Below are 114,870 nucleotides of genomic sequence, written 5' to 3'. Positions count from 1 at the left end.
CAGCAGATTGTCTGGGCAATCAGGAACTGGAATTCCAGCTGGTCGGCTATGACAGCAAGGAAGCAGAACTGGATGCGCTGAAATCGGGCGAGATCGACATGATCTTCCATTTCGACCAGAGCCCCAATCTGGCGGAAGAGTATCACTTTGCCTGTACCAACACAACGTGGACCTCCAACCTGATGGCGGTCACGAACAAACAGCACTTTAACGAAAACAATGTAAACCGCATTGCCGTTCCCCAAAACAAACTCTCCCTGAAAAAGTACCTTGCGTTTTATTATCCGCAGTGGGAGATCGTGGACTGCGATACACAGGAGGATGCGGCAAGGCTGATCGAAACCGGACAGGCAGATTGCTTTGTTACCGGGATCAGCAGTGAGAATAAATACAGCAAGAAATACAGCTTTTACAGCGTTCCGCTGTTGAACCCTGTAAGATCCTGCTTTGCGGTCAATAGCGGAAACCGCAGCCTGCTGTCCATCCTGAACAAAACGATCAAGGCAATGCCTGTTAATATGCTTGCCGGCGCGCTTGCGATGTATAAGAGCTCCGCGCGGAAGGTTACCCTGAGCGATTTTATAAAGGATAACTTCTTTAAGGTTATGTTGATCAGCAGCATTGCTGTTGCAGTTGTTCTGCTCACGATTTTGATGCTGCTCCAGAAGGCGCGTAAAGCCGAAGCTGCTGCAAGGAAAGCCGCAAACGATACGCAGGAACTGAATGCAAAATTGCAGGTCGCCGTGGAAAAAGCAGAGAGTGCGAACCGCGCCAAGTCCACCTTCCTGTTCAATATGTCTCATGATATCCGTACCCCCATGAACGCCATTATCGGTTACGCAGACCTTGCCTCCCGGCATCTGGACGCCCCTGCAAAGCTGGAAAAATACATGGAGAACATTCAGATATGCGGACAGAACCTGCTGGTGCTGCTGAACAATGTGCTGGATCTTGCCCGAATTGAGAACGACAGGACGGAGATCGAATATTCTGTTTCGGATGTCGAAAAAGATTTTCGTAACTGCATTGCGATGTTCCAGAATCAGGCAGACAGCAAGGGACAGACGCTTACGGTGACAACACATCTGCTGTATCCGTATATCTATGCGGATGTTCCGCATCTGACTGAGATCTGCACGAACCTCGTCAGCAACGCGGTCAAATACACAGGTGCCTGCGGCACGATCCACTGTGATGTCACGCAGAAACCCGGCAAAAAAGAGGGCTGGTGCGATACGGTGATCACGGTTGCCGATAACGGCATCGGGATGTCGCAGGAGTTCCAGAAGCATATCTTTGAACCCTTTGAACGGGAACGCACTTCCACTGTCAGCAAAGTGGAGGGCAGCGGCATCGGGATGGGCATCGTGAAAAAGCTGGTCGAGCTGATGAGCGGCACCGTGGAAGTGGAGAGCAAGATCGGTGTGGGCTCCACGTTTATTGTGACCATTCCCTGCCGCATTGCATCGCAGGAGGAAACACAGGCGAAACGGGATACCACTTCTTCGGACAAAAAGAGCCTGCTCGGTGTGAAGATCCTGCTGACCGAGGACAACGACCTCAATGCAGAGATCGCCGCCGAGCTGCTGCAGGAAGAGGGCTGCACGGTAGACCGCGCCAAAGACGGCGTGGAATGTGTGGATATGCTGGAAAAAGCTGCGAACGGAACCTATCAGCTGATCCTTATGGACATCCAGATGCCTGTGATGAACGGCTACGATGCAGCAAAGAAGATCCGGAGAATGGAAGACCCCCAAAAAGCGGATATTCCCATCATCGCCATGACTGCAAATGCCTTTTCCGAAGATAGGCAGGCGGCACTGGATGTCGGGATGAACGACCATGTTGCAAAGCCGATCAATATGAATGTCCTTGTGCCGACCATCCGGAAATACCTTTGATGCAGACAGAAAGCTGTGCACAAGGATGATACCGTATTGTGGAGCGTAAAAGCAAGTTGTGGATACTTTGAAGAAAGAGGACTGTAAAATGAACATTGAAGAACGGGCAGCGCAGGCTGCCGCATGGAAAGCCGCCGGACAGTGCAACTGCGCACAGGCGGTGCTGAAGGCATTTGAGGACAGGCTGCCGGTAGATACCGACACCCTGATGAAGCTGGGCGCGGGCTATGCCGCCGGCATGGGCTGCATGGAAAGCACCTGCGGCGCACTGATCGGCGCTGTGATGGTGGCGGGCGTTGTCACAGACGGCAAGGGCACGCCCCGCATTTCCAAGGAACTGCTGCAAAACTTTCAGGATAAGTGCGGTGCCACCCTCTGCAAGGATCTGAAGGGTATGGAGACCGGCGCACCGCTGTGCCCCTGCCCGGAGTGCGTCCGCAACGCCGTGCTGGCATTGGGCGAGGTGCTGGGAGAGTAAGACGAAGAAAGTCTTGTTTGAAGGAGATATTTTGCGATGGAATACAAACGCTTTGGCAGTAAGATCCTTGTCCGCATCGACAAGGACGAGGAGATTCTTGAAAAAATAAAGGAGCTTGCTCTGAAGGAAAAGATCCGCCTTGCCGCCGTTCAGGCGCTGGGGGCCACCAACAGCTTTACGGTGGGCGTATACAATGTGGCCGAAAAGAAATACTACGCCAACACCTTCAGCGGCAGCTTTGAGATCGTTTCGCTGACCGGAACCATCAACACCATGGACGGTGAATTTTACACCCATCTGCACATGAGCGCCGGAAACGACAAGGGTGAGGTGTTCGGCGGGCATCTGAACCGGGCGGTGGTCAGCGCCACCTGCGAAATGGTGGTCGATGTTCTGGACGGAACGGTAGACCGTGCGTATGACCCGGTTACCGGGCTGAACCTGTTCAAATTCCCGTCTGTCCAGGAAAATGACTGCGTTGAAAGTGTTTGAGGGTAAGTAAAATGAAGATCCGTAAAGCAGAGGAAAAAGATATTCCCAGACTTCTTGCGCTGCTGGGGCAGGTATTGCAGATCCATGCAGAGATCCGCCCGGATATTTTTATCTCCGGCACCACCAAATACACTGTCGGCCAGCTGGCAGAGCTTTTGAAGCAGGAGGATAAACCCATCTATGTTGCGGTGGACGAGGACGATGTGTGTAGGGGCTATGCTTTCTGCCAGCTCAAAGAGCAGCCCTTTTCCACCAACATGGTGCCCTTCAAGTCCTTGTTTGTTGATGACCTTTGTGTTGACCGGCAGGCACGGGGGCAGCACATCGGAGAAAGTCTGTTTGAATACGTGAAGCAGCAGGCAAAAGAGCTGGGCTGCTATGAGGTGACCCTGAATGTCTGGGCAGGAAACACCCCGGCAGAGCACTTCTACGAAAAGATGGGCATGAAAACAAAGGAACGGCAGATGGAATATATCCTGTGAATGCGGACGCAGGAAGATGACCCGCTGGTAGAATTGTCGGAAAGAAATTGATGATAGAGATGAGGACGGAAAATGTCAATCAAACTGATCTGCAGCGACATTGACGGTACGCTGCTGCAATACGGCAGGAAAGAGCTGGAAGGCGAGATCTTTGAACAGATACGGGAGCTGCATCGGCGCGGTATTTTGTTCTGCCCGGCATCCGGCCGGCAGTATACCAGTCTGCGCAAGCTCTTTGCACCGGTGGCAGACTGCTGCGTGTTTCTTTGTGAGAACGGCGGCGTGATCTATAAAGGCGAACAGTGCATCGCCAAGAACCCGATGCCCCGTGCACTGGCCGAAGAAATTGCCAACGACCTGTGGACCCGCAGCGACGGGCAGGGCGAAGTGATGCTCTCCGGTCAGAATATCGCTTACCTGATGGAGCGGGGCATGGGAATGCTCCAGCGTATCCAGTTCATCGGGAACAACTATCAGATCATTCATGCCCCGTCTGAGGTGCCGGAGGAGATCACAAAGGTATCGGTGTATCTGCACGAGGGCGTGGGGGCCTATACAGAACGGTTTGTCCCACGGTGGAAAGCGGCGAACTGTGCGGTGGCGGGCCCGTACTGGATCGATACCACCTTTGCCAACAAGGGCATCGGTGTACGCAGCATCTGCAGGACACTTGGTATTGACCCTGCGGATGTCATGGCCTTTGGCGACAACTACAACGATGTTTCCATGCTGGATATTGTAGGCACGCCTTACATCATGGATGGCTCTGCCGCACCTCTGCGGGAGAAGTACCCGCAGCACACCCCCCGCCCGGAGGATGTACTGCGGGAATTCTTGAGACAGAACTGAATTTTGGACATACGCTTTCCGAACCTGAAATGATATGATAAAAGGAAATACTTTGACATGACAAGAGTGCTTTTTATCTGCCACGGCAATATCTGCCGCAGCCCCATGGCGGAATTTGTGATGAGGGACTTAGTGGAAAAGGCCGGGCTTTCCGGGTGACGCGGCATGTCCTTGCCCCTGACCCGGAGGCCTTTATCATCGAACCGGCGATCCCGGCGCAGCGCTGGAAGGATCTGCGCACCGAACCACACGGAAAACGGTTGCCCTGAGCGTTCCGGGTGCCTGTTTCAAGGGCAGCGTGCTTTGACAACAGCATCCATGACCGGCACAGCCTACAATGCGTCCGGTATGTGATGTCGGCCCCAAGGTCTGATTGCCGGAAAAAAGCCCCGGAGGGAGGAAAATATCAATGAATCGCAAAAAACTGGAACAGCTGATTTTTGACACCTGCAGTGTGGAGCCGGACTATCCCTGGATGGACACCCCGGAATCGGCGGTGTTCCGCCACCCGGGCAACCGCAAATGGTTCGCGCTGGTCACCACAGTGTCCCGCAGCAAGCTGGGGCTGCCCGGGCAGCAGCCGGTGGACATCGTAAACCTGAAATGTGACCCCCTCCTCATCGGTTCCCTGCGGATGGAGCCGGGCTTTTACCCGGCCTACCATATGAACAAGGACAACTGGATCACGGCAGCGTTGGACGGCAGTGCACCGGATGACACGATCCGGATGCTGCTGGAAATGAGCTATGCGGCAACCGCGCCGAAGCTGCGGAAAAAGCCACGGCCTTCTGCGGCTTGCCCCCTGCCATGACTGCGTGGGATGCGCAGCCCGGAAAAAATAAAGTACACGGAGGAAAAAAGCATGCTGACCTACACCTATGTTTCAAAGGGCAAGTTTGCCCTGATGGAAAAACCAAAGCCGGTGCTGCAGCACGAGCGAGATGCCATTGTGAAGGTGACACTTGCCAGCATCTGCTCCAGCGACCTGCACATCAAGCACGGCAGCGTGCCCCGGGCCGTGCCCGGCATCACGGTAGGCCATGAGATGGTGGGCATCGTGGAAGAAGTGGGCAGCGCAGTGACCAACGTGAAGCCCGGCGACCGGGTAACCGTGAACGTGGAGACCTTCTGCGGGGAGTGCTTCTTCTGCAAAAAGGGCTTTTTGAACAACTGCACCGATCAAAACGGCGGCTGGGCGCTGGGCTGCCGCATCGACGGCGGGCAGGCAGAGTATGTCCGGGTGCCTTTTGCGGATCAGGGACTGAACAAGATCCCGGACGGCGTTACCGACCGGCAGGCGCTGCTGGTGGGCGATGTCCTTGCCACCGGCTATTGGGCAGCGCGCATCTCTGAGATCACCCCCGAGGATACTGTGCTGATCCTCGGCGCAGGGCCTACTGGCATCTGCACCCTGCTGTGCGTTATGCTGCACAGCCCCAAGCGCATCATCGTGTGCGAAAAGGACGAAAGCCGCCTGCAGTTCCTCCGCCAACACTACCCGCAGGTACTCACTGTGCAACCGGAGGACTGCGCCGCCTTTGTGCGGGCCAACAGCGACCACGGCGGGGCGGATGTGGTGCTGGAAGTGGCAGGGGCGGACTCCACCTTCCGGCTGGCGTGGGAGTGCGCAAGACCCAACGCCATTGTGACCGTGGTGGCGCTGTACGATAAGGCGCAGACCCTGCCGCTGCCGGAGATGTATGGCAAAAATCTCACCTTCAAGACAGGCGGCGTGGACGGCTGCGACTGTGAAGAAACGCTGCGTCTCATTGCAGAAGGCAGGATCGATACCGAACCGCTCATCACCCATACCTATCCTCTGCGCCGGATCGAAGAGGGCTACGACCTCTTTGAACACAAGCGGGACGGCGTGATCAAGGTGGCAGTGGAGTGCTGACAGCTGCCGTTAAGGCAAAGCACCAGCGCTCTGCACGATGCCTGCGGACGGGACCGTGCGGCACTGGCTCCCAAAAACGTGGCAGCACGCGGAACCATTGCCGTGGCCCATAGCATGTGAACCGATAAAGCGCCCCCAGAGAGCTTTTGAACTGTACTCTCCGGGGGCGTTGTTTTATTGCAGATCATATTTTGCTTGAGGTTGTTGTGGTGACGGGGGAAGGCGGACACAAGATATTGTTGCAAAAGTGTTATCTTTTCATGAATTTTAGCACTCTGCTCTTGACAGTGCTAAAACTGTGTGCTATAACAAAGGCGTGCTCAGGAGAAAGGGGCATGAGGGAACCGCAAGGCTCCCGGGAAGACTCCGCTCCTGATGCACGATCTTGATTTTATGCCCGACCCGAACGCCGGGATTGGAGGGTTGTTTTATGTTTATGCCTGCTGTTTTTCATGAGAACCTGTTCGATGATCTCTTTGATCCGTTCTGGAACGATGTTGCACTGGAGCGTGCAATGAGCCGTGAGGCTCATGACACCTTTGGCAAGCGTGGCGCGAACATGATGAAGACCGATGTGAAGCAGACCGCTGATGGCAATTATGATGTTGCAGTGGATCTGCCCGGCTGCAAGAAGGAAGACGTTCAGATGGAGCTGAACGACGGCTACCTGACCATTCAGGCTGTCCGCAGCCACAGCAACGATGAGAAGGACGAGAAAGGCCGCTATCTGCGCCGTGAGACCTTCTCCGGCACCTGCGCCCGCAGCTTCTACGTGGGCGATGCAGTGAAGAAGGAAGACATCCACGCAAAGTTCGAGGATGGCATCCTGCACATCCAGCTGCCCGCTCCTCAGCAGCAGAAGGCTCTGCCGGAAAACCCCAACCTGATCGCAATTGAGTAAAACGCCGCGCGTGTGCACCAAGGCACAACGCGTATTTGCTGATCTTCACAGCGCTTTCAGAATATAACAAAACCTCCCCGTGCGGCTTCATCCTGCACGGAGAGGTTTTTTGTTGATCGTCTGTTTTTACCGGCCGGTCTGCTGAGACATGCGGACAGGGAACGTCCGGGTTCAGCGGTTGTCGGCTGCTTCGGTCAGAACAAAGGTCAGCTCAGCGGTGGCGGCGCACTTGCCGTCTACCCACGCCGAAGCCTTGCCTACGCCCACCGGGCCGTGCTGCTCTACCAGTTCACAGTGCAGGGTGAGCACATCGCCGGGGGTGACCTGTTTGCGGAAGCGGGCATTCTTGATGCCGCCGAAGAGGGCCAGTTTGCCCTTGTTCTCCGGCAGGCTCAGCGCTGCCACCGCGCCGGTCTGGGCCAGTGCTTCCAGAATGAGCACTCCCGGCATCACCGGCTGACCGGGAAAATGTCCGCAGAAAAATTCCTCATTGCGGCTCACGCACTTGCGGCCGATGGCCCACTGGCCCGGCTCGTAGTCCAAAATGCGGTCCACAAGGGCAAAGGGATAGCGGTGCGGCAGAAGCGCCGCGATCTCCTCGCTGTTCAGGGCGTTTGCGTCTGCACGCACGGTGCGGGGTTCTGCCATGGGTCAGCCCTCCCATCTGCGCAGAGCGATGCAGGCGTTGTGCCCGCCAAAGCCCAGACTGTTGCTCAGTGCGTAGGTCATGGCCTGCGCACGGCCAGTGTTCGGCACATAGTCCAGATCACATTCGGGATCGGGCTGCTCATAGTGGATGGTGGGCGGCGCAAACTGGTCATGCAGGGCCAGCGCCGTAAATACGGCTTCGATGCCGCCCGCACCGCCCAGCAGATGGCCGGTCATGCTCTTGGTGCTCACCACGGTGAGCTGCTTTGCGTGTTCGCCGAACACCGCATGGATGGCGGCGGTCTCGCAGGCATCGTTCATGTGGGTGCCGGTGCCGTGGGCGTTGATGTGATCCACCTGCTCCGGTGCGATGCCTGCATCCGCCAGCGTCAGCGCCATGCAGTCGATGGCACCTGCGCCGCCGGGGGCGGGAGCGGTGAAGTGGTAGGCGTCGCAGTTGGCACCGTAGCCTACCACCTCAGCGTAGATGTGTGCACCACGGGCACGGGCATGCTCCAGCTCTTCCAGCACCAGCACGCCGCTGCCTTCGCCCATCACGAAGCCGCCGCGCCGTGCGTCAAAGGGCAGGCTGGCTGCATCCGGATCGGTCGCAGTGGAAAGTGCTTTCATACTGGTAAAGCCGCCGATGCCCAGAGGGCTGATGCAGCTCTCTGCACCGCCGCAGACCATGGCGGTCTCATAGCCGTCACGGATGCGGTGGAAGGCATCGCCTACGGCATTGGTGCCGCCGGCGCAGGCCGTCACCGGGCAGGTGCACATGCCCTTCAGGCCAAAGCGGATGGCCACCTGTGCCGCCGCCATGTTGGCAATGGACATGGGCACAAAATAGGGACTTACCTTTTCCATGCCCTTTTCTTCACCGCGGGTGTGCTGCTCCTCAATGGTGGGCAGACCGCCGATGCCGCTGGAAAGGATGACGCCGATCTGTTTGGCTTCCGCTTCGGTGTCCAGACCGCTGTCTGCGACCGCTTCAGCGGCGGCAGCAAGGGCCAGAACGGTAAAGCGGGCCATCTTGCGGGCTTCCTTTTTGTCCACGATGGTTTCCGGGTCAAAGCCCTTCACCTCGCCTGCCAGCTTGCATTTGAAATCGGTGGTATCGAACTGGGTAATGGGGCCGATGCCGCATTTGCCCGCTTTGGCAGCGGCCCAGCTGTCGGCGGTGTTGTTGCCCAGCGGGTTCACGGTGCCAAGGCCGGTGATCACGACTCTGCGTTTTTCCATGAGAGTTTTCTCCTTTTACATTGCCATGCCGCCGTCTGCACAGAGCACCTGCCCGGTGAGATAGCTGCTTTGTTCTGCGGCAAAAAATGCCACTGCATTTGCCACATCCTCCGGCTTTCCTGCGCGGCCTGCGGGGATGCCCTTTGCCATTTCGGCACGGACGGCTTCCGGCAGGGCGGCGGTCATGTCGGTCTCGATAAAGCCCGGCGCGACCGCATTCACGGTCACATTGCGGCTTGCCAGCTCGCGGGCAAGGCTTTTGGTCAGTCCGATCAGGCCCGCCTTGCTGGCGGCGTAATTGGTCTGGCCGGCGTTGCCCCGCAGGGCCACCACACTGGAAAGGTTCACGATGCGGCCCCAGCGCTGGCGCACCATGCGGCGGGCGGCCTCCTTGCAGCAGAGGAACGCACCCTTGAGGTTTGCGTTCAGCACTGCGTCAAAGTCCTCTTCGCTCATGCGCAGGATCAGGTTATCGCGGGTAATGCCCGCGTTGTTCACAAGGATATCCACCCGGCCAAAGGCGTTCACCGCCTGTTCAAAGAGCGTTTTGCAGCCCTCGGCAGTGGAAACATCGGCCTGCACAGCCACAGCATTTGCGTTTTCGGCCTTGCACAGAGCCACCGTCTCGGCAGCTGCAGCTTCGCCGTGGCAGTAGTTTACCACCACATTGCAGCCCTGCTTTGCAAGCTGGATGCACACAGCCCGGCCAATGCCCCGGCTTCCGCCGGTGACAACGGCGGTGCGGATGATCGTTTCTTCGCTCATAGCTCTTCCTTCCATGCTGTCAGTGCGGCGTTCAGCTGCTCCGGGGTCTCCACCGAAGCGCAGACCACGCCGGGCAGGGTCTTTTTCACAAAGCCAGCCAGAGCACTGCCCGGGCCGACTTCCAGAATATGGTCTACGCCCAGCTCACCGAGGCGGCGGAGCGTATCTTCCATGTAAACGCTGCTCTGCACCTGCTTCACCAGCAGCGCCGGGATGCTGTCGGCATCAGCCTTTTCACGGCCAAGGCAGTTGAACAGCACCGGCACCTGCATCTCGCCAAAGGACTCAGAGGCAAAACGCTTTGCCAGTGCATCCCCGGCGGGGGCCATGAGACGGGTGTGGAACGGGCCGCTCACCTTGAGCGGGATGCAGCGGCGGGCACCGGCTTCTTTGGCCAGTGCGGCGGCTTTGTCCACAGCGGCTTTCTCGCCGCCGATGACCAGCTGGCCCGGGCAGTTGTAGTTGCAGATCTGCACACAGCCCAGCTCCGCCGCCTGCTCACAGCAGGCGGCAAGTGCCTGCCGGTCAAGGTTCAGCACGGCGGTCATGCCGCAGTCGATGCCTTTTGCGGCTTCGGCCATGGCTTTGCCGCGGTAAGCGGCCAGCTCGATGGCCTGTTTTGCGGTGAACACTCCGGCAGCTTCCAGCGCGGAGTATTCGCCTAGCGAAAGCCCGGCCACATAAGCGGGCTTTACGCCCTGCTGTGCCAGCACTGCGGTCACGCCGCAGGCAAAGGCCACCATGCAGGGCTGGGTATATTCGGTCTGATTCAGAAGGCCGTCCGGGTCCTCAAAGCAGACGCGGTGCAGGTCGAAGTCCAGCTCTGCGCTGTCGAATGCCGCCCGGAACGCGGGAGAGCCTTCGTAAAATTCTTTGCCCATGCCGGGGTGCTGTGCCCCCTGACCGGCATATAAAACGGCAAGCTTCATTGATTTTGCCTCCATTCGGTCACAAGTTCGTCCATCAGCTCCTGTACCGTGCGCATCCGGTCCAGCCTGCCCACGTTGGCTCCGCAGAAGAACAGGCCCTCCTCCACATTGCCCTTTACGGCTTCGATGAGCGCGTGGGTGATGCAGTAGGGCACCTTGGCGGGGTCGCAGGTCTTCAGGCAGCGGGCACAGTGCCGGGGAGGGAAGCGGGTCCCCTCTGCCAGCGCCTGCACCAGCGGGGTGTTCAGTGCACGGCCCGGCATTCCCACCGGGCTGTGGATGATCCGCACATCTTCGGGCCGGGCGTTCAGCAGAACGTCCTTGTAGCCCTGGGATGCGTCACACTCGTAGGTGGTGATAAAGCGGGTGGCAAGCTGTACGCCTGCAGCGCCCATTGTGGTAAAGTGGGCCATGTCGGCACCGGTGTATACACCGCCTGCCACAAACACGGGGATGCTGTGGCCAAACTGTGCTTCAAAGGGCTTTACCTCGGCCAGCACCTCGGGCAGGATGTCGTCGAGGGTCTGGCATTTGCCTGCCAGCAGATCATCTTCGGCAAAGCCGAGGTGTCCGCCTGCCTTGCAGCCTTCGATCACCACAAAATCAGCGGTGCGGCCAAACTCTTTGGCCCAGCGGCGCAGGATGAGCTTTGCGGCCCGTCCGCTGGAAACGATGGGAGCGATGGCAACATCCGTTGTGCCCACGATGCCGGGCAGCTCCAACGGCAGGCCTGCGCCGGACACCACCGCGTCTACGCCCGCTTCCACAGCAGTGCGGATCGCGGCCGCATAATCCTGCGTTGCCACCATGGCGTTGATGGCTACCATACCGGAACCCTTTGCGATCTCCTTCGCCTTCCGGATCTCGGCGGTCAGGGCACGGTGATTGGCGCTTGCTGGGTCGCGGGCAAAGTCCGGCTCCCGGTAGCCTGCATCGGCGGTGGAGATGCACCCCATGCCGCCGCAGGCTGCAACAGCACCGGCCAGCCCGCCAAGGGAAACGCCCACACCCATGCCGCCCTGTAAGATGGGCACAGACAGGGCCTTTCTACCGAGGGTCAGCATTCGGTGTTCAGCGCGGCAATGCGCTGCCTCCCGCCGTCCCACAGGTCTGCAAGAATATCCGCCACAGGGCGCACCTCGTGCAGCATGCCTGCCACCTGACCGGCCATCAGGCTTCCGGTGGTGGTGTCGCCCTCAAACACGGCGCGGCGCAGGCTGCCAAGGGTGTACTTTTCCAGCTCCATCTTGTCGGCACCGGCGTTTTCCTGCCGGACATATTCACGGCTCATGCGGTTTTTCAGCACCCGCACCGGCGCACCCACGCTGCGGCCGGTCACGATGGTATCGCTGTCCTTAGCCTTGAGCAGGGCGGCTTTGTAGTTGGGGTGGATGGGGCATTCCTCGCTTGCCAGCAGGCAGGTGCCCACCTGCACGCCGCAGGCGCCCAGAGCCAGAGCTGCTGCCAGCTGACGGCCGTCGGCAATGCCGCCTGCCGCAATGACCGGAATGCTGACCGCATCCACCACCTGCGGCACCAGCGCCATGGTGGTCATTTCGCCCACATGGCCGCCGCTCTCGGTACCTTCGGCGATGACGGCGTCGATACCCAGCGGTTCCAGATGCTTTGCCAGCACCGCAGCGGCCACCACCGGGATCACCTTGATGCCGGCGGCTTTCCACATGGGCACGTATTTGCCCGGGTTGCCTGCACCGGTGGTCACAACGGACACGCCCTCGTCCACCACGATCTGCGCAAAGACATCTGCCTGCGGATGCATGAGCATGATGTTCACGCCGAAAGGCTTGTCGGTCAACTGCTTGCAGCGGCGGATATTCTGGCGCAGGGTGTCGGCATCCATGCCGCCCGCACCGATGATGCCCAGCGCTCCCGCATTGGAGCAGGCAGCGGCAAACTCGCCGGTGGCGATGTTGGCCATGCCGCCCTGAATGATGGGGTATTTTGTGCCTAGAATTTCATTTAAAAGTTTCATTGAAAACCCTCTCAGTCAATGCCGTAAGGCATTGCCAGCTCCCCTTTCGGGGGAGCTTTTTTCTGCTTTTCTGTCAGCCAGACCTTCTCTTGGAAAGCACGCTGACCCTACCCGCCCATAAGGCTCCCCCTTCGGGGGAGCTGGCGCGTCAGCGCCTGAGAGGGTCATATTCCACGATCATTCCGCCCCATGTCAGGCCGCCGCCAAAGCCGATGCAGGTCAGCAGCTGGCCCGGCTTCAGCTGCCCGCTCTCGGCCAGCTCGTTGAGGGCGACCGGGATGCTGGCGGCGCTGGTGTTGCCGTGGCGCTCCATGTTCTTGTAGAACTTTGCCGGGTCGGCCTTCAGCGCCCGCACGCAGTGGTCGATGATGCGGCTGTTGGCCTGATGGCAGACCACCCAGTCCAGTTCATCCAGTGTTTTGCCGGTTTCTTCCAGCACAGCGTGCAGACATCTGGGCAGAGCATCCACTGCAAAGCGGAACACCGCTTTGCCATCCATCGTGATGGGGGCAGAGCCTTCGCGGTTGGGCCCGCCGGCATGAATGGCGGCATCACCCCGGGCACCCAGTGTTACGGCAAAGGGCACGGAGGCTGCAGTCAGCTCAAAGACGGCTGCACCGGCCCCATCGCCAAACAATACGCAGGTGGAACGGTCGGTTGGGTCTATCAGGCGGGAGAGAGCTTCACAGCCCACCACAAGGGCATACCGCCCGCCCATCGTTGCCAGCAGCCCGCGTGCCACGGCGGTGCCATACAAAAAGCCGGAGCAGGCCGCGTTTACGTCCAGCGCCGGGCAGTTTTCCGGCAGGCTCAGCGCTGCCTGGATCTGGCAGGCAACGCTGGGGGTCGCATCCGGTGCCGAAAGGGTGGCACAGATGCAGCAGCTGATGTCTGCCGGGGCAAGGCCGCTGCGGCTGAGCGCCTGCTTTGCGGCAGCAATGGCAAGGGTGGCAGCGGATTCGTTCTCGCCGCACCAGTGCCGGGCGCGGATGCCGGTGCGGGTGGTGATCCACTCGTCGCTGGTGTCCACCATGCGGCTCAGATCTTCGTTCGTGACAGTCCGGCCGGGCAGTGCCCCGCCGGTGGCTATCAAGCGCAAAGCAGCGTTCATGGGTTCCTCGTTTCTCCGATCTGACGGTATTTTTTATAGCGCTGATCGGCCAGCGCCCGGCCGCTCATGCGGCACAGCTCTCTCAGGTTTGCACGCAGTGCTTCGTCCAGCGTCTCAAACAGGGCGGCATGGCCGCGCTGTGCGCCGCCCACCGGCTCCGGGATCACCTGCTCCACAATGCCGCCGCGGTACAGATCCTGCGCCGTCAGCTTCATCATCTCACAGGCTTCGCCGCTGCGGGAAGAATCCTTCCACAGGATGCTGGCAAAACCCTCGGGACTGAGGACAGAGTAGACGGCGTTTTCCAGCATGAGGATGCGGTTTGCCACGCCCAGAGCCAGCGCGCCGCCGGAAGAGCCTTCGCCGGTAACGACGGCGATGACCGGCACAGTCAGGCCGCTCATTTCCATCAGGTTCCGTGCGATCGCTTCGCCCTGACCACGCTCCTCGGCGTCCTTTCCGGGGTAAGCGCCCGGGGTGTCGATAAAGGTGATGATGGGGCGGCCGAACTTTTCCGCCTGTTTCATCAGGCGCAGAGCCTTGCGGTAGCCCTCCGGCCCCGGCATACCAAAGTTGCAGGCCAGATTTTCTTCCAGCGTAGCACCCTTCCGGTGGCCGATGACCGTCACCGGCAATCCGTGAAAACGGGCGATGCCGCCCAGAATGGCAGGGTCCTCCTTGCACTGACGGTCGCCGCGCTGCTCAAAGAAATCGGTGAACAATGCGTTCACGATCTCATCGATGTGGGGGCGTTCCGGATGTCGGGCCAGAAACACCCGGTCCTCGGCGGTCAGCGGGCCGCAGGTGCGCAGGATCTCGTCCTCCTCCACGGCCAGCTCAGCCAGTTCGGACGCATGCGCTGTGATGGCTTCCATGTCGTTGCCGCGGCCCTTCAGCGCGGCGATCTGGGCGTCCAGCGGAGCCAGCTGTTCCAGAATTTCTTTGATCATTCGTGCTTTCCTCCTGTGTGGAGCTGTAAGATCTGGATCAGGGTATCCCGCAGCTGGCTGCGGGGGATCACCTGATCCACAAAGCCGTGCTCCATCTGGAACTCGCTGCGCTGGAATCCGGCAGGCAGCTTTTCGCCGATGGTCTGTTCAATGACCCGGGGCCCGGCAAAACCGATCAGCGCACCGGGCTCTGCCAGCATGATGTCGCCAAGGCTGGCAAAGCTGGCGGTCACGCCGCCGGTGGTGGGATGGGTGAGCACACTGATGTACAACCCGCCCTTTGCGGAAAACCGCTGGATGGCGGCGCTGGTCTTGGCCATCTGCATCAGGCTGAAAATGCCCTCCTGCATCCGCGCACCGCCGCTGGCCGAAAAGATGACCAGAGGAAGCCGCTTGGCGGCGGCGTATTCCACTGCGCGGGTGATCTTTTCGCCCACAGCAGTGCTCATGCTGCCCATGAAAAAGCGGCTGTCCAGCACGGCTGCCACGCAGGCCACCCCGCCGATGCGGCCGGTAGCCGTGACAGCGGCTTCGCGCAGGCCGGTCTTGTTCTGGGCGGCAGCAAGCTTCTCGCTGTAGTCCGGAAAGCTGAGCACATCCTGCGGAGGCAGGTCTGCATCCAGTTCCCGGAAGCTGCCGTGATCCAATACCAGACTCAGCCGGTAGTATCCGCCGATGGGCATGTGATAGCCGCAGTTGGGGCAGACGAAAAGGCTTTTGGTCCACAGGGTGCGTGCTGCGCGGCGGCCGCACTGCTTGCACTCCACGAACTGGGGCTCGTGCCAGACGGCCCCGGCGTCCCGCTTGGCTTTCAGCTGGAAGGTGCGCTCCCGCATCCGGCCGGGGAACAGATCTCGGATATCGTTCATCGCTTTTTGCCTCAGACGTGTGCGGTGATGTAGTTGAAGATGTCGCCCACGGTCTTGAGCTTTGCCAGCTCCTCGTCCGGGATGGACACGCCGCAGGCATCCTCCAGAGCCATGTTCAGCTCCACAGCGTCCAGACTGTCAGCCTCCAGATCCTCGGTCAGGCTGGCCTCCATCGTGACCTTGTCCTCGTCGCAGTTCAGGGTATCGACAACGATCTTCTTCATTTCTTCAAACGTCATGGTAGTAGTCTCCTTTGTTTTGTTAAGTTTGTATTTTTAACTAAATATTTTGATGTTTCTTGCGAACACGACTATTATAGCCGAACTGTTGGATAAGTCAAGAATAATAGTTAAAATAATTTATCTTTTACAATTTTGACACAGTTCTCTTCCTTTTTATAAAGAGGGCGGCGGAACACGGAGATCGATCTTCCACACAAAGGCTTTCGCTCCGGGTTCGGCTGCAAAAGCTGATTTCCGTGAGGGGGGCAGACCCCCCTCTTTTCTGTTTTGGCGAAGCGTGGTACAATAAAAGCAGATCATGGCCCTTGGTCGGCCTGTTGGAGGAGAGCGCAAAACGATGAACGATCTTGGCGGCAAGGCATACTATCATCTGCCCGGCCTGTTTGAATTTTATGAGCTGTACCGTGTGTTTCTGCCCCTGTTCCGGGAGCACCGCGCGTATTTCTACGACTGGTGCGAGATCGGTTCCATCTACGGAGCCCCGGCAGACTGCATCTGGGGCGGGGGCCGTGCAGGCTTTGGTGACCAGAGCGCAAAAGAGGTGCGGGCGCTGCTGCGGGAGTACGGCATCTCTGCCCGGCTCACCTTCAGCAATTCACTGCTGCAGAAGGAGCACTTGCGCGACCCGAAATGCAATGCCCTGTGTGCGCTGTTTGAAGCGGGCAGCGGCGTGCAGAATGGGGTCATCGTACACTCGGAGCTGCTGCTGGAGTACCTGAAAGCGCGGTACCCGGGTTTTTACTTTGTGTCCTCCACCACCAAGGTCCTGACGGAGTTTGCCCAGCTGCGCAGGGAACTGGAACGGGAGGAGTTCCGCTTTGTGGTGCCGGATTTCCGTCTGAACAAAGCGTTTGACCAGCTCAAAGGACTGCCGCAGGCCCGGAAGAATAAGGTGGAATTTCTCTGCAATGAGTGCTGCTGGCCCGGCTGCAAAGACCGGAAGCGGTGCTATGAGACCGTCAGCCGCAAAAACCTTGGCGAAGCCTGCCCGGAGCACGTATGTACCGCACCCGATGCACAGGAGGGCTACCGCTTTTCCAAAGCAATGCAGAGCCCGGCGTTTATCGGGACGGAGGAAATCTGCAGGACCTACCTGCCCATGGGCTTTTCCCATTTCAAGATCGAAGGCAGAGGCCTTGGCAGTGCGCTGATCCTGGAATTTCTGCTGTACTACATGACAAAGCCGGAATATCAGCTGCAGGTGCGGGAGGCGATCTATCTGGACAGTATGCTGGATCTGTTCTGAGCTAAAGCGGCGGAAAAATATGCGCAGCGGCTTTTCTTCAGTGCAGTGATGTGCTATAATGAGCGCAGAAAACCGAACAAACAGGAGGGAACACGAGCATGGAATTTACAGAAGTAGTCCGGAACCGGTATTCCTGCAAAAATTTTGATGCAGGCAAGGCGGTGGACGCCGCAAAGCTGACCGAGATCCTGGAGGCAGGCCGTGTGGCGCCGACTGCCAAGAATTTTCAAGAGCAGAAGATCTATGTGATCCAGTCGGCAGAGGGGCTTGCAAAGATCGACAAGGCAACGCCATGCCGCTACAATGCACCCACCTGTCTGGTGGTGGCGTTTGACCGTACCAATGTGTTCACCTACCCCGGCGGCAGGCGGGACTCCGGTGTGGAGGATGCCACCATCGTGGCCACCCACATGATCCTGGCCGCTGCCAATGCAGGCGTGGACAGCTGCTGGGTCAACTTTTTTGATCCGGAGCAGCTGGCAAAAGAGCTGGGCCTGCCCGAAAATGAAGAGATCCTGATGATCATGGATCTGGGCCATGCCGCACCGGGCGCTGTGCCGCTGCCGAACCATGGCTCCCGCAAGCCGCTTGCGGATACGGTAGCATATCTGTGATCGGATAATACAATACCGGCAGGGCCTTCTGATACGGGCTCTGCCGGTATTTTTCTGCAGGACAAAAAAGAAAAGCCTCCATGCGGTTGAACATGGAGACTTTCTCTTTTTATAGATCATGGACCTGGAGGGAGTCGAACCCTTGACCTTTCGGATGCGAACCGAACGCTCATCCCAACTGAGCTACAGGCCCATATGGTGACGCTGTTAGTGTAACTCTGTTCGGATGATTTGTCAAGAGAATTATGTGCTGTTTCAGCGGCGGCCCAGCTGCCAGAAGGCCACAGCACTGGCGGCGGCAACGTTCAGCGAGTCCACGCCGTGGGACATGGGAATCTTCACGGTGTGGTCGCAGGCGGCAATGGTGCTGGGGGCAAGGCCATCGCCCTCGGTGCCCAGAACGATGGCGAGCTTGGGCTCGGCGGCAAGGACGGCATCATCGATGCTCACGGAACGGTCGCTCAAGGCCATGGCGGCAGTCCGGAAGCCCAGCGCGTGCAGCTGTGCGATGCCGTTCTCCGGCCAGTCGGCAGGGGACGCACCGATTTGTGCCCATGGCACCTGAAACACGGTGCCCATGCTCACGCGCACTGCCCGGCGGCACAGAGGGTCGCAGCAGGAGGGGGTGATGAGCACCGCGTCCATATTCAGCGCGGCGGCACTGCGGAAGATGGCCCCCACATTGGTGGAGTCCACAATGCCTTCCAGCACGGCCACCCGGCGCGCATTGCGGCAGACCTCTTCCACACTGCGGGGCAGCGGACGGCGGAACGCGCACAGCACACCCCGGGTCAGCTCAAAGCCGGTCAGGCTGGCCAGCGTGTCACGGTCAGCGGTGTACACCGGCGCATCGCCGCAGCGGGTCAGGATCTCTGCCGCAGGGCCGGTGATCTGTCGGCGCTCCATGAGCAGGGAGAGCGGCGTGTACCCGGCATCCAGTGCGCGGGCGATCACCTTGGGGCTTTCGGCAATGAAGATACCTTTTTCCGGCTCCAGACGGCTGCGCAACTGCGCCTGCGTCAGGCGGGCGTAGATGTCCAGCTCCGGCGCGGAAAGGTCGGTGATCTCAATGATATTCGGCATAAGGAAATCTCCTTTGGAAAAGCTTTTTTCTTATTCTAGCACAACCCGGGCGGGAATGCAAAACTCCATACCCAAAACAGGCCGGCATCCCACGCGGGGACACCGGCCTGCAAGGACAGATTTATTCGGAGCGCAGTGCGGTAACAGGGTTGCACTTGGCTGCGCTGCGGGCGGGGAGCAGGCCGCCGAGGATGGTAAGCAGGGTGGCCAGTACGATCAGGATCAATGCGGCCCTGGGCGGCAGCACGGCAGTGACGCTGTTGGTACCGGCAATGGAATGGATGAGCATGTTGCCGGGGATCAGCAGCAGCAGGCACAGGCCCACGCCGATCACGCCGGAGCACAGACCGATGATGAAGGTCTCGGCGTTGAACACCTGCGAGACGTTGTGCTTGGAAGCACCGATGGCGCGCAGAATGCCGATCTCCTTGCGGCGCTCCAGCACACTGATATAGGTGATGACGCCGATCATGATGGAGGAGACCACCAGCGAGATGGCCACAAAGGCCACCAGTACGTTGCTGACCATGCCCACGATCTTGGTCACGGCGCTCATCAGGGTGCCGACCGTGTCGGAGAAAACGATCACCTTGTCGTCCTGTCCCTGCTCGCGCATGGAGGCGTTGTAGGCGTTCAGGTTTTCCACGATGCGGTTCTTGGCCTCAAAGCTGTTGGGATAGATCCAGATGGCTCCGGGCGATGCGTAATCAGAGTAGCCCAGCGAGCCCAGTACGCTGTTGTAGGTGGTGGAGCCGGACTGCAGGTTCAGCTTGACCAGATCCACCAGATCGTCGGTGCTCATGTTCAGTCGCACGGCATTCTGGAACACCGCAGCGTCGATCTGCAGTGCGTCTTCCACCTGACTGCTGAGCTTGGAAATGTTCTTCTGGATCGCGGTCTGCAGCTGCTGGCTGAACTGCGCAGTCAGCTGGCGCATCAGCTGCTGCATCACGGTGCCGATCTGAGCCTGAATGGCGGCAGTGAGCTTTTCCTGCAAGGCTTCGCCCAGCTTCTGGGTGAGCTGCTGGGAATAGCTTTCCAGATAGCGGGCCATGATGCCCTGCAGGTTCTGCTGCAGCGATGCAGTGAACTGATCCTGCAGGCCGGAGGTATCCAGCAGGCTGCCCATGGATTCGGCAAGGATCTGCTTGAACATGTCGCTCTCCATATAGGAAGAGAAACCGATCTTGTCCAGATTCAGGATGCCGTTGCCAATGATATAGCGCTTGTAGCCGTTCATGACGTTCTTCATCAGTTCCTGCAGCGCATCCTGCGAAATGGACATGTCCATGTCCGCGAACAGCTGGCTCAGATCCAGCGAATCCATCTCCGGCAGCTGCACATCGCTCAGGTCGATGTCGCTCAGGTCAAGATCGTTCATATCCAGCTGGAAGGAGGACGGATCGATGATGGACGCAAGGTCGAAGGAGCCGTTCGTCAAATTGAACGCGCCGCTCAGGTCAAACTGCAGCTTGCTGGCGTCGAACTGGAAGGCATCCTTCAGCGCATCGGTGTCCACAGAGAACAGGGAGGAAAAATCAAGGCTGCTCTTGTCCTGCTGCTCCGTGTCAAAGGGTTCACCGGTGAGCACGTTGGTATCCGGGTGGGCAAGCTGCTGCTTTACGACCTCGCTCTCGGCGGCATGGTCGATGGCGTAATAGGTCAGCGCATGGGAATAGGCAACGCCGGTGGGCAGGATGGTGGAGCTGGCGTCCGGCTTGGGCTGGACGACGCCCACGATGGTCAGATTCGGGCTGTCGGCAACGGCCTGTTCCATGAAGGCTTCATCGCCGGACTGGTTGCGCCAGATCTGGCGGTCCTCGTCATAGGCATAAAGGTCGGAAAGGGTCAGTATCTTGAACTTCAGCCCCACAAAGGTCTCGTAGGGATAGGTGCTGTAACCGGTGGGCGCAGGAGTGTTTTTGTCTCTGGAATATGCTTCCAGAAAACGCAGCATCACGTTTTCATCCTCAATGCCCATCAGGTAAAGCGCATAGTCGCTGACACTGCCGTCTGCGTTCAGCACCAGAATGGCTTCGTTGGCACCATTCGGCCAGCGGCCTGCCTTGACGTCGTACTGGTTCTCGTACAGAGAGGGCGCCTCGGCCATTTCGGTGAACACATTCTGGTTGGTCATGGAGGAGACGATACCGGCAGCAGAGGCGGTGTTGCTCAGGGAAGAGATGGTGCTGTCCGGATACACCTGACGCACGGTGCCGTCCTTATTCTGGCGGTAGATGAGCGGGTAGGAGCCGTAGGTGTACTCGATGGAAGCAGCGTCCTCCGGGATAGGGCAGTCCGGGCTGTCCAGATAGGCTTTCAGGGAGGCAAGGTCGTTGGAATTGGAGGTGTCCTCGGTCAGCTGGGAAAGCAGCTCCCGCACCGTGACCATTCCCTCCGGGGCGGAAGAGGACGATACACTGCCGACGCCGGTGGTATCGGCAACGGCAGTGGTATAACTCTCCGGGTTCAGCAGGGCGGCAAGGTCAATGCCGTTATAGGTAATCTGCAGCGGATACTCCGAAAGGGTGGAACGCTCCATGTCCTGGATATAATTGCTCACACCGGCCGAGAGTGAGAGGATCAGCGCGATGCCGATGATGCCGATGGAACCGGCAAATGCGGTGAGCAGGGTGCGGGCCTTTTTGGTGAGCAGATTGTTGAAGCTCAGGGAAAGGGCCGTCAGCAAAGACATGGAGGAATGGCCCAGATTCCTGTGCACCGGCGGGGCCAGCACGGCATCGTCCGGCAGGAAGGGGGCCGTGTCGGACTGGATGATGCCGTCGCGCAGACGGACGATGCGGGTGGCATACCGTTCGGCCAGCTCCGGGTTGTGGGTGACCATGACCACAAGGCGGTCTTTGGCCACCTCCTTTAGCAGCTCCATGACCTGAATGCTGGTCTCGCTGTCCAGTGCACCGGTGGGCTCGTCCGCCAGCAGGATGTCGGGATTGTTCACCAGAGCGCGGGCAATGGCCACCCGCTGCATCTGACCGCCGGACATCTCGCTGGGATGCTTGTGCAGCTGGTCTCCCAGACCCACCTGTTCCAGTGCTTTGGCGGCCCGGCTGCGGCGCTCCGCACCCGAAATGCCGGAAATGGTCAGTGCCAGCTCTACGTTGGAGAGTACCGTCTGGTGGGGAATCAGATTGTAGCTCTGGAACACAAAACCAATGGTATGGTTGCGGTAGGAGTCCCAGTCGCGGTCGGTGTATTTTTTGGTGGAAACACCGTTGATGATCAGATCACCGCTGTCGTAGCGGTCCAGGCCGCCGATGATGTTCAGCAGGGTGGTCTTGCCGGAACCGCTGGGGCCGAGAATGGCAACAAATTCATTGTCCCGCAGGTTCAGGCTGACGTCATCCAGTGCTTTCTGGACCAGATCGCCGGTCTTGTATTCTTTTTTGATGTGTTTGAGTTGGAGCATGTGCAAGCCTTTCCGGCCGCTCCCCACAGGAACGGTGCCGCTCTTTCCAATGAACTGTCAAAAGCTGCGCTCTGCGCAGAATGTCATACCCTTTCATTTTACCGTAATAATATGAAAAAACTGTGTATAACCGGGTGAGAATTTCTGCGGAATGGATAAAATTATGTGCTGTTGGCAGAGACCGGCTGTCCAAAACGGGAAAAGACCGGGAAAATGAGTCGAAAAGTTGAATTTGCGTCGCATTCGTGCTATTTTAAGAGCAGGAGATGCCGCTGAAAAAGCAAAAAGCGGCATGGCCGGGCCGGACAAAAGAGACCAGATGCTAAAAACCGTGGTAAATGCTGGTCAAAATGGACATGCGTTGTAAAAAAGTTGTAAAAAATAAAGTATGGCGTAAAAATGCAGCCTGATGAAAATAGACACTTCTTCGGGGTTGTACCACTTCCTTTTTGCTCCTTAAAATATACTCGGAAAAGCTTTTACAGCAAAACAGGAAAAACAGGGAATACAGTAAAATACTGCGGAACCCTGTAGCAAGGAGGAAGAATTATGGAACGTACATTTTCACCTATGATCCGTCAGTTTTCGGCAATTGACGGACTGCAGAAGGCGTATACGCTGGTGTATTCGATGGATGCGGACGACGAAAGCGGCTGTCGTCTGACCCTTTGCCGCACCGGGAGCCGACAGTGCATGGAAAGCCGGTACATCGCGGCGGCACCGGAATTCGGCTACCGGATCCTGCGGTATCTGTGTGAGAATGGCGTCCAGCCGGAGATCTGGCAGGATGTGGTAGAGGAACTGGCCGACACAGAACAGCTCAGGCAGAAAGGCGGCGCGTTGTGTGGAGAATGAGAACACAGACAGAACGCTGCAGATCGCCCTTGGAAGCTACGACCGCAAGGAACTGCGGGTACAAAAGAATTACATACAGGAGCAATGCGCCGGGTCAGAGTGCACCTGCTTTCAGAACGGCAGCCGCCTGCTGGAGCAGCTGCAGCAGGGCCGGAGATTCGACGCAGTGATCCTTTGCAGCCAGCTGGAAGATATGAGCGGGCTGGAACTTCTGACGGAGCTCCGCACCACGGAAGCAAGGCCCCCGGTATTGATGATCGATGAAGCCCGGCGGCAGAACAGCAGCATCCTCTGCCCGGAGTCCGGCGAAGGCCTGTGTTATGTTGGCCGTACGGAGCTCAGAAGCCTGCTGTGGGAGCTGTACCGGATGCCGGGACGGCAGAACCGGCAGATGGAACGCAGGTGTCAGGAATTGTACGAGGGCTGGGGAATCCGGCAGCCGGACATGAATAGCCGCTATCTGTCCAGCGCAGTGGGCGTGGTGTATGGCACCATCCAGAAGCTGGCGATCCGCAAGGAGATCCTGCAGGCGGTGGGCGAACAGTATGAGGTGTCGGTCTCTGCCGTGGACAGCGGGATCCGGCGCATGGTCGATCAGCTGGAAGCCAGACCCACCGCAGAATGGCTGGCGTTCAAAGAAAAAAGCGGCTTTACAGACGAAAAGCCCACGACCGGCAAATTGATCTATGCAGTCAAAAACTATCTTCAGCATCAGAAAGGCGGCTGAGCAGGAGGCTTTGGAGGCGTAAAGGTATGGAGCAAGAGTGGCAAAACGACGCGGGAGCACTGACGGCACAGGCGATCCCGCAGAAAGATGTGGAACAGGCCTGCTTCCATGCATTGGGACTGGTCGGACGCAACTGCGAATATCTGGAGCAGCACCTTGCACGGGTCGGAGCCGATGAGCAGACCCGGCAGGCTGTGAATGACATCAGCGCCGCTGCGGCACGGTTGGACCGCACGATGAACGAAGTGATGACCCTGCTGGATTTTCTGCGTGCAGAAGAGCCCCCGCAGCTTTCCCCGCTGGATCTGTGCCAGATGCTGCAGCAGATCGCAGCGCAGGCCGATATGGTGCAGGAGCAGCTGAATGTGGAGCTGACGCTGGACTATGGCGGCTTGACGTCCTGCCGTGTGATGGCCGACTGCAGCGATGCAGAGCTGCTGTGCCTGCATCTGCTCTCCAATGCGCTGCGTGCCTGCGGCACAGGCGGCAAAGTGCAGCTGACGCTGCGCCGGTGTGAGAGTTTCTGGCAGCTGACCGTGCTGGATGACGGCTGCGGCCTGCCGGAAACAAGCAGGGAAGCATGGCTGGAAAACCGCCGCTGCTTTCTGGGCGGGGCCGGGCTTGGCCTGCTGCTCTGCCGCGAGTGCTGCCGCCGTATGGGCTGGGACCTGCAGGTAGAACAGCGTGCACCGGAAAAAGGCACCCGGGCCGTCGTGACCATCCCGCTGTGTGATGAACCGATGCCGGAACCGACCGTGGAATTGCGTTCGGACTGCAGCCCGGTGCGGACGCAGCAGCAATACCAGCTGCGCAATATGCTGGTGCGGGAGCTGCGCACCATGCCGGAGCGCGGCGGCACGGAAGACCTGTGAAGAACCGGTGCTGAAGCCTGCTCTATAAATAGGAAGAAGACACTGCTGCATGATAAATAGGAAGAAGATACTGCTGCATGGGAGAGCGCCTGTGCAGCAGTTTTTGTTTGCAGACTGAGCTGCAGATGCCGCCGTTTCAATCTGGACAAGTTCACAAAATGTTTAACTTTTTGCGCGGAAAATACTATTTTTTCCGTGTAAAATGAAGCACATGCATTGATTGCACCACAGAATTGGATTATAATACAGCTGTATGCGATTCAATGAATGATTCGTTACCAAACTAATTTTTGGTAAAGAAATTGCTTTGCCTTTTACCGGGGACGTCGTCTCCGGCATTTGTCCTTAGGAGGAAAACGACGTGAGAGTAGGTCTTGACATCGGCAGCACCACCATCAAGTGTGTGGTGCTGGATGAACATGATACGCTGCTGTATTCTACATACGAACGGCACTACAGCCATATTCTGGAAAAGGCGCAGGAGCTGCTGCGCCGCATCGATGCCGAGCAGATGCACGGTCAGAAGGCGCTGCTGAGCATTTCCGGTTCGGCGGGCATGGGTCTGGCCGACAGCTGCGGCGTGCCCTTTGTACAGGAGGTGTTCTCCACCCGCGTGGCGGTCAAGCGCTTTGTGCCCCAGACGGACTGTGTCATTGAGCTGGGCGGCGAGGATGCCAAGATCCTGTTCCTGACCAATGGCACCGAGGTGCGCATGAACGGCAGCTGCGCCGGCGGCACCGGCGCCTTCATCGACCAGATGGCGACTTTGCTGAAGATGGGTGCCGACGAGATGAACAAAGCGGCAGAGAATGCCCAGCGCACCTACACCATCGCCTCCCGCTGCGGCGTGTTCGCCAAAAGTGACGTGCAGCCGCTGATCAATCAGGGCGCCCGCACCGAGGACATTGCTGCCAGCATTTATAAGGCTGTGGTCAACCAGACCATTGCAGGCCTTGCACAGGGCCGTCCCATCAAGGGCAATATCCTGTATCTGGGCGGCCCGCTCACTTTCAGCAGCGTGCTGCGCAAAAGCTTTGACGAAGCGCTGAACGTGACCGGCACCTGCCCGGAGAACAGCCTGCTGTATGTGGCACTGGGTGCTGCCCTCTATGCCGACAAGTCTTTTGTTCTGTCCGAGGTGGCGGATGCGCTGGATCAGTATGCTGCCACTGCCACCTATGCCAGCGAGCCGCCGCTGTTCGCCAGCAAGGAGGAATACGAGGCCTTTCATGCCCGCCACATGTCCCACAGCGTGCCCCGCGTGCCCTTCAGTGCCCAGTGCGGCCCGGTGCATATCGGCATCGACTCCGGCTCCACCACCGTCAAGCTGGTGGTGGTGGACGAGAAGAGCCAGATTCTCTACACCAACTATCAGCCGAATCTGGGCAACCCGCTGCCCCTGATCCGGGAGCAGCTGCTCAAAATTTACAAGGAGCACCCGGGCCTGCAGGTGGCCAGCGTCACCACCACCGGCTACGGCGAAGACTTGGTGAAGAACGCCTTCCGCTGCGACTACGGTCTGGTGGAGACGGTGGCACACTTTACCGCCGCCAAATACTTCATGCCGGATGTGGATTTCATCATCGACATCGGCGGGCAGGATATGAAGTGCTTCAAGATCGAGGATGGAGCCATCAGCAACATCTTCCTGAACGAAGCCTGCTCCTCCGGCTGCGGCAGCTTTTTGCAGACCTTTGCACAGGCACTGGGCTACGATGTGAAGAAATTTGCGAGCCTTGGCCTGTTCGCAGACCGCCCGGTGGATCTGGGCAGCCGCTGCACCGTGTTCATGAACAGCTCGGTCAAGCAGGCCCAGAAGGACGGTGCCAGCATCGAAAACATCTCGGCAGGCTTGTCCATCAGCGTGGTCAAGAACGCACTGTACAAGGTCATCCGCGCTTCCAGCCCGGAAGAGCTGGGCCGCAAGATCGTGGTGCAGGGCGGTACCTTCTATAATGAAGCCGTGCTCCGCGCCTTTGAAAAGGAGATGGGGGTGGAGGTCATCCGCCCGGACATCGCCGGTCTGATGGGCGCTTATGGTGCGGCGCTGTACGGTCTGCGCCAGAGCCATAAGAGCGGACAGGCCGCCTCTGCTATGATGAACGAGCAGGAGCTGGAAGCCTTTGCGCAGAAGGTGGTCAGCGTCAAGTGCGGCGGCTGCGGCAACCACTGCCAGCTCACCGTCAACACCTTTGCGGACGGCCGCAAGTACATCTCCGGCAACCGCTGCGACAAGCCCGTGACCGGCAAGAGCGCCGACGACAGCCTGAACCTCTACGCCTACAAGCAGCAGCTGCTGGCCGAGTATAAGCCGGTGCCCGGCAGCCGCGGCTCCATCGGCATCCCGCTGTGTCTGGGCTTCTACGAGCTGCTGCCCTTCTGGTGGGCCTTCTGGACAAAGCTTGGCTTTGCGGTGCACACCAGTCCGGTGTCCAGCCGCGGGCTGTATCTGGCCGGTCAGGCCACCATCCCCAGCGACACCGCCTGCTTCCCGGCAAAGCTGAGCCACGGCCACATCAAGGCTCTGAGCCAGATGCAGCTGGACGCCATTTTCTATCCCTGCCTGACCTACAATGTGGACGAGGGACTGGGCGACAACCACTATAACTGCCCGGTGGTGGCCTACTACCCCGAGGTTCTGGCAGGCAACTGCCCGGAGCTGGAAGGCACCAAGTTCATCTATGACTATGTGGGCATCCACCGCCCCAAGGACTTTGTGCACAAGATGGCAAAGAACATCCTGCCCAAGTACTTCGGCGGCATCTCGGAAAAAGAGGTGCAGGCCGCAGCGGATGCCGCCTATGCGGAATACGAGTCCCACATGGCAAAGATCCGGGTGAAGGGCAGCGAGATCATCGATGAAGCCCGCCGTCAGGGCAAGCGCATCATCGTGCTGGCAGGCCGCCCCTACCATGTGGACCCCGAGGTGAACCACGGCATCGACCGCCTTATCACCCGCCACGGCGCTGCCGTTGTTACCGAGGACAGCATCTCCAACCGGGTGCAGAAGTTCCCCACCAGCGTGCTGAACCAGTGGACCTACCACAGCCGCCTGTATGCCGCCGCCAAATACTGCACCACCCAGAAGGATATGGATCTGGTGCAGCTGGTGTCCTTTGGCTGCGGCGTGGATGCCATCACCACCGACGAGACCCGCGAGATCCTGCAGGAGGGCGGCAAGCTCTACACCCAGCTCAAGATCGACGAGATCACCAATCTGGGTGCCGTGAACATCCGTCTGCGCAGCCTGTTTGCCGCTCTGGATGAGCGGGACGAGGTAGCTGCAGAAAAGGCAGAATAAAATAGAGAGAGCGCAAAAGGCTTTTTAAAAAAGCAACATAGGAGGAACCTATGGAATACAATTATCCCAAATTTACTCCGGAGATGAAGAAGACCCATACCATCCTCATCCCCAACATGGCCATTACCCAGTTCCGCCTGCTGGAGTACGCCCTGCGTTACGACGGCTACAAGTGCGAGATCCTGGGCAACTGCGGCAGTGCCGTGGCACAGCTGGGCCTGAAATATGTCCACAACGACACCTGCTACCCGGCCCTGCTGGTCATTGGCCAGTTTCTGGACGCACTGAACAGCGGCAAGTATGATCTGGACCACACCGCCCTGCTCATCACCCAGACCGGCGGTGGCTGCCGTGCTTCCAACTACATCCATCTGCTGCGCAAGGCACTGGTCAAGGCGGGCTATCCGCAGATCCCGGTGGCCAGCCTGAACTTCTCGGGTCTGGAAAAGGACAGCGGCTTCCAGATGACCCTGCCGCTGGCCCGCCGTGCACTGGCCTGCATTTTCTACGGCGACATGCTGTGCGCCCTGCGCAATCAGGTGGCACCTTACGAGAACGAGAAGGGTGCTGCCGATAAGATGGTAGACCTGTGGGTGGAACGTCTTGGCCGTGTGCTGCTGGCGGGCAAGGGCTACACCGCCGGGGAGATGAAGCACACCTTCCCCCTCATCGCAAAGGACTTTGCCGCCATCCCCGTTACCCGGGTGCCTAAGGTCAAGGTGGGCGTTGTGGGTGAGATCTATGTCAAGTACAGCCCGCTGGGCAACAACGACCTGCAGAAGTTTCTGGAAAGTCAGGACTGTGAGGTGAACTTCCCGGGCCTGATGGGCTTTGTGCAGTACTGCGCCTTCAACATGGGCGAGGATCATGTGCTGTACGGCGGCAAGCTGGCGGTGAAAATCGGCATCGATCAGTTCCTCAACTGGCTGGATGGCATCGAGCGCGCCATGCTCAAGGCCGAGGCCGACGCAGGCTTCTACGCCCCCGGCCCCTTCAAGGAGCTGGTGGAAAAGCCCAAGGGCATCATTTCGCTGGGTGCCAAGATGGGCGAGGGCTGGCTGCTGACCGCCGAGATGATCGAACTGGTGCAGGGCGGCTATGGCAACATCGTGTGTGCCCAGCCCTTCGGCTGCCTGCCCAACCACATCGTGGGCAAAGGCATGGTGAACAAGATCCGCGCCCTGTATCCCAGTGCCAACATTACCCCCATCGATTACGACCCCAGTGCCACCAAGGTCAATCAGGAAAACCGCATCAAGCTGATGCTGGCAGTGGCCAAGGAGCGCCTGAATGCCCCGGTGGAGGCAAGGCCCCTGACGGCAGAGGAGATCGCAGGCGGCGCACCCAAAGTCGGCGCAGTGGTCTGAGCTGCTGAAGCGGAAAATACCGAAATGCAAAAAGCCCGTCCGGGCGTAAAACTCGGACGGGCTTTTATCATGCCTTGAGAAAAATCAATGCAGGAGAGATCACTTCTGATTCTTCATATAGATGTGGTGGGGCAGACCGGCAATGTACAGCGGGGTCAGCTCGGCCTGGATCAGCGGACGGGCATAAGCCAGAAATTCATCGGTCATCTGGGTGTGGTTGGCGTTCATCCAGCTCAGCGGCACCTTCTTTTCGAGGTTTGCCACCTCGCTGATGGGGTGCAGCTCGGTGGTGCACTGGTACGGGCTGTTGGAGATGCGCTTCAGGGCCACCATCTGGCCGGTGACGCCCTCAAAAGCAGCCTTGGCAGCAGCACCGCCTACCTGATAGGCCTCGGTGATGTCGGTGCGGCTGGTCAGATGGCCTGCGCAGCGCTGCAGGGTGGAAAGCTCGATGCAGCGGGTCTTGGTGTCCAGATTGCGGGCCACCACGTTGGCCAGATACCGGGCGGTGCCGGTCAGGGCCTTGTGGCCAAAGGCGTCTACAGCGTGCACATCGTCGGCCAGCTCACAGACGTAACGGCCATCTTCCAGCTTGACGCCTTCGGACACGGCAATCACGATGCTGGGCTTCTTTTCCTGCATCACGCGCACCTTCTCAATGAAGTGCTCCACATTGAAGGGCACTTCGGGCAGGCAGATCATGTCCACGCCCTCGCAGTCGTCGCTCTTTGCCAGAGCAGCGGCAGCGGTCAGCCAGCCTGCATTGCGGCCCATGATCTCCACCACGGTGACGTACTTGGTGCCGTACACGGTGGCGTCGCGGATGATCTCCTTCATCACCACGCCGATGTACTTGGCAGCAGAGCCGTAGCCGGGGGTGTGGTCGGTGACCATCAGGTCGTTGTCGATGGTCTTGGGCACGCCCATAAAGCGGATGTCGCTCTGGATGCGCTCGCCGTACTCGGCCAGCTTGCCGATGGTGTCCATGGAGTCGTTGCCGCCGATGTAGAAGAAGTAGCCGATGTTCAGCTTTTCCAGAATGGCGAACAGCTTTTTATAGACGGCCTCGTCCTCATGCCAGTCGGGCAGCTTGTAGCGGCAGCTGCCGAGGAAGCTGGACGGAGTGCGCTTGAGCAGCTCGATGTCCAGATCGTCCGTCAGCACGGTGGAAAGATCCACCACCCGCTCCTCCAGCAGACCGGCAACGCCATTGCACATGCCGTAGACGATGTCTGCGCCGCGGCTCTTGCAGCTCTCAAAGACGCCCGCAAGACTTGCATTGATGACGGAAGTAGGACCGCCAGACTGACCAACGATTGCATTTTTACCCATGATGATTTCTCCTTTTTTGTTTTTCTGTTTCGGCAATATATTACGTGCAGGATGCACGAAAACAGACGCGGGAAAAGGGGTTACAGACGGATGTGGCGCGGGGTGCCGTTGACGTAAACGGGGGTCACCTCGTCCAGGATCAGCGGACGGGCATACTCCTCAAAAGCAGCCGTCACCTGCATCCCGTCGGGGCTGATCCAGTCCAGCGGCACCTTCTTTTCAAGGTTTGCCACCTGCTGCACATCCACCGACTCGGTGATGCACTGATAGGGATAAGCGGAAATGCGCTTGAGCGCGATCATGCGGCCGGTCTCGCCCGCAAAGGCGGCGGCTGCTGCGGCACCGCCCACAGCGTAGGCCTCGTTCACGTCCGTGCGGCTGGCCAGATGGCTGGCGCAGCGCTGCAGGGTGGAGAACTCGATGGCGCGGCTCTTGCAGTTCAGTTTATCGTGGATCAGGTCGGACAGATAGCGGCTGGTGCCGCTGAGCACGGCCTTGTGGCCAAAGGCATCCAGCTGACCGGCAGTGGACACCAGATCGCACAGATAGGTGCCGTCGGCAGTCTTGACGCCCTCGCTGGCAGCGATGATAACGTTGGACTTGCGGCGCTGCAGCTCGTCCACCCGGGCAAGGAACTTGTCCTGATCGAAGGGCACCTCAGGCAGCAGGATCAGATCCGGGCCCTCGCAGTCGTCGCCGCCGGCAAGGCAGGCCGCACCGGCCAGCCAGCCCGCGTGGCGGCCCATGATCTCGGCCACGGTCACGCTGCGGATGTCATACACGGAGGAATCCCGGATGACTTCCTTTAAAATGGTGGCAATGTACTTGGCGGCAGAGCCGTAGCCGGGGGTGTGGTCGGTCAGACACAGGTCGTTGTCGATGGTCTTGGGCACACCGATGAACCGCACACTGCTGCCGACACGGTCACCGTAGCGGGAAAGCTTTGCGATGGTGTCCATGGAGTCGTTGCCGCCAATGTAGAACACCGCGCAGATGTCGTACTTGTCAAACAGGGTGAACAGCTTGATGAAGGGTGTGGAGTCCACATCCGGGTCCGGCAGCTTGTAACGGCAGCTGCCCAGATAGCTGGACGGGGTGCGCTTGAGCAGTTCGATGCTCATGCGGTCGTCCAGCAGGACGTTCAGCTCCAGCATTTCCTCCTTGAGCAGACCCTCGATGCCGTACTTCATGCCGTACACCTTGTCTGCGCCCAGACTGCAGGCTGCTTTGTACACGCCCGCCAGACTGGAGTTGATCACGGCGGTAGGGCCGCCGCTCTGACCAATGATCACGTTCTTGGCCATGAGAACCTCCTTTTGCAAATTTCATTCTTATCATTTTTACGCCGCCTGCAAGATACGGCTTCCGCGCCGCTTTGCATGGGAAAATGGTCCTGAGGCCCTGCACTGCCCGCAGACCGACGGTAAACAGACCGCACCTTGCAAGTGATACAAAAAAGTTTGCGGCATGTGCACACGCTTTTTGTAAAATGTGCAAAATTGCCACATCCTTATTGTACCCGTTTTACCTGTTGTATGCAAGACCCAATTGGTTGCACAGGCAAAAAAATTATGATAAAATAAAAAACAGACCGCTCTGGGGGCGGTAAAAGTCCCCCTCTGCGGGGGAAAATTGGAGAAAGCTGGAAAAACCATGGGCATTTCACACGAATATCATTCGGCACCGCGCCGGTCACGGCACGGCACCGTCAGCGGCAGGCTGCGCTTTCTGGGCGCAGTGATCGCAATTTTGCTGGTATCCTACGCCATCACCGCCATTCTGGAAAATGGCGCAGAGGGCGCGGACGATACTCCGTCCACCAATGCAGGCGGCATTGCCGAGAACATTCTGGCCCCGCTGCCCATGCAGGGCGAGGCAGACAGCAGCAGTGCCGCACCGGACAGCAGTATCGGCACGCCGGACGCTGTCACCCTGGAAGCATTTGGCCCGGCAAAGCAGACCGCCGGAGCGTACACCGTAAAGGCCTATGACGCCAGTGTGATCCGTCAGCCCAGCTGTGGGCAGGTGGATCTGAGCTATTTTGCGGATGCGGCTTTTCTGGGCGACAGCCTGACCGTGGGCTTCTCGGATTACCAGATCAATCTGGGCGGGGCGCTCATCTGCGGCTATACCGGCGTGGGCCCGGATGCCATCGTGAACCGCAGCGCGGTCAAGAGTCCCACCCGCGGGCAGGAGGTGGCACTGGATGTGCTGGCCGCAGCGCAGCCCAGAAAGCTGTATATCCTGCTGGGCACCAACACCCTCACCACACTGGGCGCGTCAGACCGCTTCCTTGCCTACTACGGCCAGATGCTGGATCTGCTGCGCCAGACGCTGGGCGATGGCTGCACCATTTACGTGCAGTCCATCCCGCCGGTGCGGCCCACTGTGGCAGCAGAAAAGCCGGGCCTTGCCACCGATGTGCTGCGCGGGGTGAACGAGCAGCTGGCTCAGATGGCAGCCAGCAAGGGCTGCGTCTATCTGGACCTGTGGGAGGCGCTTGCAGACGGCGAGGGCAACCTGAAGGAGATGCTTGCCGCACCGGATGGTGTGCATCTGAGCGCCGGCAACGGCTATGGCGCGTGGGTCACCTACCTGCGCAACCATGCAAAGTACAGCGCGGACAATTCCTGGACGATGGGCAGCGTGTACAGCGCACAGTAAAACGGAGTGAAAAATAAAGAGCCATTGCACAAAACGGGTGTGCAATGGCTCTTTTTCGTTTGCAAGGCTTACCCCTGTTCCAGCTCCAGCAGATACTGTTTCATCTCCACGCCGTAGGCGTAGCCGGTCAGGCGGCCGCTGCGGCCCACCACCCGGTGGCAGGGCTGAAGGATGGCGATGGGGTTGCTGTGGCAGGCTCCGCCCACGGCCCGGCAGGCAGAGGGCCTGCCAATGGCAGCCGCCAGCTGGCCGTAGGTGCGGGTCTCGCCGTAGGGGATGCGGCACATTTCGGCCCAGACCGCTTTCTGGAAGGGGGTGCCCTTGGGGGCCAGCGGCAGGTCGAATTCCCTGCGCGCCCCGGCAAAGTATTCGTTCAGCTGTTCCTCGGCCTCCTGCAGAAGGGGCGTCTCGCATACCTTGCGGGGCAGGGGCTCCAGCTCCGGCACCCCGTCCGGGCAGAGGGCCAGTCCACAGATGGCATTGTCCTCCTCTTCCAGCCGGAAGGTGCCCAGAATGCTGTTCACATACCAGACGTTCAAAAGCTGCGCTTCCTTTCCTGTGAGTTTGTGTTATACTAAAGCTATCTTAACACAAATGTACATCCGGCGAAAGGGGCGTTTTTTGTTATGGTACAGGCATTGGAAGAGATCATTGCCAAAAGCAGCAGCATCGTGTTCTTTGGCGGGGCGGGCGTTTCCACCGAGAGCGGCATCCCGGACTTCCGCAGTGTGGACGGACTTTATCATCAGAAGTACGCCTACCCGCCGGAAACCATCCTGAGCCACACCTTCTGGGAGGAGAACCCGGAGGAGTTTTACCGTTTTTACCGCGATAAGCTCATCGTGAAGGGGGCAAAGCCCAACGCGGCCCATCTGCGGCTGGCAAAGCTGGAACGGGAGGGCAGGCTGAAAGCGGTCGTCACCCAGAACATCGACGGCCTGCATCAGGCGGCGGGCAGCCGCACGGTGTACGAGCTGCACGGCAGCACCCTACGCAACTACTGCACCCGATGCGGCAAATTCTACGATGTGGACTTTATTGCAGACAGCACCGGCGTGCCCCGCTGCACCGAATGCGGCGGCATCGTAAAGCCCGACGTGGTGCTGTACGAGGAAGGGCTGGACGAAGAGGTGCTGTCCGGCGCGGTGAACGCCATCCGTCATGCGGATACCCTCATCATCGGCGGCACCAGTCTGGTGGTGTACCCGGCAGCGGGGCTCATCCGGTACTTCCGGGGCGACCATCTGGTGGTCATCAACATGCAGCCCACCGGGGCCGATGCCGAAGCCGACCTGTGCATTGCAAAGCCCATTGGTCAGGTGCTGAGCGAGGACGTAACGCTGGATCTGTAAAACAAAAAGAACGGCCCTGTTTCGCGCCGATTCTCGCCCCCGGTCCGGTATGCTGAGTGCATAACGAAAAGAATGGGGGGAAATCAAATGATCCAGGTTTGTGACCCGCCGCGCATGCGGCAGGTAAGGCGGCTTTCAACAGAAGAGTTCTGTCAGCTGGTCAGAGGTGAAGTGAGCTGTGTGTACCGCCCGCGCAGCGAGGTGCTGCGGATGCTGACAGTAGGCGAGGCATGGGGCACCGGCGGTGTGCGGGGCGCTCCCGGTGCCGGATGCATCCTGCTGCCCATGGACGCCGATGTAGCCGCAGCGGCTGCCCTGCGCCGCTTTCTGGGCTGGGGCTGCACGGCGGGCGGGTACTTTCTCACCCCGGCGGCCGGGCCGGACAGCCGTGCCGCCGGGACCCTTGCACCGCTGCTGGCTGCTGCCGCCGCCCGGCAGGAACAGCTGGCCCGGGGCCGGGTGCGGTGGGCTGTGGTGGAGTGCGCTGCCGAAGAAGTGCTGCCGCTGTACCTGCGGCAGGGGTTCGCGCTGCGGGCTATCCGCCCGCTGGACAGTCTGGCCCCCTGCTTCTGGCTGCAGGCGGGCTGTCTGGGACAGAACCAGCCGCCGGTCTGGGTGCCGCTGGCAGACCGGGTGCACATTGCCATCCTGCTGGCCCGGGGCTATGCCGCGCTGGAAAGCCGCGAGAGCCCGCAGGGCACGGTGCTGGCACTGTATCCTGTGTAAAATAAAAGGGGAGGAAGTTCAAATGAAAGCAGTTATTCTGGAAGACTATGCCATACAGCAGGGAGATCTGGACTGGTCGGGCGTGGAAGTGCTGGTGCCGGACGTCACCCGCTATGGGCGCACCGCGCCGGAGGAGGTGGTGCCGCGCATCGGGGATGCAGAGATCGTGTTCCTGAACAAGTGCCGCATCGACGAAACCGTTCTGGCCCGGTGTCCGAAGCTCCGGTGGGTGGGCATCATTGCCACCGGCACCGACAACCTTGACCTGCAGGCCTGCCGCCGCCATGGCGTGGCTGTGGCCAATGTGCCGGGCTATTCTACGCACAGTGTGGCGCAGATGACCTTCAGCCTGCTGCTGGCCATCTGCCAGTGTGCCGACCGCTATGACCGTCTTGTGCAGGACGGCCGGTGGCGCACCGAAGATCCCGCCGCCTACCGACTGCTGCCGCAGGTAGAGCTGCTGGGCAAGACCTTTGGCATCTACGGCTACGGCAGCATTGGGCGGCAGACCGCCCGCATTGCCAGAGCCTTTGGCATGGATGTGCTGGTGTGTACCCGCACCGTGCGGCCGGAGTACGCCGCCGACGGGGTGGAGTTCGTGGACTTTGACACCCTGCTGGCCCGCAGCGATGTGCTCAGCCTGCACTGCCCGGCCACGCCCGCCACGCGCGGACTGGTCAATGCAGACTCCCTTGCCAGGGCAAAGCCCGGCATGATCCTGCTGAACACTGCCCGCGGTGCGCTGGTGGACGAGCAGGCCGTGGCCGATGCGCTGAAAAACGGGCAGCTGGCCTTTTACGGGGCAGACGCATTCTGCACCGAGCCGTTGCCGCAGGAAAGTCCGCTGCGGGGCCTGCCCAACGCCCTGCTGACGCCGCACATCGCATGGGCCACCAACGAAGCTCTGCAGCGGCTGATGGACATTACCACCAACAACCTGCGCACATGGCTGGATGGCGCAGGAGAGAACATTGTGAACGCATAAAAATAACGGGAACGCCGCATGGACGTTCCCGTTATTTTTTAGTTCAGGATACCGCTCTCTTTGATGGACTGCACCGCCTCGGCAATGCGCTCTGGCGGCAGGGTGAGGGCAAAGCGCACATAGCCTTCGCCCAAGGGACCGAAGCTGGAACCCGGGGTGCACAGCACGCCGCTCTTTTCCACAAGTTCCAGACAGAAGTCCATGCTCTTTGCATACTTTGCCGGGATGGGAGCCCACACGAACATGCTGCCGTGGCTGTCCGGCACATTCCAGCCGATGGAACGCAGACCGCCGCACAGGGCATCGCGGCGCTGCTGGTACAGGCCGCACTGGGCCTTTACCATGTCCAGCGGGCCGGTCAGGGCGGCGATGGCGGCTTTCTGCACCGGCAGGAACATGCCGAAATCGATCTGACCGCGCAGCTTTTTAAAGGCGGCTACCACGTCCCTGCGGCCCACAAGGAAGCTGATGCGGGCACCGGTGACGTTGAAGCTTTTGGAAAGGCTGAAGAACTCCACGCCCACATCCATGGCACCGGGCGTGTTGAAAAAGCTGTTGCCCACGGCCCCGTCAAAGATGATGTCGCTGTAGGCGTTGTCGTGGATAATGAGAATGTCGTACTTCTTTGCAAAGGCCACCAGCTCGGCGTACAGCTCCGGCGTGCCCACGCTGCCCACCGGGTTTGCGGGCAGGGAGACGATCATGTACTTTGCCTTGCGGGCCACATCCTCCGGGATATCCTTCACGTAAGGCAGGAAGCCATGCTCTTTGGTCAGCGGGTAATACCAGGGCTTTGCGCCGCCTAGCAGACTGCCCGCAATGAACACCGGGTAGCAGGGGGTGGGCAGCAGCACGGTGTTGCCCTCATCGCACAGCACCATGCCGATGTGGCCCACGCCCTCCTGACTGCCGGCGCAGCTGGCCACCTGATCCGGCGTGATCTCTACGCCGAAGCGGCGCTTGTAGTAGCCGCACACAGCATCCAGCAGCTCAGGCAGATCGCGCAGGCTGTACTTCCAGTTCTGCGGGTCGGCGGCTGCGTCCATCATGGCCTTGCGGATGTGCTCGGCAGGCGCAAAGTCCGGTGTGCCGACGCTCAGATTATAAATGGTACGGCCCTGAGCTTCCAGTTCCACCTTGCGTTCGTTCAGTGCAGCGAAGATCTCATCGCCGAACAAATCCAGTCGTTTGGAAAATTGCATATCCTGATACCCCTCTTTAACACGGATCATTTTGATAATAGGGCTATTTTAGCACGTTTTGCCTGCCTGCGCAACGAAAAGGGCAGATGGGGGAGAAAGTTTCAACTTTCGGTGATGGGAAGCGAAGGATGTTTCACGGGAAGAAGACCCTCTCAGTCACGGCTGACGCCGTGCCAGCTCTCCCGAAGGGCGAGCTTTATGAGTGCAAACCATCAGATGCAAAAGAGCTCCCCCTTTCGGGGGAGCTGGCGAGCGAAGCGAGACGGAGAGGGTTTATCAATCGATCGTCGTTTTTGTCCGCCCCACGCCGATGACGGCGGTGCTGATCTTTTTCCAGCTGTTGCAGCCGCACACACCGTCCACACGCAGGCTCGTGCGCCGCTGGAAGCCTTTCAGCGCTTCCTCCGTCCGGGCACCGAAGATGCCGTCGATGCGGCTCCCGGTCTGGTAGCCCAGAGTGGAAAGTGCGTCCTGCAGGATCATCACATAGCAGCCGCGGCTTCCCCGCCGCAGGGTGGGGTAGCCTGCCGTGGTGCCGCTGCAGGCAGGCGTGCCGTAGCGGCGGTCCATGTGCACCCATGTGGGGGTCTGGCTCAGCGGCTCCACATAGCCCCATGCCCCGGTGCCCCGGGCCGCATTGTAGATGGCCGTGCGGGCGGTCCGGGTCAGGCTTTGGCCCACGTCAAAGGATACGCCCGCGTAGTGCTGGCTGCGGGTGCCGTGGCCGCCCTCCCAGATGCGGCGGAAGGCATATCCCACCGGGATGCCCTTGCCGTACTTGCGGCGGGTCAGGTTCCACGCTTCCATGGCCGCAATGGTGGTCCACAGGGTGGGGCTGGCAGATTTTCCCCGGAACTCCCGCACCCGCAGGGTGGTGCCGGTGCTGTAGGGCATGGGGTCGTTCTCGTTCAGGTTTGCGTAGGTGTAGACCTTGTTCTCGTAGGCGTCGTAGATCAGAAGACGTGCCATCGCTCATTCCTCCTTGCTGCAGTGTGGGCAGCTCTGGGCCTGCAGTGCGGCCCATGTCCCGCGGTCCACGGTGCCGGTCACCAGCAGCCCGGCCCGCTGCTGTGCCAGCCGGACGGCGGCAGTCTCTTCCGGGCCGAAGCGGCGGTTCTCGGTCACATAGCCCTCGGTGCAGTACAGGCAGGAACGCCCGTTCAGCCATGTCTCCACCTGCGCCACGTCCGGTCCCACGCTGCCCGCGCCGATGGCCCGGCCCGGGTAGACCGGCCCCTGCCCGATGCTGCGGTCGGGGTTGGGCATTTCGGCGGCGAGCTGCAGGCTCAGCGCTTCCACCGCCGTCCATGTCTCGTCGTCCGCGATGCCAGTCTCGGGCAGAACCAGCAGCTCCTGTGCGCTGCGGGTGGCGGCGGCAGTCTCGTCGGTGTACTGGTCGGAGAGGGGCGGGGCCTCCACGCTGGAATAATAGTAGGCGATGCGCTGCAAAAGCAGGCTGTAGTACAGCACCGCACTGCCGGAAGAACCCACCGCCAGCGGTGTGCCGGGGTAGGGCAGGCGCTTCAGGGTGACCACCGGCCCGGATGCCCGCAGGGTGGACGCCTTGTCGTACAGGCTGTTCCATGTGGTACGGCCCACCACACCATCCACAGTCAGCCCCGCAAAGCGCTGGTAGGCCCGCACGGCAGCTTCGGTGGAAGCACCGAACTGTCCGTCGATGCCGATGGCCGGGATGCTGCTCTCGTAGGCGCTCATGAGGTAGAGGTAGAACTGCAGCTCCCGCACCGCTGTGCCGGAAGAGCCTTTGCGCAGCACGCCCGGGTACTCGCCGGGGCGCAGGGAAGAGGAAAGCAGCTTGTTGGCGATATCGTTGTACACCTCGTACAGCTTCAACCACGTATTGCGGCCCACCACACCGTCGCTGGTCAGGCCGAAGTAGCTCTGGAACCGCTTAACGGCGGCGGTGGTGGCCGCGCCGAATCTGCCGTCCACCGTGATGGAGTTCAGTCTGGAATACACTGTGCGCGCGATCTTGAGCCAGAACTGCACCAGCCGCACGTTCTGCCCGCTTGCACCCTCCCGCAGAGCGGTGCCCGGGTAGGCGTTGGGGGTGCCGTTGTCGGACTGGATGCTGCGGAACTGATCGTACAGCTCGGTCCATGTGCTCTGCCCCACCACGCCGTCCACGGTCAGGCCGTATTTGCGCTGGAAGGCCCGCACCGCTGCGGCGGTGCCGCTGCCGAACACGCCGTCCACCGTGACCGATGGGATAGAGGAAGTGTACTGGGCCAGTGTGTTCAGCCAGAACTGCAGCTGCTCCACGGCGCTGCCGGTGGAGCCGGTGCGCAGCACGGTGCCGCCCCATGTGCCGTCCGAGAGGGTACCGCTGGACACCTCGCCCTCGCTGGTCAGCTCGGCCAGATCTTTGACCGAAACGTAGATATAGCTGATCTTGTACCATGTCTGCCGCCCCACTACGCCGTCAGCGGTCAGGTTGAACTGCTTCTGGAACGCCCGGACCGTGGCAGCCATCCGGGCCCCGAACACGCCGTCCACAGTCAGCAGACCGAGGAAGGGATAGTCCTTGGTGATGCGGTTCAGCTGGCGCTGCAGGGTGAACACTGCCGTGCCGCTGTCGCCCTGCCGGATGGGCGAACCGGGGTAGCTCTGGGGGATAGACTGGATGTTCGAGGTGCGGATGATCTCAATGTCGTTGCCGTAGTAATACTTCAGGATCTGCAAGGCGTTACGGCCCTGATTGGCCAGCGTCACGGTGCCCCACTGCTTGAGACCCGGGCAGGTGACCGATTTACCGTCGCAGTATTCAGAGTAGTAGGGGTTTACGGTGCCGGTCTTGCGGAGATAGGTGTTGAAGATATCGTCGGTGATGCGCACCATCACGTCGAACACCGTGCGTCCGTGGACGTAATACTGGTCATAGCTGGTGGAGTTGGTGATGTTGAAGGGATAGCCCTTGCTGGGATACCACTCGGTGTAGATGCGGTTGAGCGCCAGCGAGATCTGACAGTGGATGTTGGCCCGCAGGGCCTGCTCCGGCCATGTGGGATACACTTCGCTGGACGCCACATTGGCAATATAATCCCGGAAGGAGACGGTCACGTTCCGTGCGGAGGCTGCAGGCTTGCCCAGATGCACCGTGATGTTCTTGGGGATGATGACCCGGCTCAGCACCCGGGGCACGCAGTTCTCTATGGGGTCCGGGCCGCTGCCGCCGTCGCCGGTGAACAGTGAGTGCTCCGGGATGACTATGGGCGGGTTTACCACGTCGCGATCCTCTTCGGTCTCGGGGATCATCTCCGGCTGGGCCAGTGTGACCTGCCCGGCAAAGATCTGCACACCCTGAATGCGCACGGTGCGGAAGCCTGCCTTTGCGGCAGTCAGGTTCACAACGGCATAGGGCCGGATGGTGTTGTCCTCCTGCAGGGACAGCGCACAGGAGGGGGCTTCAATGGAGAGGTCGGCAGCGGTGCCGGTCTCGTCGGTGATACGCTGAGCGGTAAAGCCGTTGCCGGACACGGTGACGAGAACGCCCTCGATGGGCGAGGACTGACGGGCACCGAAAGCCTGAATGCGTAGAATGCCGGTGTTTTTCATAGGCGGATGCTCCTTTGCTGTGAGAATGGAATGCTTCTCCCACAGCGTATTCGGCCGCGCCGCCGGACGTGCATGGCAATGCACACCGCAAATAAAAAAGCCGCCCGAAGGCGGCAGGGGAGAAAGGTTTATTTGGCGCTGTCCTTGGCAAGGGCGGCGTCGATATTTTTTTGCAGAGCGGCAAGGTTTTCTTCCTTGTCGATGCCGCCAAGCAGGGGCTGCCCCACGACGTTGCCGTCCCGGTCAAAAACGTAAGTGGTGGGGAAGGCCATGATGTTCAGTGCAAACTTGCCGGCCTCACTGCCGGAGGCAAAGTAGATGTTGCGGTAGCTTGCGCCTGTTGTCTCCAGCAGTTTTTTGGCGGCATCAATGCCCTGCTGGTTGCCGTCCAGCGTCTCGGTGTTGATGCCGATGACCTCACCGCCCTGTGCCTTGACCTTCTCGTTCAGGGCGTTCAGGTCGTCCAACTCCTCCACGCAGGGCTTGCAGCCGTTGAACCAGAAATTCACCACCGTAAAGGCGTTGCCCGCAAACAGGCTGTTGTCCACCGGGTTGCCCTCTAAATCGCTGCCCTCAAACTTGGGGAAGGCGGTGCCCTGTGCGGCGGCACTGGAAGCGGCATCCTCTGCGGGGGCAAGAGCGGCGATCTGCTCCTCGATGGCACGAATCTTTTCGGCATCTGCGGTCAGGGTCTTGTACTCCTCGTCCGAGAACTGATCTTTGGCCTTTTCCACAGCGCTGAGCAGAAAATCGCCGTAGTTGGCGCTGATCGTGGTTTCGGTCACGTTTTTGTCCATGGATGAGAACACTTTCTCCCACAGAGCATCGTTTGCAGAAAGGATCTCGTTTTCCTCGGCCAGCAACTGCTCCTCGGTTTTGCTTTCTGCTGCCGCAGAGGAAGCGGCAGAAGAGGATGCAGAAGATGCAGAGGATGCGCCCTGCCCGCAGGCGGCAAGGCTGAAAGCCAGCACAAGGCTGAGCAAAAGTGCGGCGATACGATGGATCTTCATGGCTTTACTCCTTTGTTGTTTCGGTATTTGATTGGTCCCCCAGCCCGAACTTGTACTGAATGGCGTCCGTGGGGCAGGCTTTCATGCACATCCCACAGCGGATGCATTCGGCGTGGTTGGGGGTCTTGGTAATGTCTACGTCCATCTTGCAAGCCTTTGCACAGGCTCCGCAGGAGACGCATTTGTGGGTGTCTACGCGCATCTGGAACAGCGAGACCTTGTTCAGCAGCGCATAGAACGCGCCCAGCGGGCACAGCCACTTGCAGAAGGGGCGGTAGAACACCACGCTGCCCACGATGACCGCCAGCAGGATGCAGGCCTTCCATGTGAACAGCTTGCCCAGCGCAGCGCGGATGCCCGCATTGGTCAGGGAGAGGGGAATGGCACCCTCCAGCACGCCCTGCGGGCAGAGATACTTGCAGAAGAAGGGGTCGCCCATGCCCAGCTCATTGACCGCCAGCAAAGGCAGCAGCACCACCATGACCAGCAGCACCGCATACTTTAAATAGCGCAGCGGCTTCAGCTTTTTGGTGGAAAGCTTGGGGGATGGGATCTTGTGCAAAAGCTCCTGAAACCACCCGAATGGGCAGAGGAAACCGCAGATGAACCGCCCCAGCAGCACCCCAAAGAGGATGAGGATGCCGGTAATGTAGTAGGAAAAGCGGAACTTGGAAGAGCCCACCACCGCCTGGAATGCTCCCACCGGACAGGCACCGGCCGCGCCCGGGCAGGAATAGCAGTTCAGCCCCGGCACGCAGACGTATTTTCCGCCGCCCTGATACAGCGCTCCTTTTGCAAAATTGGGTAGGTGGAGATTGGTCAGCAGGGTAGCCCCGGCTTGTATAAAGCCCCGGAAGCGGGCAAGGGGAGAAAGCTTTTTCTTATCCAATGCCCACACACTCCATACACAGCCGGATGGCTTTTGAAAATACGGTGTCTGCCTCGCCCCGCCATAAGCCGAACAGCAGCATCAGAACCCCGGCGGCAAGCAAAAGCAGCTGCGCCTGTTTTTTTGTCATGAACATCATAGCCTCCTGTTGTTTGATGCCATCAGTATACACCATGCGGGATAAAATCTCTGCTAAGAAAATCTTAACACGAATCTTAACACCGTCTGCTATAATCTGTTATAATGAAGAAAAAACGCAATTTTTATGGGAAAGGTGGAAAACAAAGATGCGCCTTTTGGTGGTAGAGGACGAGCACTCCCTGCGGGAGGATATTGCCCGAAAGCTGCGGCTGTCCGGGTACGAGGTGGATGCCTGTGCAGACGGCGAGGCTGCGCTGGAGGCACTGGCAGCAGAGCGGTACGACCTTGTACTGCTGGACCTCAACCTGCCCAAGGTGGACGGAATGCAGGTGCTGCGCACCCTGCGCCGGCACGACCTTGAGACCTGTGTGCTGATCTTGTCGGCACGCAGTGAAATCGCAGATAAAGTGGAGGGGCTGGATGCCGGGGCGAACGATTACCTTTCAAAGCCCTTTCACCTTGCAGAGCTGGAAGCCCGGGTGCGCAGCCTGACCCGGCGCAAATTTATTCAGCAAGATGTCTGTCTGTGCTGCGGACGGCTGAGCTTCAACACCCGCAGCCGCGTTGCTGCTGTGGACGGTCAGACCCTTGCTTTGACGCGGAAGGAGAGCGGCGTACTGGAATATCTGCTGCTGCATCAGGGACGCCCGGTCAGTCAGGAAGAACTCATCGAGCACGTCTGGGATGGCAGTGTAGACAGCTTCAGCAACTCCATCCGGGTGCATATCTCTGCCCTGCGCAAAAAGCTGCGGGCGGCGCTGGGCTACGACCCCATCCGCAACCGCATCGGGGAAGGCTACGAGATCGGAGGCGAGGTACAATGAAACATTTGTCCCTGCAATGGCGCATCACCCTGCTGACCGCGCTGCTCATCGCCTGCGCCTGCGTGTGCATGAACCTGCTTTTATACCGCACCGGCGTTACCGGCATGGATGCCCTCAACGGCTTTATGATGCAGTACCAGCCCGGCAGCGCAGATCCGTTGACCATCGAGATCCCGCAGGAGGAAATGTCCAGTCTGCTGGCGCATTTTTCGCAGGAAGTCTACGATGCAAAGGTGGTCTTTGGCCGCAAGGGCTGGTGCATCACCGTCGTGGTCACCATCGTCAGCGCTGCCATTGCATATTTTGTCAGCGGCAGAGCGCTGAAACCGTTACAGCAGCTTGCGCAGCAGGCGCAGCAGGTCGATCAGGACAGCATCGCCACCACCCGTCTGGACGAAAACACTGTGCAGGAATTCGGGCAGTTGAGCCGGTCGGTGAACCGGATGCTGGATGGTCTGGCGCAGTCCTTTGAGTTGCAGCGGCAGTTTGCGGGCAATGCCGCCCACGAGCTGCGCACCCCGCTGGCTATTTTGCAGACGAAGCTGGAACTGTTTGCAGAGGAGCACCCGGCCATGGACGCCGAAACTGCCGGGCTGATCCGCTCTCTGCGGGAGCAGCTGGACCGCCTGACCGCTCTTGTGCGCACTTTATTAGAGATGAGCAATCTGCAATCAGTCTCCCGCACCGACCAGATCGCCCTTGCGCCGCTGGTGGAGGAGATCCTGACCGACCTGACCCCCCTTGCCCAGAAAAACAATATCTCTTTGCAGCAGGACTGCGAGGAACTTGGCATGGTGGGCAGCGATGCGCTGATCTACCGGCTGGTGTTCAATCTGGTGGAAAACGGCATCAAGTATAACCGCCCCGGCGGTGCGGTGCGCGTCACCCTGCAACAGGAAAAGCAGACCGCTGTACTGCGCGTTGCAGATACCGGCCCGGGTATCCCCGCAGACTGCCGGGAGAGCATCTTCCAGCCCTTTTTCCGGGTGGATAAGTCCCGCAGCCGGGAGATGGGCGGCGTTGGGCTTGGCCTTGCCCTTGTGCGGGAGATCGCCGTGCTGCATGGCGGCAGTGTGACCGTGGAACGCAGCAGCGAAAACGGCACTACCTTTGCAGCCACCCTGCCGCTGGCACAGCCCTGCTGAAACTGGGCGGACTGGGACTTTATTTTTGGCACACGGGGGAGTATACTGGAAGCAGAAGACCCCGGAAAATAAGAAGGACAAAGGAGATACTGAAAATGCAGGCAACCATTCACAACGAATTTCTGACCCTGACCGTGGACACCCACGGTGCAGAGGCAGTCAGCCTGAAAAATGCAGCGGGCGAAGAAATGCTTTGGCAGGCCGACCCGGCTGTGTGGAAGCGCCACGCTCCCATTCTGTTCCCGTGGACGGGCAAGCTGCCCGGCGGTACCTTTGAGGTGGACGGCAAAACGTACAAGGGCGGTCAGCACGGCTTTGCCCGGGATATGGAGCACACCCTGCTCAAGGCCGAGGGCGATACCATCCAGTTGGAGCTGCGCTCGGATGACGCCATCAAGGCCGAGCGCTTCCCCTTTGATTTTGTGCTCACCAGCACCTTCCGGCTGGACGGGAAGACCGTGCACCACACGCTGGCCGTATCGAACCCCGGCAGCGGGGAGCTGCGTTTCGGCATCGGCTATCACCCTGCGTTCAACATTCCCTTCGACGATCAGCACACTACCACAGACTACGAGTTCCGCTTTGACCGGCCGGAGAGCCCGGTCATTCTCGACGCCCGCCCCAACGGTCTGCTGAGCGGCAGATGCTATTACCAGTGGAAGAACCAGCAGGCCATCCCGCTGACTGATGACCTGTTTGACAACGACAGCTTCTGCATGGCGGGCCTGCGCACCGGCACCATCGGCATCTGTGAGAAGGACACGGGCCGCAAGATCACATGCAATGTGGAAGGCTACCCCTATTCGCTCATCTGGTCGGCTCCCGCAAAGCCGGTGCGGTTTGTGTGCATCGAGCCGTGGCACAGCCTGCCCGCCGCTGAGACCGACCCGCAGGCGTGGAGCCAGCGTGCAGCCGCCGCCTGCCTTGCCCCGGGTGAAAGCTGGGAGACCACCCTGAGCACCACGTTTGAACGATAAAACTCCCTCAGTCTCGTTTCGCTCGCCAGCGATGACGGAAGGAGTTCTGCAAACAAGAAAAAGCTCCCGGAACATCGAAATGCTCCGGGAGCTTTTATGCTGTCTGTAAAAGGAAAGCTTAGTACGCCACGCCCCAGTAGACCATGGTCTTGGCGGGCTTGCCGCAGCAGGGGCACACATCGCTCAGGTGCTCCTGCTCAAAGGGCATGCAGCGGCTGGACAGACCGGCTTCTTCCTTCATCTTCATTTCGCAGGCAAGGTCACCGCACCACATGGTCTTGATGTAGCCGGTGTTTGCCTTGGCCAGCTCCTTCACCTCGTCCATGGTGGTGGCAGCCCAGGTGCGCTTCTCGCGATTGGCAAGAGCACGCTCGTACAGGTCCTTGCGCAGGGCCTCCAGCTGGGCGGGGATGGCAGTTTCCAGCTCGTCCAGAGAGACAAAGACCTTTTCGCGGGTGTCGCGGCGCACCAGCACGCACTGGTTCTTTTCCAGATCCTTGGGGCCGATCTCCAGACGCAGGGGCACGCCCTTCATCTCCCACTGAGAGAACTTCCAGCCCGGGGCATTGTCGCTGTCATCCAGCTTCACGCGGGCATACTTGCTGATCTTTTCAGCCAGCTCGGCAGCCTTCTCGCTGACGCCGGGCTTGTGGGCAGCAATGGGCACCACCACCACCTGAATGGGGGCCACTGCCGGGGGCAGGATCAGGCCGTCGTCGTCGCCGTGGGTCATGATGATGGCACCCACCAGACGGGTGGAAACGCCCCAGCTGGTCTGGAACGGATGATGCAGCTGGTTGTCGCGGCCGGTAAAGGTGACGTCGTAAGCCTTGCTGAACTTGTCGCCAAAGTAGTGGCTGGTGCCGCTCTGCAGGGCCTTGCCGTCCTTCATCATGGCCTCGATGGTGTAGGTGGCCTCGGCACCGGCAAACTTTTCCTTGTCGGTCTTGCGGCCCTTCACCACGGGAATAGCCAGATCCTGCTCGCAGACGTCTGCGTAGCAGTTCAGCTGCTGCTGGGTCTCAGCCTCCGCCTCGGCGGCAGTCTCGTGGATGGTGTGGCCTTCCTGCCACCAGAACTCGCGGCTGCGCAGGAAGGGACGGGTGGTCTTTTCCCAGCGCACCACGCTGCACCACTGGTTGTATTTCATGGGAAGCTCGCGGTAGCTGTGCAGCACGCGGGACCAGTGGTCGCAGAACATGGTCTCACTGGTGGGACGCACGGCCAGACGCTCTTCCAGCTTGTCGGAACCGCCCATTGTGACCCACGCCACCTCCGGCGCGAAGCCATTGACCAGTTCGCCTTCCTTCTGCAGCAGGCTTTCCGGGATCAGCACGGGCATTGCCACATTCTCATGACCGGTGGCCTTGAAGCGGGCATCCATGTCCTTCTGGATCAGCTCCCAGATGGCCTGACCATAGGGGCGCAGGATGATGAAACCCTTCACACTGGAATACTCCACCAGCTCTGCCTTGACGCAGATATCGGTGTACCACTGTGCAAAGTTTTCTTCCTGACTGGTGATCGCCTGTACGAGCTTCTTTGAATCTTTTGCCATTTGTATTTATCCTCCTAAGGCCGTGCGCCAAACGCTGTGCGTTCCGCACGAACCATAATAAAGCCCCGCCTGCAGCCGCGGCCGGGTGCCGCAGCGCGGAGAACGGGGCTTTTCGACTGAAATCAGTTCTGCGCGTGGCTGTCCACAAAGTTTACCACATCGCCCACGGTGCGCAGGGACTCGATGGCGTCATCCGGCACCTCGATGCCGAACTCATCCTCCAGCGTCATCACCATGTCCACGATGTCCAGGCTGTCGGCCTCAAAATCGCTCATGATGTCACTGTCCATCGTGATCTTTGCCGGATCGACGTCCAGCTGCTCCGCCAGCAATGCACGGATTTTTTCAAAAGTATCCATTCCTGTGGTCTCCTTTTTGCGGTTGTTTTGCTGGTCTGTACACTGGGGCCGTGGGTGCGGCGCTGTGATGGTGCGCCTGCGGATGCTGCGCGGCTCCACCGGGCTGTACAGAACGCTCTCTTTTTTTATATCCCATGCCGTGGCTGTTGTCAAGCCCTGTTTTCGCTTTCCCGTCCGGGAACACGAAAAAAGTTCCAAAACGCATATTTTCGCTTGACAGAAGCCCCCGGGTTTCTTATCATTATAGAGAAGTAAGTTCAGGTGAACGGACTGTTCACCAATAAGGAGAATGGAACATGAAGCTTTCATTTACCAAAATGCAGGGCTGCGCCAACGACTATATTTATCTGGACTGCCGCGAAAGCGGTGTGCCGGAGAATATCGCAGCCCTTTCCGAAAAATTGTCCCGGCGGCATTTTTCCATCGGAGCCGACGGCATCATCTGTATCTGCGCTGCGCAGACGGCGGGTGCCGACGGCATGATGCGCATCTTCAACGCCGACGGCAGCGAGGGCAGGATGTGCGGCAACGGCATCCGCTGCGTGGCCGAGTGGCTGTATACCCACGGCATCTCCAAAGAGACCCTTGCCATTGATACCCTCAGCGGTCTGAAGACCGTCACCCGCAAGGGCGCGGGCCTGTGGCAGGTGGAGATGGGGGCCTACAGTGCCATGCCTGCCGACCTGCCGGCGGTGAACATGGGAGACGGCGCACTTGTGGATAAGACCCTGACCGTGGACGGGAAAGACTGGCAGGTGACCTGCATCAGCGTGGGCAATCCTCACTGCGTGACCGTGGTGGAGGATGTGGACAGCCTGAAGCTGGAAGAGATCGGCCCCGCCTTTGAGCACCACGCAAACTTCCCGGAGCGCATCAACACCGAGTTTGTGCAGGTGGTGGATGCCACCCACCTGAAGATGCGGGTGTGGGAGCGCGGCAGCGGTGAAACATGGGCCTGCGGCACCGGCACCTGCGCCACCGTGGCAGCCCTGACCGAGCTGGGCATCTGCCCGGCAGGGGAGGACATCCATGTGCAGCTGCGGGGCGGTGTGCTGACCATCCGGGTGTTGCCCGGCAGACAGCTGCTGATGACCGGCGCCGCCGAGACCGTGTGCGAGGGCACGACGGAAGTGTAAGGAAAACGAGAACCCTCTCAGTCGCCTGACGGCAGCAGCTCTCCCGAAGGGCGAGCTTTTCCACATCAAGAGGAAAAGCTTTTCTTTACAACAAAAAAGCTCCCCCACTCGGGGGAGTTGGCATCGAGCGGACGCGAGATGACTGAGAGGGTCATACCAAAACAGAAGCGAGGGAAAGTACTATGAAGATGAACAAACACTATAATGAGCTGAAGGCCAGCTACCTGTTCGTGGACATTGCCCACAAGGTGGCTGCCTATCAGGAAGCACACCCGGAGAAGGAGATCATCCGTCTGGGCATCGGCGATGTGACCCAGCCGCTGGCAAAGTGCGTGGTCAAGGCCATGCATGACGCTGCCGATGAAATGGGCACGAAGGAAGGCTTCCACGGTTACGGCCCGGAGCAGGGCTACCCCTTCCTGAAGCAGGCCATTCAGGGCTACTATGCAGGCCGCGGCACCCAGCTGGCAGAGGACGAGATCTTCATCTCGGACGGTGCCAAGAGTGATCTGGCCAATGTGCTGGGCCTGTTCGATGTGGACAACACTGTGCTGGTGCCGGACCCCGTTTACCCCACCTATGTGGACGATAACGTGACCGATGGCCGTAAGATCATCTACAGCCGCACCGGTCAGGAGAACGGCTTCCTCGGTATGCCGGACGAGAACGTAAAGGCAGACATCATCTATATCTGCAGCCCCAACAACCCCACCGGTGCCGCCTACACCCGCGACCAGCTGAAGGTCTGGGTGGACTACGCCCGCAAGAACAATGCCATCATTCTGTACGATGCCGCCTACGAGTGCTTCATCTCGGACGAGAACCTCGCCCGCAGCATCTTCGAGATCGAGGGTGCCCGCGAATGCGCCATTGAGATCTGCTCTTTCTCCAAGATCGCAGGCTTCACCGGCACCCGCTGCGGCTACACCGTGGTGCCCAAGGAGCTGGAGCGCGAGGGCATGAACATCAATAAGCTGTGGCTGCGCCGCCAGACCACCAAGTTCAACGGCGTGCCCTACGTGGTGCAGCGCGCCGCCGCTGCGGTGTTCACCGAGAGCGGCATGGCCGAGATCCAGCAGAATCTGGACTACTACCGCAAGAATGCCAAGGTCATCGCGGACGCGCTGGACGAGTGCGGCGTGTGGTACTGCGGCGGCAAGAACAGCCCCTACATCTGGCTGCGCTGCCCCGGCAATATGAAGAGCTGGGAGTTCTTCGACTGGCTGCTGGAAAACTGCGGCGTGGTGGGTACCCCGGGCGTGGGCTTCGGCGAGTGCGGCGAGGGCTACTTCCGCCTGACCGCTTTCGGTGACGCCGAAAAGACCAAGATGGCCGCCGAGCGCATCAAGACCGCCATCAAGGCACTGTAAAACCTAAAAAAATGCACCTGCTGTCCGTTTTGGACGGCGGGTGTATTTTTTTGCGCATTCTCTTGACAAATCTGTATCTACTGTATATACTGTTCATATACAGATGAAACACAAGAGCCAAAGGAGCAGCCGATGGAACTGTTTATCAACAACAAAAGCGGCGCGCCCATCTATGACCAGATCTACAACCAGATCAAGCAGCAGATCATCAGCGGGGCTTTGCAGCCGGACGAGGCCATGCCCTCCATCCGGGGGCTGGCACGGGATCTGCGCATCAGCGTCATTACCACCAAGCGCGCCTACGATGAACTGGAAAAAGAGGGCTTCCTTTACGCAGTACCGGCAAAAGGCTTTTTTGTAGCCCCGAAAAACACCGAGTTGCTGCGGGAAGAGAACCTGAAAAAAATTGAAGCGCACCTTACCGAAGCCGTCCGCCTGTCCGTATCCTGCGGGCTGAGCAGGGAAGAGCTGCGGGAGATGCTGGAACTGCTGTGGGAGGGCTGAATATGAACGCACTGGAACTGCGGGGACTTACAAAGCACTATAAGGACTTTACCCTCGGACCGCTGGATCTGACCTTGCCCGGCGGCACCATCTGCGGACTGATCGGTGAAAACGGAGCGGGCAAAAGCACCACTATCCGGTTAATCTTAGATATGGTTCAGCGGGACGGCGGTACCGTGACCATTTTGGGCAGGGACAACCGCACCGACCTTGTACACACCAAGGAAGAAATCGGTGTGGTTCTGGGCAGCGAGGGCATTCCGCAGTGCCTGAACGCTGTGGAGGTGGGCAAGGTGATGGCGGGCATCTACCGCAACTGGGACGCTGGTGACTACACGGCGTTTTGCCGGAAATTTGACCTGCCGCCGGACAAAAAGTATAAGGATTACTCCGCTGGAATGCAGAGGAAGCTGTGCATTGCGGTGGCGCTTTCCCACCACGCAAAGCTGCTGCTGCTGGATGAAGCCACCAATGGGCTGGACCCGGTGGTGCGGGATGAAGTGGTGGATATCCTGCTGGATTTTGCCCGGGACGAAGAACGCTCCATCCTCATTTCCTCCCACATTGTCAGCGACCTGGAAAAGCTGTGCGATACCATCGCCTTCCTGCACAAGGGCAGGCTACTGCTCTGTGAGGAAAAGGACGCCCTGCGGGAGGAATACGCCTTGTGGCACGGCACGGCGGCGCAGCTGGCGGCACTGGATGTACGGGTGTACGGCAAGCGGGTCACCCCCTACGGGGCAGAGGCGCTTGTGCGCCGGGACGCCCTGCCTGCCGGGGCAGAGCTTACCCCGGTGAGCATTGAGGAATTGTTTGTACTGATGGTGAAAGGGGAGTGTGCAGAATGAAAGGCTTGCTGCTAAAGGATGCTTATCAGATATGGCACTATGCCAAAGGTGTCATTGTGGCCACCGTGGTCATGATGGGCGCAGGCGTGGTTACCATCATGAATGGGGCCAATTTCTTTATTGTATATGCGGGCTTTCTGATGGGCATGATGCCCATGACCCTGCTGGCCTATGATCAGGCCAGCAAATTCAGCGAGTACAGTGCCGCGCTTCCGGTCACAAAAGAGCAGCTGGTGGGCAGCAAATACATCGTTGGTCTGTGCGGGCTGGTGCTGGCGGAACTCTTCGCCGCCGCAGCCCTTGGCGTGGCAAGCCTGCACTGGACAGCTGTGGACCATGCGCTTGTGGTTTCCACGCTGGTGCAGGTAGGCATGACAACGCTGCTGAACAGTGCCGTTCTGCTGCCGTTGAATTACCGTTTTGGCTACGAAAAGGCAAAGGTCGGGTTCTATTTTATAGTTGGCGCACTCTCGGCCCTGATGGGCTTTTCCGTGGCCGCAAACGAGGACGGTCTTGTGAGAAACCTTCTTCCGCAGAGCATCTCGTCGCTGGGGCTGCTGGGTATTGCGGCGGTGGTGCTGACGCTGTATGCTCTCTCATGGCGGCTATCCGTTGCATGGTACGGAAAGGCAGAGCAGTAAAATGAAGAAAAGTCAAATCGCGGGTATCCTGTTCGGTGTTGCTATGGGCGTTTTGTTCAGCGTGACGCTGGGAACGGTCGGTTTTGTGCTGGGTGCCAGCTTTGTCAGTCTGGGTATGGTAATGTTCAAAGGGCTGGATGACCCACAGGATAAAAAGTAAGGTGTAAAAAGTGCGACGCCCCTGCAGGAAATGCTTTTTCTGCAGGGGCGTCGCTGTATTTATTTCTCGGACTCTTCGGCGGGTTTCTGTGCGGCTTCCAGCTCGTCCACCCGCTTTTGCAGGGCGGTGATCTTGTCGTCCATTTTCAGGAACGTCCAGATCAAAACCGCAAGCACTACCGCAGGCGGAACCACCATCCACAGGGACTGCTGACACCAGAGCAGCAGCGAATAGCCGCCGAACACGGTAAAGAGGAACACGGCGAACAGGCTTGCAGCCAGTACAGCAAAAAATCCCATGCAGAAAGTCTCCTTTCGGTTATTCCACCGTTTCTTCCTCGTCCGGGTCCAGCTCGATGCTGAACACGGCTTTCTTCAGTTTACCGCAGCCCTGCGCCTTCAGGCCGGATTTATAGGGCTCTCCGGCCAGATACAGGGCGAACCGCCCCTCGCACAGCATTCCGGCAATGCTGGTACCGGCGGTGCCCACGGTGGTGTCGGCGGCTTCATCGGTGGGCTTGGTAGGGGTCAGCTCTGCAAGGCTCACCTCAAATAGCTCGCTGCCGTCCAGATCGGTCTCCAGCGTGATGTGGTTGTCGTGGCGCTGGAACAGAGCCTTGTCGGAGGTCTGGGGCGTGACGGTGCTCACGGTGACCACGGCCTTGTCTCCATCGATGCGGGTGCGCCCGGCGGGCAGGGTGGTGATATCCCGGGCCATGATGTACTCAATGACGGTGTCCAGATTGTCGCTTACGCCCAGATAGTTGGGCAGGTTGTTCAGGGTATCGTAGATCATGGAAAAGTCCTCCAGCTGTATGGTTTTGATTATCTGTATGGTATCACAGGCAGGGCACAGATGCAATACGAACGATTTGAATGTGCTCCGCTTTGCTCTGTACAGATTCAGCGAAAATGAATTTTTAATTTTGAAATACCCTTTTTTCACAAAGAAGGGCTGAAACCAGAAAATGCATGTTTTCATTCCGGCCTTTCCAGTGAAAATGCACCTCCGGGCAGACCGCAGTCTGCCCGGAGGTGCTCTACTTAAAAGTGATTTCCGCTGAAAACAGCCAGAGCGAAGCGGAGGTGATTCAAAACAAAAAGCTCACTCTGCGTCCTTGGGGTCGGTCATCAGTTCCTTGATGCTGGGCACAACGCCGCCCAGATTCTGCAATTCCGAGGGAATGATGATCTTGGTTGCCTTGCCGTTGGCGACCTTGGCCAGAGCTTCCAGACTGCGGATGGCCAGAACCTTATCGCTGGGCATGGCCTCGTTCAGCAGGCGGATGGCGTCGGCGTTGGCCTTCTGCACGGCCAGAATGGCCTGTGCTTCGCCCTCGGCTTCCAGAATGCGCTGCTGCTTCACCGCGTCTGCACGCAGGATGGCGGCTTCCTTTTCGCCCTCGGCGGCAGTAATGGCGGCCTGTTTTTCACCGTCGGCCTTCAGGATCACGGCGCGCTTCTCGCGCTCAGCCTTCATCTGCTTCTCCATGGCTTCCTGAATCTCACGCGGCGGGATGATGTTCTTCACCTCCACGCGGTTCACCTTGATGCCCCACTTGTCGGTGGCTTCGTCCAGGATGGCGGTGATCTTGCCGTTGATGACGTCGCGGCTGGTCAGGGTGTGGTCCAGCTCCATTTCGCCGATAATGTTGCGCAGGGTGGTGGCAGACAGGCTCTCGATGGCGGCAATGGGCTGGTTGACGCCGTAGGTGTAGAGCTTTGCGTCCATTACCTGAAAGAACACCACGGTATCGATCTGCATGGTAACGTTATCGCGGGTGATGACCGGCTGAGGGGGAAAGTCTGCCACCTGTTCTTTCAGGCTCACCTTTTTGGCGATGCGCTCGATGAAGGGGATCTTGATGTGCAGGCCTGCCGACCATGTGTCGGAGTAGCTGCCCAGCCGCTCAACGACATACACCTTGGACTGGGGCACGATGACGATGTTGGTGATGATCACCAGCAGGACGACAAAGACCAGCGCGAGGATCAGAAAAAACATGACCATAGTGGTTCTCCTTTTTCAGATGTGTGCAACGTTTCAGCGCAGAACGCAGATCACGCTCTGCGGCTTTCGGTCAATACGGGCTCCACGATGAGCAGGGTGCTGTGCAGTTCGGTCACATGGCAGCGCTGCCCGGGGGTGAGGGTGTCGCCGGGAGTGGCGCAGCGGGCATTCCAGTCCACGCCGTCCAGCCGCACACGGCCCGGCAGGTCGGCGGTGACGGTGGTCAGCACGGTGGCCTCCCGGCCAAGGTTGCGGTCGCCATTGGTGGGAACGTTTTTCTGGCGCAGCTTTGCGGCCAGCGGGCGGAACATCAGCAGGCACAGGGCGCTTACCACAATGAACACCAGTGCCTGAACGCGGAAGGAACCGGTGAACAGGCAGGTGAGCAGAGCGGCAGCTGCGCCGACGGCGAACCAGACGGAGGTCATGCTGAAGGTGGAAGCCTCCAACAGCAAAAAGCCCACCACGGCAGCCAGCCAGAGAAATGGAACAGGATTCATGGTTCTCCCTCCTTATGCCCCTATTATAGAGTATCCCCCGGGTGGAAGGTCAAGCGTTTTTTACTGGAACGTTGCGCAGAAAACGAAATAAAGAACAAAATAAATGAAAAACAGTGCAAGATGTAGTTTGCGGATACGGCCCTTTGCGTGAAAATGCAACAACGGGCGGCCCGCTGGCTGCCCGTTGTTGCGATAATAAAAGATAAAATTTCCTCTGAATGTGCCCAGAGCGAACGCGGCGGGCATTCAAATCGTTTTTACTGGATATCGTAATAGCTGTGGTTCGGGTTGTGACCGTTCTCCTCCACCACGATGGTAAAGCCCATGGGGTTCACCTCCGTGTGCTTGCCGGAAGCCAGCGGCTCCACGATGATGTGCTCCGAGCGGTTCACGATGATCTCGGCGGTTTCCGCTTCGCCTACGCGCTGGTAGTGCAGGATGCCGTCCTGCGCCCGCAGCACCCGCAGCTCACCGGTGCGGAAGGCCTCGCAGCTGTGGCGCAGCTGCGCCAGCTGTGCCAGCACCGGCTTCAGGCGCTTTTCGTGGCTGTCCCAGCAGAAGAAGGCACGGTTGAAGGGGTCGCGGTAACCCTGCATCCCAATCTCGTCGCCGTAATACAGGCAGGGCACGCCGGGCAGCGTGTAGATGATGGCATAGGCCATGCGCAGGCGCAGCATCCCTTCCTCGTAGGCTTCGCCGGTCACACAGCGGCCGCTCTGCCACTCGCGGCCCCGGCCGTTGGCGGGCTCGTCCGCAATGACGGTAAGGGCGCGTTCGGTGTCGTGGGTGGAGAGAAAGTTCAGCGCAGTGTCCATGGCAGGGGCGGGGTAGTGCTCGCAGATGGACAGGATCTCTCCCATGGCCTGCTGGGCGGGCTTGCCCTTTACAAAATCCAGCACAGCATTCTTGAAGGGATAGTTCATCACGCTGTCCAGCCCTTTGCCCAGCAGATAGGTGCGGCGCTGGCCAAAGCCGTATTTGGTGGTGGCGTCCTCCCACACCTCGCCCAGCAGGAACTTTTCCGGGCTGACCCGCTTGACAGCGGCGCGGATCTTTTCAATAAAGTCGTCCGGCAGCTCGTCGGCCACATCCAGACGGAAGCCTGCGGCACCGCGCCGCAGCCATGTGTCAATGACACCGCCCTCGCCGGTGATGAACTCCACATAGGAGGGGTTCTCTTCGTTCACCTCGGGCAGGGTCTCGAAGCCCCACCAGCTGCGGTAGCCGCCCTTATACTTGGGGTCAAAATCGTACCAGCTGCGGTAGGGGGAGTTGGGGTCGCGGTAAGCGCCGCCATCCCCATAGCGGCCTTCGCGGTTGAAATAGCGGCTGTCGGAACCGGTGTGGCTGAACACACCGTCCAGCACGATGCCAATGCCGTACTTGGCGGCCTCGCGGCAGAGCACCTCGAACTCCTCGTTGGTGCCCAGCAGCGGGTCTACGTTGAGATAGTCGGCGGTGTTGTAGCGGTGGTTGGAGTGCGCCTCAAAGATGGGGTTGAGGTAAAGGTAGTCCACCCCCATCTCCCGCAGATAGGGCAGCTTGATGCGGATGCCTTCCAAGTCGCCGCCGAAATAGTCCTCGTTCAGGTGGCCGCCGGTCTCGTTGGGCTGCCAGAAGGGTTCGGCGTGTTTGTCGGCCTGATACAGCCGGTCCGGGAAAGGCATGGGCTTGTTCTCAATGCCCTCGCAGAACCGGTCCGGGAAGATCTGATAGAACACCTTGCCCTTGATGCACTCCGGGGTCTGGAAACCGGCATCGTAGACGGTGATCTGCCACTTTTCGCCTTCCTGCCAGCTGACAACGCCGCAGTTGTCCGGCCCGCGGTAGATGCGGCGGAAGTCGGTGTAGAGGTCGAAGTAGTAGAAGTACAGGCCCGGGTCATTCAGCGGCAGCTCCACGGAAAAGTGGTTCTGCTGGGGGGTCTGGCCGTCGAACTTCATGCGGTAGTGCACCGGCACGTCATATTTTCCCTCCTTCTGGAGCACCAGATGAGGATCGACATAGCCCAGCTCTTCCGGGATGCACAGGGCCAAACGTACGGTCTGACCGGCCCGCAGTGCGCCAAAGGGCTGCTTGAAATAGGGGTCGTAGCTATTGAACAGACAAGACAAAGCAGGGTCGTCCTTTCTCAAAAAAGCCCCGGCGGGCCAAACACCGCCGGGGCAGATGGATTTTTTAAGGGAAAATTACTTGCCCATGGGCACCGGGGAAGCGTACCAGATGTCGTGTGCGTAATCCAGCACAGAGCGGTCGGCGCTGAAGATGCCGCTGTTGGCAATGTTCTTCAGGCTCATGTGTGCCCACTTCTCGCGGTCGGCATACAGCTTCTGCAGGTCGGCCTGTGCGCGGCGGTAATCCTTGAAGTCGGCCATGACCATATACGGGTCGCTGCTGCGCAGGTTCTCGGTCACTTCGTGGAAGTTCTCGCCGTTCCAACCGCGCTCCAGGAAGTTCAGAGCGTTGTTGGCAACATCGTCGCCCATGATGAAAGCGTTGGGATGGTAGCCCACCTGCTTGAGGTTGTTCACCTCGGGGGTCAGCATACCGAAGATCAGCTCGTTCTCCTTGCCGGCAGCGTCTGCGATCTCCACGTTTGCGCCGTCCAGAGTGCCCAGAGTGATAGCGCCGTTCAGCATGAACTTCATGTTGCCGGTACCGGAAGCCTCGGTGCCGGCCAGAGAGATCTGCTCAGAGACCTCGGCGGCGGGCATCAGGTGCTCGCTCAGAGAGACGCAGTACTCTTCCAGATAGACCACGCGCAGCTTGTCGCGCACAGCGGGGTCGTTGTTGATGAGGTCGCCCAGCTTGCAGATCATGCGGATCATCTGCTTTGCCATGTAGTAGCCGGGAGCAGCCTTTGCACCGAAGATATAGGTCTTGGGGATGAAGTCGGCGTTGGGGTTCTCCTTCAGGTACAGGTACTGGGCAGCGATGTTCAGCGCGTTCAGGTGCTGGCGCTTGTACTCGTGCATACGCTTGACCTGGCAGTCAAAAATGGAGTTCGGGTCGATGATCTGACCGGTGCTCTTTGCCAGATAGTTGGCAAAGCTGGTCTTGTTCTCCAGCTTGATCTCGTTCAGGCGCTTGAGAATGGTCTTGTCGTTCTCGAACTTGTTCAGCTTGGACAGATTGGAAGCATCGTGCTTGTAGCCGTCGCCGATGGTCTCATCCAGCAGCTTGCACAGGCCGGGGTTAGAGGCCAGCAGCCAGCGGCGGTAAGCGATGCCGTTGGTCACGTTCTTGAAGGCCTGCGGCTTGAACAGATAGTAATCGTGGAAGACGCTGTCCTTGATGATCTCGCTGTGCAACTTGGACACGCCATTGATGCTGTTGGCGGTGTAGGCGCAGATGTTTGCCATGCGCACCTGATTGTCGCCGATCAGTGCCATATAGTCGATCTTGCCCTTGTCGCCGGGGAAGACCTTCTCCAGTTCTGCGCGGGCGCGGCGATCCATCTCCACCACGATCTGGTAGATACGGGGCAGGGTCATCTTGAAGATGTCCACGTTCCACTTTTCCAGAGCCTCAGCCATGACGGTGTGGTTGGTGTAAGAGAAGACCTTCTGGCAGATGTTGAATGCCTTGTCCCAGTCAAAGCCGCACTCGTCCAGCAGAATGCGCATCATCTCGGGGATGGCCAGAGTGGGGTGGGTGTCGTTCAGCTGGATGGCGACCTTGTCGGGCAGGTTCTCGAGGGTCGCATAGCTGGACAGGTGGTTCTGGACGATATCGCCGATGGAAGCGGCAGACAGGAAGTACTGCTGGCGCAGGCGCAGGATCTTGCCCTCCACGTGGTTGTCGTTGGGGTACAGCACCTTGGAGATCAGCTCTGCATTGGCGTTCTTGCTCATTGCAGTGTTGTAGTTGCCAAGAGAGAAGCTGGACATATCAAAGTCCGGGGCCTTTGCCTGCCACAGGCGCAGCTTTGCAACGCCCTTGCCGTCGTAGCCCTGCACATACATATCAGAGGGAACAGCCATGACGCTGTTGTAGTTGGTGTGCTGGATATAGTGGAAGCCGTTGTCCCAGTTCTCGTGGATCTCGCCGTCAAAGCGCACTTCCACAGCCTGATCGGGGTGGCTCTGCAGCCAGACCTGACCGCCGGGCAGCCAGTTGTCGGCACGCTCCTGCTGCCAGCCGTCCACGATCTTCTGCTTGAAGATGCCGTACTCGTACAGGATGGAGTAGCCGGTGCCGCAGATGCCGGTGGTGGCCATGCCGTCCAGATAGCAGGCAGCCAGACGGCCCAGACCGCCGTTGCCCAGACCTGCATCCGGCTCTTCCTCAAAGATGCTGTCAATGTTGATGTCGGCATCGGACAGGGCCTTCTTTGCCACCTCGTCCAGACCCAGATTCAGCAGGCTGGTCTTCAGGCTGCGGCCCATCAGGAACTCCATGCACAGGTAGTACACCTGCTTGGTGCCGGTGCCGATGGCCTTGGACTGGAACTTCTTGTGGTTCTCGCTCATCATCTGGCGGCAGATCAGCGCCAGAGAACGGTAGATCTGCTGGTTGGAAGCAACACTCAGCTCCACGCCGTACTCGCTGGTGAGCTTGTCCTGAAGAAGTTTACCGAATTCTTTCGATGTCATAAAGGTACTCCTATCCGCATAAGTTTTCAGCTTTGCTAAAATAATTGAAATAATTGGCGCCTGCAGACACTTTCCCTCACTTGCTCTGCCGCCAACATAACAAGGATATTATAATATGGCAGAATGACAAATGCAAGGAATCAGGGGATTTTTTCCGTAACTGACATTTTTTTATTGAACTTTCTGATAAATATGCCAAAATTTCAAAAAATACACTTTTTCTTGATGCTTATTTATATTATAATAGGGAGAGAAACCTGCTTTCCGAAACATTTTCGGGCACAAATTCCGGGGGAAATGTGCCGGGTAACTCTCCCGGAGGGGAACAAAACACCGAAACGGTACCGGAAACGGTGCCGTTTTCCGGAAATTACCAAGAACAGAACCGCCTGCACAAGGACGGAAAAGGATAAAGGGGAATAGATATGGTCAACAAGGTACGGGTGAACATTGCGGGTACGCCGTATGCCATCGCTACGACGGACCCGGAAAAATATATCCAGTCGCTGGCAAAAAAGCTGGACGAGGATATCACAAAGCTGCTGGACGCAAACGAAAACCTTTCGGTGACGAAGGCGGCGGTGTTCTGCGCCATGGACTATCTGGATGAGTACCGCAAGAGCACCGGCAGCGCGGAGAACATGCGCAGCCAGATCCAGGACTATATTGCGGACGCCGCCCGCGCAAAGCTGGCAGAAGACAAGGCAAAGGCGGAAAACGAGGTGCTGCGCCGGGAGGCTGCCGCTCTGCGGGAACAGCTGGAAAAAATGCGCAGCAAGGAAGCCCGGCGCGAAGAGCGTGCCCAGCAGGCCGCGCAGCAGACGGCGGGCAGAAGCGAAGACGCGGAACAGAAGGGCTGAGCGCCTTTTACAGGATAAAGGAGAAATATGTCAAAGATCGAGATCCTTGCCCCGGTGGGCAATGAAGAAATGCTGCGTGCCGCTGTGTTCAGCGGGGCCGATGCAGTGTATCTGGGATTTTCGGGCTTCAATGCCCGCACCAGTGCCAACAATTTTGACGCAGACACGCTGAAAGATGCAGTGCGCTTCTGCCATGCCCGGGGCGTGGCCGTGCATGTGGCACTGAACACTACCGTCTACGGCGGGGAGCTGCCTGCGCTGGAAGCGGCCATTCGCGCCGTTGCTGCCAGCGGGGCAGATGCCGTCATCTGTCAGGATCTGGCGGTGGCAACCCTGATTGGCAGGATCGCTCCGCAGCTGCCCCGCCACGGCTCCACACAGATGAGCGTGCACAGCCTGCAGGGTGCACTGGAGCTCAAGGAGCTGGGCTTCACCCGGGTGGTGCTGGCCCGGGAGCTGAGCCTGCCTGAGGTGGAGCACATCACGAAGCACTGCGGCATCGAGACCGAGTGCTTTGTGCATGGCGCACTGTGCATGTGCGTCAGCGGCCAGTGCTATATGTCGGCTTTTCTGGGCGGGCGCAGCGGCAACCGCGGCTCCTGTGCAGGCCCCTGCCGACTGCCCTTTGAGGCAAACGCTCTGCCGGAAGGTAAGCCGGGCCGTCTGCACCACCTGTCCCTGAAGGACAACTCGGTCATCGATCAGCTGGATCGGCTGCAGGCACTGGGCGTAGCATCGGCAAAAATTGAGGGACGCCTGCGCACGCCGGAGTATGTGGCGGCGGCGGTCAGCGCCTGTCTGGCAGGCCGGGAGGGCCGCGCCTACGACCGTGACCTTTTGAAAAATGCCTTCAGTCGTTCGGGCTTCACCTCCGGCTATCTGGATGGGAAAATTGACGGTACCATGTTTGGTGTGCGCAGCGAAGCGGACGCCGAGCAGACCAAAAAGACCCTGCCCATGCTGCGGGAGCTTTACCGCCGTGAGCGCAGCCGTGTGCCGGTGAAGATGAAGCTGGAGATCGAAGAGGGCGGCGAGAAGCTCACTGTCATGGACGCCGACGGCAATAAGGCCTTCGCCTATGGCGACGCTGAGCCGCAGCCCGCCCGCACCGACCCCACCGAGAGCCTGCACCGCAGCCTTGCCAAGACCGGCGGTACGCCCTTTGCGGCATCGGCAGAGGATATCACGGTGGAAATGGACGGCGGGCCGTGGTTCGTGCCCGGCAGCGCCGTCAACGAGCTGCGCCGGGAAGCACTGGATGCCCTGCTGAAAAAGCGGGAAGTGCTGCGCCCATGGCCCACCACGGACGAGCATGTGCCCGCTCTGCCGCTGCGCACCCTGCCGTCCCGCCGCACCCTGCGTGCCCGGTTCGAGAACTGGGAGCAGGTGCCGGAGCGGGCGCTTGACGGCATCGAGTATCTCATCCTGCCCATTGCGCAGGCTGACCGCGTGCCCCGGGAATGGCGGGCAAAGACTCTTTTGGAGCTGCCCCGGGTCATGTTCGGCCGTCTGGAAGAGGATACTGCCCGCCGCATCGCGGCCACGCAGGATGCCGGTTTTGCGGGCTATGAGGTGAGCAATATCGCCCACCTGCGCCTGTGCCGGGGCCTGCCCATGAGCGGCAGCTTTGGCCTGAACATCACCAATCAGCTGGCCGCACAGTTCTATGCAGACAACGGCCTTGGCTCCGTGCTCATCCTGCCCGAGGTAAAGGACAGCGACATCAGCACCATTGCCCCCACCCACGACGGCAGGCCGGTGCCCACCGGTGTGCTGGTGTACGGTCACATGCCGCTGATGGTCACCCGCGCCTGCCCGCTGCAGAACATCCACGACTGCGCCCACTGCGATAAGACCGGTGTGCTGACCGACCGCAAGGCAAAGAAGTTCCCGGTGCGGTGCGGCCTTGGTGTGCGCACCATCTACAACCCCGTACCTATTTATATGGGAGATAAGCCGGGTGCACTGACGGTGGACTACGGTGTGGCCTACTTTACGCTGGAAACGCGGGAGGAAGCAGCGCAGATCCTTGACATGATCCGCACCCACGCACCCTTTGAGGGTGATTTTACACGCGGACTGTATTTTAAAGGTACGAACTGAAATTCCTTCCGTCATCGCTGACGCGATGCCACTGCTCCCCTTTTTGTCACTTGCGTGACATCTTCCCCCGGCCGGGGGAAGTCTTTCTCATTGAGGGAGGCTTTGGCAGTACGGCGAAGCTTTCCTTTTTGCCAATGGCTCCCTCCCTGAGGGAGCTGTCGAGCGTATGCGAGACTGAAGGAGTTGCTATAAAATCAAAACGAGGTATACTATGGAACCCATCACTGTAAAATATAAGGTACTGGATGCCCGGGCAAAGGTGCCCGCCTATGCCACCCCCGGCTCTGCCGCCGCCGACCTGTGCGCCGTGCTGGACGAGCCGCTCACCCTTGCCCCTATGGAGCGGGCACTGGTGCCCACCGGCCTTGCCATCGAGCTGCCGGGTGCCCACAGCGTGGCACTGGTGTATGCCCGCAGCGGCCTTTCCATCAAGCACGGCCTGTGCATGGCCAATGGCGTGGGCGTGGTGGACAGCGACTACCGCGGCGAACTGAAGGTGCCCATGGTCAATCTGGGCAGGGAGGCTTACACCATCCAGCCCGGTGAGCGTGTGGCGCAGCTGTGCATTGCACCGGTATACACCGCCGCCTTTGTGCCCGCCGAAGAACTGGGCGATACCCAGCGCGGCGAGGGCGGCTTTGGCTCGACGGGTAAATAAGCGGGCAAGGATGTTGAAAAGAAAGATGAATCCTATGAATTTGATTTTAGCTTCCGGCAGCCCGCGCAGGCGGGAGCTGCTTTCCCTGTACACCACCGATTTCACCGTCTGTGTCAGCGATTTTGACGAGAGTACAGTGCAGGCCGACACCCCTGCTCAGCTGGTGGAGCAGCTGGCCCGGGGCAAATGCCTTGCTGTTTCGGCCCAGCACCCGGGTGCGGTGGTCATCGGCTGCGACACCGTGGTGGATGTGAACGGTGAAGTATTCGGCAAGCCCCACAGCACAGAGGACGCAAAGCGGATGCTGCGGGCCCTTTCCGGTGCTGCCCACGAGGTGCATACCGGTGTGTGCATTTCGGACGGGACCCGCACCGAAAGCTTTGTGGACAGCTGCCGCGTTACCTTTTTTCCGCTGAGCGGGGAGGAGATCGACTTTTACGCTTCCACCGCTGAACCCTACGACAAGGCCGGTGCCTACGCCATTCAGGGCCGTGCGGCCCTCTGGCTGGACCGCATCGAGGGCGACTACTACACGATCATGGGCCTGCCGGTGAGCCGCACCGTACAGCTGCTGGCACATTTTATGTGAGAAAACTGGAAAAAACGAAGAAAACTTGCGCAAACGCTTGAGAAATCATTGGCTTGCGGCTATAATAGAACCGTGTTATTCTGCGCAGAGCGGCATAAAAAGTCCGCCGGACGCTCTGGATAGATTTCAATGGGAAGCAATAAGGAGAGAAATTACAATGGGCCTGTTTTCAAAAGATGTGGGTATCGATCTGGGTACCGCAAATACTCTGGTATATATGAAGGGCAAGGGCATCATCATGCGTGAGCCTTCGGTGGTGGCCGTGGACACCAAGACCGATGAGGTGCGCTGCGTGGGTGCCGAGGCAAAGGCAGTCATTGGCCGCACCCCCGGCAGCATCGTGGCGGTCCGCCCCCTGAAGGACGGCGTCATTGCCGATTTTGACATCACGGCCAATATGCTGGAGAACTTCCTCAAGAAGGCATGCGGCAACAGCATGTTCTCCCGCCCCCGCGTGGTCATCTGCATCCCGTCGGGCGTCACCGAGGTGGAGCGCCGCGCGGTGCGCGAAGCGACCCTCAAGGCCGGTGCCCGTCAGGTGTCCGTCATTGAAGAGCCCATGGCTGCTGCCATCGGTGCGGGCCTGCCTATCAGCGAGCCTACCGGCAGCATGATCGTGGACATCGGCGGCGGTACGGCTGAGATCGCTGTCATTTCTCTGGGCGGCATTGTGGCCTCCCGCAGCGTGCGCATGGCCGGTGATATGTTCGATCAGGCCATCATTGCCTTCATCAAGCGCAAATACAACCTGCTCATTGGTGAGCGCACCGCAGAGCAGATCAAGATCGAGATCGGCTCTGCCTATGTGCTGGACCCTGAAATGACAATGGAGATCAAGGGCCGCAATCTGGTGGACGGCCTGCCCAAAAACATCGTGGTCCACTCGGAGGATGTGCGCGAGGCACTGCTGGAGTGTCTGGTCAAGATCACCAGCGCCATCAAGGAAACGCTGGAGCGCACCCCGCCGGAGCTGAGCGCGGATATCATCGACCGCGGCATCACCCTGACCGGCGGCGGCGCACTGCTTCGGGGTCTGGATCAGCTGATCCAGAGCGAGACCGGCATCGACGTGCACATTGCGGAAGATCCGCTGGACTGCGTGGCCAAGGGTGCCGGTGCGGTCCTGGATCACGTGGACGTCCTGCATGATGTGCTGGACACCGACGGCGGACACATGTAACACGGGCCGCAGCCCGTACTTGCGGAAAAAGCTCTTTTGCGCAGCGCCTGCGCTGATTTCCGCGGCAAACAATGTTCCTTGCGCGGATGGCAGAGCTGTCCGCGCTTTTCTTATGGCAGGAGCCCGAACAGGAGGACACCCCCTTGAAGGATTTTTTTGACACATGGAAATTTAAGATACTGGTGGCGGTGGCGGTGTTTCTGGTGGGGATCATGGCCTATGCCGGCGCCAATGGCCGGCTGACTGCCGCCCCGCAGGAGCTGCTGAGCGTGGTGCTTACGCCGTTTCAGAAGGTGACTTCCGCCCTGAGCGGCGGCATCGGTTCGGTGTGGGAAAAATACACCAGCATCGATGATGTGATGGCCCAGAACGAACAGCTGGAAGCCGAGAACGCCGAATTGCGCCAGCAGATGGTGGACTACGACCGCATCAAGGCAGAGAACGAAGCCTACAAGGCGCTGACCCGCATTCAGGATACCAACAGCGGGGCCAGTTATGTTTCCGGCTTTGTGATCGGCCGCGACCCACTGGATGAGTTTGGCGGCTTTACGCTGGACTGCGGCACCGTGAACGGTGTGGCCGTGAGCGATGCCGTGATCAGCGATAAGGGCTACCTTGTGGGCGTCGTGGTGGAGGCAGATACCACCAGCTGCAAGGTGATGACCGTCCTGCATCCCAGCTTCAACGCAGCGGGCGTTGTGTCCCGCACGCGGGAAAACGGCATCCTCACCGGCAGCACCGACTACGCCGGTGACGGTTTGTGCGTGCTCACCAATCTGGAGCGCGCCGCCGAGACTCAGATGGGCGATCAGGTCATAACCACCGGCCTTGGCGGCGTGTTCCCGCCGGATGTGCTGGTGGGCGTGGTGCAGAAGGTGGAGCCGGAAGTCAGCGGCAAATCCTCGGTGGCGGTCATCCGCCCGGGCGCAGACCCGCGCACCGTCAAGCACGTTTTTGTCATCACCGATTATTAAGGAGGCACCGGTATGGAATCACGCCGTATGCGCAGCCGCAGTCAGGCGTTGAAATGGGCCTGCTACGCGGCAGCGCTGTTTGTGTGCGCGGCATTGCAGACCACGCCCGGCCTGTTCCGGCTGGGGCAGGCAAAACCGCTTTTTATCCTGCCGCTCTGTCTTGCGGTGGCGGTGTACGAGGGCGAGTTTGCCGGGGCGCTGTTCGGCGCGGTAGGCGGCCTTTTGTGGGATTACACCGCCGGGCGCACGGTGGGAATGCTGGCGCTGGAACTGCTTTTGCTCTGCTTTGCGCTTTCGGTGCTGGTGCAGGTGTATCTGCAGGGCAGCACATGGAACTTTGCGCTCATCGGCACCGGCACGGCCCTTGTGGTGCTCTCGCTGGACTGGCTGTTTTTTTACTATATGCCGGGTTACAGCTGGGCGCTGAGCCGCTGGCTCACCTTTGTGCTGCCCTCGGCAGTGATGACCCTGGTGCCGTCGCTGGTGCTGTTCAGTCTGGTGCGGCGCATTTATAACGAGTTCAAAATCGACAACGGCGTGATCTGAACCGCCGGAGGAAACGCGGATGAACCAAAACGAACGAAAAACCGTCTTGCACCGGATGCTCCTGCTCATCGCAGTGGCCTGTGTTATCATGGGTCTGTATGCGATGCGGCTGATCTTTTTGCAGCTGGTCAACGGCGACGATTTCAAAGCCAAGGCGACCAACACCACCGACTATAATTTCACGGTCACTGCGGCCCGCGGCGACATCGTGGACAGCGCCGGGCGGCGCATTGCCACCACGGCCACCAGCTATAATGTGGTGCTCAACAAGCTGCTGATGGGGGACCGCGATCTGGACGCCATGCTGCAGCAGATCGTGGAGCTGCTGCGAGAAAACGGCGAGAGCTGGAATGATACCCTGCTCATCGGCCAGCCGGACGCAGCAGGCCGCTATGCCTTTACAGACGATGATTCTTCTGCCAGCGATCAGAAGCAGCTGGCAGATATGAAGGAGACCCTTGGCCTGCAGCAGTATGCCACCGCCAACGATGTGATGGAAATGCTGGTGGAAAAGAACGAGCTGCAGGGCTTCTCGCTGGAATGGCAGCGGGTGCTGGCCGGCATCCACTACGAGATGGACCGGCAGGCCTTTTCCAATGTGAACAACTTTGTCATGGCAGAAAACGTCAGCGCGGCAACGGTGGCCACCATCAAGGAGCACAGCCTGCAGCTGCCCGGCGTGGAGATCGTGGAGACCAGTGCCCGCAGCTACGATCAGAGCGATATCATCCCGGCCGTGCTGGGCCGTGTGGGCAAGATCACGGCCGAAAAGTGGAAGGTGACCGATTCAAATGGTCAGGTGACCTATCCGCTGCGGGAAAAAGGCTATAATATGAATGATGTTCTGGGCATTTCCGGCCTGGAATCCGTTTATGAGGATGAGCTGCGCGGCAAGGATGGCGTGGAGACGATCACCCGCAACTCGGACGGTGTGATCGTGGATACCCGCCTGACCACAGTGCCGGAGCCGGGCCACACGGTGCAGCTGACCATCGACAGCAACTTCCAGCGCGCCGTGGACAAGGCACTGGCAGAGAACATCGACATGATCAACCGCGTGTACAACACCGGCACCATGAAAGCTGCCGCCGGTGCGGTGGTGGTGCTGGATGTGAAGGACGGCAGCGTGATGGCAGCGTCCAATTACCCCAGCTATGACCAGAACCTGTATGCGTCCAACTACAGTGAGTACAGCTCTGACCCGAGCCTGCCGCTGTTCAACCGCGCATTGCAGGGCCTGTATACGCCGGGCTCCACCTTCAAGCCCGCCGTGGCGGTGGCTGCGCTGGACAGCGGCCTCATCAATCAGTATTCTACCGTATACTGCAACGGCGTGTACAACTACTTTAAGGACTATCATCCCCGCTGTACCCGCCACGGCCACAGCGGCAACATCGATGTGATCACAGCCATCAAGTGGAGCTGCAACGTCTTCTTCTATGATGTGGGCCGCCGCCTGACCAGTGACGTCTATGATGCCTATGCCTATAAGCTGGGTCTGGGCCAGCGCACCGGCGTGGAGGTGGGTGAGGCGCTGGGACGGCTGACCACCAAGAACGACTCCAACTATACCGCATCGCTGGACGTTCAGGCCGCCATCGGTCAGGGCAACACGGTGGTCACCCCCATCCAGCTGGCCACCTATGCGGCAACGCTGGCCAACAACGGCACCCGCTACCGCACGCATTTCGTCAAGGCCATTCTGGATACCAACACCGGCGAGGTGCTCAGCGAGACCAAGCCCGAGGTCATGGATGTCATCGAGGGCACCGGCAACACCTTTGAACTGGTGCGTCAGGGCATGAAGCAGGTGCCCAGCACCATCAGCGGCAAAATTTCAAGCTATCCGGTGCCCATCGCCTGCAAGACCGGTACGCCCCAGCGCAGCGAGACCTATGCCTCAGGCAAGCACTATCTGAACGCTATGATGGTGGCTTACCTGCCGGCGGACGATCCGCAGATCGCCATTGGCATCACCATTGAGTACGGCGGCTACGGTGCCCGTACCGGTGATCTGGTGGTGGATATCGCCAATGCCTACTTTGCCCTGAAGGACGGCTCTCTTGCCCAGCAGGCAGAGGAAGAAAAAGAGGCCGAGCAGGAAAAACAGGACGCGTCCCAGACCGATGCCGCAGGACAAACGGCAGCCGGGCAGACCGCCGACACCGCTGCACCGCAGGCCGGGCAGACGGCTCCCGCAGCGCAGGACGCTGCACCGGAAGGGCCTGCCGCAGACACAGCGCAGCCTGCTGTACAGGATGGGCCGGACGCAGCGCAGGCCGAACAAAACCCCGATGCCATTGCGCCGGAGAACTGAAAACGGGAGACAAAACCGACGCGGGAAAGGGCGCTGCAGCGGTGGTTTGAATGGGAACACCCCTGAAAAGAAAACAAAATTGAATGTTTTGTATAAAAACCGGTTGTAAAAGATTGGATTTTGTGATATCATTTCAACCAAAGGACTTTTTACAAGTGGGTCCGCATCGTGAAGAAAGAGGAGAGGGTAACGGATGACGATCGCACTCATTGCACATGACTCCAAAAAGGAGCTGATGGTTCAGTTTTGTACGGCTTACTGCCGTATCCTGAGCCAGCATAAACTGGTGGCCACCGGTACGACCGGTAAGTTGATCGCTGAGGCTACCGGTTTACAGGTGCAGCGCTTTCTGGCCGGTGTGCAGGGCGGCGACCAGCAGATCGCATCCCGCATCGCCTGCAATGAGATCGACCTGCTGCTGTTCTTCCGCGACCCCATCAACGCTAAGCCCAGCGAGCCCAACGAAATGACGCTGCTGCGCCTGTGCGATGTGCACAATATCCCCATGGCCACCAACATTGCCACCGCCGAGGTGCTGATCCACGGCTTGGAGCGCGGCGATCTGGACTGGCGCGATATCGTGCATCCCCAGAACTGACAAAACGATTTGGAATGGCTCTGCGTGCGCTGCGCCATATTCAGCGGAAATTATATTGATAATGCGAAAATCGGGAACATCTGCGGATGTTCCCGATTTTCATTTTCACGGGAATGGAGTCCGAACCGCAGAATACATTTCTGCCGCCGTGCGGCTGTTTCCGCAGGAAGCAAAAACAGCAGATGCCGTGTGCCGCAGCGGCCTTTCCTGTGAAAAAAGAATTCCGGAAAATCCGCAGATTTTCCGGAATTCTAATATAAAAATAATGTTTCCGCTGAATATGGCCAGAGTGCAACGGAGGCCATTCAAAATTGTATTTGTTAAACTTTAAAATCCTCGGCCATTTCGGCTACATCTTCCGGGGCAAAATCACCCAGCGGCAAGATCAGCCGTGCCAGTGTCTCCTGCGGCAGAGCTGCAAGAATCGTGCTGTCATCGCTGCCGGTGCCTGCGGGCGGGCAGACGGTGTGCACGCCGTCTGCACCGGTCTCCACCCGGGCACGGTGAGCGGTTGCCACATATTGCATCCCAAGCTTGTCTGCAGCCGTCAGCAGGGCGGCAAACAGCGGCGTGCCGCCTTCGCCCAGAACGTCTGCGTCCTGCCCGGCCAGTGCTTCGGCGTTCAGCACGATGCACTCGATGCCAAGGGCCTCTGCTGCCTTTTTGGCGCTTTCCGCATCGGCGGTCTGTTCTGCTGCCAGCCGCACGGCAGCGCCCGCCACGGCAAAGCCCTGCTGCTGTAAAATGCGCACAGCTACGGCGCATTCTCTGCTGCCGTCCATCTGCACCAGAACCTTATCCTGACTCTCGTAGGTGTCAAACCCGCTGCCGGGCAAAAATGTGTCGCTCATGTTCCCTGCCTCCCGCCATGTGCTTTGCTCTGTGCCACGGCCAGCTGGTCGCAGCGTTCGTTTTCCGGGTGGCCTGCGTGGCCCTTGACCCAGACGTAGGTGATCTTGTGCCGGGCTTCCTGCTCCAGTGCTTGTGCCCAGAGGTCCGGGTTCAGGGCAGGGGAGCCATCCGCTTTTTTCCAGCCCCTGCGCTGCCATCCTCTGGCCCAGCCCTTCTGCAGCCCGTTGATGACATACTGGCTGTCGGAGCACAGCCGCACCTCGCACGGCTCCTTGAGCTGACGCAGCGCCTCGATAAAGGCTGTCAGCTCCATGCGGTTGTTGGTGGTGCTGTCATCACCGCCGCTGAGCTCCTTTTCATAGACTTTGCCGTTAAAACGGTAGCGCAGCACGGCACCCCAGCCGCCCGGGCCGGGATTGCCGCTGCATGCGCCGTCGGTGTACACTTCGACCTGCTTCATGCGGTTCTCCTTATAAAATGAGTTGCTTCTATTTAGCGCTATTTTTGGGCTTCTGTCAAGTGCGAATGTATATTCCGTGCTGGAGCTGCCAAACCTTGGAATTGACAAAAACGCCGGGAAATACTATACTTATCCTAACAAAATGCGTATAGGGGCGCACCGCAGGCGTGTGCCCGGGCGTTCCAACAGAAAAGCCACGGTCGCATCGAGCAGATGGACTTATCTGGCACAAAACCTCTTATGGAACAGGCAGCGGTTTGCAAAAAACACGCTGAGAAATAAATTCTATACGGTGCATCCAACGGAAGCCGATGCGATTTTTCAAGGTGCTTCCCATGCACAGCGCGGCTGTTCCCACAAACGGGGACGGCCTGCGCTGTAATTATTTTGGAGGTCAGAATGGCACAGTCGAAAGAAAATACCAATGTTTCCGCACGCGGCAAGGCCGCAGCAGCAAATCAGAATGCGGGCGCACCTGCCGCGCAGACGGGCGAAAAGCGCCCCCGTACCACCCGCCGTCCATATTATAACCGCCGGCCCCGCCGCCCGCAGCAGCCCAGAGAGGCTGCGGTGCCCATCCACATCTATCCGCTGGGCGGTCTGGGTGAAGTGGGCAAGAATATGACCGTCTACGAGTGCAACGGCGACATGATCATCGTGGACTGCGGTCTGGTGTTCCCGGACAGCGACATGTACGGCGTGGATATGGTCATCCCGGACTTCACCTTTGTGGTGCAGAACAAGGATAAGATCAAGGGCCTGCTCATCACCCACGGCCACGAGGACCACATCGGCAGCATCCCGTATCTGCTGCAGAAATTTGATCTGCCCATCTATGGCACCCGCCTGACCTGCGGCCTGATCCGCAACAAGCTGGAAGAGTTCGGTCTGGCAGGCAAGACCAAGTTCATGGAGATCACCCCCAGACAGAAGATCAGGCTGGGCTGCTTTACCATTGAGCCCATCCATGTGAACCACTCCATCCCGGACGCGGTGGCCTTTGCCATCGACAGCCCGGCGGGCACCATCATCCAGACCGGCGACTTCAAGATCGATTATACCCCGCTGGCCTGCGGTGTCACCGACCTGTCCACACTGGCCGAGTACGGTCAGCGCGGCGTGCTGGCCCTGCTGAGCGATTCCACCAACTCCGAACGCCCGGGCTTTACCGCCACCGAGCAGAAGGTGGCTGCAGGCGTGCGCAATCTGTTCGCCCGTGCCCGCAACAAGCGGATCATCATTGCCACCTTTGCTTCCAACATCTACCGCGTGCAGCAGATCATCGATCTGGCTGTGGAGGATGGCCGCAAGGTGGCCTTCAGCGGCCGCAGCATGGTGAACAACACCGCCATGGCGCAGGAACTGGGCTATATGCACATCCCGGAGGGCACCCTCATCAGCGTGGATGAGCTGAACCAGTATCCCCCGGAGCAGGTAGTGCTCATTACCACCGGCAGTCAGGGCGAACCCCTGAGCGCCCTTTCCCGCATGGCGTCCTGCAGCCACCGTCAGGTGCGGGTGGGCCCCGGTGATTTCATTATCATTTCGGCAAATCCCATCCCCGGCAACGAGAAGAGCGTGACCAAGATCGTCAACGGTCTGCTGCTGCTGGGTGCAGAGGTCATCTACGAGAGCATGTACGATGTGCACGTTTCCGGCCACGCCTGTCAGGAAGAGCAGAAGCTCATGCTCACCCTGACGAAGCCCAAGTATTTCCTGCCGGTGCACGGCGAGTACAAGCAGCTCAAAAAGCATGCCCTCACCGCTGCAAGCCTCGGCATCCCCACCAGCAACATCCTCATTGCGGAGAATGGCTCCAATGTCATCCTCAGTCAGGATGAGATGAAGCTGGGCGAGCCGGTGACGGCCGGTGCCGTCATGGTGGACGGTCTGGGCGTGGGCGATGTGGGAAATGTAGTCCTGCGCGACCGCAAGCACCTGTCCGAGGACGGTCTGGTGATCATCGTGGCCACCGTGGACAGCAAGACCGGCAAAGTGCTGGCCGGCCCCGACCTTGTGAGCCGCGGCTTTGTGTATGTGCGCGAGAACGAGAGCCTGATGGACGGTGCACAGAGCATCGTGGAAAATGCGCTGGACCGCTGCGTGGACGAGCATGTGCGCGACTGGAACAGCGTCAAGACCCGTGTGCGCGAGGCACTGAGCAGCTATATCTATCGGCGCACCAAGCGCAGCCCGATGATCCTCCCCATCCTGATGGAGGTCTGATCCGGGCACGCTGCCGCAAACAATGCGGCGGAAGGCAGGAGATTTGATGAAACAAAAACCAAGATGGACATTGGAGATGCTCACCGCCAGTCTGGCCGTGCTGTGCGGCCTGCTGGTGCTGGTGCTGCTGGTCCAGCGGCCCACGGCATGGCCGGCGCTGCTGGCACTGGTGGTGCTGTGGGGCGTTGTGGTGGTGCTGTTCCGCTGCCAGCTGCGCAAGTGGGTGGCCCGGTGGATGTGCGGCGGCAGCTTTGAAAGCTCCAAACTGCAGTTCAGTCTGGAGCCGCTCTCGCAGCCGGCCGCGCTGCTTTCCGGTGAGACGGTGCTGTGGTACAATGCACAGTTCCGTGCCCGCCTGTTGAACGGGCAGGATGTGCTGGTGAGCCGTGTGCAGAAGGTGATGCCCGGCCTTGACCTGCAGCAGTGCCGCAAGCAGGAGGGCCAGCTGCTGACCCTCGCAGACGGCATGTGGAGCGTGCACAGTTCCACAGTGCCCGGCAATGCCGAGAGCATGACCCTGCTGGTGCTGAACGAGGAGACCGCCCTGCGCAAGGTGGAGGCGGAATACAAGGCCAGCCGTCCGGGATATCTGGTGTTTCTGGTGGACGGCTACGACGATGTGTTCGGTGACATGCTGGACAGCGAGCGCGCCCGCCTGCTGGAAGGCATCAACCGCACGCTGGAGGATATGATCGGCCGGGGCAGCGGCTTTTTACGCCGTGTGGCCAGCGGCCGCTACATCGCCGTGGTGGAAGAGCGCCAGATGGAGCAGTTCGCCAACCGGGGCTACGATGTGCTGGACAAGATCCGTGCGCTGGACCCCAGCGTGAATCTTTCGCTGTCCATCGGCATTGGCCGCGGTGCCAAGACCCTGCGGGAAGCGCAGGATATGGCCGTGCAGGCACTGGATATGGCGCAGGGCCGCGGCGGCGATCAGGCGGCTGAAATGACGCCGGACGGCTTTACCTTTTACGGCGGCGTGAGCCATGGCGTGGAAAAGCGCAGCAAGGTGCGCAGCCGCATCGTGGCCGATCAGTTGGTGAAGCTGATCAAGGAAGCCGACCATGTGGTCATCATGGGCCACCGTATGAGCGATCTGGACGCCATTGGCTCTGCCGAGGGTGTGCTGCGCATCTGTAAGATCTGCGACGTCCCGGCGGTGATCGCAGTGCGGCGGGACGCCACGCTGGCGGGCAGCCTGATCGATGCCCTGTGCAAAGCGGGCCAGCGGGATGATTTCATCGACCCGAAGGATGCCCTGCCCATTATTTCCAAACGCACCCTGTGTATCGTGGTGGATACATATCAGGCAGGTCTTGTGGAGAGCAAGGAGATCCTGGAAAAATGCGGCAGGGTGGCCGTCATCGACCACCACCGCAAGGGCGTGGGCTACATCCAGAATCCGGACCTTGTCTGCCATGAGCCCTATTCCTCCTCGGCCAGCGAGCTGGTCACTGAGCTTTTGCAGTACGTGGGCGAGCGCGACGACAAACCCAACCGGGTGGAAGCCGAGGGCCTGCTCTCCGGTATCATGCTGGATACCCGCGATTTTACCCTGCACACCGGTGTGCGTACCTTTGAAGCCGCCGCTGCTCTGCGCCGCTACGGTGCGGAGACCGAGCGGGTGCGCCAGCTGTTCGACGTGACGATGGTGGAGTACAACGCCAAGGCGGGGCTTGTGGAAAAAGCAAAAATGTACCGGAACTGCGCCATTTCCATCGGCGGTGAGGTGGCCGCGGAGGCTCGTGTGGCCATTGCACAGGCGGCAAACGACCTGCTGACCATTCAGGGCGTGGATGCCAGCTTTGTGGCGGTGCAGGTGGGCACAGGCGTGAACGTCTCGGCCCGCAGTCTGGGCGCTGTGAACGTGCAGGTCATCATGGAGAGTCTGGGCGGCGGCGGACACCAGACCATGGCCGCGGCACAGCTCAAGCACATCACGCCGGAGGCAGCCCGTTCCCGCATCGAGGGCGCCATCGACAAATACTACGCATCGCAGAAAAAGGGCGGTGCTGAGGGAAAATAACCAGAAGAGTGAGGTCCACACCTATGAAACAATACGATTACCTGATTGTCGGCGCCGGCCTTTATGGTGCCGTGTTCGCACAGGAAGCAAAAAAAGCAGGTAAAAAGTGCCTCGTCATTGACAAGCGCGGCCACATTGCAGGCAACATCTACACCGAGCAGGTGGAGGGCATCAACGTCCACCGCTATGGTGCGCACATTTTCCACACCAATAACAAGGCCGTGTGGCAGTATGTGAACCAGTTTGCGGAGTTCAACCGCTACACCAACAGCCCGGTGGCGAACTATCACGGCGAGATCTACAACCTGCCCTTCAACATGAACACCTTCAATAAGATGTGGGGCGTTGTTACCCCCGCCGAGGCCAAGGCCAAGATCGAGGAGCAGAAGGCTGCTGCCGGCATCACCGACCCGCAGAATCTGGAAGAGCAGGCCATCAGCCTTGTGGGAACCGATATCTACGAAAAGCTCATCAAGGGCTACACCGGCAAGCAGTGGGGCCGTCCCTGCACGGAGCTGCCGACCTTTATCATCAAGCGCCTGCCGGTGCGCTTCACCTACGACGACAACTACTTCAACGCACTGTATCAGGGCATCCCCAATGGCGGCTACACTGCCATGGTGGAAAAAATGCTGGACGGCACCGAGGTGCGTCTGGGCGTGGATTATCTGGCTGACCGTGACGCACTGAACGCACTGGCAGAGAAGGTGGTCTACACCGGCCCGGTGGACGCATACTTCGGCTATCGTCTGGGCGCACTGCAGTACCGCAGCGTGCGGTTTGAGACCGAGGTGCTGGATACCGACAACTATCAGGGCAACGCGGTGGTCAACTACACCGACGCCGAGACCCCCTACACCCGCATCATCGAGCATAAGCACTTTGAGTTCGGCACCCAGCCCAAAACGGTCATCAGCCGCGAGTACAGCGCCGAATGGAAAAAGGGCGACGAGCCGTACTATCCCGTCAATGACGAGAAGAACGGTGCCCTGTATGCCGAGTATAAGAAGCTGGCCGATGCGGAGCCGGGCGTCATCTTCGGCGGCCGTCTGGGTGAGTACAAGTATTACGACATGGACAAGGTCATTGAGGTGGCTCTGGACGTGGCTGCAAAGGAACTGGCGTAACCGCTTCCCGGGCAGAATGTGGTCGTGTGGGGCAGGCTTTTTGCCTTTTTGCAAGAAGCATCGCCGCCGGGTATGTTCTCTTTTGTGTGCCAAAAGAGAACCAGAAAGGACGGCGGTGCCCGCAGGGCATGAAAGCCCCAGTGGGGCTTTTAAGCCGCAGACCGATTTGCGCAGCAAATGCCGCATGTTCAGCGCGGCAAGGTCTCCGCTACTTTCGAGGCGCGGGAGGCGGCGGGTTACGGCTCCCTGCGTCTGCTTCGTGCCTTGCGCGGCACTCGCATCCTGCAGGCCGCTGCCCCAACAGCTCCTCCCTGTTTCGGCCGCAGGCCGACAGCAGCATATGCCGTTTGCCGTTACGACCCCTCCCGTGAAAAAGTAAATCAGAAAAATCCGCAGATTTTTCTGATTTACAAATTAAAAATAAAATTCCCGCTGAATATGGCCAGAGCGGAGCGGCGGCCATTTTAAATGGTCAGGCGCTTCCTCTTGCTCAAAAGCGGCAAATGCGCTATACTATAAACACAACAACTGCACCGGTTTTCCGGTGAGAAGTGAGGGATACTATCATGAAAGTGATTCTCAAGCAGGATATCAAGGGCATTGGCAAGAAGGATGAGATCCATGAGGTCTCCGACGGCTACGCCCGCAACTATCTGTTCCCGCGCAAGCTGGCCGCTGTGGCAGATGCCAGCGCTGTGAACGTTGCCCGCAGCAAGGAAGCTGCAGCCGACTTCCATGAGGCTGAGACCGTGGCCGCTGCCAAGGCTCTGGCTGCAAAGATCGAGGGCAAGACCGTGACCATCAAGGCCAAGGGCGGTGCATCCGGCCGTCTGCACGGCAAAGTCACCGGCAAGGAGGTTGCCGATGCTCTGGCTGTGCTGGCAGGCGCTCCCATCGATAAAAAGAAGATCGAGCTGGAAACCAAGGACATCAAGGACGCCGGTGTGTTCAACGGCAAGGTCCGCCTGCACGTTGGTGTGGTTGCTTCCTTCAAGATCCAGGTGGAAGTGGAACAGGCCTGATTTTTCTGCCATCTGCGCCCCCTCACAGCAGGGGGCGCTTTTTGGCTTTTCAGCAAAAACGCAAAAGGATAAATGACCATGCCGAATGAACGACGTTATTCCAATGAACTGAATCTGGAAAGTGTGGGCATCAACCTGCCCTATAACATGCAGGCAGAGCAGAGCGTGCTGGGCGCGGTGCTGCTCAAACCAGAGACCCTCACCGATCTGGTGGAGATCATCCGGCCGGAGATGTTCTATACCCGGCAGAACGCGCAGATCTATTCGGAGATGCTGCGCCTGTTCACCGCCGACCAGACCATCGACTTTGTTACCCTGCTGGACGCGGTGATCTCGGACGGCGTGTTCCCCAGTGCCGACGAAGCAAAGGTTTACCTGACCGGCCTTGCCGAGACGGTGCCCAGCATCTCCAATGTGAAGGCCTACGCCCAGATCGTGCAGGAAAAGTATCTGGTGCGCCAGCTGATGGGGGTGGCAAAGGACATCCTGCAGGATGCCGGAGATGAGCCGGACGCCGACCTGCTGCTGGAAAACGCGGAACAGCGCATTTATGAGATCCGCTCTGGCCGCGATTCCAGCGCACTGACACCGCTTTCCTCCAGCATGGTGGAGACCCTGACCAACCTGCAGAAGATCAGCGGCCCGGATGCGGATAAATACAAGGGCATCCCCACCGGGTTCCGCCTGCTGGATACGGTGCTCACCGGCCTTGGCCGCGGCGACCTCATCATCCTTGCGGCCCGCCCCGGTATGGGCAAGACCAGCTTTGCGCTGAACATCGCCACCCGCGTGGCCATGCAGCAAAAGGTCCCGGTGGCGATCTTCAGTCTGGAAATGACCAAGGAACAGCTGACCAACCGTATCCTTTCTGCTGAGGCCGGCATCGACAGTCAGGCCTTCCGCACCGGCGCCCTGCGTGCCGAGGACTGGGAGTATCTGGCTCTTGCCACCGAAAAGCTGCACGATGCACCCATCTATATGGACGATACCTCCGGCATCACCATCACCGAGATGAAGGCAAAGATCCGCCGGGTGAATCAGGACCCCACCCGCCCGAACGTGGGCCTCATCGTCATCGACTATCTGCAGCTGATGACCACCGGCCAGCGCAGCGAGAACCGCGTGCAGGAGATCAGCTCCATTACCCGAAACCTCAAGATCATGGCGAAGGAGATGAATGTGCCCATCATCGCGCTTTCCCAGCTGTCCCGTGCGGTGGAAAAACAGGGCAACAACTCCAGCCACCGGCCCCAGCTTTCCGACCTGCGTGATTCCGGCTCCATTGAGCAGGACGCCGACTGCGTTCTGTTTCTGTACCGCGATTCCTACTATGCCAGCCAGAACCCGGACGGCGCGGAGGTGGACGCCGATACCGCCGAGTGCATCGTGGCAAAGAACCGTCACGGCGAGACCAGCACGGTGCCGCTGGGCTGGGATGGTGCCCACACCCGCTTTATGGATGTGGATTTCAAACGCTGATGGAAAACGAAACGATCCTTGCCCGGGTGCGGGAATACTGTCTGCGGGAAGCACTGCTGACCCCGGGTGCCCCGCTGCATGAGCTGCATTTGGCAGCGGCAGTGTCCGGCGGGGCAGACAGCATGGCACTGCTGCGTATCCTGCTGGCCCTGCAGCCGGAGTTCGGATTTGAGCTTTCTGCCTGTCATGTGAACCATGGCCTGCGGGGTGAGAGCGCCCACCGGGACGAAGCTTTTGTGCGTGCCGAATGCGCCCGTCTGGGCGTGCCGCTGCGGGTGTTCCATGTGGAAGAGTTTGGCCCTGTGCCGGAACATGCCGGGGAGGACTGGGCCCGCCGCCTGCGCTACGCCTGCTTTGCGCGTTTGTGCAGGGAGGGGATAGACGCCGTTGCAACAGCCCATACTGCAAATGATCAGGCGGAGACCCTGCTGCTGCGTCTGGCCCGGGGTACGGGGATGCACGGCGCAGCAGGCATCCGGCCCAGACGCGGGCCTTATCTGCGGCCGCTGCTGCCCCTTACCCGGCAGGATACCGAAAGCTTCTGCCGTGCAGCCGGGCAGCGCTGGGTGACGGACGAGACGAACGAGACCGATGCCTATGCCCGCAACCGGGTGCGCCGTGCGGCATTGCCTGCACTGCAGAGCACCAACGGCGCAGCGGTGGAAAACCTTGCCCGCTTCTGCGAAAAAGCGGCCCGGGCGGATGACTACTTTGCCCGGAAAGCGCAGGAACTGCTTTCCGCTGCGCGTCTGGATGGGACTCAGGCCGGCATCAGGGCCCCGGACGCCTGCAGGGTGTGGCGACTGGGCCCGCTTTCCGCTGCGGATGCGCCTGTTCTGGAAGCGGCCATGCATTCGCTGACGGCTCCCCTGCGGGACGCAGAGGAAAAATATGTGCAGCTGCTGTGCGCCCTTGTGCGGCGCGGCAGCGGCGCGGTGCAGCTGACCGGCCGGGTGCGCTTTTGTGCAGGGAAGGGCTTTTTCTGGCAGGAAGAGGTTCCGGAGCTGCCGCAGAGGCAGACCACGCCGCAGCCCGAAAGCTGGCCTTTTGTGCCGGAAAAACAGGCAGAATACGGCTTTGCAGGCGGCTGGAAGGTGACTGCGGAGCTTTTTACGGCTGATTTTGAAGAAAAAATACAAGTCGTTCATAAAAAAGACTTAAAAAATCAGGCGGATTATGCTAGAATAACTACGTTGTATGCTGGTCTTGTTCTGCGCACCCGCCAGCCGGGGGATGTCTACCGCCCGGCGGGACGAAGTGTGCACAACCGGCTGCGCAAGTGGATGAACGAAGCGGGCATCCCCGCGCAGATGCGTGACCAGCTGCCGCTGCTGGCGGCGGGCAGCGAGGTGCTCTGGGTCTGCGGTGCAGGCTTTGCAGAGGGCCTTGCCCCGGACGAGGACACTGCACAGGTGCTGCAGATGGAAATGGAACATAGGGAGGAACTATCATGAGCATGCATGATGATATCAAGAACGTTCTGGTCAGTGAAGAAGAGCTGAAGGCAAAGGTGGCTGAGCTGGGTGCACAGATCAGCAGGGACTACGAGGGCAAAAACCTTGTTCTGGTGTCCATCCTCAAGGGTTCGGTGGTGTTTATGGCCGACCTGATGCGTGCGGTGAGCATTCCGTGCAGCATCGATTTTATGGTGGTGTCCAGCTACGGCGGCAGCAACACCGTTACCAGCGGCCTTGTAAAGATCATCAAGGATCTGGACGGCGATCTGTCCGGTAAGGATGTGCTGATCGTGGAGGATATTCTGGATACCGGCGTCACCCTCTCGAACCTTGTGCCCATGCTCAAGATGCGCAACCCCAACTCGGTGAAGATCTGCACCATTCTGGACAAGCCCAGCCGCCGCAAGGCCGATATCCAGCCCGACTACGAGGGCTTCCAGGTACCGGACGAGTTCGTGGTGGGCTACGGTCTGGACTACGATGAAAAGTACCGCAACCTGCCTTATGTGGGTGTGCTCAAGCCCGAAGTCTACGAGAAGTGATTTCTCACACTATAATTCATCCAAGAACTGGAGTTGATTTTTTTGCAATCCAAGAGACCCCGTTTCAATCCGCTGATCCTGGCGCTGGCGCTGGCGGCGGTGCTGATGGTCTGGTCGGTGCTGGGCGGCACCGGCTCTGCCAGCAGCTCTTCCATGGAGTATTCCACGGTGGTGCATTACTTTGAAAGCCTGCAGGTCACGCAGTTCTCGCTGGACCTGAACACCGGCGTCATCACCATGGACATCAAGGAAGGCGGCAAAAATAACCTGCCCCTGCCGGATACCACGGCCCCGAGCACCACACAGGCTACCGGCGGTCTGCTGAGCGGGATGCTGTCCTCTTCGGACAGCGCTGCATCCGCTGCGCAGAAGAACAGCGACGGCACTGTGACGGTGCGCTACAAACTGCCCTATGCCTCCATGTTCGTCAAGTATGTGGGCGACTACATTGCTGCCTATGACGAAGCAAACCCGGATGCTCCCATGGTGTACGATTATACCCCTGTCAAGGAAAGCATCCCATGGATGGAGATCCTGTTCTATCTGGCAATGCTGGGCTGCACCGGCTTTTTGCTCTTCTCCATGATGCGCGGCGGCGCTGGCGGCGGCGGGATCATGAACGTCGGCAAGGCCAAGGTGAAGGATGAGCACGAGAACAAAAAGACGGCTACCTTTGCCGATGTTGCCGGTGAGGACGAGGAAAAGGAAGAGCTGAAAGAGGTCGTGGAGTTCCTCAAGAGCCCTGAAAAGTTCAACACTCTGGGTGCCCGCATTCCCCACGGCGTTCTGCTGGTAGGCCCTCCGGGCACCGGTAAGACCCTGCTGGCCCGTGCCTGCGCCGGTGAGGCCGGTGTGCCGTTCTATTCCATTTCCGGCTCTGACTTTGTGGAAATGTACGTCGGCGTGGGTGCATCCCGCGTGCGTGACCTGTTCGATAAGGCCAAGAAGTCCATGCCCTGCATCATCTTCATTGATGAGATCGATGCTGTGGGCCGTCAGCGTGGTGCCGGCTTAGGCGGCGGCCACGATGAACGCGAGCAGACCCTGAACCAGCTGCTGGTGGAAATGGACGGCTTTGAGGCCAACGACGGTATCATCGTCATGGCGGCCACCAACCGCGCCGACATTCTGGATAAGGCCCTGCTGCGTCCGGGCCGCTTTGACCGTCAGGTCTACGTGGGCCTGCCGGATGTCAAGGGCCGTGAGGAGATCCTCAAGGTCCACACCAAAAAGAAGCCGCTGGCCCCGGATGTCTCTCTCAGGGTCATTGCACAGCGCACCGCAGGCTTTGCGGGCGCAGATCTTGAGAACCTTGTCAACGAAGCGGCCCTGCTGGCTGCACGCCGCAACCGCAAGGCCATTACCATGGAGGATATCGAGGAAGCTTCCATGAAGGTCATGGCCGGCCCCGAAAAGAAGAGCCGCGTTGTGACCCCCGAGGAAAAGAAGCTGACTGCTTACCATGAGGCAGGCCACGCGGTGGCGGGCTTCTACTGCAAGCATCATCCCCGTGTGCACGAAATCACCATTATCCCCCGCGGTCAGGCAGGCGGCTACACGATGTATCTGCCCGAGAAAGACCGCAGCTATGTGACCAAGGGCGAAATGTTCGAGGATATCGTTTCCAGTCTGGGCGGCCGCGTGGCCGAACAGCTGATTTTGGAGGATATCTCCACCGGTGCCTCCAATGATCTGCAGCAGGCTACCAACATTGCCCGCCAGATGATCACCAAGTACGGCTTCTCGGAGCGGCTCGGCCCTGTGGTGTACGGCACCTCTCAGGAGGAGACCTTCTTGGGCCGCGATCTGGGTCAGGGCAAGGGCTACAGCGAGACCACTGCTGCCGAGATCGACGGCGAGATGCGGGATATCATCGACGAAGCCTACGAGACCTGCCGCCGCACCCTGACCGAGCACATCGATCAGTTGCACGCGCTGGCAAAGGCTCTGATGGAACGCGAAAAACTCAACGAGCAGGAGTTCAACACCATCATGGCGGGCGGCACCCTGCCCCCGCGTGAAGGGGATGAGCCGGAGCAGACCGTGCAGGCTGCACCGGCCGAGACCGCAGAGCAGGCGCAGCCTGCAGAAGCTGCGGAGCCTGCCGAACAGGCCGAAACGGCCCAGCCGCTGCCGGAGACCGCTGCACCGGAAACGCCGGATGCACAGGACCCGCAGAACTGATTTGATCCAAATGGAAAGGAGCGAGTGTCGTGGAGGAAAATTTTAACCCGGTCGCACGGACCCGCGCAAACTATTACACCCCCGGCAGTCCGGTGCAGTTCGTCTGCGTGGAGCTGCTCAAGGGGGATGTCAGCGGTGAGCACGCGGTCTGCCTGACCTTCAAGAACATTTCCAAGGTGACGTTGACTGCGCTGGAGATCCACTTCAAGTGCAAGGGCGTAGACGGTGTGATCCTGTGCGAAGACCGGTTCGAATACCGCGATCTGGAAGTGAAGCCCGGCGAAATGTTTGGCATGGATGATGCCGTGTTCGTTACCTCCAAGGCGATCACCAGCGTGGATGTTTCGCTGTGCAATGTGTACAACGGCAAGCGGGTGGTGCATCTGGATGCCATCAAGCGTGTGCGCCTGCCTGCCCCCAAGCGTCTGTCTGCGGAGCTGGAAAAGGCGCTGGAGGTCCGCATGAACCGCCCGGAGCTGAAGTATCAGCCTCAGGTGTTTGAAAACGGTTGGTACTGCGCCTGCGGTGCGTTCCATCCCAAGGAAGAAGACACCGTTTACTGCTCGGAGTGCGGCTGTGACCGCATCCTGCTGCAGAACGCGCTGAACACCCTGCTGCAGCCGGAACAGCCTGCCCAGACCGAGCCGGAGCTGGAAACTCCTCTGGCGCCGCAGCCGGAACAGGAAGAGCCGACCCGTATCATGGGAGCCGCCCCTGTGCAGCCGGCACAGGAGGAGCCCACCCGCATCATGGGCGCACCGCGCCGCCCGCAGCCGCAGGAGCCTGCTGCAGAGCCGACCCGTATGCTGGATGACGGAATGCGGGAACAGTTCCCGGACAGGGCAGCGCGTGCACAGGCAGAGGAAGGCACCCGTGTGATGCCTGCCGCCTCCCGCCGTGCACAGCCGGCGGCCCAGCAGACGGAGCCTGATTATGAGGACAATGAGGAGTACGAGGACGAGCGCGACAGCGTGGCAGAAACGCTGATCCGCTGGGTGCCGCCCATCACTGCCGTCATCTGCGCGGCTGTGGCGCTGTGCGGCTTCGTGTACTATCAGTTCGTACTGTAAACACAAACAGCAGCGGAGAGGGCTGATCTGCCTTCTCCGCTTTTTGTATATCAGAAGGGAGAACCCGACCATGCCGGAAGAAGCCTTACAGGCCGCTTTTGAGATCAAGACCGCCTGCGATGAGATCAGCCGCCGCCTGCTGCGCTGGCACTGGGAGCACAAGCCCGGCTCCAACAGTCTGGGCGCATTGCTTGACCATATTGCCCAGCGCCAGCAGGAAAGCCCGGACTACTATGACCGGATGCCGGATCTTTCCGGCAAGAGCAGCTGGCAGCAGCTGGACACCACCATCTGTATGCGTGTGCTGCTGGATCCGGAAAAGGATGCGGAAAAGCCTCTGGATCTGCTGGGAAACACCAGCAGCCCGGGTGCAGCCCGCCGCGCCTGCAACACCGTGCGAACGGCCCGCAACGAAGCAGCCCACGCCACCGACCAGACTGACGCGGCGCAGGCAGCGATCCTGTTCAACGAAGCCATCGAATGTCTGGAGGATGCCTATGCGGGCACGGCTTTCCGGGAAAACGAGCTGGCCCGCTATTACCGTCAGGCAGAGGAGTTTTTGTCCCGCTGCGGGGCAAAGGAGCCTGTTGCATCCAGCCGTGCACCGGCTGAAGAAAAGCCTGCTGCCCGCAGTACATCCCGCCAGAGCACAAGGCAGTCCCAGAGCCGCAAAACGGGCAGCAGCCGCTCTTCCGGCAAGAGAACGGCAGCGCACAGCAATTCCGGCCGCGGCAGCTCTGCAAAGAACCGCAAAAATACAAATTGTAAAAAGAAACGGAAAAATTCCGGCAATCAGACAGTCATGATCGTGCTGCTGGCGGCGCTGGTGCTGGGGCTGCTGGTGCGTGCCTGGAGCATGGGTGCAGTGTGACCTGTCTGCTTTGAGAAAATGGTCGCTTTTCGCCGGGAGAAAAGGCCGTCTTTTGTGCACGGTCAATAAAAAAACAAATCGTATACCGGGATAAACCGGAAAAAGCACATCTTGCAGGACGGGTGAAAGCGGTTTATAATAAGCATGAAAACGTTTACACACAACAATGCACCTCAAAAGAGGGAAGTACCGCGAATATGACCATCAGTGATATTGCAAGAATGGCTGGCGTGTCCAGTGCAGCTGTCAGCCGTTACCTGAACGGCGGGCCTCTGAGCGAGCAGAAGCGCGCCATCATCCGGGAGGTCGTGGAGAAGACCGGCTACCGCCCCGATACGACCGCTCAGACTCTGCGCACCGGCAAAGTGAATCAGATCGGTGTGATCGCCCCCAGCATCGGCTCCCAGTCGGTCGGGCAGCTCACCGCCGGGATCGCCAGTGAGCTGGATGCCAGAAACTATCTGCTGCTGCTGGGAAACACCGAGCTGGACGCCCAGCGGGAGCTGGGCTATCTGACTGCCATGCAGCGCAACCACGTGGCGGGCATTATCCTGCTGGGCAGCTACTATACCCCTCAGCTGGCACAGGCGCTGAAAAACTGCAGTGTACCGGTGGTGGTCACAGGCCAGCGTTTTCCGGAGGTGGCCTGCGTGTACAACGACGACCATGCCGCCGCCCGGGAGCTGACCCAGCGGATGCTGGAGCATGGCCGCAGAAGGATCGTTTACATTGGCGGCTCCGAACGGGACGATGCCACCGGCATCCAGCGCCGGGAAGGCGTGCAGGATGCCTTGAGGGACGCAGGGCTGGATGGCGACCAGCTGCCCCGCATCTGTTGCAATGCATTCACCGTGGAAGAGGGGCAGCGCTGTATGCAGGAGCTGCTGACCCGCTGCCCGTTTCTGGATGGTGTGGTCTGCGTGACCGATACGGTGGCCTTTGGCGCCATGCATGCGCTCAAGCAGGCAGGACGGCAGATCGGACGGGATGTGGGCCTTGCCGGCATTGGCGACAGCTGGGCGGGCAGTGTGACCGACCCGGGTCTGGCTACGGTGCGGTTTTATCAGAAGCAGGTGGGGCAGGAAGCCGCCCGGATCCTGCTGCAGATGCTGGAAGAGAAGGAACATGGCGGCCCGGTGCGTCAGGTGACGCTGGGGTATCAGGTAGTGGAGCGCGGTTCTCTGTAAACAGAGGGTAAGGATGATATGGATCACAGATTGATTTTTCTGGATATTGACGGTACCTTGCTGCCGCCGGGGGATATGCTGATCCCGGAAAGCACACTGGCCGCACTGGACTGCGCCAAAGCAAACGGGCACAAGCTGTTTTTGTGCACCGGCCGCAACCACCGCATGACCGAGCCGCTGCTGCGCCACAGCTGCTTTGCGGGCGCGGTATGCAGTGCAGGCGGTTATGTGCTGTGCGATGGCAAGACTCTGGTGGATATCCCCATGGAGCCGCAGCAGGCCGAAGGCGTGCGCGCGGCGCTGGAACGCCATGGCGTGGAGTGCACGCTGGAAGCCCGGGATGCCACTTTTGGCGGTGTCAAAATGACCCAAAGGTGGAGTTTTATCCACCAAAAGAAGGGCGCACCGCTGAACAGCGAAGCAGAGCGCTGGCGCAAAGCCATGGAAGATGGCATGTCCATGCTGCCGCTGTCCGATTACAAAGGGGAACCGCTGTATAAGATCGTATTCATTGCCGACCATGAAAGCGACCTTGCCGAGGCAAAGCGCCTCTATGCGGATCAGTTCGTGTTCTGCGAAAGCAAGCTGGACAGCCTGACCGATGGCTTTGTGAATGGTGAGCTCATCAACCGAAAATTTGATAAGGGCACCGGTATCAAGGCCATCTGTGACCATCTGGGCTGTACGCTGGCAGATACCATTGGCTTTGGCGACAGCGATAATGATCTGCAGATGACCGATGTGGCGGGCATCAGCGTGTGTATGGCCAATGGCTCTGAAACACTGAAAAAGCGCTGTGACCGCATTGCGCCCTCGGTATATGAGGACGGCATTGCAAAGGAGTTCAAGGCGCTTGGCCTGATCTGAACAAAAACAACAAAGGCTGCGGCAGGGATAAGACCCGGGCCGCAGCCTTTTTTCTGCCGCATCGCCGGAGCACAATAAAATAATTTTACAAACCGGAAAAATGTGGTAGAATAAAACAAAGTGCCGGAGTGCCATCCGGCAAAAAAGGAGGAATTATCATGTGTTCCGTTCTGGAAGTATGTGTGGACAGCACCGCCAGTGCGCTGGCGGCAAAGCGCGGCGGTGCCGACCGGCTGGAACTGTGTGCCGACCTCATTGTTGGCGGTACAACGCCCAGCCTGACGCTGGTGCAGCAGGTCAAGGCAGAGACCGGCCTGCCGGTGCGGGCGCTGCTGCGGCCCCGCTTTGGCGATTTCTGCTATGACAGCTATGAGCTTGCCCAGATGGAACAGCTGGCTGCAGAGCTGGTGGAAGCCGGGGCAGACGGTATCGTGACCGGTGTGCTGACCCCGGAGGGTGCGCTGGATGCAGGAGCCATGCAGCCCATCTATGCGGCGGCACGCAAGGCAGCAGAGAAGGCGGGCCGTCCGGTGGCGTGTACCCTGCACCGCGCTTTTGACGTCTGCGCGGACCCCTTTGCTGCGCTGGAAACAGCCCGGGAGATGGGCCTTTGTACCATCCTCACCAGCGGACAGGCGGCCAGCGCACCGCAGGGCGCTGCACTGCTACGGCAGCTGACAGAGCGTGCAGGGAAGGATGTGGAGATTCTAGCAGGTGCCGGGGTCTCGGCACAGAACATCCCGGTGCTGGCCGCGCAAACCGGTGTGCGGGCATTTCACCTTTCCGGCAAACAGGTGCTGCAAAGCCGCATGACCTTCCGGCGCGAGGGCGTGCCCATGGGCCTGCCCGGCTTTTCGGAGTTTGAGGTGTGGCAGACCAGCGAAGCAAACATCCGTGCTGCACGGCAGGCATTGGATAACCTTTAAAAACGAATAAAACGAAAGCGCTCTCCCAACGGAAATCCGGTGGGAGAGCGCTTTTTTATGATGATGAATTTGAAGGGTGAAGATAGCTTAGTAATGCAGCTCGTCGCCAGTCAGTGCTTCCAGCACCGGCAGCATGGCAGCGGCTTCGGCCTTGGCAGCGGGCAGGTCCATGTCGCGGTAGTTGCCGCACTCCACTTCGCTGGCACCGGGCACTGCGCCCTCAAAGCCGGCCATGAAGCGGAAGGACTCCACCGTTAACTCCAGTGCCTGAGCGGGGGTCAGGCCGCGGGTGAGCAGGTAGAAGCCGGTGCGGCAGCCCATGGGGCCAACGTAGATCACGCTGTCTTTAAAGGCGCTGTTGCGCGCATAGGTGGCAAACAGATGCTCCAGCGTGTGGGCGGCACCGGTGGTCAGGTAGTCGCCGTGATTGGGCTTTTTCATGCGGATGTCCCAGGTGAGAACATCGCCGTCCTGACGGCTCAGATACATGCCGCGGTCCAGCTTGGTATGGTCAACACAGAAGCTTGCAATGCGTTCCATGAGTTTTTCTCCTTTGGCTTATGCCTGCAGGCGCTGCACGCTGCCGTGCGCGCAGTCCACAGCGACCATCAGGCCGTCACGGATGTGGCTGGTGGCACCGGCAGCACCCACGACGGTGGGCTTGAGCAGGGCCTTGCCGGCAATGGCGGCATGGCTGTTCAGGCCCGGCTCTTCCACCACCAGAGCGGCGGCGTCGCGCACATAGCTCAGCATTTCGTTGCTGGTAGCGGGGACCACCAGCACCATGCCGGGCTTGAACTTTGCACGCACCTCTTCCAGAGTGCGGCAGACGCAGGCCTTGCCGGTAGCGCTGGTCACATCGGCATTCTCGCGGCCAACGCCCACGCCGGTAGCCAGACAGTTGCCCACCATGTGGATCTTGATCATGTTGGTGGTGCCGGACACGCCCACGGGCACGCCTGCGGTCACGACTGCCAGCTCACCGTTGTGCAGGTAGCCGTTTTCCTTGGCCAGAGAGGTGGACATTTCGATCAGCTCATCGGTGCTGTGTGCCAGAGGCATCATCAGCGGGGTGATGCCCCAGCTCAGGGCCAGCTGACGCTGTACCTGTTCCTTCATCACGCAGGCGATAATGGGCTGCTCCGGGCGGTACTTGCTCAGCAGACGGGCGGTGTTGCCGGACTCGGAAACGGTGACGATGGCTGCGGCGTTCACGTCCTTGGCGGTCAGGCAGGCAGCGTGTGCAGTTGCATCGCTCACGCTGATCTTGCCGGTGTTCTCGGTGAGGGGAACAAAGCGGGCGTGGTTCTCCTGCTCGGTGCGCTCAGCAATGGCAGACATGGTCTTGAGAGCATCCACCGGATAAGCACCGGCAGCAGTCTCGCCGGAAAGCATGATGGCAGAGGTGCCGTCGTAGATGGCATTTGCCACGTCGGAGATCTCGGCACGGGTGGGGCGGGGGTTCACGATCATGCTGTCCAGCATCTGGGTAGCGGTGACGATGGGCTTGCCAAAGGAGAAGGAGCGCTCGATAATGTTCTTCTGGATGCCGGGCAGCTCGGTAAAGTCGATCTCAACGCCCAGATCGCCGCGGGCCACCATGACGGCATCGGCAGCAGCCAGAATGCTGTCGATGTTGTTCACGCCCTCACGGTTCTCGATCTTGGCAATGATGCGGATGTCGGAATCGTACTCGTTGAGCAGGTTGCGGATGTCGTACACATCCTGCGCAGTGCGCACGAAGGAAGCAGCGATGAAGTCGAAGCCCTGCTGTGCGCCGAAGATGATGTCATCGCGGTCGCGCTGGCTCATATACGGCATGGACAGGTGCACGCCGGGTACATTGACGCCCTTCTTGTTCTTGATCTTGCCGTTGTTCAGCACCTTGCAGACGATGTCCGTATCGTTCACAGTGATGATCTGCAGCTTGATCAGGCCGTCGTCCAGCATGATGGTGCCGCCGGGCTGCACGTCCTGCGGCAGATCCTTATAGGTAATGGAGCAGATCTCCTTGGTGCCCTCCACATCCCGGGTGGTCAGGGTGAAGGTCTGGCCTGCTTCCAGCATTTCGGTGCCGTTCTTGAAGTCCTTCAGGCGGATCTCGGGGCCCTTGGTGTCCAGCAGGGCAGCGACCGGCTTGCCCAGCTCTTCACGGATGGCCTTCAGCTTTTCAAAGCGGCCCAGATGCTCCTCGTGAGAGCCGTGGGAAAAATTAAAACGGGCAACATTCATGCCGTTGGCGACCAGCTCGCGCAGAACGCCTTCCTGATCGGTGGACGGGCCCAGAGTGCAGATGATCTTTGTTTTTCTCATATACTTTTACTACCTCCAACTACTACTTCACATTCTCTATTTTGCGGCAGGCTGTCCGCTGTCATACAGACAGCTGCGCGCGGCCAACGGGAAAAATCCCGTGCTGTGGTACAAAAGCGGAAAAATCCTGTGGTTCAAAACTTTTCCACCTATTATTATATCTGCTGGGATACAATAGAGCAAGGGAAATTTTGCGCTGTGGCTGAATTTTTTAGGTGGTCAAGAAATCTTTGCCGCAGAATGACGTATTTGCGCTTAAAAACGAAAAAACGCCCGGTCGATTCGTGAACAAAATGACGAACATTTTGGTGAAAATGACGGATATTTGCAGGAGGGCGAAAAAGCTTGCATCCGGTGCGGGATTTGCTTATAATGATAAGTAAAGATAGTATCACTTATCCGGGGCATGCTCCGGAGGAAATGGAGAAAAAACGATATGGAGAAGCGTGTTTTTCTGATCGTCCTTGACAGCTTTGGGATCGGTGCAGAGCCGGATGCCGCCGCCTTTGGCGACGAGGGCACCAACACCCTGGGCGCCATTGCAAAGCATCCCAACTTCAACTGCCCCAACCTGCGCAGACTGGGCATGTTCAACATCGATGGCGTCACGGCAGGCGAAAAGACCGATGCACCCATTGGCTCCTTTGCCCGCCTGCAGGAGCAGAGCATGGGCAAGGATACCACCATTGGTCACTGGGAGATCGCCGGTGTGGTAAGCCCCAAACCGCTGCCCACCTTTCCGGAGGGCTTCCCGGAGGCGCTCATCCACGAGTTTGAGGAAAAGACCGGCCACAAGGTGCTGTGCAACAAGCCCTATTCCGGTACGCAGGTGCTGAAGGATTACGGCGAGCAGGCCATGAAAGAAAACGCCCTTATCGTCTACACCAGTGCCGACAGCGTATTTCAGGTGGCTGCCAACGAAGAGCTGGTGCCGGTGCATGAGCTTTACCGTTACTGCGAGATCGCCCGCGAAATGCTCAAGGGCGAGTACGGTGTGGGCCGCGTGATCGCACGCCCCTTCCTGGGCCATACTGCCGACACCTTCTACCGCACCACCAACCGCCACGATCTGAGCCTGAAGCCGCCCCGCGCCACCATGCTGGATCTGCTGAAGGACGCGGGCAGGGATGTCATCGCCGTGGGCAAGATCTTCGATATCTTTGACGGCGAGGGCGTGACCGAGAAGATCAAGACCACCGGCAATACCAACGGCATCGCCTTCACCAAGGCACTGCAGACCCGCGACTTTGAGGGCCTTGCCTTTGTAAATCTGGTGGACTTCGATATGCTCTACGGCCATCGCCGTGATGTGGCGGGCTATGCCGCCGCTGCTACGGAGTTCGACAGGTTCGTGGCAGACTTCATCCCCGGGATGCGGGAGGGCGATCTCCTGATGGTGACGGCTGACCACGGCTGCGACCCGTCCTATACCAAGACCACCGACCACACCCGCGAGTATGTGCCGTACCTGATCTGCGGCAAGGGAGTGAAGCCCGGCGTTGACCTTGGCACTCGTCTGTGCTTTGGCACCATTGCCCGGACCATCTGCGAGTATCTGGATGTGGATGCTTCCAGTCTGGATGGCAAGAGCGTCTGGAACGAGATCAAAGCGTAATGATTTTATAAAATGAGAAAGCCGCCTGCATTGGTTCAAGATGCAGGCGGCATTTTTATGCAGTTCAGCGGCACGGCCTTTCTGGTGAAAAAGCAAAACAGGAAACGATCGCAGTCGTTTCCTGTTTTGCAAATAAAATAATATTTCCGCTATAGAGTCCGGAGCTTGCGCAGAGGAGATTTCAAATCGTCAGGCCGCGTCGTTCTGCTGAGATGCAGCATCCTGAATGGCACCCCAGATGGAGGAAGCCGCATTGTAGATGGACGATGCAGCCTGTTCCACCTCTTCCTGCGTGGGCAGGGAGATAGACGGGGCTTCGGCAGGTGTGTCCCCGCCGGTCTCGCCCTCAGCGGGAGCTTCCGGCTCCGGCGTCTGGGTGTCGGCAGGCTGCTCTGCATCTGCAGGCTGGTCGGCCGGGACGGTCTCTTCCGGCACGCTCTCGGCGGGCACTTCCTCGGGAACGCTCTCGGCAGGCACCTCCGAAACGGCGGCGTTCGGGTCGGTGGTGGGGGTGAACACCTCGGTCTTTTCCGGCTTCTGGGTGGTGTCGGCAACGGTGCCCTCACCGCCCAGCACGGACGCGAGCATTTCCCTGGCCTTGCTTACAGAAGAATCGTCCGGCTTCATGACGTAGAGCTTCTGTCCCTTGGCAGAGTAGCACTTGGTGCTGCTGGAGCTTGTGCCGGTGACGGTATAGCTTTCAATATCCCACTCGGCAAAGTCGCTCAGCTGCATCCGCACCAGCGCACTGATCTGATCCTGTGAAAAGCTGGTCACAAAGCAGTCAGAGGCGGCATCCATGATCTTGGAAAAGCCCATCAGCAGGGCAGGGGACTTGATCTTGTTCAGCATGGCATCGATCACCTTCATCTGGTTGATGCCGCGCTGGATATCGCCGGACGCAAAGGCGTGGCGTTCGCGGGCAAAGGCCAGTGCGGACTTACCGTCCAGATGGTTCCAGCCTTCCACAAAGGTGGTGGGGTCGTAGTATCCGGGGCTGCCCACCGAGGTGAACGCCTGATCGGAGTAGACATCCACGCCGCCCAGCGCATCGATGATGCTGATGAAGCCTGCAAAGTTGATGCGGATGTAATGATCCACGTTGACGCCGTACAAATTGCCCAGCGTTTCCATGCTGGTCTCCACGCCGTACAGACCGGCATGGGTCAGCTTGTCCTTGCTGCTGGTACCGGCAAGGTCTACGTAATAGTCGCGGGGCGTATTGACGAGGGCCACCCGCTTGGTGACGGGGTTCACGGCAGCAAGGATGTTCACGTCGCTGCGGGCATTTTCCGTCAGCTCGCCGCGGGTATCCACACCGCTGAGGTAGATCACAAAGGGCTCTTTGGTGATCTTGTTGGCCTCGGCACCGGTGAGCAGGCCGGAGGTCATGCTGCCCAGAGCGGAAAGGCCCTGCTGGGCCCAGAAGCAGCCCAGCGCCATGGCGGCGCACAGGAATACCGAGAACACCCGGGCCACCTTGCCGGGAACGTTGTACTCCTGACAGCGCTTTACCAGCAGCCACAGCAGCGCCAGCAGCGCGGCCAGAATGACCAGATACAGAACCGGAAGCATCTGGGTGCGCCACAGCTGCACCAGAGCCAGAACACTTAAAAGGCCTTGTAAGATCAGCAAAATATTCCCCCATTTGGAAGGTACTGCTACAGCTCCGTCCACGGGCGGATGCGCCTGCGGCGGTACCGGTGCATCGTGATGCTTGTGCGTGGGCTTCTGGGCAGAAGGACGCTTGGGCGGCGGGGTCTGCGGCGGTTCCGGAGGAGTCTCGGAAAAGAACGCCGAGCTGTCCACCTCGATGGGCGCAGTATCATCGGAGCCTTCCTTGCGGCTGATGTGCCGCAGAGAACGGCGGTCTTCGTGGGAACGATCGTTTTCATCCATCATTCAAAACCACTCCTTTTTGTCAGGAAACAGGTACAATGGTCAGCACTGCACGGGCGGGAAGGCAGGTGGCGGTCTGATCCTCGTTGGAAAGCCAGCCAAAGCCTTCACAGATGTGATCCGGGCAGGGCGAATCCACAAACCGGGCTGCACCGTCCTTGATCTGAATGTGGACGGTATAGTAACCGGTATCCACATCATAGGTCTCATCCACGTCCAGCGGCAGGTTCATGGTGGTGTTGTTGTCGCCGTAGATCAGCTCGGCCCGCAGTCCGGAGCCGGAAGCGTGCACGCGGCGTACCACCAGCAGCACAGCGGCAATGGCCAGAATGACCACGGCAAACAGAAGATTGGTAAGCAGCTTTTTGTTTTTCATGCGTTAATCCTTGATCTGTAATTGTTCCAGCTCAGCCAGCCACAGTGCGGCACAGGCATCGCTGGGCATCCGCCAGTCGCCGCGGGGCGAAAGGGTCACGCTGCCCACCTTGGGGCCGTCGGGCAGGCAGCTGCGCTTGAACTGCTGGGCAAAGAACCGCCAGTAGAAGTTGCGCAGCCACTTGTACAGCACACTGTCCGGGTACTCCGGACGGCCTGCGAATGCAGCCTTTGCCAGCCGGAAGATCTTGGCCGGGCCAAAGCCGAAGCGCAGCACCTGATACAGGTAGAAATCGTGCAGCTCATAGGGACCCACAAGGTCCTCGGTCTTCTGCGCGATCTCGCCGTCCTTGGCGGGCAGCAGCTCCGGGGAGACGGGCGTATCCAGAATATCCAGCAGCACCGTGCGCAGAGCATCAGTGGCGGCAATGTCGGCTTCGTAGCGCACAAGGTGGCGCACCAGCGTTTTGGGCACACCGGCGTTGACGCCGTACATGCTCATGTGGTCGCCGTTGTAGGTGGCCCAGCCCAGCGCCAGCTCCGAAAGGTCGCCGGTGCCCACCACGAGACCGCCGGTGCGGTTGGCGGTGTCCATCAGCTCCAGCGTGCGCACGCGGGCCTGTCCGTTTTCAAAGGTGACGTCCAGCACGCTCTCATCCTGACCGATGTCCGCAAAATGGCTGCGCACCGTGTTGGCGATATCGATCTCCTTAAAGGAGACCTGCAGCTCATCGCACAGGATCTCTGCATTGCTGCGGGTGCGCTTCGTGGTGCCGAAGCAGGGCATGGTCACAGCTAGAACATCCCGGGCGGGGCGGCCCAGCTGCTTCATGGCACGCACGGCCACCAGCAGCGCAAGACAGCTGTCCAACCCGCCGGAAATGCCGATGACCGCCGTTTTGGCGTGGGCATGATCCAGCCGCTTGGCAAGGCCGTCCGCCTGCATCTTCAAAATAAGCTCACAGCGTTCAGCGCGGCGCTTGGGATCGCCGGGCACAAAGGGCGCGGGATCGATCCAGCGGGTCAGCACGGTCTCCACCGGCTCCAGATCGAACTCCACGGTCTGGTAGCCCTCACCGGCCGGCTCAAAGCTGGTGTTGCGGGCACGCTCGGCTTCCATGCGCTGGCAGTCGATCTCGGTCTCGGCACAGCCGCCGTCAAAGGGGGCGTTCTCAGAGAGGACGGTGCCGTTCTCGGCAATGAGGTCATGTCCGGCAAACACCATGTCCTGCGTGCTCTCACCGTGCCCGGCGGAAGCATAAAGGTAGCCGCACAGCAGGCGGGCAGACTGGTTGGACACCAGCGCCCGGCGGTATTCGGCCTTGCCGACGGTCTCATCGCTGGCGGAAAGGTTTGCGATCACGGTCGCACCGGCCAGCGCATGGAAGGTGGAGGGCGGCAAGGCGCTCCACAGATCCTCGCAGATCTCCACACCCAGCACAAAGCTGGGCATCTGGCGGCAGCGGAACAGCAGGGAGGTGCCAAAGGGCACCTGCTGACCGCACACCTCCGTCAGCTCCACCTCGGTGCTGCCCGGGGTGAACTGGCGCTTTTCGTAGAACTCGCCATAGTTGGGCAGATAGGTCTTGGGCACAAGGCCCAGGATCCTGCCATGGCACAGCACGGCGGCGCAGTTGTACAGCTTGCCGTGCACCAGCAGCGGCAGGCCGACCAGAGCCACCACGTCCAGCTCCTGCGTTTCAGCCAGCAGGGCGCTCAAAGCGTCCAGCGCGCCGGTCTGCAGAGTACGCTGCAGAAACAGGTCGCCGCAGGTATAGCCGGTCAGGCAGAACTCGGGGAACACGGCCAGCTTCACGCCGCGGGCTGCGGCTTTGCGCAGAGCCTCGGTGATCTGCCGGACGTTATAGGCGCAGTCGGCCACCCGCAGTGCGGGAGAAAGGGCGGCTGCTTTCAAAAAACCATCTTTCATCGGAGGTTTTCACATCCTGTCTTTCTTAGTTGACTGCAATTTCCTGCAGTGCACATAGTATACCACAAACAGACCCAAACGGGAAGTAAAAGAACAATGACAAAAACAAAACAGCATCGCCCGCTCCCGACGGAGAAAGCGGGAAGGACAAAAAATAAAAAATCCCACACAAAAATGTGCGGGAAGCAAAGACTGAGAAATGGAAAACGAGATAGACCGTAAGCCGGGTTCTGTATTAAACGACGATCTGTCTAGACCTGCCATTGCTGACAGGTTCGTGCCGCCTTCGGGACACGCGAGCAGCGCTGTACGTCCCATATAGGCGTTGCTTCCGGTAGGGTTTACAAAGCCGCATGGTCACCCATGCGCTGGTGAGCTCTTACCTCGCCGTTTCATCCTTACCGCATTGCTGCGGCGGTTTGTTTTCTGTTGCACTTTCCCTAAGGTCACCCTCGGCTGCCGTTAGCAGTTACCGTGCTCTGTGAGGCCCGGACTTTCCTCAGAGCGGTCAAAGCCGCCCCGCCGCCGTATGTTCCACTCGTTTTCCGCTCCTCATGATACCATAAAAAAGCAGGATTTGCAAGTAGAAGCGTTTTTTGGTATAATATTCATATATTTTTTGCACAGGGGGTGGGGCATATACAGCTGGAATTTACCGTGCCGCAGACGCCGCAGACGCAGGACGGCGTGCTTGTGCGCAATTTTCTGCGCCAGTGTGCCGTCTCCACCGAGCTTGCCCGTGCAGTCAAGTTCCGGGGCGGCGGCTTCTTTGCAGAAGGGGAGCCTGTCCTTGCCAACCGCCGGGTCTACCCGGGGCAGGTGGTGTCCTTTGAGCTGCCGCCGGAGGGGGACGGCGTGGCCCCGCAGCCGGAGATCCCGGTAAAGGTGGTCTATGAGGATGCGTTTGCGGTGGTGCTGGAAAAGCCGCCTCATCTGGCTGTGCACCCCACCCTGAATTACCCCTGCGATACCCTTGCCAACGGGTATGCGGCATGGGCCGCGCAGCAGGGCATCAGCCCGGTGTTCCGCCCGGTGAACCGCATCGATAAGGACACCAGCGGCCTTGTTCTGGCTGCGAAGCATGCCTACGCTGCGCCGCTGCTGGCCCGGAATGTGGAAAAGCTCTACTATGCCGTTGTGGAGGGAGAGCTGCCGCTGGGCCCGGGCGTGATCGATGCGCCTATTGGCCGTCAGGCCGAGAGCATTATCGGGCGGTGTGTGACCCCGGATGGCAAGCCCAGCCGCACCGAGTATACCATATTAAAGGCAGAAAACGGCCTGAGCCTTGCCGCCTGTGTGCCGGTGACCGGCCGCACGCACCAGATCCGGGTGCATTTTGCGTCCATCGGACACCCGCTGGCGGGGGATGATCTTTACGGCGGAAGCAGAGCACGCATTGGCCGTCAGGCGCTGCACTGCGCAAGGCAGAGCTTTCAGGTGCCGGTATATGCCGGACAGCCGGACAGCATCCGTGTACAGGTGCCGGTGCGTGAGCACAGCACGATGGTCACGGTGGAAAGCCCCCTGCCGCAGGACATGAAACAGCTTTTTGGTGAAAAGTAAGTGAAAGAACCTGCCAAATTTTGTGACAATGCTTGTTTCAATGCCGACAGGGTGTATAATAAAATAAGATAACTGCGTGCGCGGAGCCGCTGGAAAAGGCTGCGCACGTTTCAGACCGCCGCCGTCTTACCCCCGCACCGCTGTGTGCACTGGCGGCAAGGAAGGAGAAAAACCTTTTGATCGAAGATAAAACAAAGGAGCAGCAGCCTGCCTCACCGGCAAAGCCCAAGTGGGGACAGAAGCTGCGCTCCCTTTGGGCACAGCTGCAGTGCATGGGGCTTTTGCACCGGCATCGGCTGCGCCGTAAAACGCAGAATCGTGTAAGCAATTTCAGCAGAAAGATCGCCCAGAACGTTGCCGTTCCGGTCATTGGTGAGGCGCTGTATGCACTGGGCTACTCCACCGAGTATGTATTCGTCCGTGCCGGACGCGGCCTGCGCAGCAGCTGGCTGTGGCTGTGGCACTCTGCTGCGGCATTGCTGAGGAATACGGCAGCCATCGCATTCCCGGGCGCTGCACAGATGTTCCGGGATCTGTTCGGGCCCGTCTGGCTGTTTTTCCGGGGCTGCGGCTCTCTGCTGGTCCACGCCCATCGGGTGCGCAAAGAAAAAGGCTTTGCCGTGGCCTGCCGCGAAAGTGTACATTATCTGACCAGCGGCGTGCGCCGCAATATCAGGACCCTGCCGCGGATGGCCATGTATGTGCTGCCGGTGTGTGCACTGGCAGTCATGGTGACCGTGTTCAACAAAACCATCCGTCAGCCCTACGCGCTGGAAGTGCAGGTGAACGGCCAGACCGTGGGCTATGTGGCCAACGAGGACGTGTTCAACTCCGCCCGTGAGGCAGTGCAGGAGCGTATCAATTACGCCGGCACCGACCACACAGAGTGGACCGTGGAACCTACCTACACCGTTACCGTGGCCCATAAGACTCTGGATGAAAACGAAATGGCAGACGCCATCCTGAAGAGCGCCAGCGACCAGATCAGCGAGGGCACGGCCCTGTACTTGGACGGTGAGCTGACCGCCGTGTGCAATGACGGCACGGCATTGCAAAGCTACCTGAGCAGCCTGCTGGAACCCTATGAAGACCCCGAAAATTCCAATATGACCGTGGGCTTCAATAAGGATGTTACGCTGGAGAACGGTATCTACTTCAACGACAGCTTCCAGAACGAAGCAGATGTGGAGCAGCAGCTTTCCGGTGTGCAGCAGCAGGAAAAGATCTATACTGTGCAGATGGGCGATACGCTGTGGAGCATTGCCCAGAAAAACGATCTGACCTTCCGGGAGCTGTGTGAGCTGAACCCCAGCTTCAAAGGCGCACAGTTAAATGAAAACTCCAACATTCAGGCAGGGGATGAACTGATCGTCACCAAGCAGGAAGCCACGCTGGAAGTGCGCATCACCAAGGTGGAAACATGGCAGGAAGAGATCCCCTACTCCACCGAGACCACTACCTCCAACGAGTACACGGTGGGCACCAAGAAAACGGTGCAGAACGGCGTGAACGGCCTGCGCCAGATCACGGCACAGCGTGTTTATAACACCGATGGCATCCAGCTTTCCCAGAAGATCCTGAGCACGGAAGTGGTGCAGGAGCCTGTCACCGAAAAGATCGTGAAGGGCACCAAGAAGGTGACCAACAGCACCACCTATATCACCGGCAGCGGTCAGTTCATCTGGCCGGTGCCCGGCTACCGCTACTGCTCGCGCTGGTACGGCAGCGGCCACAAGGGCGTGGATATCTGCGCTGCAGCGGGTACGCCCATCTACGCATCGGCAGGCGGCACTGTAACCAAGGCAGGCTACAATAAGGCCGGTGCCGGCACGGGTTACGGCTACTCCGTCATCATCAGCCACGGCAGCGGCTACACCACGGTGTATGCGCACTGTCTGTCGCTGGCGGTGCACTCTGGTCAGTCGGTCAAGCAGGGCCAGCTGATTGGCTATGTGGGCAGCACCGGACGCTCCAGCGGCAACCACTGCCACTTTGAGATCCGCCGCAACGGCAGCTACATCGCGCCGCAGAATGTGTTCAACCGCAGAAAGTATAGGTAAGTTTGCAGAGGGCTTTTTCTCCGGAGAAGGCCCATCTGCTGTATTATGTAACAGAAAAGGAGAGATGATCTTATGTCTACCCCTCACATCAGTGCTGAAAAAGGCGATTTTGCAAAGACCGTCCTGATGCCGGGCGATCCTCTGCGCGCAAAATTCATTGCGGACACCTTCCTCAAGGATGTCCGTCAGGTGACCGGCGTGCGCGGGATGCTGGGTTTTACCGGCACCTACGAGGGCCGTCCCATCAGCGTGATGGGCAGCGGCATGGGCATGCCGTCCATTGGCATTTATTCCTATGAGCTGTTCAAGTTCTACGATGTAGAGAACATCGTCCGCATTGGCTCTGCCGGCAGCTATACCGACAAGGCCAGACTGTTTGATACCGTGCTGGCCGCCGGTGCTGTGAGTGAGAGCAACTATGCCCGTGTGCAGAGCGGCTTTGAAGGGGACATCACGCTGCCCAGCCAGAGCCTGAACGACAAGCTGCGCGCATCTGCCGCAAAGCAGGGCATTTCCCTCATCGAGGGCAACATCCACTCTTCGGATGTGTTCTACCGTCAGCCCTCCGATGCAAAGCCCACCTACTGGGAAAAGCTGCGCGATGAGCGCGGATGCCTGTGCGTGGAGATGGAGAGCTTTGCTCTGTTTGCCAATGCACAGGTGCTGGGCAAGAATGCTGCCTGTCTGCTGACCATTTCCGACAGCTTTGTCTCGCCGGAGATCACCACGGCCGAGCAGCGCCAGAAGAGCTTTACCGACATGATGAAGGTAGCACTGGGCGCAGAATACTAAGCGTTAAAAATGCGTTTCAGCGCGGTTTGCCTGCAAAAGGGCTTACCGCGCTGTTTTCGCCCTCTGAAAACCCAAAAAGGAGTGACGGATATGACCAATCTGACTTTGGAGGAAAAGAAGGAGCTCATCCGCATGGCACTGGCTGCACGGGAAAAAGCCTATGCGCCCTACAGCGATTTTATGGTGGGCGCTGCTCTGCGCGCCAGAGACGGCCGTATTTTTACCGGCTGCAACGTGGAGAACGCTGCCTTTACCCCCACCAGCTGTGCCGAGCGCACAGCTCTGTTCAAGGCGGTGGCCGAGGGCGTGACCGAGTTCACCGACATTGCTGTGGTGGGCAGCCGCCGCGGTGAGGTGAACGAGCAGATCACTTCCCCCTGCGGGGTGTGCCGTCAGGCTTTGTTTGAATTCGGCGGGCCGGAACTGAACGTTATCATGGCAAAGACGCCGGAAGACTTTATCGAGCGCAGCATGGACGAACTGCTGCCCTTCGGCTTTGGCCCCTCCAATGTGGCGGGCAACCGTGCCGTGAAGTGACGGGATAAAAACGCAGAGGCACACTGCAGGACAATAAAGCAACGGCAATACGTGCATTGTGCGGCAAAACACAGGGAGTGCACGAAAAATGGCCGGAACTACGGCAAATTTGTGCATAAATACTACTTTTAATAAAAACTTACAAAATTATTGTAAAGATTTTGTAATCGGAATTTGCTTGCATCTGACACGGCTTGCCGTTATACTTGAGCCAGTAAATGTGCAGTTCTGCGCATTTTATTTATTTGACGCAATTTTTATTAAAAATAAAAGGAGAGTTTGATTATGATGATTTCTCGTCGTAATTTCCTGGCTGTGGCTGGCGCCGCTGCCGCTGCCGCTGCTCTGACCGCCTGCGGTGGTTCTTCCGCTTCTTCTACCAGCACCGCTTCTTCCGCTGCTGCTTCTACCGCTTCCTCTGCTGCTGAGGGCGGTGAGAAGATCGTCAAGGTCGCTCTGACCTGCGATACCGGCACGATCGATGATGAGAGCTTCAACCAGGCATGCTGGACTGCTGTTTCCGGCTACATGGGCGATGACTGCCAGTACTACATTCCCGAGGCTGACGCTTCCGATGAGGACCGCGAGACCATGATCCGTCAGGCTGTCAACGACGGCGCTGATGTGATCGTCTGTGTCGGCTACCTGTACGGCGCTTCTCTGGCATGGGCTGCTGACCAGTATCCCGATGTCAAGTTCATCGCCATCGATGTGACTCAGGGCGATATCGGCACCGACGCCATCCCTGCCAACTGCTACTGCATCACCTTCAAGGAGGAGCAGGCAGGCTATCTGGCAGGCTACGCCATTACAAAGGACGGCAAGACCAAGCTGGGCTTCCTGGGCGGCATGGCTGTTCCCGCTGTTATCCGTTACGGTTACGGCTTCGTGCAGGGCGCTGACGCCGCTGCTGCTGAGCTGGGCCAGAACATCGAGATCAACTACTTCTACGGCGGCCAGTTCTACGGCGATGCAAACATCACCTCCCGTATGGAGGGCTGGTACTCCAACGGTACTCAGGTCGTCTTTGCCTGCGGCGGCGGCATCTACACCTCCGCTGTTGAGGCTGCTCTGAAGAACAACGGCTATGTCATCGGTGTTGACGTTGACCAGAACTACATCGGTGCAAACGGCGTTGCAGATGGCACCTACGCTTATAACCCGTTCATTACCTCTGCTATGAAGGGCCTGTCCGAGGCTGTCAACACTGCTCTGGCTGATATCGAGGCCGGCAGCTGGGGTGACATCGCAGGTTCCAATGGCAACTTCGGTCTGGAGGACGGCGATTATATCGGCCTGCCCACCGATGCAGACAGCTGGAACTTCGAGTCCTTCACCACCGACGAGTACGAGGAAGTCAAGGGCAAGATCAAGAGCGGCGAGATCACTGTTGATAACAGCTCCGACGACGCTACCAAGCCCACCGTCAGCGAGTTCACCACTGTCAACTACATCCAGTAAGTTATTGTCCGGCAGGCTTGCCTGCGGACGATCGATAGGTCTTTTTAAAGCGGGGCATCCTGTTAGCGGGGTGCCCCGCTTTTTTCTGTCAGCTATTGGCGTAATGCGGAAAAAATGCAGCGGACTCTTCGTGAAAAAGACACAAAAGTAATACTATTATCTGTGCTTTCTGCCAAAAAGCAAAAAAGACATGTGCAAATTGCCGCAAATCAGGTATAATGAATACTAAAGAAGTATCAGTGTCGAAACGACACGAAAGGAGAGTGAGCAGATTGGCAGAGGATTTTGTGATCGAAATGCTCCACATTACCAAGGAGTTCCCCGGGATCAAGGCAAACGACGATATCACCCTGCAGCTGCGCAAAGGCGAGGTACATGCCCTGCTGGGCGAGAACGGCGCCGGCAAAAGTACGCTGATGAGCGTGCTGTTTGGCCTGTACCAGCCGGAAGCTGGTCAGATCCGCAAAAACGGCAAGGAGGTTGCCATCCGCAATCCCAATGATGCAAATGCACTGGGCATCGGCATGGTGCACCAGCACTTCAAGCTGGTAGAATGCTTCAGCGTGCTGGACAACATCATTCTGGGCGTGGAGCCCAACAAGATGGGCTTTTTGCAGAAGGCTGAGGCACGCAAAAAGGTAATGGCCCTGAGCGAAAAGTACGGCCTGCGCGTGGACCCGGATGCACTGATCAGCGATATCTCTGTTGGTATGCAGCAGCGCGTTGAGATCCTGAAGATGCTGTACCGCGACAACGAGATCCTGATCTTCGACGAGCCCACGGCAGTGCTGACCCCGCAAGAGATCGACGAACTGATGGAGATCATGCGCGGGTTCAAGAAGGAGGGCAAGTCCATCCTGTTCATTACCCACAAGCTCAACGAGATCATGGCTGTGGCAGACCGCTGCACAGTTCTGCGCAAGGGCAAGTGCATGGGTACCGTGGACATCAAGGATACCACCAAGGAAGAGCTTTCCCGCATGATGGTGGGCCGTGATGTGCAGCTGCAGGTGGACAAAAAGCCTGCAGACCCCGGCAGGGTGGTGCTGGATGTGAAAAACGTCACCATGCACAATGCCCAGCACAAGAAGGACGCAGTCCGGGATGTCTCTTTTCAGGTGCACGCAGGCGAGATCGTCTGCCTTGCAGGCATCGAGGGCAACGGCCAGACCGAGTTTGTCTACGGCCTGACCGGTCTGGAAAAAATCAGCAGCGGCAAGATCATGCTGGACGGCAAGGACATCACCAATGAGACCATCCGTCAACGCTCCAAGGACGGCATGAGCCACATCCCGGAGGACCGTCACAAGCACGGTCTGGTGCTGGACTACAGTCTGGAAAACAACATGGTGCTGCAGCGTTACTGGCAGCCGGAGTTCCAGAAGGGCGGCTTTATCCGCAGCGATAAGGTGCGCGAATACTCCGATAAGCTGATCGCGCAGTATGATGTGCGCAGCGGTCAGGGCAGCCTGACCACCGTGCGCAGCATGTCCGGCGGCAACCAGCAGAAGGCCATCATTGCCCGCGAGATCGATAAGGACCCGAAGCTCTTGGTGGCAGTCCAGCCCACCCGCGGTCTGGACGTTGGTGCAATTGAATACATCCACCGCCAGATCGTGGCCGAGCGCGATAAGGGCACGGCCGTGCTGCTGGTCAGTCTGGAGCTGGACGAGGTGATGAACCTGTCCGACCGTATCCTTGTGATGTACGAGGGCGAGGTCGTGGGCGAATTTGATCCCAAGACCACCACCGTGCAGGAGCTGGGCCTGTATATGGCAGGCGCACGCAAGCAGGGAAAGGAGAGCAAATAACACATGAACAAGAAAAAACTTTCCCACAGCAGTCTGAACAGCTCCATCACCAGTGTGCTGGCTGCTCTGCTGTGCATCCTGATCGGCCTTGTGGTCGGTTTTCTGGTGCTGCTGGCCATCAACCCGGCGCACGCATGGGGCGACGGCTTTGTGCGCATCCTGAAGGGCGGCTTCCATGACGCACCCTATGGCGTCGGCAAGGAGCTGGCAAATGCGGCTCCCCTTATTATGACCGGTCTGTCTGTGGCGTTTGCCTTCAAGACCGGCCTGTTCAACATCGGCGCGGCGGGTCAGTACACGCTGGGCGCTTACGGCGCTTTGTACTGCGCCATCATGCTCAAGCTGCCATGGTTCGTCTGCCTGATCGCCGCCACCATTCTGGGCGGTCTCTGGGGTGCGATCCCCGGCTTCTTCAAGGCCTACTTCAACATCAACGAGGTCATTACCTCCATCATGTTCAACTGGATCGGCCTGTATCTGGTCAATGAGCTCATTTACCAGAACGGCACCGGCCCCATGTACGATGTGCGCAACACCCGTACCATGAACCTGAGCAAGAACGCCGATTACGCCCAGTCCATCATCCCGGACTTTGGCCTGAACAAGCTGTTCCAGACCAACAGCACCACCATCGCCATCTTTCTGGCGGCAGCAGTGGCGGTTCTGATCTGGGTGGTGCTGAACAAGACCACCTTCGGCTACGAGCTCAAGGCAGTCGGCCTGAACAAGAGCGCTGCCCGCTACGCCGGCATCAACGAGAAGAAGAACATCATCCTCTCCATGGCCATTGCCGGTGCGCTGGCCGGTTTTGGTGCGGGCCTGTACTACCTTTCCAATGTGTCCCAGTGGAACCCGCTGAACTCTACCAGCCTGCCGACGATGGGCTTCAACGGCATTTCCGTTGCACTGCTGGCAAGCTCCAACCCCATCGGCACCATCTTCTCGGCCATCTTCATTTCCCATATCTCGGTGGGCGGTTCCTTCCTTTCCACCAAGTATTACCCCACTGAGATCTCGGATCTGATCAGCGGCATCATCATCTACCTGTGCGCATTCTCCATGCTGTTCCGCGGCAGGATCCACGCACTGCTGTTCAGGAATGCCGACAAGACCAACGTGAACGCAGAGCCTGCTGCTCCTGCAAAACCTGCAACCGAAAAGGAGGGCAAGTGATATGCTGCTTCTGATCAAATATACGCTGCTGTATGGCATCGTTCTGATGCTGGTGGCACTGGGCGGTATGTTCAGCGAGCACTCCGGCATCATCAACATCGCACTGGAAGGCATCATGGTCATTGGCGGTGTGGCGGGTGTTCTCACCCTGACCATGCTGCCTGCCGAAATGCCGGTCTTCCTCGTGGTGCTGATCTCTGTTCTGGTGGCGGCACTGGCCGGTATGGTGTACAGTCTGCTGCTGGCCTTTGCCTCCATCAACCTGAAGGCGGATCAGACCATCGGCGGTACGGCCCTGAACCTGCTGGCCACGGCCATCGCGGTGGTTCTTGCCAAGAATTTCAGCGATAGCGGCAGTGCAAAGCTGAACTACACCAACAAGCCCTTCCTGTTCAGCATCGGCGGGCTGGAGCTGAGCATTTTTGTGCCGCTGGGCATCATTCTGCTGATCATCAGCTATGTGGTGCTGTACAAGACCCGCTTTGGCCTGCGTCTGCGTGCCTGCGGCGAGCATCCGCAGGCAGCGGACTCTGTGGGCATCAATGTCTACAAGATGCGCTATGCCGGTGTTGTCATTTCCGGTGCACTGGGTGCGATCGGCGGTATGGCCTACATCGTGCCCCCGGTGCAGACCTGGAACTTTGAGGTGGGCGTGGCCGGTGCAGGCTTCCTGGCCATGGCTGTTATGATTTTTGGCCAGTGGAAGCCCTTCAACATCTTTGGCGCAGCCATGTTCTTTGCCGTGTTCAAGAGTCTGGCAAACATTGCAGACTCCACCTTCCTGGCACAGCTGCACTGGTCCAGCAATATCTACAACATGATGCCGTTCGTGGCGTCCATGATCATTCTGGCATTTACCTCCAAGAACAGCATGGCACCCAAGGCAGAGGGCATCCCCTACGACAAGGGATCCCGCTAAAACGACGACTCGTGATCCCAAAACAAGGGCGCAGCTGCTTTTTCGGGCGGCTGCGCCCTTTTTGGCTTAAAATTGGGCAAAGTTTACAGAATGATACTTGCTTTTGTTTGGAATTTTGCTATACTATATCTTACAATGTCGTACTATTGAAAAACGAGGAGCGTGATACGATGCGCGTTTATGATCTGATTGCAAAAAAGCGTGACGGCGGTACGCACAGCCGTGAGGAGCTGGAGCAGATCGTCAATGGCTATGTCAGCGGAGAAGTGACTGATTACCAGATGGCTGCATGGATGATGGCTGTCTATCTGCGCGGCATGACCGATGAAGAAACCGCAGAGCTGACCGATGTGATGGCTCACAGCGGTGTGATGGTGGATCTTTCGCCCATTCCGGGCATCAAGGTGGACAAGCACTCCACCGGCGGCGTGGGTGACAAGACCACACTGGTCATTGCACCGATCGTCGCGGCCTGCGGCGTGAAGATCGCCAAGATGAGCGGCCGGGGCCTTGGCCATACCGGCGGCACCATCGATAAGATGGAGAGCGTGCCCGGCACCAGAACCGCCCTCTCGCAGGAGGAGTTCTTTGCGCAGGTGAACCGGATCGGCCTGTCGGTCATTGGCCAGAGCGAGGGCATTGCCATTGCCGATAAAAAGATGTACGCCCTGCGGGATGTGACCGCAACCGTCAGCTGCATCCCGCTCATCGCATCCAGCATCATGTCCAAAAAGCTGGCTTCCGGCTCGGACGCCATTCTGCTGGATGTGACCACCGGCACCGGAGCTTTTATGAAGACGGTAGACCAGAGCATTGAGCTGGCCAAGCTGATGGTCTCCATCGGTACCCACCATGGCCGCCGCGTTGCCGCTATGATCACCGATATGGACACCCCGCTGGGCCATAACATCGGCAACAGTCTGGAGGTCATGGAAAGCATGGATGTGCTCAAGGGCCATGGCCCCGCCGACCTGACCGAGGTCTGCCTGCAGCTGGCGGCGAACATGCTGGTGCTAGCCGATAAGGGCACTCCTGCCGAGTGCCGCGCCATGGCCGAGGCGGCGATCGCCGACGGCTCTGCCTTTGCAAAGTGCAAGGAGATGTTTGCGGCGCAGGGCGGCGATACCCGCGTGCTGGATGACTACAGCCTGTTTGAGCGGCCTGCGGCAAGCTTTGAGCTGCTGGCAGAGCAGGACGGTTACATTGTGGCGAACGATGCCGAGAAAATTGGCTCTGCCAGCGTGCTGCTGGGTGCGGGCCGACAGAAAAAGGGCGACCCGCTGGACTTTGCCGCCGGCATCACCCTGCATAAAAAGCGCGGCGACTACGTAAAGAAGGGCGAGAGCCTTGCCACCTTCTACGGCGCAGCCGATAAGTTTGAAGCTGCCGCCGCCGAGTACCGCAGCGGCCTTGTGTACGGTGCCGAAAAGCCGGAGGAAGCCCCGCTGGTATATGCGCTTGTGACAAAGGACGGCGTTGAAATGTGATTAAAAAGCTTCCGGGGCCTGTGCCCCGGGGCTTTTTTGCGTCATTTTACCATTTTTTACAGCATAATGTGGAAAGCAGTGGAACTTTGGCGGGGGATATGCTATACTATGATGGATTTGTGCTGTCCCGGCAGAAGGGACGCGGAAAGAGAAAGGACTTGTTATGAAGATCATTCTGGTGGGCGGCGGCAAGGTTGGCACTGCGCTGGCGCGGCAGCTCAGTGAGGAAGACCATAATGTGACCATTGTGGACACCAACAAAGCGCGTGTGGAACATCTGACTGAAAGCTATGATGTGCTGGGTATCGTGGGCAACGGTTCCTCGATCACCACGCTGGCAGAGGCCGGCATTGAAGATGCGGATGTGTTCATTGCCGTGACCGGCTCCGATGAGCTGAACCTGCTGTGCTGCATGTTTGCCAAAAAGGCGGGCCACTGCCATGCAATTGCCCGTGTGCGCAACCCGTCCTACAGTCATGAGCTGGACTTTATCAAAAAGCAGATCGGCATTTCGGCCATCATCAATCCGGAAATGGCTGCAGCAAAGGAGATCTCCCATCTGCTGCGCTTCCCGGGCGCAAGCAAGATCGACACCTTTGCAGACGGCCGTGTGCGGCTGATCAAGTTTGCACTCACCGCAGAGCAGGGGCTGGACGGCGTGGCCATCCGCGAGATCCCCACCCGCCTGAAGAGCGATATTCTGGTGTGTGCTGTGGAGCGCAGCGGCGGCGTCATCATCCCGAACGGCAACTTTGTGTTGCAGAACGGCGATCAGGTCACCTTCCTTGCTACACAGGAAAAGGCCCACGAGTTCTTCCAGCGCATCCATCTGCCGGTGCGCCCGGTGCGCAATGCCTTCATCGTGGGCGGCGGTGCCATTGCCTTCTACCTGAGTCAGGAATTGCTGGAAAACCATGTGCGGGTGCGCATCGTGGAGCGTGACCCTGCCCGCTGCATGGAGCTGGCAGAACAGCTGCCCGGCGCACAGATCCTGAACGAGGACGGCTCCAACCGCGAATTCCTGCTGTCTGAGGGCATGGAGTCCACCGAAGCTTTTGTGGCCCTGACCAACATCGACGAAGAGAACGTGCTGCTGACCCTGTTTGCCAAAAAGCACTCCAAGGGCAAGCTAGTCACCAAAGTCAACCGTCTGGAGTTCGATGATATTCTGGCCGGTCTGGATCTGGGCAGCGTGGTCTACCCCAAGTACATGACCTGCGATTACATCGTGCAGTATGTGCGTGCACTGCAGAACGAAGCGGGCAGCAACATCAAGACGCTGTACCGCATTCTGGACGACCGCGTGGAAGCGCTGGAATTTACCGTCCACGAGGAAAGCGCTGCCACGGGTGTCCCCCTGAGCCAGCTGCACCTGAAAAAGAACCTGTTGCTGTGCTGCATCACCCGCGGCCATCAGATCCTGATCCCGCGCGGCGGCGACCAGATCCAGGTGGGCGATAACGTGATTGTGGTCACGCTGGAGCATGGTCTGCATGATCTGCGCGATATTCTGGATAAGGGCGCAGAGGGTTGACGGAGGCAGACTATGAATTATGCGATCGTTTTCCGTCTGCTGGGCTATGTGCTGATGATCGAAGGCGCGCTGCTGCTGCTGCCCGCAGCGGCCAGCGGATTCTACGGCGAATGGTTCGTGCTGGGCGTGTTTCTGATCACGGCGGCAGTCAGCGCCGCCATCGGCTACGCCCTGCGCGGCATCAAGCCCCAAAGCAAGGTATTCTATATGCGGGAGGGCTTTGCAGCTACCTCGCTGAGCTGGATCGTCATTTCCATCGTGGGTGCCGTTCCGTTTGTGGTGACGGGCTGCATCCCGAACCCGGTGGACGCCCTGTTTGAGACAGTGTCCGGCTTTACCACCACCGGTGCCAGCATCCTGCCCGGGGTAGAGGATCTGCCCAAGGGCATCCTGTTCTGGCGCAGCTTCACCCACTGGATCGGCGGCATGGGCGTTCTGGTGTTCCTGCTCTCGCTGCTGCCCCTGACCGGCGGCTCCCACGTCAACCTGATGAAGGCGGAAAGCCCCGGCCCTCAGGTGGATAAGCTGGTGCCCAAGGTGCAGTCTACCGCAAAGATCCTGTACGGCATCTATTTTGCACTCACCGTGCTGGAGCTGGTATTCCTGATGCTGGGCGGCATGCCGCTGTTTGAGTCCATGCTCACGGCCTTCGGCACGGCGGGCACCGGCGGCTTCGGCTTCAAGAATGACAGCTTTACCAGCTTTTCTCCCTACATCCAGTGGGTCGTGACCATTTTCATGATCCTGTTCGGCGTCAACTTCAATGCCTACTTCCTGCTGCTGCTGCGCAAATTCAACCGCGTCATCAGCGAGGAGGTGCGCGGCTACTTTGTGGTGATCCTGGCAGCGGTGGGCCTCATCACGGCCAACATCTACAGCATCTACAACAACTTTGGCGAAGCGCTGCGTCAGGCAGCCTTTCAGGTGGGCTCCATCATCACGACCACTGGCTTTTCCAGCTGTGACTTTGACCTGTGGCCCACCCTCTCCAAAGAAATTCTGGTGGTGCTCATGTTCATTGGTGCCTGCGCAGGCAGCACTGGCGGCGGCATCAAGGTGAGCCGCCTCCTCATTCTGGGCAAGACCTTGGGCAAGGAGCTCAAGCAGGCGCTGCACCCGCAGGTGGTGGCCCCCGTCCGCATGGACGGCAAGCTGCTCAACCACGAGACCATCCGCACCACCAATGTGTTTATGGGCGCGTATTTCTTCATCTTCGTGGTATCCTTCCTGCTCATCAGTCTGGATGGCTTTGATATGGTGACGAACTTCACAGCCATTGCAGCTACCTTGAACAACATCGGCCCGGGCCTTGCGCAGGTGGGCCCCATGATGAACTTTGGCAGCTTTACGAACCCTGCAAAGCTGGTGATGATCTTCGACATGCTGGCCGGCCGTCTGGAGATCTTCCCGATGCTGGTGCTGTTCCTGCCGGATACGTGGCGCAGATTCTAAAAAGCGATAACAAAAAGCCATCTGTGATCTTCTGCTCGTATTGAGCATTTGGAAAGATACAGATGGCTTTTTTTGTGCGTAACGGTAAACCACACAAGACCTTCCCTTTTCGGGGAAGGCGGATCTGCGAAGCAAAGACGGAAAGGCATTTATACTTCTACTTTTTCCTGTGCCCGGTACTGCAGGGCTTCCAGCACACAGTCCTCGTCCAGCAACTGTTTGCCTGCCAGATCGGCCACCGTGCGGGCCACCCGCAGGATGCGGTCATGGGCGCGGGCGGAAAGGCCCAAAGCGTCGTAGGAGGCACGCAGCAGCCGCTCGGCGGCGGGGGTCATGCGGCAGACGCGCCGCACCTGCCCGGCAGTGAGCTGGGCGTTGCAGAGCACGCCCTCAAAACCCGGGGCGGCATAGCGCTTTGCCTGAATGGCCCGGGCGGCAAGCACCTGTTTGCGCAGGTCGGCGCTGCTCTCGGAGGGAGCCGATGTGTGCAGCTCGTCAAAGGCGATGGGGTCCATCTCTACGCACAGGTCGATGCGGTCCAGCAGCGGGCCGGACACCCGACTGCGGTACTGCCGCACGGCACTGGGTGAGCAGGTGCACTGCCGGGTGGGATGACCGTAGTAGCCGCATTTGCAGGGGTTCATGGCTGCCACCAGCTGGAAATGGCTGGGATAGGTGGCGCTGCCTGCCGCGCGGCTGACCGTGATCTGACCATCCTCCAAAGGCTGGCGCAGGACTTCCAGACTCTCGCGGGAAAACTCCGGGAGCTCGTCCAGAAACAGCACGCCGCAGTTGGCAAGGCTGCACTCGCCGGGCCGGAACTGCGCACCGCCGCCAGCCAGCGCTGCGGCACTGGCTGAGTGGTGCGGGCTGCGGAAGGGGCGTACAGAGACGAGCCCATGTCCCTGCGGCAGCTGGCCCGCAATGGAGTAGATCTTGGTGGTCTCCACGGCTTCCTCCCGGGTGAGCGGCGGCAGGATGCCGGGCAGGCGCTTTGCCAGCATGGATTTGCCGGTGCCGGGTGCGCCGATCAGCAAAACGTTGTGTCCACCGGAAGCGGCAATGACCATGGCCCGCCGCGCCAGAGACTGGCCCAGTACGTCCGCAAAATCCGGCACCTGTGCCCAGGCTTCTGCCGGATCAAAGGGGACAGCGGCGGCAGGGGACAGGGACGAGATTCCCTTCAGCGCATCCACCACCTCACGGGCTGTGTGGGCGGGGTAGACCGCCATTCCATCGGCGCAGGCTTCGGCAGCTTCCGCGGCGTTCTCGGCGGGGACATACAGGGCGCGGATGCCGCTTTCGGCAGCGGCCAGAGCCATGGGCAGAACGCCGGATACCGGCCGCAGGGTGCCGTCCAACGCCAGTTCGCCCAGAAAGGCAGCATCCGACGGGACGGCCTCCAGCTGGCCGCTGGAAATAAGAAGCGCAAGCAGCAGGGGCAGATCATACACCGGGCCGGTCTTGCGGACATCGGCCGGGGCCAGATTGATGGTGATGCGCCGGTCCGGGAACTTGAACCCCAGATTCTTGATGGCGGCACGCACGCGGTCTGCACTTTCGCGCACAGCGGAATCCGGCAGGCCTACGATGGAAAATGCGGGCAGACCGCCGGAGACATCGGCTTCTACCGCTACGGCAAAGCCGTTCAGGCCCTTCAGACCAAAGCTTCGGGTGACAGAATACATGGTGCTCTCCCTCGCTCCAATGAGTGACAAAACGGAAAAGAATTGGCAAAAGTGGAAAATAATGGACAAAAATGCCAAACTTCGACACAAAAATACGTCTGGATTCATTATAGTAAAGGGCAGGAAAGATGTCAATGCGATAGAGAGGAGAGAATTTTTCCATGATGAACAAAGAATACTGCCGCTATATCCATACATATTCGGAGTTGGAGGGGCTGCAGCATGCTCACAGCCTTGTCTATTGCGGAGCTTTGTCCGCACAGGGCGTGGTGATGGAGCTGCGGCACGAGCAGGATGGCCGGGTGCGCTGCAGTGCGGTGCGTCTGCCCGAGGGCAGTTTTGCCCGGGCCATGCAGCTGCTGCGCTACCTGTGCGAAAACAGCGTGGGTCTGGAGCAGTGGCTGGAGGTGCTGGCGGATGTGGGCCAGAGCTATGAGCTGCTGGAAAATGCAGGCACAGCCGGGATGATCCCGGACTTTGCAGGCGATAATTTGGATTTTTGTGCCTTATGCCGGTTTTAAGCAGCAAATCTTGTTGCAGATTACGCAATTGACACATGGACGCGGAGAGTTTATATTATAAGTAGGTTTTGTTAAACCTGTTTCTTTTTGCGGAAAAATTTACAAAAGGTAAGGTGTGCAAGATGTATTTGGATGAATATAAGCGCTGGATGGCTGCCGATCTGGAAGACGCAGATCTGAAGCCGGAGCTGGCCAAGATCGAGGGAAATGACGAAGAGATCAAGGACCGCTTTGCGGTGGCTCTGAAGTTTGGCACGGCTGGTCTGCGCGGCGTTCTGGGCGCTGGCACCAACCGTATGAATATTTATGTCGTCCGTCAGGCTACGCAGGGTCTGGCAAACTGGGTCAAGACCCAGAAGGGCACCCAGACCGTGGCCATCAGCTACGACAGCCGCCTGAAGAGCGATGTTTTTGCCAAGACTGCCGCAGGCGTTCTGGCTGCAAACGGCATCAAGGTGCGCATTTATGATGCCCTGATGCCCGTGCCTGCCCTGAGCTTTGCTACCCGTTACTACCAGTGCAACGCCGGTATCATGGTCACGGCATCCCACAACCCGGCCAAGTACAACGGCTACAAGGCCTACGGCCCGGACGGCTGCCAGATGACCGATGACGCTGCCGCCATCGTCTACGATGAGATCCAGAAGACCGACGTTCTCACCGGCGCAAAGTACATTTCCTTTGCTGAGGGCGTGGAGCAGGGTCTGATCCGCTTTGTGGGCGATGACTGCAAAAAGGCTCTGTACGACGCCATTGAGGCTCGTCAGGTGCGCCCGGGCCTGTGCAAGACTGCCGGCCTGAAGCTGGTGTACAGCCCGCTGAACGGCTCCGGTCTGGTGCCGGTCACCCACGTGCTGAACGATATGGGCATCACCGACATCACCATCGTGCCCGAGCAGGAGTATCCCAACGGCTACTTCACCACCTGCTCCTACCCCAACCCCGAGATCTTTGAGGCTCTGAAGCTGGGTCTGGATCTGGCCACCAAGACCGGTGCAGACCTGATGCTGGCCACCGACCCCGATGCGGACCGTGTGGGCATCGCCATGAAGTGCCCGGATGGCAGCTATGAGCTGGTATCCGGCAACGAAATGGGCGCTCTGCTGCTGGACTACATCTGCGCAGGCCGCATTGAAAAGGGAACCATGCCCAAGGATCCGGTGGCAGTCAAGTCCATCGTGTCCACTCCGCTGGCCGACGCCATTGCCGCACATTACGGCGTGGAGATGCGCAGCGTGCTGACCGGCTTCAAGTGGATCGGCGACCAGATCGCAAATCTGGAAGCTGCAGGTGAGGTGGACCGCTTCATCTTCGGCTTTGAGGAAAGCTACGGCTATCTGGCCGGCCCCTATGTGCGTGATAAGGATGCCGTCATCGGCTCCATGCTGATCTGCGAAATGGCCGCTTACTACCGCAGCATCGGTTCCTCCATCAAGCAGCGTCTGGAAGAGATCTATAAGCAGTATGGCCGCTACCTGAACAAGGTGGACAGCTTTGAGTTCCCCGGCCTGACCGGCATGGAGAAGATGGCTTCCATCATGCAGAAGCTGCGCGATGAACCGCCCGCCGAGCTGGCTGGCCACAAGGTGGTCAAGGTGACCGACTACAAGAAGCCCGAGGAGACCGGTCTGCCTGCAGCAAACGTGCTGATCTATAGTCTGGAAAACGGCGCTACCGTTGTGGTGCGTCCCTCCGGCACCGAGCCGAAGATCAAGACCTACTTCACCACGCTGGGTAAGGATCTGGCAGAAGCACAGGCACAGAAAGATGCTCTGGCTGCTGCCATCGAGCCGATGCTGAAGTAAACTCCATCAAGAACAAGTTTGTGCCCCTCTGCCCTGTGCAGAGGGGCATTTTTGCTGCAGATTATCGGT

The 114,870-nt window shown here is 59.2% G+C and carries 102 protein-coding genes, 1 tRNA gene, 1 other RNA gene and 1 pseudogene (1 of these 105 running past the window's edge); 66 read left to right on the top strand and 39 right to left on the bottom strand.

The features are described 5' to 3' along the window. The 9 genes and pseudogenes from ACNSPV_RS12740 to ACNSPV_RS12700 all read left to right on the top strand — a co-directional run. Nucleotides 1-1,901: the 3' portion of an ATP-binding protein gene (locus ACNSPV_RS12740; RefSeq protein ID WP_348583109.1), read on the top strand. Its footprint begins 931 nt before the window's first position; 1,901 of the gene's 2,832 nt are visible here — the last part of the coding sequence; its start codon lies off the left edge, out of view; the stop codon is at nt 1,899-1,901. Between the two features lie 88 nt (nt 1,902-1,989). After that, on the top strand, nt 1,990-2,379 hold the full coding sequence (locus ACNSPV_RS12735) for a C-GCAxxG-C-C family protein (protein ID WP_348583110.1): 390 nt from the start codon (nt 1,990-1,992) through the stop codon (nt 2,377-2,379). A 36-nt stretch (nt 2,380-2,415) separates the two neighbouring features. Further along, complete coding sequence (locus ACNSPV_RS12730; protein WP_348583111.1) at nt 2,416-2,871, top strand: PPC domain-containing DNA-binding protein; 456 nt, start codon at nt 2,416-2,418, stop codon at nt 2,869-2,871. A gap of 11 nt (nt 2,872-2,882) precedes the next feature. Continuing rightward, nucleotides 2,883-3,353, top strand: coding sequence for a GNAT family N-acetyltransferase (locus ACNSPV_RS12725; RefSeq protein ID WP_348583112.1), 471 nt, complete (start codon nt 2,883-2,885; stop codon nt 3,351-3,353). Nucleotides 3,354-3,425: 72 nt separating this feature from the next. Further along, entirely contained in the window at nt 3,426-4,202 is a 777-nt protein-coding gene (locus ACNSPV_RS12720) for an HAD family hydrolase (protein WP_348583114.1), read from the top strand. Between the two features lie 57 nt (nt 4,203-4,259). Next, nucleotides 4,260-4,352: pseudogene (locus ACNSPV_RS12715) on the top strand (low molecular weight phosphotyrosine protein phosphatase); the annotation flags it as partial. Between the two features lie 259 nt (nt 4,353-4,611). Then, on the top strand, nt 4,612-5,013 hold the full coding sequence (locus tag ACNSPV_RS12710) for an MmcQ/YjbR family DNA-binding protein (RefSeq protein WP_348583116.1): 402 nt from the start codon (nt 4,612-4,614) through the stop codon (nt 5,011-5,013). 51 nt (nt 5,014-5,064) lie between these two features. Next, complete coding sequence (locus tag ACNSPV_RS12705; protein ID WP_348583117.1) at nt 5,065-6,099, top strand: alcohol dehydrogenase; 1,035 nt, start codon at nt 5,065-5,067, stop codon at nt 6,097-6,099. A 430-nt stretch (nt 6,100-6,529) separates the two neighbouring features. Beyond that, nucleotides 6,530-7,000 (top strand): Hsp20/alpha crystallin family protein, encoded by a 471-nt coding sequence (locus tag ACNSPV_RS12700; RefSeq protein ID WP_348583118.1) that lies wholly within the window; start codon nt 6,530-6,532, stop codon nt 6,998-7,000. Between the two features lie 171 nt (nt 7,001-7,171). Here the strand turns inward: ACNSPV_RS12700 and fabZ are convergent, their stop codons facing one another. From fabZ to acpP (ACNSPV_RS12650), 10 genes are all read right to left on the bottom strand, one after another. Continuing rightward, on the bottom strand, nt 7,172-7,648 hold the full coding sequence (gene fabZ / locus ACNSPV_RS12695) for a 3-hydroxyacyl-ACP dehydratase FabZ (RefSeq protein WP_339395225.1): 477 nt from the start codon (nt 7,646-7,648) through the stop codon (nt 7,172-7,174). 3 nt (nt 7,649-7,651) lie between these two features. Continuing rightward, nucleotides 7,652-8,890 carry a beta-ketoacyl-ACP synthase II gene (gene fabF, locus ACNSPV_RS12690; protein WP_097774745.1) on the bottom strand — a complete coding sequence of 413 codons (1,239 nt, stop codon included), beginning with the start codon at nt 8,888-8,890 and terminating at the stop codon, nt 7,652-7,654. 15 nt (nt 8,891-8,905) lie between these two features. Beyond that, nucleotides 8,906-9,655 (bottom strand): 3-oxoacyl-[acyl-carrier-protein] reductase, encoded by a 750-nt coding sequence (gene fabG, locus ACNSPV_RS12685; RefSeq protein ID WP_348583120.1) that lies wholly within the window; start codon nt 9,653-9,655, stop codon nt 8,906-8,908. Then, on the bottom strand, nt 9,652-10,584 hold the full coding sequence (fabD, locus tag ACNSPV_RS12680) for an ACP S-malonyltransferase (RefSeq protein ID WP_348583121.1): 933 nt from the start codon (nt 10,582-10,584) through the stop codon (nt 9,652-9,654). The genes fabG and fabD overlap by 4 nt, the downstream gene beginning before the upstream one ends. Further along, nucleotides 10,581-11,648: a nitronate monooxygenase family protein gene (locus ACNSPV_RS12675; protein WP_348583122.1), complete on the bottom strand. Its 1,068-nt coding sequence runs from the start codon at nt 11,646-11,648 to the stop codon at nt 10,581-10,583. The genes fabD and ACNSPV_RS12675 overlap by 4 nt, the downstream gene beginning before the upstream one ends. Next, nucleotides 11,642-12,577 carry a DUF561 domain-containing protein gene (locus ACNSPV_RS12670; RefSeq protein ID WP_339395221.1) on the bottom strand — a complete coding sequence of 312 codons (936 nt, stop codon included), beginning with the start codon at nt 12,575-12,577 and terminating at the stop codon, nt 11,642-11,644. The genes ACNSPV_RS12675 and ACNSPV_RS12670 overlap by 7 nt, the downstream gene beginning before the upstream one ends. 148 nt (nt 12,578-12,725) lie before the next feature. Beyond that, nucleotides 12,726-13,688 (bottom strand): beta-ketoacyl-ACP synthase 3, encoded by a 963-nt coding sequence (locus ACNSPV_RS12665; RefSeq protein WP_348583123.1) that lies wholly within the window; start codon nt 13,686-13,688, stop codon nt 12,726-12,728. Next, nucleotides 13,685-14,638, bottom strand: coding sequence for an acetyl-CoA carboxylase carboxyltransferase subunit alpha (locus ACNSPV_RS12660; RefSeq protein WP_249237035.1), 954 nt, complete (start codon nt 14,636-14,638; stop codon nt 13,685-13,687). Before ACNSPV_RS12660 ends, ACNSPV_RS12665 begins: the two co-directional genes overlap by 4 nt. Further along, nucleotides 14,635-15,507, bottom strand: coding sequence for an acetyl-CoA carboxylase, carboxyltransferase subunit beta (accD, locus tag ACNSPV_RS12655; protein ID WP_339395219.1), 873 nt, complete (start codon nt 15,505-15,507; stop codon nt 14,635-14,637). Before accD ends, ACNSPV_RS12660 begins: the two co-directional genes overlap by 4 nt. A gap of 11 nt (nt 15,508-15,518) precedes the next feature. Then, complete coding sequence (gene acpP / locus ACNSPV_RS12650; RefSeq protein ID WP_249237033.1) at nt 15,519-15,746, bottom strand: acyl carrier protein; 228 nt, start codon at nt 15,744-15,746, stop codon at nt 15,519-15,521. A 340-nt stretch (nt 15,747-16,086) separates the two neighbouring features. Here acpP (ACNSPV_RS12650) and ACNSPV_RS12645 point away from each other — a divergent pair, with 340 nt between their 5' ends. Then, on the top strand, nt 16,087-16,995 hold the full coding sequence (locus ACNSPV_RS12645; protein ID WP_348583125.1) for a hypothetical protein: 909 nt from the start codon (nt 16,087-16,089) through the stop codon (nt 16,993-16,995). Between the two features lie 98 nt (nt 16,996-17,093). After that, nucleotides 17,094-17,609, top strand: a complete 516-nt coding sequence (locus tag ACNSPV_RS12640) for a nitroreductase family protein (protein WP_348583126.1) — start codon at nt 17,094-17,096, stop codon at nt 17,607-17,609. A 119-nt stretch (nt 17,610-17,728) separates the two neighbouring features. On the opposite strand, the gene ACNSPV_RS12635 is transcribed toward ACNSPV_RS12640, so the two are convergent. From ACNSPV_RS12635 to ACNSPV_RS12625, 3 genes are all read right to left on the bottom strand, one after another. After that, a tRNA-Ala gene (locus tag ACNSPV_RS12635) sits at nt 17,729-17,802 on the bottom strand. A gap of 62 nt (nt 17,803-17,864) precedes the next feature. Continuing rightward, nucleotides 17,865-18,692, bottom strand: coding sequence for an RNA methyltransferase (locus ACNSPV_RS12630; RefSeq protein WP_339395216.1), 828 nt, complete (start codon nt 18,690-18,692; stop codon nt 17,865-17,867). A 121-nt stretch (nt 18,693-18,813) separates the two neighbouring features. Beyond that, entirely contained in the window at nt 18,814-22,119 is a 3,306-nt protein-coding gene (locus ACNSPV_RS12625) for an ATP-binding cassette domain-containing protein (RefSeq protein WP_348583127.1), read from the bottom strand. A 226-nt stretch (nt 22,120-22,345) separates the two neighbouring features. Between ACNSPV_RS12625 and ACNSPV_RS12620 the strand changes: the two genes are divergently transcribed. The 6 genes from ACNSPV_RS12620 to ACNSPV_RS12595 all read left to right on the top strand — a co-directional run bounded on the left by ACNSPV_RS12620 (nt 22,346) and on the right by ACNSPV_RS12595 (nt 29,241). Beyond that, the gene (locus ACNSPV_RS12620) at nt 22,346-22,486 is read left to right on the top strand and encodes a hypothetical protein (protein ID WP_348583128.1); all 141 of its coding nucleotides are present in this window, start codon (nt 22,346-22,348) and stop codon (nt 22,484-22,486) included. Nucleotides 22,487-22,668: 182 nt separating this feature from the next. Next, entirely contained in the window at nt 22,669-22,974 is a 306-nt protein-coding gene (locus tag ACNSPV_RS12615; RefSeq protein WP_348583129.1) for a hypothetical protein, read from the top strand. After that, nucleotides 22,964-23,701, top strand: a complete 738-nt coding sequence (locus ACNSPV_RS12610) for a response regulator (protein ID WP_348583130.1) — start codon at nt 22,964-22,966, stop codon at nt 23,699-23,701. Before ACNSPV_RS12615 ends, ACNSPV_RS12610 begins: the two co-directional genes overlap by 11 nt. 26 nt (nt 23,702-23,727) lie before the next feature. Beyond that, nucleotides 23,728-24,573, top strand: a complete 846-nt coding sequence (locus ACNSPV_RS12605) for a HAMP domain-containing sensor histidine kinase (RefSeq protein ID WP_348583132.1) — start codon at nt 23,728-23,730, stop codon at nt 24,571-24,573. A gap of 361 nt (nt 24,574-24,934) precedes the next feature. After that, nucleotides 24,935-27,874: an acyl-CoA dehydratase activase gene (locus ACNSPV_RS12600; protein ID WP_339395209.1), complete on the top strand. Its 2,940-nt coding sequence runs from the start codon at nt 24,935-24,937 to the stop codon at nt 27,872-27,874. A 50-nt stretch (nt 27,875-27,924) separates the two neighbouring features. Beyond that, a complete protein-coding gene (locus ACNSPV_RS12595; protein ID WP_348583134.1) occupies nt 27,925-29,241 on the top strand; it encodes a 2-hydroxyglutaryl-CoA dehydratase in 1,317 nt (438 codons plus the stop codon). 99 nt (nt 29,242-29,340) lie between these two features. Here the strand turns inward: ACNSPV_RS12595 and ACNSPV_RS12590 are convergent, their stop codons facing one another. Further along, nucleotides 29,341-30,573: a 6-phosphofructokinase gene (locus ACNSPV_RS12590; protein WP_348583135.1), complete on the bottom strand. Its 1,233-nt coding sequence runs from the start codon at nt 30,571-30,573 to the stop codon at nt 29,341-29,343. Between the two features lie 80 nt (nt 30,574-30,653). Continuing rightward, complete coding sequence (locus ACNSPV_RS12585; protein WP_339395206.1) at nt 30,654-31,877, bottom strand: 6-phosphofructokinase; 1,224 nt, start codon at nt 31,875-31,877, stop codon at nt 30,654-30,656. A 349-nt stretch (nt 31,878-32,226) separates the two neighbouring features. Between ACNSPV_RS12585 and ACNSPV_RS12580 the strand changes: the two genes are divergently transcribed. Beyond that, nucleotides 32,227-33,237: a GDSL-type esterase/lipase family protein gene (locus tag ACNSPV_RS12580; RefSeq protein WP_348583136.1), complete on the top strand. Its 1,011-nt coding sequence runs from the start codon at nt 32,227-32,229 to the stop codon at nt 33,235-33,237. Nucleotides 33,238-33,305: 68 nt separating this feature from the next. On the opposite strand, the gene ACNSPV_RS12575 is transcribed toward ACNSPV_RS12580, so the two are convergent. Then, nucleotides 33,306-33,776: a methylated-DNA--[protein]-cysteine S-methyltransferase gene (locus ACNSPV_RS12575; RefSeq protein ID WP_249237021.1), complete on the bottom strand. Its 471-nt coding sequence runs from the start codon at nt 33,774-33,776 to the stop codon at nt 33,306-33,308. An 87-nt stretch (nt 33,777-33,863) separates the two neighbouring features. Here ACNSPV_RS12575 and ACNSPV_RS12570 point away from each other — a divergent pair, with 87 nt between their 5' ends. The 3 genes from ACNSPV_RS12570 (at nt 33,864) to ACNSPV_RS12560 (ending at nt 36,300) form a co-directional block, all read left to right on the top strand. Continuing rightward, a complete protein-coding gene (locus tag ACNSPV_RS12570; RefSeq protein WP_339395204.1) occupies nt 33,864-34,589 on the top strand; it encodes an NAD-dependent protein deacylase in 726 nt (241 codons plus the stop codon). Between the two features lie 87 nt (nt 34,590-34,676). Beyond that, nucleotides 34,677-35,315 (top strand): hypothetical protein, encoded by a 639-nt coding sequence (locus tag ACNSPV_RS12565; protein WP_348583138.1) that lies wholly within the window; start codon nt 34,677-34,679, stop codon nt 35,313-35,315. Between the two features lie 22 nt (nt 35,316-35,337). After that, complete coding sequence (locus ACNSPV_RS12560) at nt 35,338-36,300, top strand: D-2-hydroxyacid dehydrogenase (RefSeq protein WP_348583139.1); 963 nt, start codon at nt 35,338-35,340, stop codon at nt 36,298-36,300. Nucleotides 36,301-36,338: 38 nt separating this feature from the next. Here the strand turns inward: ACNSPV_RS12560 and ACNSPV_RS12555 are convergent, their stop codons facing one another. From ACNSPV_RS12555 to ACNSPV_RS12530, 6 genes are all read right to left on the bottom strand, one after another. Beyond that, nucleotides 36,339-37,502 carry an aminotransferase class I/II-fold pyridoxal phosphate-dependent enzyme gene (locus tag ACNSPV_RS12555; RefSeq protein WP_348583140.1) on the bottom strand — a complete coding sequence of 388 codons (1,164 nt, stop codon included), beginning with the start codon at nt 37,500-37,502 and terminating at the stop codon, nt 36,339-36,341. Nucleotides 37,503-37,778: 276 nt separating this feature from the next. Continuing rightward, entirely contained in the window at nt 37,779-38,471 is a 693-nt protein-coding gene (locus tag ACNSPV_RS12550) for a peptidoglycan-binding domain-containing protein (protein ID WP_097781966.1), read from the bottom strand. Nucleotides 38,472-38,474: 3 nt separating this feature from the next. After that, entirely contained in the window at nt 38,475-41,078 is a 2,604-nt protein-coding gene (locus ACNSPV_RS12545; RefSeq protein ID WP_348583141.1) for a peptidoglycan-binding domain-containing protein, read from the bottom strand. Nucleotides 41,079-41,206: 128 nt separating this feature from the next. Continuing rightward, nucleotides 41,207-42,088 (bottom strand): TlpA disulfide reductase family protein, encoded by an 882-nt coding sequence (locus ACNSPV_RS12540; protein ID WP_348583143.1) that lies wholly within the window; start codon nt 42,086-42,088, stop codon nt 41,207-41,209. Nucleotides 42,089-42,092: 4 nt separating this feature from the next. Beyond that, on the bottom strand, nt 42,093-42,977 hold the full coding sequence (locus tag ACNSPV_RS12535) for a 4Fe-4S binding protein (RefSeq protein ID WP_348583144.1): 885 nt from the start codon (nt 42,975-42,977) through the stop codon (nt 42,093-42,095). Next, complete coding sequence (locus ACNSPV_RS12530; RefSeq protein WP_337678835.1) at nt 42,970-43,113, bottom strand: CD1871A family CXXC motif-containing protein; 144 nt, start codon at nt 43,111-43,113, stop codon at nt 42,970-42,972. The genes ACNSPV_RS12535 and ACNSPV_RS12530 overlap by 8 nt, the downstream gene beginning before the upstream one ends. Nucleotides 43,114-43,264: 151 nt before the next feature. On the opposite strand from ACNSPV_RS12530, the gene ACNSPV_RS12525 reads away from it, so the two are divergent. The 3 genes from ACNSPV_RS12525 (at nt 43,265) to ACNSPV_RS12515 (ending at nt 46,064) form a co-directional block, all read left to right on the top strand. Next, nucleotides 43,265-43,942, top strand: coding sequence for a response regulator transcription factor (locus ACNSPV_RS12525; RefSeq protein WP_044953424.1), 678 nt, complete (start codon nt 43,265-43,267; stop codon nt 43,940-43,942). Beyond that, nucleotides 43,939-45,087 carry a HAMP domain-containing sensor histidine kinase gene (locus tag ACNSPV_RS12520; RefSeq protein ID WP_348583145.1) on the top strand — a complete coding sequence of 383 codons (1,149 nt, stop codon included), beginning with the start codon at nt 43,939-43,941 and terminating at the stop codon, nt 45,085-45,087. Before ACNSPV_RS12525 ends, ACNSPV_RS12520 begins: the two co-directional genes overlap by 4 nt. 95 nt (nt 45,088-45,182) lie before the next feature. After that, nucleotides 45,183-46,064 carry an aldose 1-epimerase family protein gene (locus ACNSPV_RS12515; protein WP_348583147.1) on the top strand — a complete coding sequence of 294 codons (882 nt, stop codon included), beginning with the start codon at nt 45,183-45,185 and terminating at the stop codon, nt 46,062-46,064. Nucleotides 46,065-46,182: 118 nt separating this feature from the next. Here ACNSPV_RS12515 and proS read toward each other — a convergent pair whose 3' ends face one another. Both proS and acpP (ACNSPV_RS12505) read right to left on the bottom strand, forming a co-directional pair. Next, nucleotides 46,183-47,622 (bottom strand): proline--tRNA ligase, encoded by a 1,440-nt coding sequence (gene proS / locus ACNSPV_RS12510; protein WP_348583149.1) that lies wholly within the window; start codon nt 47,620-47,622, stop codon nt 46,183-46,185. Nucleotides 47,623-47,744: 122 nt separating this feature from the next. Further along, entirely contained in the window at nt 47,745-47,981 is a 237-nt protein-coding gene (gene acpP / locus ACNSPV_RS12505; protein WP_044953468.1) for an acyl carrier protein, read from the bottom strand. A 296-nt stretch (nt 47,982-48,277) separates the two neighbouring features. Here acpP (ACNSPV_RS12505) and dapF point away from each other — a divergent pair, with 296 nt between their 5' ends. The 6 genes from dapF to ACNSPV_RS12475 all read left to right on the top strand — a co-directional run bounded on the left by dapF (nt 48,278) and on the right by ACNSPV_RS12475 (nt 52,640). After that, nucleotides 48,278-49,117: a diaminopimelate epimerase gene (dapF, locus tag ACNSPV_RS12500; RefSeq protein WP_348583151.1), complete on the top strand. Its 840-nt coding sequence runs from the start codon at nt 48,278-48,280 to the stop codon at nt 49,115-49,117. 182 nt (nt 49,118-49,299) lie between these two features. Then, the gene (locus ACNSPV_RS12495; RefSeq protein ID WP_249237013.1) at nt 49,300-50,487 is read left to right on the top strand and encodes an LL-diaminopimelate aminotransferase; all 1,188 of its coding nucleotides are present in this window, start codon (nt 49,300-49,302) and stop codon (nt 50,485-50,487) included. An 84-nt stretch (nt 50,488-50,571) separates the two neighbouring features. After that, nucleotides 50,572-50,991 (top strand): GntR family transcriptional regulator, encoded by a 420-nt coding sequence (locus ACNSPV_RS12490; protein ID WP_348585180.1) that lies wholly within the window; start codon nt 50,572-50,574, stop codon nt 50,989-50,991. A gap of 2 nt (nt 50,992-50,993) precedes the next feature. After that, nucleotides 50,994-51,839, top strand: a complete 846-nt coding sequence (locus tag ACNSPV_RS12485) for an ABC transporter ATP-binding protein (protein WP_348583153.1) — start codon at nt 50,994-50,996, stop codon at nt 51,837-51,839. Beyond that, nucleotides 51,836-52,480, top strand: a complete 645-nt coding sequence (locus ACNSPV_RS12480; protein ID WP_348583154.1) for an ABC-2 transporter permease — start codon at nt 51,836-51,838, stop codon at nt 52,478-52,480. Before ACNSPV_RS12485 ends, ACNSPV_RS12480 begins: the two co-directional genes overlap by 4 nt. Before the next feature lies 1 nt (nt 52,481). Further along, nucleotides 52,482-52,640, top strand: coding sequence for a hypothetical protein (locus ACNSPV_RS12475; RefSeq protein ID WP_348583156.1), 159 nt, complete (start codon nt 52,482-52,484; stop codon nt 52,638-52,640). 59 nt (nt 52,641-52,699) lie between these two features. On the opposite strand, the gene ACNSPV_RS12470 is transcribed toward ACNSPV_RS12475, so the two are convergent. From ACNSPV_RS12470 to ACNSPV_RS12445, 6 genes are all read right to left on the bottom strand, one after another. Further along, complete coding sequence (locus tag ACNSPV_RS12470; protein ID WP_348583157.1) at nt 52,700-52,939, bottom strand: hypothetical protein; 240 nt, start codon at nt 52,937-52,939, stop codon at nt 52,700-52,702. 19 nt (nt 52,940-52,958) lie between these two features. Then, nucleotides 52,959-53,435 (bottom strand): YhcH/YjgK/YiaL family protein, encoded by a 477-nt coding sequence (locus ACNSPV_RS12465; RefSeq protein WP_348583158.1) that lies wholly within the window; start codon nt 53,433-53,435, stop codon nt 52,959-52,961. Nucleotides 53,436-53,744: 309 nt separating this feature from the next. Further along, complete coding sequence (locus ACNSPV_RS12460; protein WP_005939926.1) at nt 53,745-54,650, bottom strand: SPFH domain-containing protein; 906 nt, start codon at nt 54,648-54,650, stop codon at nt 53,745-53,747. Nucleotides 54,651-54,700: 50 nt separating this feature from the next. After that, nucleotides 54,701-55,150 carry an NfeD family protein gene (locus tag ACNSPV_RS12455; RefSeq protein ID WP_348583159.1) on the bottom strand — a complete coding sequence of 150 codons (450 nt, stop codon included), beginning with the start codon at nt 55,148-55,150 and terminating at the stop codon, nt 54,701-54,703. A gap of 257 nt (nt 55,151-55,407) precedes the next feature. Then, a complete protein-coding gene (locus tag ACNSPV_RS12450) occupies nt 55,408-57,264 on the bottom strand; it encodes a glycoside hydrolase family 13 protein (RefSeq protein ID WP_348583160.1) in 1,857 nt (618 codons plus the stop codon). Between the two features lie 75 nt (nt 57,265-57,339). Continuing rightward, a complete protein-coding gene (locus ACNSPV_RS12445; protein ID WP_348583161.1) occupies nt 57,340-59,745 on the bottom strand; it encodes a glycogen/starch/alpha-glucan phosphorylase in 2,406 nt (801 codons plus the stop codon). 425 nt (nt 59,746-60,170) lie between these two features. Between ACNSPV_RS12445 and ACNSPV_RS12440 the strand changes: the two genes are divergently transcribed. The 9 genes from ACNSPV_RS12440 (at nt 60,171) to mgsA (ending at nt 69,570) form a co-directional block, all read left to right on the top strand. Then, the gene (locus ACNSPV_RS12440) at nt 60,171-60,605 is read left to right on the top strand and encodes a cell division protein ZapA (protein ID WP_348583163.1); all 435 of its coding nucleotides are present in this window, start codon (nt 60,171-60,173) and stop codon (nt 60,603-60,605) included. Nucleotides 60,606-60,632: 27 nt separating this feature from the next. Continuing rightward, complete coding sequence (locus tag ACNSPV_RS12435; RefSeq protein WP_348583164.1) at nt 60,633-62,708, top strand: U32 family peptidase; 2,076 nt, start codon at nt 60,633-60,635, stop codon at nt 62,706-62,708. Between the two features lie 211 nt (nt 62,709-62,919). Next, entirely contained in the window at nt 62,920-63,366 is a 447-nt protein-coding gene (gene dut / locus ACNSPV_RS12430) for a dUTP diphosphatase (protein ID WP_249237002.1), read from the top strand. A 34-nt stretch (nt 63,367-63,400) separates the two neighbouring features. Beyond that, nucleotides 63,401-63,955 (top strand): Maf family protein, encoded by a 555-nt coding sequence (locus ACNSPV_RS12425; RefSeq protein WP_249237001.1) that lies wholly within the window; start codon nt 63,401-63,403, stop codon nt 63,953-63,955. A 157-nt stretch (nt 63,956-64,112) separates the two neighbouring features. Continuing rightward, the gene (locus ACNSPV_RS12420; protein WP_249237000.1) at nt 64,113-65,135 is read left to right on the top strand and encodes a rod shape-determining protein; all 1,023 of its coding nucleotides are present in this window, start codon (nt 64,113-64,115) and stop codon (nt 65,133-65,135) included. A gap of 143 nt (nt 65,136-65,278) precedes the next feature. Further along, a complete protein-coding gene (mreC, locus tag ACNSPV_RS12415; protein ID WP_348583166.1) occupies nt 65,279-66,109 on the top strand; it encodes a rod shape-determining protein MreC in 831 nt (276 codons plus the stop codon). Between the two features lie 12 nt (nt 66,110-66,121). Further along, nucleotides 66,122-66,655, top strand: a complete 534-nt coding sequence (gene mreD, locus ACNSPV_RS12410; protein ID WP_249236998.1) for a rod shape-determining protein MreD — start codon at nt 66,122-66,124, stop codon at nt 66,653-66,655. Nucleotides 66,656-66,674: 19 nt separating this feature from the next. Next, nucleotides 66,675-68,972, top strand: coding sequence for a peptidoglycan D,D-transpeptidase FtsI family protein (locus ACNSPV_RS12405; protein ID WP_348583167.1), 2,298 nt, complete (start codon nt 66,675-66,677; stop codon nt 68,970-68,972). Between the two features lie 193 nt (nt 68,973-69,165). Continuing rightward, on the top strand, nt 69,166-69,570 hold the full coding sequence (mgsA, locus tag ACNSPV_RS12400; protein ID WP_005939970.1) for a methylglyoxal synthase: 405 nt from the start codon (nt 69,166-69,168) through the stop codon (nt 69,568-69,570). A gap of 320 nt (nt 69,571-69,890) precedes the next feature. Here the strand turns inward: mgsA and ACNSPV_RS12395 are convergent, their stop codons facing one another. Both ACNSPV_RS12395 and rnhA read right to left on the bottom strand, forming a co-directional pair. After that, entirely contained in the window at nt 69,891-70,421 is a 531-nt protein-coding gene (locus ACNSPV_RS12395; protein WP_097781947.1) for a hypothetical protein, read from the bottom strand. Further along, on the bottom strand, nt 70,418-70,882 hold the full coding sequence (gene rnhA, locus ACNSPV_RS12390; RefSeq protein WP_249236995.1) for a ribonuclease HI: 465 nt from the start codon (nt 70,880-70,882) through the stop codon (nt 70,418-70,420). Before rnhA ends, ACNSPV_RS12395 begins: the two co-directional genes overlap by 4 nt. A gap of 399 nt (nt 70,883-71,281) precedes the next feature. Between rnhA and ACNSPV_RS12385 the strand changes: the two genes are divergently transcribed. The 13 genes from ACNSPV_RS12385 to ACNSPV_RS12325 all read left to right on the top strand — a co-directional run bounded on the left by ACNSPV_RS12385 (nt 71,282) and on the right by ACNSPV_RS12325 (nt 87,866). Beyond that, complete coding sequence (locus ACNSPV_RS12385; protein ID WP_348583168.1) at nt 71,282-73,108, top strand: ribonuclease J; 1,827 nt, start codon at nt 71,282-71,284, stop codon at nt 73,106-73,108. 46 nt (nt 73,109-73,154) lie between these two features. Beyond that, nucleotides 73,155-75,134 (top strand): DHH family phosphoesterase, encoded by a 1,980-nt coding sequence (locus tag ACNSPV_RS12380; protein WP_249236993.1) that lies wholly within the window; start codon nt 73,155-73,157, stop codon nt 75,132-75,134. 23 nt (nt 75,135-75,157) lie between these two features. Beyond that, complete coding sequence (gene glf / locus ACNSPV_RS12375; protein ID WP_348583170.1) at nt 75,158-76,261, top strand: UDP-galactopyranose mutase; 1,104 nt, start codon at nt 75,158-75,160, stop codon at nt 76,259-76,261. A gap of 566 nt (nt 76,262-76,827) precedes the next feature. Then, nucleotides 76,828-77,283: a 50S ribosomal protein L9 gene (rplI, locus tag ACNSPV_RS12370; RefSeq protein ID WP_249236991.1), complete on the top strand. Its 456-nt coding sequence runs from the start codon at nt 76,828-76,830 to the stop codon at nt 77,281-77,283. A gap of 78 nt (nt 77,284-77,361) precedes the next feature. After that, complete coding sequence (gene dnaB, locus ACNSPV_RS12365) at nt 77,362-78,762, top strand: replicative DNA helicase (RefSeq protein WP_339395263.1); 1,401 nt, start codon at nt 77,362-77,364, stop codon at nt 78,760-78,762. Further along, nucleotides 78,762-80,216 carry a tRNA lysidine(34) synthetase TilS gene (gene tilS, locus ACNSPV_RS12360; protein ID WP_348583171.1) on the top strand — a complete coding sequence of 485 codons (1,455 nt, stop codon included), beginning with the start codon at nt 78,762-78,764 and terminating at the stop codon, nt 80,214-80,216. The genes dnaB and tilS overlap by 1 nt, the downstream gene beginning before the upstream one ends. Then, the gene (hpt, locus tag ACNSPV_RS12355) at nt 80,213-80,761 is read left to right on the top strand and encodes a hypoxanthine phosphoribosyltransferase (RefSeq protein WP_249236988.1); all 549 of its coding nucleotides are present in this window, start codon (nt 80,213-80,215) and stop codon (nt 80,759-80,761) included. The genes tilS and hpt overlap by 4 nt, the downstream gene beginning before the upstream one ends. Nucleotides 80,762-80,794: 33 nt before the next feature. After that, nucleotides 80,795-82,945: an ATP-dependent zinc metalloprotease FtsH gene (gene ftsH / locus ACNSPV_RS12350; RefSeq protein ID WP_348583172.1), complete on the top strand. Its 2,151-nt coding sequence runs from the start codon at nt 80,795-80,797 to the stop codon at nt 82,943-82,945. A gap of 29 nt (nt 82,946-82,974) precedes the next feature. Further along, nucleotides 82,975-84,015 carry a hypothetical protein gene (locus tag ACNSPV_RS12345; RefSeq protein ID WP_348583174.1) on the top strand — a complete coding sequence of 347 codons (1,041 nt, stop codon included), beginning with the start codon at nt 82,975-82,977 and terminating at the stop codon, nt 84,013-84,015. A gap of 70 nt (nt 84,016-84,085) precedes the next feature. Next, entirely contained in the window at nt 84,086-84,886 is an 801-nt protein-coding gene (locus ACNSPV_RS12340; RefSeq protein ID WP_348583175.1) for a hypothetical protein, read from the top strand. Between the two features lie 197 nt (nt 84,887-85,083). Continuing rightward, entirely contained in the window at nt 85,084-86,073 is a 990-nt protein-coding gene (locus tag ACNSPV_RS12335) for a LacI family DNA-binding transcriptional regulator (RefSeq protein ID WP_348583176.1), read from the top strand. Nucleotides 86,074-86,091: 18 nt separating this feature from the next. Next, nucleotides 86,092-86,940, top strand: coding sequence for an HAD family hydrolase (locus ACNSPV_RS12330; protein WP_348583177.1), 849 nt, complete (start codon nt 86,092-86,094; stop codon nt 86,938-86,940). Nucleotides 86,941-87,098: 158 nt separating this feature from the next. Further along, the gene (locus ACNSPV_RS12325) at nt 87,099-87,866 is read left to right on the top strand and encodes a copper homeostasis protein CutC (RefSeq protein WP_348583179.1); all 768 of its coding nucleotides are present in this window, start codon (nt 87,099-87,101) and stop codon (nt 87,864-87,866) included. 87 nt (nt 87,867-87,953) lie between these two features. Here ACNSPV_RS12325 and ACNSPV_RS12320 read toward each other — a convergent pair whose 3' ends face one another. Further along, nucleotides 87,954-88,406 carry an S-ribosylhomocysteine lyase gene (locus ACNSPV_RS12320; protein ID WP_348583180.1) on the bottom strand — a complete coding sequence of 151 codons (453 nt, stop codon included), beginning with the start codon at nt 88,404-88,406 and terminating at the stop codon, nt 87,954-87,956. A gap of 18 nt (nt 88,407-88,424) precedes the next feature. After that, entirely contained in the window at nt 88,425-90,179 is a 1,755-nt protein-coding gene (gene pyk, locus ACNSPV_RS12315) for a pyruvate kinase (RefSeq protein ID WP_339395176.1), read from the bottom strand. A 436-nt stretch (nt 90,180-90,615) separates the two neighbouring features. Between pyk and ACNSPV_RS12310 the strand changes: the two genes are divergently transcribed. After that, on the top strand, nt 90,616-91,794 hold the full coding sequence (locus ACNSPV_RS12310; RefSeq protein ID WP_339395175.1) for a phosphopentomutase: 1,179 nt from the start codon (nt 90,616-90,618) through the stop codon (nt 91,792-91,794). 189 nt (nt 91,795-91,983) lie between these two features. On the opposite strand, the gene ACNSPV_RS12305 is transcribed toward ACNSPV_RS12310, so the two are convergent. The 4 genes from ACNSPV_RS12305 to rnpB form a co-directional block, all read right to left on the bottom strand. Continuing rightward, nucleotides 91,984-93,696, bottom strand: a complete 1,713-nt coding sequence (locus tag ACNSPV_RS12305; RefSeq protein ID WP_348583182.1) for an LCP family protein — start codon at nt 93,694-93,696, stop codon at nt 91,984-91,986. 19 nt (nt 93,697-93,715) lie between these two features. Continuing rightward, nucleotides 93,716-94,069, bottom strand: a complete 354-nt coding sequence (locus ACNSPV_RS12300; RefSeq protein WP_005940047.1) for a NusG domain II-containing protein — start codon at nt 94,067-94,069, stop codon at nt 93,716-93,718. Between the two features lie 3 nt (nt 94,070-94,072). Further along, on the bottom strand, nt 94,073-95,998 hold the full coding sequence (locus ACNSPV_RS12295; protein WP_348583183.1) for an NAD(+) synthase: 1,926 nt from the start codon (nt 95,996-95,998) through the stop codon (nt 94,073-94,075). A 203-nt stretch (nt 95,999-96,201) separates the two neighbouring features. Continuing rightward, nucleotides 96,202-96,539: RNase P RNA component class A (rnpB, locus tag ACNSPV_RS12290), an RNA gene on the bottom strand. A gap of 152 nt (nt 96,540-96,691) precedes the next feature. Between rnpB and ACNSPV_RS12285 the strand changes: the two genes are divergently transcribed. From ACNSPV_RS12285 to ACNSPV_RS12235, 11 genes are all read left to right on the top strand, one after another. Then, nucleotides 96,692-97,561: an RluA family pseudouridine synthase gene (locus tag ACNSPV_RS12285; protein WP_348583184.1), complete on the top strand. Its 870-nt coding sequence runs from the start codon at nt 96,692-96,694 to the stop codon at nt 97,559-97,561. Nucleotides 97,562-97,737: 176 nt separating this feature from the next. Next, nucleotides 97,738-99,621, top strand: a complete 1,884-nt coding sequence (locus ACNSPV_RS12280; protein WP_348583185.1) for a M23 family metallopeptidase — start codon at nt 97,738-97,740, stop codon at nt 99,619-99,621. Nucleotides 99,622-99,693: 72 nt separating this feature from the next. Next, on the top strand, nt 99,694-100,413 hold the full coding sequence (gene deoD, locus ACNSPV_RS12275) for a purine-nucleoside phosphorylase (RefSeq protein WP_339395169.1): 720 nt from the start codon (nt 99,694-99,696) through the stop codon (nt 100,411-100,413). Nucleotides 100,414-100,503: 90 nt separating this feature from the next. After that, on the top strand, nt 100,504-100,950 hold the full coding sequence (locus tag ACNSPV_RS12270; protein WP_418268284.1) for a cytidine deaminase: 447 nt from the start codon (nt 100,504-100,506) through the stop codon (nt 100,948-100,950). Nucleotides 100,951-101,235: 285 nt separating this feature from the next. Then, nucleotides 101,236-102,411 (top strand): BMP family ABC transporter substrate-binding protein, encoded by a 1,176-nt coding sequence (locus ACNSPV_RS12265; RefSeq protein WP_348583189.1) that lies wholly within the window; start codon nt 101,236-101,238, stop codon nt 102,409-102,411. 296 nt (nt 102,412-102,707) lie between these two features. Continuing rightward, nucleotides 102,708-104,222, top strand: coding sequence for an ABC transporter ATP-binding protein (locus ACNSPV_RS12260; protein ID WP_348585181.1), 1,515 nt, complete (start codon nt 102,708-102,710; stop codon nt 104,220-104,222). 3 nt (nt 104,223-104,225) lie between these two features. Next, on the top strand, nt 104,226-105,395 hold the full coding sequence (locus ACNSPV_RS12255; RefSeq protein WP_249236971.1) for an ABC transporter permease: 1,170 nt from the start codon (nt 104,226-104,228) through the stop codon (nt 105,393-105,395). Nucleotide 105,396: 1 nt separating this feature from the next. Further along, on the top strand, nt 105,397-106,314 hold the full coding sequence (locus tag ACNSPV_RS12250; protein ID WP_005940080.1) for an ABC transporter permease: 918 nt from the start codon (nt 105,397-105,399) through the stop codon (nt 106,312-106,314). 170 nt (nt 106,315-106,484) lie between these two features. Continuing rightward, on the top strand, nt 106,485-107,801 hold the full coding sequence (locus ACNSPV_RS12245) for a thymidine phosphorylase (protein WP_348583190.1): 1,317 nt from the start codon (nt 106,485-106,487) through the stop codon (nt 107,799-107,801). Nucleotides 107,802-107,964: 163 nt separating this feature from the next. Continuing rightward, nucleotides 107,965-109,335: a Trk system potassium transporter TrkA gene (gene trkA, locus ACNSPV_RS12240; protein ID WP_249236968.1), complete on the top strand. Its 1,371-nt coding sequence runs from the start codon at nt 107,965-107,967 to the stop codon at nt 109,333-109,335. Nucleotides 109,336-109,347: 12 nt separating this feature from the next. Further along, nucleotides 109,348-110,787, top strand: a complete 1,440-nt coding sequence (locus ACNSPV_RS12235) for a TrkH family potassium uptake protein (RefSeq protein WP_249236967.1) — start codon at nt 109,348-109,350, stop codon at nt 110,785-110,787. A gap of 149 nt (nt 110,788-110,936) precedes the next feature. Here ACNSPV_RS12235 and ACNSPV_RS12230 read toward each other — a convergent pair whose 3' ends face one another. Next, a complete protein-coding gene (locus ACNSPV_RS12230; RefSeq protein ID WP_339395162.1) occupies nt 110,937-112,475 on the bottom strand; it encodes a YifB family Mg chelatase-like AAA ATPase in 1,539 nt (512 codons plus the stop codon). Between the two features lie 161 nt (nt 112,476-112,636). On the opposite strand from ACNSPV_RS12230, the gene ACNSPV_RS12225 reads away from it, so the two are divergent. Together ACNSPV_RS12225 and ACNSPV_RS12220 are read left to right on the top strand one after the other, a co-directional pair. Beyond that, nucleotides 112,637-112,996: a hypothetical protein gene (locus ACNSPV_RS12225; RefSeq protein WP_348583192.1), complete on the top strand. Its 360-nt coding sequence runs from the start codon at nt 112,637-112,639 to the stop codon at nt 112,994-112,996. Between the two features lie 122 nt (nt 112,997-113,118). Next, on the top strand, nt 113,119-114,801 hold the full coding sequence (locus ACNSPV_RS12220; RefSeq protein WP_339395160.1) for a phospho-sugar mutase: 1,683 nt from the start codon (nt 113,119-113,121) through the stop codon (nt 114,799-114,801). Nucleotides 114,802-114,870 lie beyond the last annotated feature (69 nt).

The sequence above is a fragment of the Faecalibacterium sp. 3 genome (genome assembly GCF_048323735.1).
In the GTDB taxonomy this organism is placed as follows: domain Bacteria; phylum Bacillota; class Clostridia; order Oscillospirales; family Ruminococcaceae; genus Faecalibacterium; species Faecalibacterium wellingii.
This window is presented reverse-complemented; position numbering and strand designations above follow the sequence as displayed.

Bases quoted from the DNA above. Each gene is read 5' to 3' on its own strand.
- ACNSPV_RS12735 (WP_348583110.1), top strand. From the start codon at position 1,990: ATGAACATTGAAGAACGGGCAGCGCAGGCTGCCGCATGGAAAGCCGCC.
- ACNSPV_RS12730 (WP_348583111.1), top strand. From the start codon at position 2,416: ATGGAATACAAACGCTTTGGCAGTAAGATCCTTGTCCGCATCGACAAG.
- ACNSPV_RS12725 (WP_348583112.1), top strand. From the start codon at position 2,883: ATGAAGATCCGTAAAGCAGAGGAAAAAGATATTCCCAGACTTCTTGCG.
- ACNSPV_RS12720 (WP_348583114.1), top strand. From the start codon at position 3,426: ATGTCAATCAAACTGATCTGCAGCGACATTGACGGTACGCTGCTGCAA.
- ACNSPV_RS12710 (WP_348583116.1), top strand. From the start codon at position 4,612: ATGAATCGCAAAAAACTGGAACAGCTGATTTTTGACACCTGCAGTGTG.
- ACNSPV_RS12705 (WP_348583117.1), top strand. From the start codon at position 5,065: ATGCTGACCTACACCTATGTTTCAAAGGGCAAGTTTGCCCTGATGGAA.
- ACNSPV_RS12700 (WP_348583118.1), top strand. From the start codon at position 6,530: ATGTTTATGCCTGCTGTTTTTCATGAGAACCTGTTCGATGATCTCTTT.
- fabZ (WP_339395225.1), bottom strand. From the start codon at position 7,648: ATGGCAGAACCCCGCACCGTGCGTGCAGACGCAAACGCCCTGAACAGC.
- fabF (WP_097774745.1), bottom strand. From the start codon at position 8,890: ATGGAAAAACGCAGAGTCGTGATCACCGGCCTTGGCACCGTGAACCCG.
- fabG (WP_348583120.1), bottom strand. From the start codon at position 9,655: ATGAGCGAAGAAACGATCATCCGCACCGCCGTTGTCACCGGCGGAAGC.
- fabD (WP_348583121.1), bottom strand. From the start codon at position 10,584: ATGAAGCTTGCCGTTTTATATGCCGGTCAGGGGGCACAGCACCCCGGC.
- ACNSPV_RS12675 (WP_348583122.1), bottom strand. From the start codon at position 11,648: ATGCTGACCCTCGGTAGAAAGGCCCTGTCTGTGCCCATCTTACAGGGC.
- ACNSPV_RS12670 (WP_339395221.1), bottom strand. From the start codon at position 12,577: ATGAAACTTTTAAATGAAATTCTAGGCACAAAATACCCCATCATTCAG.
- ACNSPV_RS12665 (WP_348583123.1), bottom strand. From the start codon at position 13,688: ATGAACGCTGCTTTGCGCTTGATAGCCACCGGCGGGGCACTGCCCGGC.
- ACNSPV_RS12660 (WP_249237035.1), bottom strand. From the start codon at position 14,638: ATGATCAAAGAAATTCTGGAACAGCTGGCTCCGCTGGACGCCCAGATC.
- accD (WP_339395219.1), bottom strand. From the start codon at position 15,507: ATGAACGATATCCGAGATCTGTTCCCCGGCCGGATGCGGGAGCGCACC.
- acpP (WP_249237033.1), bottom strand. From the start codon at position 15,746: ATGACGTTTGAAGAAATGAAGAAGATCGTTGTCGATACCCTGAACTGC.
- ACNSPV_RS12645 (WP_348583125.1), top strand. From the start codon at position 16,087: ATGAACGATCTTGGCGGCAAGGCATACTATCATCTGCCCGGCCTGTTT.
- ACNSPV_RS12640 (WP_348583126.1), top strand. From the start codon at position 17,094: ATGGAATTTACAGAAGTAGTCCGGAACCGGTATTCCTGCAAAAATTTT.
- ACNSPV_RS12630 (WP_339395216.1), bottom strand. From the start codon at position 18,692: ATGCCGAATATCATTGAGATCACCGACCTTTCCGCGCCGGAGCTGGAC.
- ACNSPV_RS12625 (WP_348583127.1), bottom strand. From the start codon at position 22,119: ATGCTCCAACTCAAACACATCAAAAAAGAATACAAGACCGGCGATCTG.
- ACNSPV_RS12615 (WP_348583129.1), top strand. From the start codon at position 22,669: ATGGAACGTACATTTTCACCTATGATCCGTCAGTTTTCGGCAATTGAC.
- ACNSPV_RS12605 (WP_348583132.1), top strand. From the start codon at position 23,728: ATGGAGCAAGAGTGGCAAAACGACGCGGGAGCACTGACGGCACAGGCG.
- ACNSPV_RS12595 (WP_348583134.1), top strand. From the start codon at position 27,925: ATGGAATACAATTATCCCAAATTTACTCCGGAGATGAAGAAGACCCAT.
- ACNSPV_RS12590 (WP_348583135.1), bottom strand. From the start codon at position 30,573: ATGGGTAAAAATGCAATCGTTGGTCAGTCTGGCGGTCCTACTTCCGTC.
- ACNSPV_RS12585 (WP_339395206.1), bottom strand. From the start codon at position 31,877: ATGGCCAAGAACGTGATCATTGGTCAGAGCGGCGGCCCTACCGCCGTG.
- ACNSPV_RS12580 (WP_348583136.1), top strand. From the start codon at position 32,227: ATGGGCATTTCACACGAATATCATTCGGCACCGCGCCGGTCACGGCAC.
- ACNSPV_RS12570 (WP_339395204.1), top strand. From the start codon at position 33,864: ATGGTACAGGCATTGGAAGAGATCATTGCCAAAAGCAGCAGCATCGTG.
- ACNSPV_RS12565 (WP_348583138.1), top strand. From the start codon at position 34,677: ATGATCCAGGTTTGTGACCCGCCGCGCATGCGGCAGGTAAGGCGGCTT.
- ACNSPV_RS12560 (WP_348583139.1), top strand. From the start codon at position 35,338: ATGAAAGCAGTTATTCTGGAAGACTATGCCATACAGCAGGGAGATCTG.
- ACNSPV_RS12555 (WP_348583140.1), bottom strand. From the start codon at position 37,502: ATGCAATTTTCCAAACGACTGGATTTGTTCGGCGATGAGATCTTCGCT.
- ACNSPV_RS12550 (WP_097781966.1), bottom strand. From the start codon at position 38,471: ATGGCACGTCTTCTGATCTACGACGCCTACGAGAACAAGGTCTACACC.
- ACNSPV_RS12545 (WP_348583141.1), bottom strand. From the start codon at position 41,078: ATGAAAAACACCGGCATTCTACGCATTCAGGCTTTCGGTGCCCGTCAG.
- ACNSPV_RS12540 (WP_348583143.1), bottom strand. From the start codon at position 42,088: ATGAAGATCCATCGTATCGCCGCACTTTTGCTCAGCCTTGTGCTGGCT.
- ACNSPV_RS12530 (WP_337678835.1), bottom strand. From the start codon at position 43,113: ATGTTCATGACAAAAAAACAGGCGCAGCTGCTTTTGCTTGCCGCCGGG.
- ACNSPV_RS12525 (WP_044953424.1), top strand. From the start codon at position 43,265: ATGCGCCTTTTGGTGGTAGAGGACGAGCACTCCCTGCGGGAGGATATT.
- ACNSPV_RS12520 (WP_348583145.1), top strand. From the start codon at position 43,939: ATGAAACATTTGTCCCTGCAATGGCGCATCACCCTGCTGACCGCGCTG.
- ACNSPV_RS12515 (WP_348583147.1), top strand. From the start codon at position 45,183: ATGCAGGCAACCATTCACAACGAATTTCTGACCCTGACCGTGGACACC.
- proS (WP_348583149.1), bottom strand. From the start codon at position 47,622: ATGGCAAAAGATTCAAAGAAGCTCGTACAGGCGATCACCAGTCAGGAA.
- acpP (WP_044953468.1), bottom strand. From the start codon at position 47,981: ATGGATACTTTTGAAAAAATCCGTGCATTGCTGGCGGAGCAGCTGGAC.
- dapF (WP_348583151.1), top strand. From the start codon at position 48,278: ATGAAGCTTTCATTTACCAAAATGCAGGGCTGCGCCAACGACTATATT.
- ACNSPV_RS12495 (WP_249237013.1), top strand. From the start codon at position 49,300: ATGAAGATGAACAAACACTATAATGAGCTGAAGGCCAGCTACCTGTTC.
- ACNSPV_RS12485 (WP_348583153.1), top strand. From the start codon at position 50,994: ATGAACGCACTGGAACTGCGGGGACTTACAAAGCACTATAAGGACTTT.
- ACNSPV_RS12480 (WP_348583154.1), top strand. From the start codon at position 51,836: ATGAAAGGCTTGCTGCTAAAGGATGCTTATCAGATATGGCACTATGCC.
- ACNSPV_RS12475 (WP_348583156.1), top strand. From the start codon at position 52,482: ATGAAGAAAAGTCAAATCGCGGGTATCCTGTTCGGTGTTGCTATGGGC.
- ACNSPV_RS12470 (WP_348583157.1), bottom strand. From the start codon at position 52,939: ATGGGATTTTTTGCTGTACTGGCTGCAAGCCTGTTCGCCGTGTTCCTC.
- ACNSPV_RS12465 (WP_348583158.1), bottom strand. From the start codon at position 53,435: ATGATCTACGATACCCTGAACAACCTGCCCAACTATCTGGGCGTAAGC.
- ACNSPV_RS12460 (WP_005939926.1), bottom strand. From the start codon at position 54,650: ATGGTCATGTTTTTTCTGATCCTCGCGCTGGTCTTTGTCGTCCTGCTG.
- ACNSPV_RS12455 (WP_348583159.1), bottom strand. From the start codon at position 55,150: ATGAATCCTGTTCCATTTCTCTGGCTGGCTGCCGTGGTGGGCTTTTTG.
- ACNSPV_RS12445 (WP_348583161.1), bottom strand. From the start codon at position 59,745: ATGACATCGAAAGAATTCGGTAAACTTCTTCAGGACAAGCTCACCAGC.
- ACNSPV_RS12440 (WP_348583163.1), top strand. From the start codon at position 60,171: ATGGTCAACAAGGTACGGGTGAACATTGCGGGTACGCCGTATGCCATC.
- ACNSPV_RS12435 (WP_348583164.1), top strand. From the start codon at position 60,633: ATGTCAAAGATCGAGATCCTTGCCCCGGTGGGCAATGAAGAAATGCTG.
- dut (WP_249237002.1), top strand. From the start codon at position 62,920: ATGGAACCCATCACTGTAAAATATAAGGTACTGGATGCCCGGGCAAAG.
- ACNSPV_RS12425 (WP_249237001.1), top strand. From the start codon at position 63,401: ATGAATTTGATTTTAGCTTCCGGCAGCCCGCGCAGGCGGGAGCTGCTT.
- ACNSPV_RS12420 (WP_249237000.1), top strand. From the start codon at position 64,113: ATGGGCCTGTTTTCAAAAGATGTGGGTATCGATCTGGGTACCGCAAAT.
- mreD (WP_249236998.1), top strand. From the start codon at position 66,122: ATGGAATCACGCCGTATGCGCAGCCGCAGTCAGGCGTTGAAATGGGCC.
- ACNSPV_RS12405 (WP_348583167.1), top strand. From the start codon at position 66,675: ATGAACCAAAACGAACGAAAAACCGTCTTGCACCGGATGCTCCTGCTC.
- mgsA (WP_005939970.1), top strand. From the start codon at position 69,166: ATGACGATCGCACTCATTGCACATGACTCCAAAAAGGAGCTGATGGTT.
- ACNSPV_RS12395 (WP_097781947.1), bottom strand. From the start codon at position 70,421: ATGAGCGACACATTTTTGCCCGGCAGCGGGTTTGACACCTACGAGAGT.
- rnhA (WP_249236995.1), bottom strand. From the start codon at position 70,882: ATGAAGCAGGTCGAAGTGTACACCGACGGCGCATGCAGCGGCAATCCC.
- ACNSPV_RS12385 (WP_348583168.1), top strand. From the start codon at position 71,282: ATGGCACAGTCGAAAGAAAATACCAATGTTTCCGCACGCGGCAAGGCC.
- ACNSPV_RS12380 (WP_249236993.1), top strand. From the start codon at position 73,155: ATGAAACAAAAACCAAGATGGACATTGGAGATGCTCACCGCCAGTCTG.
- glf (WP_348583170.1), top strand. From the start codon at position 75,158: ATGAAACAATACGATTACCTGATTGTCGGCGCCGGCCTTTATGGTGCC.
- rplI (WP_249236991.1), top strand. From the start codon at position 76,828: ATGAAAGTGATTCTCAAGCAGGATATCAAGGGCATTGGCAAGAAGGAT.
- dnaB (WP_339395263.1), top strand. From the start codon at position 77,362: ATGCCGAATGAACGACGTTATTCCAATGAACTGAATCTGGAAAGTGTG.
- tilS (WP_348583171.1), top strand. From the start codon at position 78,762: ATGGAAAACGAAACGATCCTTGCCCGGGTGCGGGAATACTGTCTGCGG.
- hpt (WP_249236988.1), top strand. From the start codon at position 80,213: ATGAGCATGCATGATGATATCAAGAACGTTCTGGTCAGTGAAGAAGAG.
- ACNSPV_RS12340 (WP_348583175.1), top strand. From the start codon at position 84,086: ATGCCGGAAGAAGCCTTACAGGCCGCTTTTGAGATCAAGACCGCCTGC.
- ACNSPV_RS12335 (WP_348583176.1), top strand. From the start codon at position 85,084: ATGACCATCAGTGATATTGCAAGAATGGCTGGCGTGTCCAGTGCAGCT.
- ACNSPV_RS12330 (WP_348583177.1), top strand. From the start codon at position 86,092: ATGGATCACAGATTGATTTTTCTGGATATTGACGGTACCTTGCTGCCG.
- ACNSPV_RS12325 (WP_348583179.1), top strand. From the start codon at position 87,099: ATGTGTTCCGTTCTGGAAGTATGTGTGGACAGCACCGCCAGTGCGCTG.
- ACNSPV_RS12320 (WP_348583180.1), bottom strand. From the start codon at position 88,406: ATGGAACGCATTGCAAGCTTCTGTGTTGACCATACCAAGCTGGACCGC.
- pyk (WP_339395176.1), bottom strand. From the start codon at position 90,179: ATGAGAAAAACAAAGATCATCTGCACTCTGGGCCCGTCCACCGATCAG.
- ACNSPV_RS12310 (WP_339395175.1), top strand. From the start codon at position 90,616: ATGGAGAAGCGTGTTTTTCTGATCGTCCTTGACAGCTTTGGGATCGGT.
- ACNSPV_RS12305 (WP_348583182.1), bottom strand. From the start codon at position 93,696: ATGATGGATGAAAACGATCGTTCCCACGAAGACCGCCGTTCTCTGCGG.
- ACNSPV_RS12300 (WP_005940047.1), bottom strand. From the start codon at position 94,069: ATGAAAAACAAAAAGCTGCTTACCAATCTTCTGTTTGCCGTGGTCATT.
- ACNSPV_RS12295 (WP_348583183.1), bottom strand. From the start codon at position 95,998: ATGAAAGATGGTTTTTTGAAAGCAGCCGCCCTTTCTCCCGCACTGCGG.
- deoD (WP_339395169.1), top strand. From the start codon at position 99,694: ATGTCTACCCCTCACATCAGTGCTGAAAAAGGCGATTTTGCAAAGACC.
- ACNSPV_RS12270 (WP_418268284.1), top strand. From the start codon at position 100,504: ATGACCAATCTGACTTTGGAGGAAAAGAAGGAGCTCATCCGCATGGCA.
- ACNSPV_RS12265 (WP_348583189.1), top strand. From the start codon at position 101,236: ATGATGATTTCTCGTCGTAATTTCCTGGCTGTGGCTGGCGCCGCTGCC.
- ACNSPV_RS12260 (WP_348585181.1), top strand. From the start codon at position 102,708: ATGCTCCACATTACCAAGGAGTTCCCCGGGATCAAGGCAAACGACGAT.
- ACNSPV_RS12255 (WP_249236971.1), top strand. From the start codon at position 104,226: ATGAACAAGAAAAAACTTTCCCACAGCAGTCTGAACAGCTCCATCACC.
- ACNSPV_RS12250 (WP_005940080.1), top strand. From the start codon at position 105,397: ATGCTGCTTCTGATCAAATATACGCTGCTGTATGGCATCGTTCTGATG.
- ACNSPV_RS12245 (WP_348583190.1), top strand. From the start codon at position 106,485: ATGCGCGTTTATGATCTGATTGCAAAAAAGCGTGACGGCGGTACGCAC.
- trkA (WP_249236968.1), top strand. From the start codon at position 107,965: ATGAAGATCATTCTGGTGGGCGGCGGCAAGGTTGGCACTGCGCTGGCG.
- ACNSPV_RS12235 (WP_249236967.1), top strand. From the start codon at position 109,348: ATGAATTATGCGATCGTTTTCCGTCTGCTGGGCTATGTGCTGATGATC.
- ACNSPV_RS12230 (WP_339395162.1), bottom strand. From the start codon at position 112,475: ATGTATTCTGTCACCCGAAGCTTTGGTCTGAAGGGCCTGAACGGCTTT.
- ACNSPV_RS12225 (WP_348583192.1), top strand. From the start codon at position 112,637: ATGATGAACAAAGAATACTGCCGCTATATCCATACATATTCGGAGTTG.
- ACNSPV_RS12220 (WP_339395160.1), top strand. From the start codon at position 113,119: ATGTATTTGGATGAATATAAGCGCTGGATGGCTGCCGATCTGGAAGAC.